Origin of the sequence: Thalassotalea crassostreae, assembly GCF_001831495.1 — a bacterium.
Lineage (GTDB): Bacteria > Pseudomonadota > Gammaproteobacteria > Enterobacterales > Alteromonadaceae > Thalassotalea_A > Thalassotalea_A crassostreae.
In genome coordinates this window covers 2,364,531-2,479,873 of the sequence record NZ_CP017689.1, presented here as the reverse complement: position 1 = coordinate 2,479,873, position 115,343 = coordinate 2,364,531, and the positions used below count along the sequence as shown (strand labels likewise).

Here is a 115,343-nt window from a genome sequence, read left to right as displayed (position 1 = left end):
TCTGATAATGGTATTGGTATGACTCGTGATGATGTGATTGCCCATTTAGGTACGATTGCTAAATCAGGTACAGCAGATTTCTTCTCAAAACTATCTGGTGACCAAGCGTCTGACTCACAATTAATTGGCCAATTTGGTGTTGGTTTCTATTCTGCGTTTATTGTTGCTGAAAAGGTCGTAGTTCGCACTCGTGCTGCAGGTACACAAGCAAGTGACGGTGTTGAATGGACTTCTGCTGGTGAAGGTGATTTCTCGGTAGAGAACATTGAAAAATCAACTCGCGGTACTGACATTATTCTTTTCTTAAAAGAAGAAGAGGGGGAATTCTTAGATGACTGGCGTTTAAAGTCAATTGTGACTAAATACTCAGATCATATTTCTATTCCAGTTGAAATGTTGACTGACGAAGTTGCCGCGCAAGCGGAAGAAAAAGATGATGAAGGTAATGTAGTTCGTCCTGCTATCGAAGCGAAAGCAGCAGAGTGGGAATCAGTAAACAAAGCTGAAGCACTTTGGACTCGTGAAAAAGCTGATGTATCAGACGATGAATACAAAGAATTTTATAAGCACGTATCACATGATTACGGCGATCCACTTTTATGGGCACACAATAAAGTAGAAGGTACTACTGAGTACACATCACTTTTATATGTACCAGAAAAAGCACCATTTGATATGTACAACCGCGAACGTCAACACGGCTTAAAGCTTTACGTTCAACGTGTATTTATTATGGATGACGCTGAACAGTTTATGCCGACGTACTTACGTTTTGTAAAAGGTTTACTTGATTCAAATGATTTACCTTTGAACGTGTCTCGTGAAATTTTACAAGACAATAAAGTAACGCAAGCAATGCGTAAAGGTTGTACTAAGCGTGTGTTAACCATGTTAAACAAGCTAGGCAACAAAGATGCTGAAAAGTATCAAACATTTTGGAACGAATTTGGTCAAGTATTGAAAGAAGGCCCTGCAGAAGACGCAGCAAACAAAGAAGCAATTGCAAAGCTGCTACGTTTCTCGTCAACTGAGACAGATTCAAGCGTGCAAAACGTATCGTTGACTGATTACATTGAGCGTATGAAAGAAGGCCAAGATAAGATTTACTATGTTGTTGCAGATAGCTTCGAAGCGGCTAAAAATAGTCCACACTTAGAAGTATTCCGTAAGAAAGGCATCGAAGTTTTATTATTGAACGACCGTATTGATGAATGGTTAATGAGCCATTTAACTGATTTCAATGAAAAACAATTCGCTTCAGTAACTCGCGGTGACTTAGATTTAGGGGACATGGACGATGCTGAAACGAAAGAGGCTCAAGAGAAAATTGAGAAAGAGTTTGATTCAGTGGTAAGTCGTTTAAAAGAATCTCTTGGCGATAAAGTAAAAGATGTTCGTATTACTCACCGTTTAACTGATTCTCCTGCATGTATTGTGACTGACGATCAAGATATGAGTTCGCAAATGATCAAGTTGATGCAATCGGTTGGTCAGGAAGTGCCAGAAAGCTTGCCTATTTTTGAAATCAACGCTGAACATGATTTAGTACAACACGTTTCAAATGAACAAGATGAAGCGAAGTTTGGTGAGTGGGCTGACGTATTGTTTGAACAAGCGCTATTAGCAGAGCGCGGTAGTTTAAAAGATCCTGCTTCTTTCGTGAGCCGCTTAAACAAATTAATGCTTAGTTTAACGAAATAAAGACTTAGTAAGTTAGTTAATCCAACGATATAAATTAACTAATATAACTAATTCAGCTAATTCTAAAGCTGTTAAAAAGCCGATACTTATGTTGAAGTGACCCCCAATAGTTGGACTATCCAATTACTGGGGGTCTTTTTATGTCCAAGCATAAAAGAATATTTAAAATAGAAACGGCCATCAAGGCTGAAGAAACAAGCTCAATTGAACTAAGCCGAAAGATTGGTGTTAGCTGTCGACAAATTAGGTACTGGGGAGCAGTTTATCGTATCCATGGAAGCAACGCCTTTCAACATCCTGGCCTCCCATATTCCAAACAATTTAAACTTCATGTCATTAAAACAATGGCAGAAGAAAACTGGTCATTAAGCTATACAAGCGCCTATTTCGATTTATCTTCATCAGGAATATTATCAGCGTGGTTAAAACGTTATAATCAGTCAGGCTCTGATAATTTAACACCAAAAAAGATAGGTAGACCAAAGATGGCTAAAACTCCAAACTCTCACAGAGGTAAATCTCCTGAAAGCATGTCTGAAGAAGAAATGAAGGAAGAGTTAGAGTACCTCAGAGCTGAGAATGCTGTATTAAAAAAGTTAGAAGCCTTAGCTCAAGAAAAAAGAAAGCGAACCAAGAAAAAACGATAGTGGTTCAAGAGCTTAAGGCAAAGTATAAACTCGTACATTTATTGGAAGCTACTGGTCTAGCCCGCAGTGTCTATTACTATCAATGTAAAGCCCTGCGTAAGCCAGATAACTACGCGGACGTGAAGGTATTAATTAAGAGCCTGTTCCATGAACACAAGGGACGGTATGGTTATCGAAGAGTTGCCAGTGCGCTACGTAGCGCTGGAACCTTGATTAACCATAAGGCAGTGCAGCGCTTGATGGTTGAATTAAACCTTAAATCAAAAGTCAGACCAAAGCGCTACAAGTCATATCGAGGTGAAGTCGGTACAACAGCACCTAACTTATTGGAGCGAAACTTCAAGGTAAGCAAACCTAACCATAAGTGGGTAACTGATGTGACGGAATTCAAAGTCAAAGGACAAAAAGTGTACTTGTCGCCAATTCTTGATTTGTTTAATCAAGAGGTTATCAGCTATGAAGTAAGGAAATCGGCACACCTTCCACTGGTGACAGACATGATAAACAATGCATTAAAAACGTTAAAGGATCATGAAAAGCCAGTGATTCATTCAGACCAAGGCTGGCAATATCGAATGAAAACGACGCAAAACATAATAAGAAAAGCAGGGTTAAAACAAAGTATGTCGAGAAAAGGTAACTGCTTAGATAATGCTGTAGCAGAAAATTTCTTTGGAATTCTGAAAACAGAAATGTATCATCGTGAGGAGTTCAAAGATGCGGACGAGTTAATCGACTGCATCAAAGAATATATTCATTACTACAACAACAAACGCATTAAGTTGAAATTAAAAGGCTTGAGTCCGATAGAGTATCGAAATCAAGCCTTATTAGCCGCTTAATAAAGTGTCCAACTTTCTGGGGTCACTTCATGTATCGGCTTTTTTATTAGATTTGTTTTTTAGCTTTTTAGTAAACGCCAAATAGCACAAACCAATCAAGTAAGCTTGGCGAGTTAATTTAAGGCTAATTAGAATAGGCGGGCTCTAATTGCTTATCGTTCTTAGGCGACTTTATCTTACGATTTCGTAACAAAGGAATAAGCATGAGCGGCAGCAAGATAAGTAGGCTGTCTAAAAACAATACCCAGGCGTAGCCATGGTTTTCAGCAACAAGTCCCTGCCAATAATTTGCAAAACTTATGGTTAAGTTGGTCATTGCCATAAACGCAGTAAACTGAGTCGCCGCAACTAGAGGGTTAGTCATACCCATAAAAATCCCCGCGTGAATGCCAAAACTCATGCCATAAAATAAGCCATGGGTAATGACAATACTATAGAAGGTATTTGTATCGATATTGACCAAGCCAAACTGATAAATATTCCAAGCGAGAAATATTGTCGGAATTGCGGTAAGAATATAAGTCACAATCAATGTTGGTTTAAGTCCAAATCGGTCTCCTAACCAACCCCCTAGAGCACAACCTGTCGCTGCGGTAATGGTGTTGAATATAGATAAACGGCCGATTTCTGCTTCACTTAATCCATAATCGACTTGGATGGTACTAAGAGTCGCGTAGGCCAAAGCCATTGCCCCTACAGGCATAAGTGCAAACAATATGCCTAACGCTGGGCCTTTGCCTGAACGAAAAAAACTCTCATAAAGCGTAACGAAAAATTGTTTGAATTTTAACGCTAATTGTCGGAAGACATTTGTTTTACTTTGTTTTATAAGTTCGCGTGTAAATGGATCTTTAATAAACAACAAGGTATACAATAGGCATATTGATAATAATGCACTGATAAAAATTAAAGTGTTGTTAAATCCATAGGCCGATGAAAATAACATTGCACCACCGCCACCTAGAGAAATGCCAATATATTGACCTGCAAACATAAAACCATTACCACGGGAGCGTTCATTTTCTTTTAATGTAGATACCGCTAACGCATCGATTGCGACATCTTGAGTGGCGCAAAAAACATTGTTTAGTGTGACCATGGTAATGAGTAATTGAAAGTCGCTAATATAGTCTGTTGTCGCAGTCATTAATAAGGTAATGATCATGGCGAAAGTGCAAAAACTTATCCATGTTTTACGACCTCCGAAGCGGCGTAACTTAAAAATGTCGATTAATGGTGCCCAGGCCCATTTAAATGCCCAAGGCATAAATAGGGCGGCCATAAATAGGCCTATTTGATCCAAAGCTAAACCTGCGCCGCGTAAATACGTAACTAAGGCAACTGAAGTAAAACCAAATGGGATCCCTTCTGAAATATATAAAAGACTAAAGCTAAATAATCGTCCTTTTTCGGTTGCAAGTGCATCGAATGTTTTGAAAGTAGCCAAGTAAAACCCTAGTCTATGAAATTAGAAACAGTGGTGGATTAATTATGTATAGCTGTTTATAACAAATAACGCCAATAAAACAGGGCAACAAACAAGTTATTATTGGGGAAAAGCAAAACTCGGTACAATTTAGAACAAGAGAAAAATATACATTAATTACAGGTATAAATATCGATGCAAGATGTCATGATGAAATTGGAAAAGTTCGGCTAAGATGGTTAAGACTAATGTCTAACTTAATTTATATGTAAATTTGTGAATAAATTGTCTAACATTTATCGTTAATGACTTGTCTGCAATGATAGCAACAAGTATCATTAGCTTTTTTATAATCATTATTACGACGACTTTATAGGGTCTTTCTATATGCGCATTATTTTATTAGGTGCTCCAGGTGCCGGTAAGGGTACTCAAGCTCAATTCTTGATGGCTAAATTTGGCATCCCACAGATTTCTACTGGTGATATGCTTCGTGCAGCAATCAAAGCAGGTACTGAACTAGGCAAGCAGGCTAAGCAAGTTATGGATGCTGGTCAATTAGTTTCAGATGAGCTAATTATTGGTTTAGTAAAAGAGCGTATCGCTCAAGATGACTGTAAAGGTGGTTTCCTTCTTGATGGTTTCCCTCGCACGATACCTCAAGCTGATGCAATGAAAGACAACGGCGTTGACGTTGACTCTGTAATTGAGTTTGACGTAGCTGATGAAGTGATTGTTGAACGTATGGGCGGCCGTCGTGTTCACCCAGGTTCTGGCCGCGTTTACCATTTAGTTTACAACCCACCAAAGGTTGAAGGTAAAGATGATGACACTGGTGAAGACCTTGCGATTCGCCCTGATGATGAAGAATCAACGGTTCGTAAACGTTTAGGTATTTACCACGAGCAAACTAAGCCTTTAGTTGATTACTATAAAGCTGAAGCTGGCGCAGGTAACTGTAAATACATTACTATTGACGGCACACAAGCGGTTGAAACAGTAAGTGAACAGCTAGCCGAGCAATTAGCTTAATCCTTGACTAAATATGTGAAAAAGCCCTGATAAGGAATTATCAGGGCTTTTTTGTGTCTAAAGGTTTGTCGTCTTTTTTGTATTGCGGTTTATTGTGTAGCAGCTGTTCTAAAGCATATTAATTATATTAGTGATAGCTAACACCAAGATAATGATCATAGTACCGAGTACACTAACAAAACGTTGCCAGCTGGTGTTTCTAGATTTTGTTAAACCTATTGCGTGAAGAAAACGACAGGTAACAAGCGCGCCACCGATAGTATGTAAAAAGGTGGTCGAACTGCCATTAAGTTCACAGGCTGCAAGTAAAATTAACGCCATAGGTACGAACTCAGTAAAGTTGCCATGAATGCGCACGGCCTTTAATAAGTTGTCATCACCATCAACACCAAGGCCTACTTTTTGCGATTTCCGTTGCTTTATCACCATAAAGGTTAAGGCGATAAAAAGAATGGCTAAAATTGCGGCATAAAATCCAGTTACTGCTAAACTTGAAGTCATATATATAAGTCTCTGATATTGTTGTTGCTTTTTAATATATGCCAAAGTAAGTAATTGGCAAAGCAATTTATACGATTCATTAATAACACTGCGTTATTACAGGAGCATAATTGAAATTTATTATCCCTATTATACTCGGTGCATTGATTTCATTTGCACTGTTTGCAATTATGGCGACCTTGGTTGCCACCGATGAAGTTTATATCGAAGAGGTAGAGCCTTGGGCAATTGTTACGATTATTACTGAGCCGGATGATAGCAAGATCGAACGCTCTAATCGTGTGTTAGAGCCACCCGAAGTGGCCCCTAAAAAACCATCAATCATTACATCAACTAAGAGTGAGCAACAAAACACTACTGCAGATTTTAAGCAATTTAACTTACCTGAAGTCGAGGTTGATGTTAGTTCGAGTACGATAGAATTCGATCCTAATTTTTTAAAAGATAGTGACGCAGTTCCTGTGTTTAGGACCTTACCTGTCTATCCTGTAAAAGCTGCTCGCGAAAAACTTAAAGGCTGGGTAAAGCTGTCATTTGATGTCAATCGTTTCGGAGAGATTGAAAACATTCATGTGGTTGACTCTAAACCAAAAGGTATTTTTGAACAAGCCGCTATTGACGCTCTTGGTCGATGGAAGTACAAAGCTAAAATAGAACAGGGAAAAACTGTACGCCAAATTGGATTAATCGTTCGATTGTCTTTTGGTAAAAAGTAACCTTACCTAATTTTTCCCCGCCCAAATAACTAGTCTGTAACCACTAAAAAATAAAATAAAATAAATTAATTTAACCCCTTTTTCTTTTCCCACACGTTTTACTAATGACAATTGGATTGTTATACCAAGTGAAATAAATAGGAAAGAATATGTTGAAATTCATAAATTTAACCCTTGTTACAAGTGCTGTATGTTTTGCCATCTTTGCGTTTATGGCGTCGTTAGTTGCGCCGTCCGGCTCGGCTATAGTAGAACCTGATGACTTTCAAGTAATTGAATTTGTCGAAGCTAGAAAAGATTCGGATGTAACACCTAAGCAGCAAAAACTACCACCACCGCCAGAAATGATCACTAAAGCGCCACCTACTGAGATTGTGCCAACTGAAACTACGCCAGGGGGCTTTGAGGTAACGATTCCAGGCATTATTGAGACAGGAGCTTCTGTTGAAACGTTAAGCATTGGCGGCGCAGTTGATAGAGATGCTAGACCTCTTGTGAGAGTGGCACCTAAATATCCAAGCGTCGCATTACGTGATGGCAAACAAGGCTGGGTGCAATTAAGTTTTTCAATAACTAAAAGCGGTTCGGTAAGTGATGTAAAAGTGATCGCAGCTCAACCTAAGCGGATCTTTAATAAAGAAGCGATTAAAGCGCTGAAAAAATGGAAGTACAAGGCGAAATTTATTGACGGTGAACCGATCAAACAAGAAAATTTAACGGTACAACTAGATTTTAATATTGATCAAGCTAGTTAACTGCTATCAATAGTGGTTACAATGGCGCTAACATACAATGTGTTAGCGCATTTTCAAAATAATAATTAGTAAGGCTAGTACTATTGGTTAAATTACCATCTATGATGAAAGGTTGGTTAAATCCAGGGCTTAACTCAGAGCAGTTAATGCGGCGCTATAGTGCATCTGGAAATAACAAATGGTTATGCCAATTGGTTGATAAGCATAACCATGACATCTATCACTTTTTATTGACTCAAAGCGATAAGAATTTAGCCGAAGATGTAGTGCAATCTACCTGGCTTAAAGTGATCGATAAACGTCAGTATTTTACCGCTCAGACGATGTTTAAAGCGTGGTTGTATCGTATCGCACGTAACACTCTTGTTGATGAACTAAGACGGTTGCAGCGTTGGCAGTATGATACGGTTGAAATGGATCAACTTGAAAGTGAATTAATCTCGAGTGACCCCGCGAATGCTATTGACCAGCAGGACAATTTGCAGCAAAGATTTAACCTGTTATTAGAGCAATTGCCGTTTTTGCAGCGAGAAGCATTTGTATTGCAACAAGATGGCTTTAGCATTGCCGAAATTGCTTCGATTTGCGGGGAGCAAAATGAAACCATTAAATCAAGATTACGATACGCTCGTAACTACTTTAAACGCCATTTGGAGCATTTAAATGATTGATAATAAAGATCCCTTTGATCAAAAGTTATCAAAGCTATATCAAACTCGAAAATCTGCTGTCGACGTAAGCGATGAAGTCAATTTGTCGGTAAAGCGCAATATAGAAAGCATAGCGCAGCATGGCGAGATTGCGGATAAGTATAAACAGTTTAGTTTTGTGAAAGCGGCGCTATTGATGGCGGTTTTTGTAGTGGTTTCCGTGCCATTGTTTTCACAATTAAAGCAGCAAATTGAGCTTATTAATCCTGCGCCTGTTAGCGCATCTAATACCGTTGAGTTATATGCAGAAGAGCTTAAAGACAAAGTTAAAACGTCGCACTCGTTACCTGAAGCACCATTATCAAGCAAACCAGAATTTACCTTTACCACCATTGTTGCTGACGCTAGCGAACTTAAATTAGAGCAGTTTAATTTACAAGTGGCACAGCAACTGCGTACGGCCAATCAAGACTTACAAGCACAGCAAGATAGTTTACTCGCTTCGGCAGTAACTCAAGGGCGTTTAATTCGACAAAAAGACATGTGGTTTATTAAGTTTTGCGACGAAAATAGAGAGCTGCTAGCGATGAATGGCGTTGATGAGTTTTTATTGTCAGTACCTGATTTTTCAAACGTTGAGGAAGGCAGCTACTTTGATTTGTACTCCAATAATACTGGCATGCTTGCAATGATAGAAAGCAAAGAAACTAAGCAATGCGACTAATTGAAGGTGACTAGTTAAAAGGAATTAGTTAAAAGGAATTAGTTAAGTGTGACTACCATTATTATTTTTTAGCTGTTAATTACTGTTAACCGCTCGAAGCATAGCGATATGCGGTATGTCATCTTCTAGGTACATATCAGATACGGAGACAAAACCATGCTTTTCATAAAATTTTTCTAAATGTTGTTGGGCCGATATTTTTATATCGGCCTTAGGGTATCGTTGCTTACACAGTGAAATTGCTTCCGCCATTAGTGGGTGACCATAGCCTTTATTTCTCACATCCTCCCGAGTTAATACTCTGCCAATTGCCACGTAGTCATCATAATGAACACCTTGTGGCAATATGCGTAAGTATGCGACGATTTCGTTGTTAATTTTGCCAAGTAGGTGCAGGACACCGTCAGCTCGGTCTAAATCATCTAAGTCGGAATAATAGCAAGTTTGTTCGACGACAAAGACATCAATTCTTAACTTTAATAAATCGTAAAGCTCATCATTTGATAGTTCATCAAAACGTTTGGTTTGCCATTCAATGGTCATTTATATTCCTTTGGCTTGTTAAAGCTTAGAGTTATTTGTGACGTTCTTGTAATTTCGCCATCACAGTATTCATATCAACACCTTGATCGGCAAGTAATACTAAGGTGTGATAAAACAAGTCGGCGCATTCGCCAATAAATTCATCTTTTTGATTGGTTGCCGCGGCAAGCGCTACTTCAACACCTTCTTCACCAACTTTTTGCGCAACACGAGCGGTGCCTCGGCTAAGCAAGTGTGCGGTATAGCTTTCTTCAGGCTTATCATCTTTACGAGTTTCGATAACGTGCTCAAGGTAGCCTAAAAAATTCTTTTGATTGAATACTTCTTCAGGAAAACAAGAATTAGTGCCTAAATGACAGGTTGGTCCTTGTGGCCTAGCGCTGATCAACAATGCATCTTGATCGCAGTCAGAAAGCACTTGTAAGACGTTCAGGAAGTTTCCAGAGCTTTCACCTTTAACCCAAAGTCGCTGCTTTGAACGAGAAAAGAAGGTTGCCTTTGAAGAGTTGAGCGTTGCTGTCAAAGCCTCTTGGTTCATGTAGCCTTGCATTAATACTGCGCCAGTATCGCTGTGTTGAATAATAGCTGGCAGCAAGTTATCCATTTTTTGCCACGCTAACTCGGCGATATTGTCATTTGTTACTATCATAATTTTCTCGATTAATTTCTATTTGTTTGCTTAACGTTACTGGCAATAAGTTGTAAATCCAGTGAATTAACGACGCATCGCAATATCATTGTTTCTAAGATATTGTTTTAACTCTTGAATATCAATGATTCCTTTGTGGAATACACTCGCCGCTAGGGCGCCATCAACATCGGCCTGTTGGTAAACATCTTTAAAGTGCTGCATCGTTCCTGCACCGCCTGAGGCAATGAGTGGAATGTTGCAAACCTCACGAACCATAGCAAGTTGTTCAATATCATAACCTTGGCGAACACCATCTTGATTCATGACATTTAATACTATCTCGCCGGCGCCACGTTGTTGGACTTCTTCTACCCAGTCCTTCGTTTGCCAACGGGTTTTCGCCGATTTAGTTTCATCACCAGTAAACTGGTATACCTGATACTGCTGCGTGTTTTCGTCAAAAAACGAGTCGATACCTACCACCACACATTGCTGACCAAATTGACGGGTTAAATCACTGATTAACTGAGGATTGGCTAAAGCAGGGGAGTTAATCGATATTTTATCAGCGCCCATCATTAACATTTTTTGCGCGTCTTCAATGGTTTTAATACCACCAGCGACACAAAACGGTATATCAATGACACGTGCGATACGTTCAACCCAACTTTTATCAACGGTTCGGCCATCTGAACTGGCGGTAATATCATAAAATACTAACTCATCAGCGCCTTCTTCGGCGTAGCGTTTTGCTAGAGGAACGATATCACCAATAACTTCGTGATCGCGAAATTGCACGCCTTTAACGACAACGCCATCACGAACATCTAAACAAGGTATTATGCGTCTTGCCAGCATGAGATAGCCTCCTTGACGTTAAATTTACCTTCCAATAAAGCGCGGCCTAAAATAATACCATCGGCACCAGAGCGAGCAACGTTGGCAATATCATCTAAGCTACCAATGCCCCCGGATGCTTGCCAAAATATCGTTGGAAATTTCTGCTTCATTTCTTTATACAAAGAAACATTTGAACCAGTTAATGTGCCGTCTTTAGAGATATCAGTACACAATACTTGGGCAATGTTTTGCGCGCCATAAAACTCGATAAGTTGTTCTAAACTCACATCGCTTTGCTCAATCCAGCCGTGGGTCGGCATTAATTTTTCGCCTTTGTCGTTAATTTGCACATCGAGCGCTAACACTATTTTGTCTTTGCCGTACTCTTGCATCCAGCCCTTTACCAGCTCCGCTTGCTTAATCGCTAACGAACCAATAACGACTTTGCTAGCACCAATTTCTAATAGGGTATCGACATCTTTTTGACAGCGCACGCCGCCGCCAACTTGCACAGGCATTGATGCTTGCGAGATGATCTCTTTTAAGCGTTTGGTTTGACGAGCATCAGCATCTTTAGCGCCATCAAGGTCAACTAAGTGCAGCACTTTTGCGCCTTGCTCAAAATAGCTTGCAGCCACTTCTTCAGGGCTTAATGGGTATTCGGTTTTTTGACCGTAATCACCTTGGTAAAGACGAACGATTTTTCCGTTGATCAAATCAATCGCGGGGATGATCATAAACAATACTCCATAAAATTCTTTAATAGTGTTGCACCGGCCTTGCCTGAACGCTCGGGGTGAAACTGTACTCCGTAAAAGTTACCTTGGTTTATGCTGGCACTAAATTCTTGGCCGTAGCGACAAAGGGCTAGCGAATAATCTGATTTAGGTGCGCAATAGGTGTGCACAAAATAGAAGTAATCCTTGTCGGTCAAATCTCTAAATAACGGCGACGGGGTAATGTTGTGTAATGTATTCCACCCCATATGTGGTAAGCGCAGGTTTTTACCTTCGCTCTTACCTTCGCTAGAACTTTTATTTTGGCCTTCAATTTTAGCAATGTTGGTATCGATTAAACCAAGACATGTCGTATCGACGTCATTTTCTACAGAGTGATTAGTCATCAGCTGCATGCCTAAACATATACCGAGAACAGGTTGCTCTAAACTGACAATAACCTCAGCTAAACTTCGATCTAAAATGCCTTTCATGGCAAATTCGGCTGAGCCGACACCGGGCAAGAATACTTTTTTTGCTGCTTTGATATCTTCGATATCACTACTGACCGCAATCTTATAACCGAGTCGTTCGAGCGCAAACTTAAGCGAGCTAATATTCGCACAACCGGTATCAATGATCAGGCCATCAGCATTCTTTTGATTTTTATATTCACTTTTCTTCGACATTAAAGCATGCCCTTTGAACTTGGTAATTGGTCACCGGTTACCTTTATTGCTTGTCCTAATGCACGGCCAAACACTTTAAATAAACTCTCGACTTGGTGATGGCAATTACCTTTTGTAGTCGACAAGTGTAATGTGATCGCCATTGCGTCACTTAGAGATTTAAAGAAATGTTGTACCATTTGAGTGCTCATTTCGCCAACACGATTGTCGGTAAATTCACTATTAAACTCGATATGTGCGCGGCCAGAAAGGTCGATGCTACATTCTGCTTTGCATTCATCCATTGGCAAGACAAAACCAAAACGATTTATGCCAAGTTTATTACCAAGTGCCTCTCGTAATGCTTCACCAATGGCAAGAGCTGTGTCTTCAACGCTGTGATGATCGTCAATATGCAAATCGCCGTCTACAAGACATTCAAGGGAAAACTGTCCGTGAGTGGCAATTTGATCAAGCATGTGATCGAAAAATCCGAGGCCAGTACTGATGTTACTTTTACCGGCAACATCGAGATTTACACTGATCTTAATATCGGTTTCTTTGGTCGTGCGAGTCACGGTTGCTTGGCGAGGATTAAGTAGTAATTTGTCGGCAATATCGTTCCAGTTCAATGTCTGGCGGTCATACTTGATGCCAGTAAGCGCCATGTTTTGCGCCAATTGAATATCAGTTTCTCTGTCGCCGATAACAAATGAATTGGCAAAATTGATTTTACCTTGTTGTAAATAGTCGCTGACTAAACCAAGCTTTGGCTTTCTACAGTTACAATTATCTTGATCAAAATGCGGGCAAATAAGCTGATCGGCAAACTGTACACCTTGGGAATTGAATAGCTCGAGCATTTTGTCATGAGGAATATCAAAATCTTGTTGCGGGTAACTGTCCGTACCTAAACCATCTTGATTGGAAACGATAACGAGCTTGTAGCCGGCACTTTGTAATTTAAGTAATACTGGAATGACGTTCGGCTCAAAGACTAACTTTTCAAGGCTATCTACTTGTTTATCACTGATTGGCTCTTCTATTAAGGTACCATCACGGTCAATAAATAAAATGTCGGAGTTTTTTGGGATATTATTCATGTCGATTAACCTGTTACTGCTTTGATGTTGTAGAAGGGGGATTGGCGATAGATTGATTATAATCATTAACCGCTTGCTTAAATTCAACTAATTCTTGTTTGCTACCGATACTCACTCGAAGGCAATTTTCTAAACTAAGTTGGCTTGATTGATTGCGAATTAATACACCTCGCTCGACCAAAGCATTAAATAACTCTAGCGCATTTTGGGCGTTAAACAATACATAATTAGTCTTAGAGCTGTATCGCTTTATCAGCCATGGTTGCGAATCTAAAAAATCATTAATTTGTGTTCTTAGCTCAATGGTTGAATCAACGCGCTGTTGCATCAGCGTTAATTGCTCGGTCAATGCCGTTGTAGCGATTTGAGCGACCGGGTTTGATATTGGATAAGGAGCAATAATTTTACTCATCATCGCAATGATATATTCGTTCGCTAAAGTAAAACCACACCGTAAACCGGCAAGGGCAAAGGCTTTTGATAATGTTCGTAGTACCACTAAATTTGGGTATTGGTTTATCAGCGATGCAAATGTAAACTCTGGGCAAAATTCAATATAAGCTTCGTCTACCACAACTAGAGCTGAGTCTTTAAACAACTCCAATGTTTTAATAATATCATCGCGTGCAATTACATCGCCGGTCGGGTTATTTGGCGAGCAAATAAATACGATTTTAGCGTTATCTTTGTGATCGGTTAAAGACTTTAAATCGAGTTGCAAGTTTTCTAAAAGAGGAATCGATAAAACATTACAGTTGTGGCCTTTGGCACTGATCGCATACATACCGTAAGTCGGAGGACAGATAATAATGTTATCTTTCTCACTTTCGCAAAAAGTTCTGATCAGAACTTCAATCCCTTCATCTGCGCCGCGCGTGGCAAGTACTTGATTAGTATTTACCTTGGCAAAACTTGCGTAGGCCTGAATCAGCGCCGTTGGTTGAAAGTCAGGATAACGATTTAAGTTTTCTAAATTAACTTGTTGGGCATTGTTACCGCCGGCTTCATTGGCGTTTAACCAACAACTGCCGCCTGATTGTTCACGTCTGGCTGATTGATACGGGATCATTTCACGAACATCCGGGCGAACTAATTTTGAGATCAGGTCAATGTTCACGTTTGCACTCATGACTCTTGCTCCAAACGAATCGTTACCGCACGTTGGTGGGCATCTAAGCCTTCCGCATCGGTTAATTCAATAATGGTCGGTGCTAATGCTTGCAAGCCTTGCTTGGTTAATTCTTGGATCGTATAACGTCTCGAAAAATCAGCAAGGGACAATGATGACAATACTTTTGAATAACCATAGGTTGGTAATACGTGATTTGTTCCAGAAGCATAATCACCAGCCGACTCAGGTGAGTAATTACCGACAAATATAGAACCGGCATTACGCAATGTTTTAAGCAGTGCTTCGGTATCTTCAACTTGGATGCTTAAATGCTCTGGACCATATAGATTAGAAACAGTTGCCGCTTGTTCTAAATTGTCACAAACGATAATACGGCTCTGTGTTAGTGCTTGTTTGGCAATTTCTTTACGAGATAATAATTCAACTTGTTGATCAAGTTGTTGTTGTACTTGTTCTGCTGTGGTTTCGTTATCGGTTAATAAGATAACTTGCGAGTCAGTACCGTGCTCTGCTTGTGACAACAAATCGGCTGCAACAAAGGCTGGATTGGCGCTGTTATCGGCAATAACCAATAACTCAGAAGGACCGGCCGGCATATCAATCGCAAAGCCAGGAATGTTTTGACTTAACTGACGTTTCGCTTCGGTTACAAAACGATTGCCTGGACCAAATACCTTGTTCACTGGCTTTATTGTTTCGGTGCCAATCGCTAACGCAGCTACAGCTTGAGCACCACCTATGGTGTAAATTTCGCCAATTTGACAAAGTTTAGCAGCGTAGATAATTTCATCACTGATGCTGCCATTTTCATTTGGCGGGCAAACTAACACTGTGCGTTTACAACCGGCAAGTTTTGCTGGCACGCCTAACATCAACACGGTCGATGGTAATGGCGCAGTGCCTGCAGGAATATACAAACCGACACTTTCAATACTTTCTGTTTTTAGTGTACAGGTAACCCCTGGCATAGTTTCAACAACGATATCTTGCTGTTTTTGCGCACTGTGAAAACGCTCAATTTGACCATAAGCAGTTTGAATGGCAAGTTTGCGCTCTGCCGATAAACGAGCGGTGGCATTAACCACAGCTTTGTCGGCAAGTTGCAAGCTATCGAGTTTCACTTTATCAAACTTTTCTGTGTATGAGAGCAGGGCAGTATCGCCTTGTCTTTTGATCTTATCGATTATGGCGCTTACTGTAGAACTTAGTTGCTCATTATCGGCAATTGCTGGACGAGCTAGAGTTTCAGTTTGCTGTTGTTGTGACAGTTGTGACCAAACAATCATTGCTTACCCCATCATCTTTTCAATTGGTAAAACTAAAATTGAGTTACAACCCAGTTCAGTTAACTGTTCCATAGTTTCCCAGAAAATGGTTTCAGTGCTAACCATGTGCACCGCAACTCTATCGTCTAATCCTGCTAATGGCAGTACCGTTGGTTTCTCACTACCTGGCAGTAAATTAATGACTTGTTCAAGCTTATCGGTTGGCGCGTGCAACATGATATATTTACTTTCTTTAGCTTTTAATACGCCATTGATACGCGGCAATAACATATCAATAATTGCTTGCTTGCCAGCATTGAGTTTACCAGGACCTTTAATTAGCGCCGCCTTAGATTGGTAAATGACTTCAACTTCTTTTAAACCGTTTGCTTCTAATGTGGTACCGGTTGAAACTAAATCACAAATACCGTCAGCTAAACCGACGCGAGGTGCAACTTCAACTGATCCATTTAACTTACAAAATTCAAACTTGATATTGTTTTCGCTAGCGAAGCGATTTAGTAAACGCGGATACGTCGTCGCTAATCTTAAACCGTCGAGTGAAGGAATACCCTTATATTCAAATTCTTCCGGCAATGCTATTGATAATCGACAGCCGCCAAAATTAAGTGAGCAAATTTTTTCATATTCAGAATTTTCGTCAGTTAATTGACGGTCAAGGGCGTGCTCTTCTAAGGTGTTATCACCAACAATACCTAAGTCACAAACACCATCCATAACAAGTCCTGGGATATCTGAGCTGCGCACCAACATAATATCAACATCCATATTGGCTACATGAGCAAGTAATCGACGTTCTGCAAGGTTAAGTTTCATACCACATTGTTTAAATAAACTTTGTGATTCGTCACTTAAACGACCTGATTTTTGAATTGCGATTCTTAGTCTATTGTTGTCTGCACTGCTCATGTTCATTCCTACTCAATAAGTGTTGTATTAAGATATCTGTTATTGCTTGTCAGAACCTTAAATTTTTTGTTCCAAATTGTTATATCTAATACCAAATGAAATAAATACCTGCGCATTTTCGCTGGTTAAAACAAGTATCTGCTACGTTATAAAATTTATATGTAGAACAACTATATATATAATTTTATGCCTTGCATTTACTCATTTTTCCCCTGCCAAAAGTAGCTCACTTATTTATCTCAATTGGTATATTTCCAAATTCTATTTTCAGAGCCATTAAAAAGCCCCGAAGAGTGAACTCTTTCGGGGCTGGCAATTTTGTCTGCGCTGAAAGGTCCACACCCCCTCAGCGAATAACCTGAGGGCTAGTCGATAATTAAATGATGATGATGTAATTTGCTCAGGTTGTTCATGTTAATTCCGTTATTTTCGGCGGTAAATTCGTTTAATGGCTGCAAAAATGTTAATGGATTGCATACGTGTGTTAAACATAAACGTTTATGCCGCACTAGGTCAAGCTTTTTATTATGTTGAATATGCATTTTTTATAAATAATTATGCTAGCTGTATTCAACCGTTGTCGTTTGTCTCTATTTCTTACGTTTGTTAGTGCTAGCGTGCAATCTTTAGCCTAAGTAGCTGAATCGTTAAACCGATTTAAGTAAGCTGATTTTATTGGTCAAAGTGCTTTCTAATCATAATTGAGTAGTTATAATGGGGTAATTTTTATAAATCAGTTTATTGTTAATGACATCTATTGTTGAGGCTTTTGCAAAAGACGGCCCACTAGCACAAATCATTTCAGGATTTAATCCTCGTCAGGCACAAGTCGATATGGCAATGGAAGTTGCTGATACGATCATGAAAAATAAATCACTGATGGTTGAGGCTGGCACAGGTACTGGTAAAACCTTCGCCTATTTAATTCCGGCATTATTAACAAACAAAAAAGTGATTGTCTCAACCGGTACTAAAAATCTGCAAGAGCAATTGTTCCATAAAGATTTACCGGTGATTAAAAAAGCCTTTGCTAAAGGTCATAAAATTGCACTGCTCAAAGGTCGTTCAAATTATCTTTGTTTGTTTCGCCTAGAACAAAACTTCTCCAGTTCACCACAAAAACGTCAGCAAGCAGGGGTTAGACTAGATGCCAATGTACTTGCCGATTTAGTTGCCGTTCGAGAATGGTCGAGCCAAACTAAATCTGGAGATATAGGAGAACTCACCACTGTTGCCGAAGACTCGAGTTTATTTCCCGAGGTGACATCGACGGTGGATAATTGTTTAGGACGTACTTGTCCTGATTACAATGACTGCTATTTAGTGAAAGCCAGAGAGCGGGCAATTGAAGCTGATTTAGTAGTAGTAAATCATCATTTGTTTTTTGCTGATATGGCATTAAAAGATACTGGTTTTGGTGAATTGATCCCGCAAGCGGATGTAGTTATTTTTGATGAAGCACATCAAATCCCTGATATTGCCAGTGAGTATTTTGGCCAAGCATTTTCCAGCAAGCAATTAATGGAGTTGGCCGCTGATTGTTTGACGGAATATCGCACTGAATTAACCGACGTGAAGCAACTGTCAAAGGCTGCCGAAAAATTGCAGCGCAGTGCTAGCGACTTTCGATTATTGTTTGCTCAAGATCCCACTCGCGGCAATTGGCGGCATTTAGTTCAAGATGCTCATTATGCGCGAGCGTTTAGCCAGTTACACGATGACTTAAACTTTTTATATGAAGTATTAAAGATGTGTATTTCGCGTTCAGAAGTCATAGATAGTTGCTTTGAGCGTGCCACCGAATTACTTACTAAATATGAAGTGATGCAAGATACTGAAAGCTTTGGTGTCAGTCTTTGGTATGAAACAACGAGGCGTCATGTGGTGTTGCACCAAACGCCATTATCTATTGCAGATAAATTTAAAGACTACATGCTAAGTCACGAATCTGGCTGGATTTTTACCTCTGCAACGCTGGCGGTTAACAATGACTTTAGCCATTTTAGCGATGCCTTAGGGTTGGGGGGCGCGAAGAAGTTATTATTGGATAGCCCATTTGATTATCCTGAACAATCAATGTTGCTGGTGCCAAGGTATTTACCACAATCGTTTGACAATAAGCGAGCAACGGCGCTGGTTAATATTGCCATTAGCTTGATCAAAGCAAGTAGTAGTAACTGCTTTATCCTATTTACTTCCTATCGAATGATGAACCAAGTCGCCGAATTGCTGGCTGAAGAAATAGATAACACTTTGTTGGTACAGGGACAAACCGCAAAAAGCGTCTTGCTAGAGCGTTTTATGGACGATAAAGGCGCGGTATTATTAGCAACGGCTAGTTTTTGGGAAGGTGTCGATGTACGTGGTGATCGTTTAAATTGTGTGATCATAGATAAGCTGCCATTCGCTTCGCCCGATGATCCTTTGCTACAAGCACGTAGTGAAGATATTAAACGTCAAGGTGGCGACCCTTTTAAACAGATCCAGTTACCACAAGCGGTCATTTCTTTAAAGCAAGGAGTAGGTCGGTTGATACGTGACGTAAGTGATAAAGGCGTATTGGCTATTTGCGACCAACGCTTAGTAAATAATCCTTACGGCGAAGTGTTTTTATCAAGTTTGCCGAACATGAGCAGAACCCGAGAATTGAACAAGGCTGTGAAATTCTTACAAAAAATAAATAAAACAGACGAGAAATGACGATGACAAATTGTCTTAGTAGGATATAATTTAACATTGTCCTAGTTCTAAACCGTTTACCATTTAAGAGAGTATATTTTGAATTATTTGGCCATTGATGCCTCAACCGAAGCATGTTCCGTAGCACTTCGTTTTAACGATAAAACTTATAGTCGTTACGAATTATGCCCACAGTCTCATAGTTTGATGTTGTTACCTATGGTTGATGAGGTGCTAAAAGAGGCTGGCGTTAAATTGAATCAACTTGATGGTTTAGTTTATGGCCGTGGTCCAGGTAGCTTTACTGGTGTGCGTATAGGCATTGGTGTTGCCCAAGGCTTGGCTTTTGCCGCAAACTTGCCGGTCGTCGGGGTATCAACTTTGCAAGCAATGGCGCAGGCGGCGTATATGAAACACGGCCAAAGCCTAGTGTTATCGGCAATTGATGCTCGCATGAGTGAAACATACAGCGGATTATTTCGTCTAGATCAAAACAATTTAATGCAAGCGGTTGTTGATGAAGTAGTGATGGCACCTGAAAAACTACATGATCATTTTGTTGAGCATTACTCAAAACCTCAAGACAGTGCATCAGCACCTTCTGCAACTAAGTTAAATGGTGTCGGCAGTGCGTGGAATGCCTATGCTGAACAATTAGCTAATATTGGCGATATAAATATTAATGATGACATCGAGTTTCCAACGGCTGAAGCAATGTTAGAAATCGGTGCTATTGCATTAGATAACGGTGACGGAGTCAGTGCTGAACATGCTCAACCTGTTTATCTGCGTGATACGGTTACTTGGAAAAAGCTGCCAGGGCGAGAGTAATTAATAAAGACTGATCATAAGCAACAACTTATTGTAGGGCGTAAAAAAGTTGTACGACATAAAAAGGCTGTAAATGATAAATAAAAGCGATGCTCATTCTAAACTTTCTCGTTTAGGTAACAATTTTTGGTTGTTACTTGTTGTCGCTCTAGTACTGCAATATATTCCTTTCCTATCGATTCCCTTTAATTGGCTCGAGAGCTATTTTCATGAAATAAGCCATGGTCTAGCAGCACTACTGACCGGTGGTTCGATTGTTCAAATTGAATTGTTTACCAATGGCGCAGGTTTATGCACGACTTTGGGGGGGAGCACATTTGTTATCGCTTTTTCGGGCTATGCTGGAGCGGTAATGTGGGGTGTGTTGATGTATAAAATTGCGCAATTAAACAACCGTGTTACTCATATAGCGAGTGCATTATTGGCGCTACTGATTGTCGTCAGTTGCCTATTATGGGTCAGAGATTTACTCACTTTATTTATCTGCTTATGTTTGCTGGCGCTATTTCTATTTAGTCTTAAGATTTCCCATTTTCCTATTCTCCCTGTAGTATTAAAGTTGTTTGCAATCATGGTGTTATTGAATAGTCTTAAGTCTCCGTTGTACTTAATTGATAATCAAAATATTGGTGATGGCGCAATGTTGGCATCACTGACCTTTATTCCTGAAATGGTTTGGATTGTTATTTGGTCAGCGATTGGTGCAAGTGGAATTTATTATTTAAGGAAGTCTTAATGAAACAAGTCATATTATTTGTCGTTGTTGGTTTAATGCTTGGTGGCTGCAACACGATCCCAGAGCCGTTACGGGTGAGTGAAAATACACCGTTAGTCGACTTCTCTGATGTTAGAGCGATGCCAAATAATCACAATGGTATGGATGTTCGTTGGGGCGGTGTGATCGCTGAAGTAAAAACTTTGCATAACAAAACCATGCTAGAAGTGGTTCGTATGGACTTGGCAAGCTCAACAAGACCAAAGGTAGAAGATAAAACCGAAGGCCGTTTTCGAATTTACGCCGATGGTCTATTAGATCCGATTATTTTTGAAAAAGGGCGACAAGTAACTGTATTAGGTAAAGTTGCACCGTCGGAAACGGGTAAAATAGGTGAATTAGAGTACCAATACCCTGTAGTTACTTCAAATCATGTACATCTATGGAAAGTCAAAACCATTATTAGAGTTGAACAACCAAATATTTGGCATAGCCCTGCTTACTGGCACTATCGACCAACTTATCGCTATTATCCTGCAGGTTACCATGGACCTATACAGGGAAACGTAAAACCTAAGATCAGGCCAAAACCCAAAACGAAAACCAAGTAGCAAATATTATATACCAAATACTTAACACGAAAGCCGGTTTTAACAACGCAATCATTATTACCAGGTAATATTGTTTTTTAGAGTAGTTTATTATTGAGAACTTATTGATGACTCACCAATGCAAAGAGCTAGCGCTTCCTTTTGGCGAACAAACCATAGCAGCATTAACAGCGGGCAGCGAAGGAAAAGAAATCGTGTTATGTGTACACGGTTGGCTCGATAATGCGGCGAGCTATTTGCCGTTTTTTAATGAGATGAGTGAGCAAAATCATCCTTTACTCGACAACTATCATTTCATTGCCATCGACTGGCCAGGTCATGGCAAGTCATTCCATCGCAGTGCTGATGCACATTATCATTTTATTGATTGGAGTTATGATTTATTGTTACTCATTGAAAGTAATCAATGGTCAAAAGTTTCAATTATTGGTCACTCGATGGGCGGAATGGTCGCTAGTGCATTTGCCTCTGCATTCAACGATAAGGTCAACAATCTTATATTGATAGAAGCAATAGGGTTGTTGACCGGAACTGAGAATCCGTCTGAGCAGTTGCGTAAGGGGATGCAATCTCGGTTGGCAAATAAAAACAAACGACTCAATGTTCATAAAGATATTAATCAGGCAGTGATAGCCCGTATGACAGTGTCTGATTTAAAAAATGACAGTGCTACCTTGCTAGTGCAACGAGGCTTAAACAAAGTGGATGGCGGCTATAGTTGGTCAAGCGATGCAAGGCTACGCAATACGTCGCCACAGCGCTATTCACTTAAACAGGCTATCCAAATCATCTCAAATATCCATTGTCCGGTTTCGGTAATCGTTGGCGATAACGGTTTTGATATGGTGCAAACAGGGATTAAAGTGTTTGCCGAGCACTATTCTAGCTATCAACAATTTACACTTAAAGGTGGTCATCACCCTCATATGGAAAGTGTGTCTGAATTTATCGATATCTGTGAGCAGCAACTGTAATTAACCTGTATTTAAGATAACTACTATAATTGAAACAAATACTTAAGTATTGAATGCAAATCAACTGTTTCTCTAAAGGAGAATGTTAGTGACAAAAATTTGGCTTGAGCAAAGTTACCCAGAGGGCGTACCTTTTGAAATAAATGCCGACAAATATCAATCGTTGGCACAAATGTTTGATAAATATGGCGCGCTATACGCTGATAAAACCGCGTATATCAATATGGGGGCAGAACTTTCTTTTGGCCAAGTGCATCAGCAGGCGCAAGACTTTGCTGCGTATTTACAACATCAATTAAAACTGCAAAAAGGCGATAAAATTGCCATTATGGTGCCTAATACTTTGCAATATCCAATTGCACTATTTGCCGGAATTATTGCTGGCTTAGTGGTGGTAAATGTCAATCCGTTATACACCGCTAGAGAATTAAAACATCAACTAAATGACAGTGGTGCAAAAGCCATTGTTATTATCGAAAATTTTGCCTGTACGCTTGAAAAAGTCATTGCTGATACGCCTATTGAACATGTGATCCTCACGTCGATGGGCGATCGATTAGGGATGGTCAAAGGCGCGTTAGTCAATTTTGTCTGTCGCCATGTGAAAAAACTGGTACCTTCATTTGCTCTTAACAATGCGATCCCATTCAATCAAGTGTTGGCCGAAGGGAAAAGCTTAACCTTTAAACCTGTCGACATAAACGGTGACGATTTAGCGTTTTTGCAATATACAGGTGGTACCACTGGCGTATCAAAAGGAGCGATGCTTAGTCACCGCAACATGGTCGCAAACTTAGAGCAAGCGAAAGGTGTTTTAGAGCCATTACTGGTCAAAGGCGAGGAATTTGTTGTTACAGCATTGCCGCTTTATCATATATTTGCATTAACGGCGAATTGTCTCACTTTCTTTACCTTAGGTGGCTCCAACTTATTGATCACCAATCCAAGAGATATGCCGGGGTTTGTTAAAGAATTAGGTAAATACAAGTTTACTGCGGTCACTGGCGTCAACACTTTATTCAATGGTCTGTTGAATACTCCAGGGTTTGAACAATTAGACTTTACTCATTTAAAAGTCTCTCTTGGTGGCGGTATGGCGGTGCAACGAGCCGTTGCAGAGCGATGGCAAGAAGTCACAGGTACTCGCTTATTAGAAGGTTATGGCTTAACCGAGTGTTCGCCGTTAGTGACAATAAGTCCCTATAACCAAACGGCCTTTAATGGCAGTATCGGTCTGCCGGCGCCATCAACTGATGTAAAAATTATCGATGACCAAGGCAATGAGTGTGACATTAACCAACCTGGGGAAATGTTTGTCAAAGGCCCGCAAGTGATGGTGGGTTATTACAATCGTCAACAAGCGACCGACGAGATATTAAAAGATGGCTGGTTAGCAACAGGTGATATTGCGGTGATGGATGAAGCCGGATTTTTTAGCATTGTTGACCGTAAAAAAGATATGATCATCGTCTCTGGCTTTAATGTGTTTCCAAATGAAATTGAAGATGTGGTGATGATGCATCCTAAGGTTGTTGAAACCGCTGCTATTGGTATACCACATGATATTAGTGGCGAGATTGTGAAGATATTTGTGGTGCGAAATGATGATTCATTGACCGACAAAGAATTGATAAAGCACTGTAAAGAGAATCTGACTAATTATAAAGTGCCGAAATTAGTAGAATTTAAAGACGAATTACCGAAATCGAATGTAGGTAAAATTTTGCGACGCGAATTGCGTTAGTAGAGTTAGTTGCGTATATAACGTCAATTTTCATCATATTGAGTAAACATCGCCAAATGCCCTAATTAAATTAGGGCATTTTTGTTTGCTTTATCGCCGTTTTCTTTATTCTTTGTTAAAGATACCACTAAAGCGAATTATAAGTGTTGACAGCGACCACTAAAGCTCGGACACTTTTAATATTCGGTTTAGGTTGTTCATCTTAGGCCTTCCATTTTAGCCATTATATTACTTATAGAGATTTATGCGTGCAGTTTATTTATATTGAGGATTTTGAAACATTAGAACAATATTGTCAGTCGGCGAGACAGCAAAAGCTTGTGGCCGTCGATACTGAATTTGTTCGCACTCGAACCTTATATCCAAACTTAGGGTTACTACAAGCATATGACGGTAAACAGTTAGCACTCATTGATCCCGTTGCAATTGACGATTTAACACCATTTTGGCAATTGTTGATGGACGAAAATTGTCAAAAAATAATTCATTCATGTTCGGAAGATTTAGAAGTGTTTTTGCACTCAGGTAACTGCAAACCGGCGAATATGATTGACTCACAAATCCTTTTGTCGTTTCTAGGCCACGGTTTATCAATGGGTTATGCGGCTATGGTTAAACATTTTCTCGATATTGATATAGATAAAAGTGAATCTCGTACTGATTGGATGAAACGACCATTGACTGAGCGTCAGTTAGATTATGCCGCGTTGGATGTTTGGTATCTACATCAAATAGCACCGAAAATTATTGAGCATGCGAGTGATGCTGGTTTTTTAACAGCGGCGACTGAAGAGACTCAAGCTCAAATTGATAAAAAGTTTACACCTATCGATGCAACGAAACTTTATTTGGATAATAAACAAGCTTGGAAATTAAAGCCACAGCAGCTTAATTTGTTAAAAGCACTACTTACTTGGCGATACGAACAAGCGGTAAAACGAAATTTACCGTTTAGCTTTGTTGCCAAAGACCACACGTTAATGATTGTCGCCCAGCGTAACCCGCAAAATGTTGGCGCGATGGCGAGTTATGATGGTATTGAGATCCTTGATGTTCGGCACAAAGGTAAGGCGATGTTAAATGTATTACGCGCTGCCAATAAAATACCGGCGGAGCAATATCCACAAGTGCTGACAAGATTAGATTCGTATCCAGGCTACAAACAAATCTTTAAGCAAGTAAAACTTAAGCTGACCAGTTTGGCTCAACAGCATAATTTAGATGTTCAAGTTGTCGCAGGTAAAAGACAAATTAACCAATTTCTTTGCTGGTTTTGGAAGCTTAATGAACAGCATAATCACCCTGAGAAAGTCGAGCTAATTAATGGCTGGCGCAAGGAGATGTTTAAAGATGAACTCGTTGCTTTTGCCGAGAGTGGATTTTAGTCTCATTAGTTCTAGCCTTTAGTTCTAGCAATTGGGTTAGCATTCTGGCCCGTATCTAAGGTAGTGTGTAAATTAGTGATAAATTATTCGAAACCTTTCGCTATTTTCGAAGTCTGAATTATATCAGTGAACCTATCAAGTGTTGCAGTAATTGCTATTCCCTACGAAAATAGAGAATCACTGGCAACAGAGATTTCAGTTAATTGATTATTTGACCTAATTGATATGCTTTTTATCTTTCACCACTATGGCTGTGGTGTTATATTAATGATTTATACCAATTGAGATAAATATTATACTTGGTATTACTTATTTAGCCGAAGTAACTCGGTTGAATGCCTTGATAAAATTACGTTAACTGAGTGATAAAAACATGTTGTGTGCGGTTTATAAAAGCCCAAAAAAACAAGAAACCTATTTGTTTGTAAAAAAGCGCGATGATTTTTCAGCGGTACCAGAGGTTTTAAAGCAAACGTTTGGCACGCCACAATTGGTAACCATAATTAACCTCGCTAAACGAGACAAATTAGGCTTTGCTGATATCGAGAAATTGAAGGTTGCGTTAACTGAAAAAGGTTTTTATTTGCAACTGCCACCACCTACAGAAGATTTATTAAAAAAACATCGTATTGAAAACGGTGTAGAACAAGATTAGTCGGAGATGTAAATGACCATAAAATCACGTTTGGCGCCATTGTTGTTCGCCAGTTCATGCTTATTCTCAGCAGTTACCTACGCTCAAGTAGCGTCAAATCAATCCTCAGAGCGTGACGTTAGTTTTGAAACTTATGTTGAATCGTTAAAACAGCAAGCCGCAGAAAAAGGCTATTCAAAGCAATTGATTGATAGCGCATTTTCAAAAGTAAAATATCATAAAAGAGCCGTTGCCGCCGACAGAAGTCAACCTGAAAGTGTTGAAACGTTAGAAACCTATTTACCTAAACGTGTCCCAGATTGGAAAGTTGAAAAAGCGCAACAGATGCTTGAAAAGCATGGTGATGAGTTGCGCAAGATTGGCAAAGAGTTTGGTGTACAGCCAAGATTTATCATCTCTCTTTGGGCATTAGAATCTAATTTCGGTAAGATCCAAGGCAATTATAATGTGGTGTCAGCACTGGCAACGCTTGCTTATGATGGTCGCCGAGAAACATTTTTTAAGTCGCAACTATTTGATGCACTCGAAATTCTGAAACAAGGGCACATCGATAATGAAGATATGAATGGCTCATGGGCGGGCGCTATGGGGCATAATCAGTTTATGCCAAGTTCATTCTTAGCCTATGCTGCCGATGGTGATAAAGATGGTCGTAAAGATATCTGGAACAATACCTCAGACGTATTTGCTTCGATTGCCAATTACTTGAAAAAAGTAGGCTGGAATAGCGATATTACCTGGGCTAGACAAGTGCAATTACCACAAGGTTTTGATTATTCATTAGCGATTCCACAACGCACTGGCGGCCGTAAGCCATGGTTAAAGCAATGGGCTAAGACTGAAATGAAGTTAAGCAAGTGGCAACAAGTTGGTGTGAGAAAGTTCGATGGCTCTGATTTACCAATGGTAGATATCGATGCTGCATTAGTATTTCCTGATGGCGAAGAAGGCCGAGCTTATCTAGCCTACGATAACTATAAGTCGTTAATGCATTGGAATCTATCTTACTATTTTGTCACTAGCGTTGGCCACTTAGCCGATAGAATTAAATTCGAGCAGTAATTGAATTTGATCGTTTAGATAGACGATTGAAAAAGTCATAAAGAAGAAAAGGTGAGCTTGCTCGCCTTTTCTATTTTACAACATTTATATAAAGTATAATGTTAACTACACTGATGTAGATAATGTGAAACTAAAACAAAACAAAACAAAACAAAACAAAACAAAACCAAAACCAAAACCAAAACTAAGGTTAACCAGAGAGTATTTTGTGAGTAAAAAAAATAACCGTAAAAAAGCGCCTGCAAAACCAGTTGTTGAAGCATTCTGGGAAACCAAATCATTAAGTGAAATGACGGAAGCAGAATGGGAGTCATTATGTGATGGTTGCGGTAAATGTTGTCTACACAAAATAATCGAAGAAGAGCATGATGATGATACCGAGATCGTTGATGAAGGCATGCAAGCACCGACGGACTATATTCGCGAAGGTGAGACCATGCTTTATACCAATGTCGTTTGTTATTTGCTTAATGATAAAACCTGTAGTTGTTCTAAATACCAAGAGCGTACAAAACTGGTACCAGATTGCGTGAAATTAACCCAAGATAATCTCAATGATATCTTTTTTATGCCGGATAGTTGCACCTATCGACGCCTGCATGAGGACAGAGGGATCCCATCTTGGCACCCTTTATTACATAAAGGCAAAAAGTCAGCAATGCATAAAGCAGGAATGTCGGTACGTGGTAAAATAATAAAAGATAACGAGGTAGACTTGCAAGATTATGAAGATCACCTTGTTACTTGGCCGCTATCAGATATCGACTAAGATAATATTGCTATGCATGCTGTTCATAAGCTCTATCAAATTCGTAAAAGCATAAGCACAAGAGAATTTAAAGCACGTGGTGCCGGTGTAAAACGCTGTGAGCAATGTCGTATCGACCAGCGTTACTGTATTTGTTCGATGGTAAAACAATCTCCCTGTAACGCCGCATTTTTATTGTTAATGTTTGATGATGAAGTGCTTAAGCCGAGTAATACCGGACGTTTAATTGCTGATGTTATTCCTGATACTCACGCTTTTATTTGGCAAAGAACTCAAGTCTCAGAGCAATTACAATTGCTGCTAGAAGATGAGAAATACCAACCCTATATTATTTTTCCTGAACAATACGCAATGCCTGGACAGGTGGTCTTTACTGATAAACCACAAGGGGGAGATGACGGCAAAACTCCTTTGTTTATTGTTATTGATGCAACGTGGCGACAAGCCAAAAAAATATTTAGGAAAAGCCCGTATCTACATCATCTACCATTGTTGTCGTTTACTAATAACGGTCAAGGAGAAAGCAGTGAAGATTCTCGCTACCATGTGCGCAAAACTGTAAAAGAAGGGCACTTAGCGACCGCTGAAGTGGCCAGTAAAGCGCTTGCTATGTTTGGTTTTAGTCGCAGTGCTGGTTTATTAGATAGATGGTTTGATGTATTTAGTTATCGCTATCAAAAATGGGTAATGCAAGCTAATAAAGGCGATGAAAATGCAATTGACAATTATCAGGCATTTATCGCTAAAGAATTTCGCTAAATCGATTCCATAATAAAGCTCAAGTTTAGAATAAATAGTTGCATAATTTAATCAGCTTGATAACGTAAATCTACAATAAACATATCGGGAACATCATGTTCAATTACAACTCAAATTTAATTACTAGAGTATTACATTCGGCTAACCACAAGTTTTGTAAGGCAATCGCAAAAAATTGCATAGTCATTGTAATGGGAGTTGTCTATAACGCTCAATGTTTAGCTGAAGATGAGGTGTTTTTAGCCACTCTTAATGGCGATGAATTGGTTTCGGTAAACAATATTTCCAATCGTATTGGTTATGATAACCAACCACATTTTACGCCGGATTCTAAAGCCGTCTTATTTACATCTGAATTTGCTAATGCAGACAATGGTGTTAGACAAACAGATAGCATGCGCTATGACATTGCAACCAAACAGTTATCTAATATCAGCAATACGCCAAATGCCAGTGAATACTCTCCGACTGTGACTCCCGATGGCAAAAACTTTTCGATGATACGAGTTGCAGGCGATGGCAAGCAATTATTATGGCAATACCCGTTGAACGTGAAAGAAGTTTCAGCAACTAACAAGGCAAAGCAACTCTCTGACATTCATGATGTAGGTTATCACTTGTGGCTAAATAACGATGATTTATTGTTGTTTGTACTTGGTGAGCCAATGGTTTTGCAAAGAACGTCACTTAGTCTGAATAAGTCAACAATGGTGGATACTAATATTGGTCGAACGTTACGAAAAGTGCCTAACAAGGCATTGTTTAGTTACACCAAAGGCAGCGACAAAGGCTCAACATTGATGCTATTTAATCCTACCGATAATAGCACTAAAGCAACGGTGCTGTTACCGAAGCAGAACATGTACTATGCCTGGCATCAAACCAAGGGCAATGTTTTGACGGCAGAGAAAAATACCGTGGTGAGCATTGATTTAAGCCATGACTTAAAAACGGCGACTTGGCAGCCATGGTTAAACTTTGCAGAATATTGTAGCGGATATATCACGCGCATGAAGATGTCTGACGATGGTCAATATTTTGCCTTTGTATGCGTGACCGAGGATGAAAAATAGCAAGTGGCTTAGCACCTGCTTTTTAATATTTCAGACTTTCAATAACTTATAAAACGTTGAGTGTTTCCATGCTTTAACGTTGAACAGTTAATCTAAGGCGATTAACTGTTCATTATATAGTTTGCCATTGTCGACGTAATGGCTTGCTCCCTTTGCAATCATCTGTTGCTGTTGTTCACTAAGCTGTTTTACAATTTTAGCTGGGCTACCAAGGACTAAAGAGCCATCTGGTATTTCCATGTTTTCAGGCACAAGTGCATTGGCACCAATCAAACAACCTTTGCCGATCTTAGCGCCATTAAGCACAACCGCATTCATGCCTATCAACGAGCCATCATCAATTGTGCAACCATGGAGCATTACTTTATGACCAATGGTGACGTTTTTACCGATAGATAAAGGAAATCCGCTGTCAACGTGTAAGATACTACCATCTTGTATATTAGAGTTTTCGCCTACAGTTATGGTGTCATTATCTGCACGTATAACGGCATTGAACCAAACAGATGCATTATCATGTAGTACCACTTCGCCTATCAGTGTTGCATTAGGTGCGACAAAGCAATCACCATGAAAATTTGGTTTTTTATTACCCAATTGATAAATCATATTGATATTTAACCCTTTTTTATTATCACTAAATTTGTATTAATTTAACTTTTATTGTTATATTGAGTATATCAAGCTGGCGACTAAAGCATTAATTTATTTATTTGCCGATTGATAAGAGGGAACGAAAGAGGATAATAATAATGACAGATCCCAAGATAGACCTAATAGAGCGGCGCAGAAGTTTCCGTATTGATATGGAAAATGAGCCCGTTGATATTAGTTGGCATGACCGTGATGGTCAAGCTCATAAAATTCAGTGTCCGTGCGCCGACTTTTCAAAAGGCGGATTGCGTATAATCTATGATTTTGCAATTGCAGAAGACACAGAAGTAACGTTTAAATTTCAGGCGGATCACCCAGATAGCCAGAGTTTAACGGCCAAAGTAGTTCGATGTAATGAACTCACCGATGGTAAATTTTCAATCGGATTTCAGTTGCTGTAAAAAAGCCTAGCCCCCAAGCTAAAGTCTTTATTTAAATAATAAATACAGTGAAATGAAGGAACAGACTTATGATTCTATTAGTCGGTGGAGAAAAAGGCGGAAGCGGAAAGAGTTGCTTAGCACAAAACATTGCGGTTTTTTTCGCGAAAGAGAAAAATGCCAGTGTATTGATCGCAGATTGCGATCCACAAAGAACGAGCTCAGATTGGATCCACGCTCGAAATAACAACCCAAACATGGTGACAATTAATTGTATTCAATTATACGGAAAGATCAGAAACGATCTTCTCAGTTTAAATGAGCATTACGATTACGTAATTGTTGACTGTGGCGGACAAGATAATTTAGCACTTCGAGCTTCGATGTCGGTTGCCGATCACGTTTTAATCCCGATGCGACCAAAACGCCGTGATATTAAAACCGCACCACACATGGAAGACATGCTAAGTACTTGTAAAATGGTTAACCCTAAGATGATCGCATCATTTGTGATCACTCAATGTCCATCATTACCTAACCAAGCACCTAGAATTTTGGAAGCCAAAGAAGTATGTGCTTCATACGGCATGAATGTTTTAGATGCGATCACCTATGCCCGTAACGTATATGATGACAGTGAAGAAAGTGGTATGTCAGTTCTAGAGGCTGAGCCAAACGGTAAAGCTGCAAATGAAATTCGTCAAATTGCCACCGAAATGATGGCAATCGAGCAGGAGTTGAGTTATGAGTTTAGCTGATCTTAAAAAGCAAACGATTGCACCATCATCATCAAAACCTAAATCATTTACCGTTGATGATTTTATTGAAGATGCTGCGAACTATGCTTTAGGGAAAGGTGAAATCGTTAATGCTGACATGCAAATGCAATTGCATATACAAGCGCAGCAATTGTCGGAGCAATTAGCTTCGATAGCTGCAGAAGACAAACCATTTAAACATGCAACGTTCACCTTGAGTGAAGAAGTGATTGAACAATTAAATGAATTGTCGAGTAAAACCAACATAGCTAAATCGAGACTGCTTCGAATATTGGTTCATAATTTCTATTACAAAGAAAATCCGAGCCAGCTACATATTAGCGATGTAAAATAGCGCTTTGTTTGATACTCAGGCCATTTTATCTATGAGGAAATGGATAAGCCGTTATAGTTACTCTATAGCGGCTTTGTTATTTTTACTGCTCAATTTGCTACTCAAGATTGTTTGACAGGGTGGATTTACATATCCTCTGCAATTGCTCGACTATTAACACTTAAATCTTCACTACCAGCAATTACTGTGCAGCCGTTTTGCGTTAGTGTGCCATAATCGTGAATGATGTAACGCTTGATCTCTATTGGCAATTCTTCGCGCTGTGCTATCTCGACAACCTGTTTAAATGGCTTATTTTGAACAGTCATAATTGCAACTCATTTGCTTAATGTGGACTATTAATGATAGTTGGGGTCAGTATTTATACAGAAATGAGTGTCAATTGAATGTTTTGAGCAGTAACTTTAGTTGTTTTATTATTAGCGACCTTGAAAGCCTTTAATTATAGGGTAGGGAATTGTTCTATGAAGGAAATCCTCTAAAGCATTGACAAGAATTATTAAAGTAGAGAGTTAAGCTTTTTAGGATCAGAGACATTGCTGCATCTGATAAAATAGTAATTATCTTCAACACTGGAAATTTGAATTTTAAACTTAATAATTTCTTCTTTTACTTCATCCATATAATATTTGTTAGACTCAGTAAACTCTTCTAATAAAATTTTATTTCCTTTGTCAATTTTCTTATTTAGAACGTCTATATGATAACTTTTGGATTTGTATTGATCGACGCGAGCCGCTAAATAACCGCACTTTTTATTCTTGCTTTCATCTATTACCCATGAATCAACTAATAACCTATTTCTATCTTCATGGTTTGATTTGCCAAGCTCTTCATATGAGTCGTAAGCCCAAAGTGTAGCTATTTTCTCTGTTGCTAAGACACTAAAACTAGGCATAAGGAAAATAACAAGTGTTAAGTTTAAACTAAGGTTTTTCATCATTGAACCATAGAGTTTATTTGAAAAAAGCAGTATCGTTAATTTTAAAATGCTTAATAAGGTTTACTTATTATTATGTTTTGCTTCGTAGCAAGCTTTGTAGAATGCTGTGGCGAATTTTAATGCTGCATCTTTTTTAAGGTAATTTGGGTCATATGCAGGAACGTCATACGCTGCCATTACTAACTTTTCTAATCCTTTATATTTTTTCGACGCATCAACAATACTCGTTCCATTTTGTCGATCAGTCATGATTAAACCACTCCAGTTATACATATCATCACAGCTCATGAACATTGGTTCTACCATAGCTGGAGGCCTTTTAAAACCGTAATTAGCTTTACTAGTTGCACAACCTGATACGCTCAATACAAACACAAGTATAAAAATAATATTTTTAGTCATAAGCTCTATTCTTTAATCTGTTTAATTGAGCGAATTATAACTATCGGAATGTAATAGTGTCTAACTCATTTGTAACGCGCGATTCTATTTTTAAAAAAAGGTAATTAATATCTCCCTATCGAAAGTAACTTAGTAAGTTTCCAAATGAAAAATTTAATATTAGTAATCAGTTCATTAATCTTTTTGTCAGCCTGTCAAATGACAGGTGTTTACGTAAGTGATTTACCTTTAGAGAAAGAAAAAATTATAAGTTTTGATAATAAATCAAAGTCAGAATTATACGGTAACACTCTGGATTTCTTTCCTCATTATTGGAAAAACTCGAAAGCAGTTATCCAAATGCAAGACGAAAATAGAGGTCGAATCATTGCAAAAGGAAATATTGGTTCACATGGTTATGGTGTACAAATTAAAGCAACGGTGCAGATTGATGTAAAAGATGGAAAAGCTAGAATTTCTATAACCCATATAAGTAACAAAAGTGATCAACCTGGTGCAATCGAATACGCTGGTATCTCAAGAGATGGAATGATCAAAGACAATCAACAAGCAATTGATAATTTATTTTTCGAATATGAAAGATTTATCAACCAAAACATTAGCAATGATGATTGGTAATCGATAAGCATTTAATACCAGATTAAGCTGCTTGATATTAATGAAATATCAAGCAGCTTTTTGTTTGGAGTAGTAATGTGAGCAGCTTTTATAAATGCCGTGTATAAAGCCTTATAAATAAAGACAGGGAATTGTTCTATAACGGAAGTTCCTTTGGAAATCCATAAATTTGAATTGTTGCGGTTTTATATCATTGTAGAAAAATAACGCATATCTATAATTTGAGGCTTTAATGCAAGTTTTGTAACGCGAATTTCATAAAGCTTCCCAGAGCCGACAACATTAAAATAGTCATCACAATAGTATGCACAATCAAAATCTAAAGGCTTAAAAGTACGGTGGTCTGAATATTTATGTAATAGCCGAATTTCGCCACCAATTGGTTCTTGTATGACTTCAATGTAAACCAAATGAGTATCGGAAAACAGGTATTTCAAATGGTATAAAGGTTGTATCCAGTATATTAAACATACAATGGCGATTGTAATGACCGTATTAGGCACCGTAGATGCTTTCTGTGTCCAGTCTATAAACTTGTTTAGCAAATTAATTCCTCTTTTCTGAAGCATTGTGAAATATGATTACGAAATTTACCATGCTTATTTTGAATCTACGTTTAGCTTATGAAAGCACGTATATTGTAAACTTATTAATATAGGGTGAACTTTGTCTTTCTCTAATCCTAGCTTCTGTCTTTCATGATCCATGCAGTCATCGTATTTATATTTATAAATAGCTATAGGTGAATAAATAATTGCCGCGCCAATAATTAATGCGCCTAAAATAATTTCAATTTTAAATTTCATTTAATTCCCTTATGCTAATTTTATGTTGAGTAACATGAATTGCCTTTCTAGGATTTTTATTCATAGTAGATATTACATCTCTTGAGGTAAATTCATCGATTAGTTTATTAGGAGTTTTTGATTCTTGTATGACATCAGAAACTATTAAAAGCATTAATGAATCCCTCGTTTTAACCGAGAATTTATCATTAGGCGGTTTTCTAGCATGCTCCACGTCGGCACCTATAAACTCGCACTCTAACCATTCCATTATCTTTTGCTTGTTGTTCAGCATTTCTATTCCATATCGATTAATCATTATCAATAACCATAACAAAGGTTAGTCATTGTCACTAAACATTTATTATCAAATTAATAAGTAGTTACGTGTATTCATTCTATTCGTTTTGGTTTTTATGAATAGTAATGTGAGTCGTTTTTATAAATGCCGTAATTAAAGCTTTATAAATAAAGACAGGGAACTGTTTTACATATAAAATGGCCTTTTTTATAGCCCCATTTAAATTAGAGACAAGCATGCGTCTTGATAAATACCTTTGTCGTTGTACTGAACTTTCCCGAACGGAAGCAAAAAAATTGCTCAAAATTGGCGCGGTAAAAGTCAGTGATGAAACCATTAAAGATCCTGGCTTTCAGGTATACGAAGAATCCGACGTGACTTTGCATGGCAATAAGTTAAGTTTTGCAACAGCGCGTTATATTATGCTGCACAAACCGCAAGATTGTATTTGTTCAAATGTCGATGAACTCTACCCATCAGTGTTGCACTTAGTTGAAGTCGATAGGGCATTTGATTTGCATATTGCTGGTCGACTTGATGCGGACACCACAGGCTTAGTATTAATTACTGATGATGGTCAATGGTCCCATAAAATTACCTCTCCGAAAAAAGAGTGCAACAAACGTTATCGAGTACAATTGTCTAAGCCAATACCTGATGATGCAATAGAGCGATTCGAGCACGGACTGCAATTGCAGAATGAACCTAAGCTGACCAAGCCTGCGAAACTTGAAGTATTAGGTGAAAAGGAAGCGTTGTTGACCATTAGCGAAGGCAAATATCACCAAGTAAAACGTATGTTTGCCGCCATCGGTAATCGAGTAATAGGTTTACACAGAGAGCAAATAGGCGCGATAGAGCTCGATGCTGAGCTTGAGCTCGGTCAATGGCGCTATCTTAGCGAAGCAGAGATAACATCGGTTAAATAGCGCTTTAGAGGTGTTGCTGACGTTTTTCATTAAAACATTTAGGCCAATAAAGAATAATTAAAACATTCGCCAGCCATATTTGAATAAGCTGTTAGATTTGTCCTAGCACTTTCGCCGGGTCAATTTTTGTTGCTTTCCAGGCTGGGTAGAGCGTTGCTAAAAGGCTTAATACTAATGCCGCGGTAACGGTAAAAATGACGTCTCTGATATCAAGCTCGGTAGGCAAAAAGTCTATGAAGTAGATATCGCCAGACAAAAATTTGATATTAAAACTTTGCTCGATAGCGGTAATGATCTCAGTTAAGTTTAACGATAGATATATGCCTAAACCTGCGCCTACAATTGCTCCTAGCACACCATTAACTAAGCCCTGATAAACAAAGCTCATCATAATCGTTGAAGGTTTTGCGCCCATAGTTTTTAAAATGGCAATGTCACCTTTTTTATCATTTACAGCCATGAATAGACTGGAAACAATATTAAAGCTGGCCACGGCGATAACAAGCAACATAACCACAAACATCACCGTTCGAACGAGTTGAATATCGTTAAAAAGATGACCTTGAGTGCGCGTCCAATCATTCATATAAACATAAACATCGAGCTCCTGGCCTATGGTTCGGATCACTTGTGGCGCTTTAAACACATCAGCGACGTTCAACCTTATTCCATGTACCGCGCCATTTAATTCGGCAATTGCATCACCTGTTGCCAGAGGCATGTAGGCTAATGTTTCATCGATAGTGCCACCAAAATCAAATATGGCAACAATATTCATATTATACTTTTTAGGGGCAGAAAATTGGCTGCTGTTCTGGCTTTTACGCGGCATAATAAGTTGCACGCTATCACCAACTTTTACCTTGAGCTTTTTAGCAATACCTTTACCGATAACCAATGACTGTCCATTCAAATTTTGCCATTGTCCATCGGTGATAAAGTCAGTGATGGCAGAAACTTGTTGTTCCTTGTTGATATCTACGGCTCTAATTTCTAAGGCTTTTAAGTTCTCGCCTTTTTGTAATAAACCGCCAAGCTTAATCACCGGGGCGGCGGCTATGACATCATCAAACTGTTCTATTTTCTCAATCTGTTGCTGCCAAGTATCAATGGCAGACGTAACGGCGATATATTCACCGTGAGGCACTACCGACAGTAATCTTTTAGCGAGCTCTCGCTCAAAGCCATTCATTGCCGAAAGTACTAAAATTAACACCATAACGCCAAGGCCTATGCCGATGGTTGATGATGCAGATATAAACGAAGCAAAGCCATTACCATGCCTGCTGCGTACATAGCGTAAGCCAAGATAAACACTAAGAGGTCTAATCATTACTTAGTCCTGTTAGTTTGGTTATTGTGGAATGTTTCATCGACATAGTTAGCGCTCGTTAACAACTTGAGTAGAGTCGCTTTCGAGGCTCACTAACTTACCTTGGGCAAGCTTGAGTTGTCTGTCCATTCGGCTCGCCAATGTTAAGTCGTGTGTGACTACCACAAAGCTAGTATTTTCAGAGCGGTTTAATTCTTGGATCAGCTGAAATATTTGTTCAGCGGTTTCGAAATCCAAATTACCTGTTGGTTCATCGGCCAGTACTAACGACGGCTTGGTTACTAACGCACGAGCGATAGCAACACGCTGGCGTTCGCCACCGGATAGTTGCGAAGGTCGGTGGCTAAAGCGATGACTAAGGCCTACTTTTTCTAACATTTCTTTTGCCGCAGCTAGCGCTTGAGCAGGTTTGTCGCCTCTGATCAATAATGGCATTGCGACATTTTCTTCCGCGCTAAACTCCATCATTAAATGATGGAATTGATAAATAAAACCTAAGTGTTTATTTCGAAAATCGGCACGTTGTGAGTCCGATAACTGATAAATATCCGTATTATCAATTTTGACACTGCCTTGGGTTGGCGTATCTAACGCACCTGCTAAGTGCAAAAATGTACTTTTACCACATCCTGAGCTGCCGACAATCGCTAATAGTTCACCAGCCTCAACGGCTAAGTCCAATCCAGTCAACACTTTAGTTATTTGTGGACCTTGTTGATATTCCTTGACCAAATCTTGGCAAACAAGCACGTTATTCATTTCTTAAAACCTCTGCCGGTTGTGTTTTTGCAGCCCGATAAGCGGGGTACAGTGTGGCGGTAAAACTCATCACTAGCGCACTGACAATAATGGTCAATACTTGGCTAAATTGTAAATCGACAGGCAAAGTTTGCATGACAAAACCGGAGCCTAAAATATTTACCCCAAACGCCGATAATACGGTGTTGATGTTTAACGTAAATATCACGCCGATAATGGCACCTAAAGAGACGCCCCATAAGCCATTTATCATGCCTTGAGTGATAAAAATTTGTAATACATTCTTTGGCTTTAAACCTAAGGTTTGTAATATGCCAATTTCGCCTTGCTTGTCGATAACCACCATCACCAGCGCCGAAACAATGTTAAATGCGGCGACGGCGACGATTAAGCTAAGCATTAACCACATCATATTCTTTTCAATATTAACCGCTGCAAACAAATTACCTTGGCTCTTGTCCCAAGTGGTGATGTTAAAATTAGAAAATCTAGGGTCTTGGCTTAGCTGTTCAAACAATGGTTTTGCTGCAAATGCATCATCAAGGTAGACACGAAGCTTATCAACATTTTCTTTTGGTTTGCGTAGTAAGCGGGCGGCGTCTTGCGCGTGAATCATCACCATATGGTCATCCACTTGAGAGCCGACAAAGAACACGCCACTTAAGGTAAACGTGCGCTGAACAGGTACTCGTCCCATCGGCGTAAAAATGGTTTTATTCGGTAGTGCGATGCGAACTTTTTCGCCAATTTGTAAGCCCAGTTTTCTTGCAAGTCCAACACCCATAACGACGTTGTATTGCCCTGACTGCAAGGATTCAATGGTGCCGGTTTGCATCTTGTCAGCAACTATGGAATGAGATTTTTCTTGCTCCGGATAGACGCCTTGTACTAATACGCCTTGAAGATTATTTGATGATTGAATAAATGCTTCATTTTCAAGAAACGGCGTTGCGCCATTTACTTGTTCAAATTCAAACAATTGCTGTTGCAAAGATTGCCAATTCTCTAAATTCTGTTGTTTTGACTCGATAACCATATGCGGAACTAAGCCAAGAATGCGCTGCTTTAATTGTCCTTCGAAGCCATTCATTACCGAGACAACGGTGATAAGTGCTGCAACGCCAAGTAAGATCCCGGCGATTGAGAAAAAGGTAATGAAAGAGACGAAGCCGCTATTGCTTTGGCTACGTGAATATCGATATCCAATAAAAAGGCTGATCGGTTGAAACATTTATATTTGTAATTTTATGAGTTTTTATAATAGTTAGATGATAAAAGTTCGCCTGCTATAGTACAACAAAAGATTTAGCAAACATTGAAGATAGTGAGTTTAATACTCTGTTTAATTGTTCATATGCTAATCTAATTGTATTTAACGGTTATCGCATAGGCTTATTTTGCGGTAAATACGGATAACAACTTGCTTTGTATGTTTAAAGCTCTAAAATCGGTGTTTTCATCTCTAATAACAAGCAATTGGTTTCAATTTCAATATGGTAAAGCAAGCAGTGCAAAGTAGTATTTTTACCCCAACTCTGGCAAGCAGTAAAAAAAACGCCACCAGTAAAGACAAAAAACATTGGGATAACTTGCCTGGCTCTAGTGCAACGGTTGCAATTTATAACGGTGCCAGCAATGGCGACAGTTTAACCCTTTTAGTGACAGAAGATACCGCAAGCGCTTTACGTCTAGAGCATGAATTGCTCAGTATAAACGACAATGATGTTGATATTTGCTTGTTCCCTGATTGGGAAACTCTGCCATACGATAGCTTTTCTCCGCACCAAGATATCATTTCACAACGATTAAAAACGCTATACCAGTTATCGAGAATGGAAACCGGCATAGTTATTGTGCCGGCTCATACCTTAAGTCACCGAATCGCACCAAAAGATTATATCGAGCAAAACTCGTTATTAATTAAAACCGGTGAAACTAAAGACTTAGCGCAACTTCGCCGTGAGCTCGAACAATCCGGCTATCGCGCCGTCGACCAAGTGCTCGAACATGGCGAGTTTTCAGCTCGAGGGGCAATTTTAGATTTGTTTCCGATGGGCTCAAAAACGCCATTTCGTTTAGATTTCTTTGATGATGAAATCGATTCAATTCGTACCTTTGATGTCGACACGCAACGCTCTAAAGATGCCATTGCTAAAGTAGAATTATTACCGGCCCATGAATTTCCATTTGATGAAGACGCGATAAATTTATTTAGAAGTCAGTATCGAGAGTTATTAAAAGCAAATAACGAAAAAGAATCCATTTATCACCAAGTAAGTAAGAATATACTGCCTGCCGGTATCGAGTACTATTTACCGCTGTTTTTTGAACATACGCACACCTTATTCGATTATTTACCTGAGCAAACGCAAGTAATGATTTATGGTGACGTCGATTCTCATTTACTGCAATTTCACGTCGATTGTGAGTTTCGCTACGAGGATAGACGCTACGATCCATTAAGGCCGTTATTGTCACCGAAGCAGTTATTTTTAAACAATGAACAATTGTTTACAGAGCTGAAAAGATTCGACCGAGTTAATATTCGCCAACAAAATGACACCGCCAAAGGGCTTTCATTTGGCTGTCAAAAGCTTGCTGATGTCGCGGTTAATCATCAACTAAAACAACCGCTGCAACTGTTAGCGCAATATCTAGAGTCACTTAGTGCCAATACTCAAGTGCTGTTTGTTGCCGAGACTGAAGGCCGTCGAGAAGCATTACTCGAATTATTAAATCGAGAACAACTGCAACCTAAAGCGGTTAGTTCAGTTACAGAATTTATTAACTCATCAATACAATATGCAATTACCGTAAATGCCTTGGCACATGGTTTTTGCTATCAAGACAAAGACTTAGACATAGTCGTTATCTGTGAAGACGATTTATTTGTTGACCGGGTTAAACAAAGCAGGCGCCGTAGTAAACAACAAGACGTTAATAATGACGCCATATTTAAAAACTTAACTGAGTTAAGTATTGGTCAACCTGTGGTTCATATAGAGCACGGTATTGGCCGCTATCAAGGTCTGCAAACCTTTGAAAATCAGGGCGTTGCAACCGAATTTTTAATGCTTAGCTACGCCGGCGAAGCGAAACTTTATGTGCCAGTTTCCAGCCTTCATTTAATTTCTCGTTATTCGGGTAATGATAATGAAAACGCGCCGTTGCATAAATTGGGTAACGAAACCTGGAGTAAGGCGAAGCAAAAAGCTGCCGAACGCATTAAAGATGTGGCGGCGGAGTTGCTCGATATTTATGCAAAACGTGATCAGAGTCATGGTTATGCATTTAAGCGTAACAAAGAAGAATACTTTAGTTTTGCGCAAAGTTTTGGTTATGAAGAAACCGATGATCAAAGAAACGCAATCACTAATGTCATTGCCGATATGCTCGATCACAAAGTGATGGATCGTCTGGTTTGTGGTGACGTTGGTTTTGGTAAAACGGAAGTGGCAATGCGTGCAGCATTTATAGCCGCAAATGATAATAAACAAGTGGTTATTTTAGTTCCGACCACATTACTTGCCCAGCAACACTATGAAAGTTTTCGTGATCGCTTTGCTAATTACCCAATTAACATCGACGTGTTGTCTCGCTTTAAAACCGCGAAACAACAAAAACAAGTGATAGAGCAAGTTGCCAATGGTCAAGTTGATATTTTAATTGGTACGCACAAACTATTGTCGAACGAAATTAAGTATCATGATTTAGGATTGCTAATTGTTGATGAAGAGCACCGTTTTGGCGTCAAACAGAAAGAAAAAATTAAGAAGCTTCGTGCCAATGTTGATATTTTAACACTAACTGCGACGCCGATTCCGAGAACGTTAAATATGGCAATGGGCGGCATGCGCGATTTATCAATTATTGCCACACCGCCTGCTAAACGACTTGCGGTTAAAACTTTTGTCCGTGAACGAGAAGATGCCTTGATCCGCGAATCAATCCTGCGTGAAATATTACGTGGTGGTCAGGTTTATTTCTTACACAATAATGTGCAAACAATTGAAAAAGTGTCGGAAGAAATTCAACAGTTACTGCCTGAAGCTAAGGTGGTTACAGCTCATGGACAAATGCGCGAACGCGATTTAGAGCGCATTATGAGTGATTTCTATCACCAACGATTTAATGTGTTAGTTTGTACTACCATTATCGAAACTGGTATTGATGTGCCAACGGCAAATACTATTTTGATGGACCGAGCCGATCACCTTGGTTTAGCACAGTTGCATCAATTACGTGGACGAGTAGGGCGCTCTCATCATCAGGCTTATGCTTATTTATTAACGCCGCATCCTAAGCGTATGACTAAAGATGCGGTTAAGCGTCTCGATGCTATCGCCCAATTAGAGGATTTAGGCGCAGGCTTTGCTCTTGCTACCCATGATTTAGAAATACGTGGAGCCGGTGAGCTACTTGGCGAAGATCAATCAGGGCAAATGGCAAGTGTTGGCTTTAGCCTTTATATGGAAATGCTTGAGAATGCTGTCGCAGCATTGAAAGAGGGGCAGCAACCGTCTCTCGATGATTTAACCTCAAAGCAAACCGAGATAGAGCTTAAAGTCCCAGCGTTATTGCCAGATGACTATATTGGTGATGTTAGTATGCGATTATCCTTTTACAAACGCATTGCAAGCTGTAAGAATAAACAAGCGCTCGATGAATTACAGGTTGAATTAATTGACCGCTTTGGGTTGATTCCTGCAGCCGCTAAAAACCTATTTCACATTGGAAAATTAAGACTTAAAGCCGAAAAATTGGGGATAAGTCGCGTTGATGCTGGCAATAGCGGTGGCTTTGTTGAGTTTAATAACAATACCAGTATTGACCCTATGATTATCATTGGTTTAATGCAACAGCAACCAAATATATTCAAGATGGACGGCGCCAATAAATTAAAATTTGCGATTAAGACTGAAGATGCGAAACAACGTTTCGTTATTATTGAGCAACTTTTTGCTAGTCTTAACAAAGATGCATAACCAATAAACTAATTTAGTTAAAGGAAAGACACTGTTAAATATGAACTTCAATAATCCAACGAATTTGTTCAGCAAATTGAAAGTAAGCATATCAGTTTGCGCGGCATGCTTATTTATGAGTCCTGCTTTTTCACAATCTGCAACGACTGAAATCGCTGTTGATGCAGCAGCGAACGAAGAACTTAATGAGGAGATTAAGGAAGAAGAACAGTTACGTTGGTTTGAAATTGAAGTGATTTTAGTTGAGCAGTTGATGAACAAATCACGCTATAACGAAGAGTTTCATGCAACCACCAAGAATCAAAGCTCAAAGCCAGAACTGCAGTTAATTAATAGTTACCTTTATAACTTGGTAAGTTATCAGCAACAATTAAAAGAGTGTCCTGAAAGCGCCAATAAATCGTCTTCTTCTGTAACATCAAGCTCAGACAAACTTGCCGATATTGACCAGCAGTTACAACAATTGAATACGGATGCAGACACTGATTTGTCAGCTGAGCAAAGTAATCTGCTAGCCAGTATTCAGAAAAATTTAGCTGATATTGAGCAACAGTTAGCGAACATACAACTTGATTGTAATGACCAATCATTTGATCAGTTTGATAATGCTATCGCGAATAGTTTTTACCAAGTACCAACAGTGATCTCGGGTCATGAAGATATTTATTCAAATGTTCCATATTTATTGAACAAAGAAAATCTTGGCTTAAGTCATATCACTAATTCGTTAAAACGTTCAAAGCACTTTAAACCGGTATTGCATGTTGCGTGGCGTCAACCTGTTTTAGAACGAAATAAAGCGGTACCAGTACGTCTTATGGCAGGTGAAAATTGGCCTATGAATGAGCAGCCTGAAACGTTAATGTTGGTGTCGAAAACGTCACAGGCAAACTCTGAACAGCAATTGTTAAATGAGCCGCAACTATTATCTGAAGAGCAGAAAATAGAACAACATTTGATGAAAGTAATTGCCATCAGTGAACAAGAAAGTTTTGATAGAACAGCGTTACTCACTGACGTGAGACTTGGTGAAGATGAAAAGTTGTTTGCAGCAAGTGACGTTAGAAAAGATAAGAACGAACCACTGCAGCCGTTCACAATTGATGGTTTGTTTAATGTTCATTTAGATCATTACCTATTCATTAATAGTCAGTTTAGTGTGCAAGCGAATGTCACGGATTTAAATTCGAATAAAACAGTAAGCAACAGTGACGACAAAAGCGCTGAAAAAACAGTATTAGTACCTTTTAAACAAAATCGTCGAGTCATTAGTGGAGAGATCCATTACTTTGATCACCCATATATGGGCATGATCGTGCAAATTAGACGGCATGAACGCCCGGTCAAATTAGATGATGAAACGCAATCATTAGATAATAACAATCTAAACCTATAAATATTAAATACTCATCGAGGAACAATCGTGGTTAGTGATAAGCAAGCTCAAATTGAAGCAGCGGTATTTCGCCGTTTATTAAAGCATTTAGATGCGCGTAAAGATGTACAAAATATTGAATTGATGAACTTAGCAGGTTTTTGTCGTAACTGTTTTTCAAAATGGATGGTTGCTGAAGCAAAAGAGCAAGGAGAAACAATTGATATTGATGATGCTCGTCAACAAGTTTATGGTATGCCATATAGTGAATGGAAAGAGAAACATCAATTACCTGCAACACCTGAACAACTAGCAACATTTGAAGCGCTGCAGAAAAAGTAAAGCTAATACAGAGTTCAGACACAAAAATGGCGATATTAATATCGCCATTTTTGTGTCTAATGTTTTTTGAATATATTTATTTTATCAAAATGAGCAGATAATTGTTTACTTGGTATTACTTACGGTTTGAGCGCTTATTCCAATTACTGCGCACCGATATTCGCCAAATAAGATTAATCGCAGTGTAGCCAAGAATTGAAAAGAAACATGCAGCGACACCACAACCAAGTAAAAATGGTCCGCCAACATTGGCTAATGTTTCTGTTAATGATTGCCAACTAAGTTCAAAAGCAAATTCTTGTGGAGGTTCATTTAATAAAATCGTACCTAATTTGTAGCAGGCATAAAAAATCGGTGGGATGGTAATAGGATTACTGATCCAAACCAAAGCGACAGAGAGCGGCAAATTGCCATGGGCTAATATCGCCATGCCAGCAGCTAGCATCATTTGAAACGGTACAGGAATAAATGCAAAGAACAGCCCAATGGCGAATGCTTTTGCTACAGAACGGCGGTTCAAATGCCATAAATTGGCGTCATGTAACACATCACCAAATATCTGTAGGTGTTTATTGGTTTTAATAGTCTGATGATCTGGTAACCATCGTTTTATCAATTTCTTTGGCATATTTGATTCTTTGTTTTAAACGATTTTTTATTATTCGAATTATTATTTGCTAAATGGTTCTGTATTTTTATGCTGTTGCTTTTAGACAACCGCGCCACTGTATCATTAAAATAGGTCTATACTCTAGTGTAGCAATGGATTGCATTAATACTGAGTTATTTACAAGGACGATTCACTATGGAACGGTGGCTGCTAAAAATACTTTTCGGTGCGCTTTTGGCGTTACTGTTACCGGAAATTCCCGATGCATTTTATCTGCTTACGCTGTTATTGTCTTGCTTTTGTCTCTGCTTTTTTCCATTTGTACGTAAATTTTTTCCTATAACCCTTGGTTTTTGCTATTTGCTACTCAGCGTTCAACCGCTAATTAACTGGCATCAGCAATCACCGATTGAGCTGGAAAGCCTACATTTAAAGCCTCATCCTATTGAGGGGGATGTGATGTCTCTGGTGACCCATAGTGAGCAAACCAGGCGTTTTAATTTTCGCGTTATGCGCATTGATAATGTCGAGTTAGAGCAACCATTTATAGTCAGGCTAAGCTTTCGAGCGCCTGCGTTTAGTTTTGGTCAAGGTGATTCATTAAAACTATTGGTGAAATTAAAGCCTGCTCACGGCTTTGCTAATGTCGGTAGTTTCTCATATCGACGATGGTTGCATAGCCATCGAATTGTGGTGTCAGGTTACGTAAAAACATCAAACTTAAATTCAGTCACTCATGCCACGCCAAGTATTCGCCAACAAGCCTATTGGAATATTTTAAGTTTATTGTCACAGTCTGAAACTGCTGCTATTGACCAACATTTAACGCCTTATATATTTGCCTTGGCAATCGGTGATAAGTCTCATTTAGATGAACAGCATTGGCAATTACTTAAGCAAACAGGAACTCAACATTTAATGGCGATCTCAGGTCTACATTTATCGTTAATCGCGACATTAGGATTTTTGCTAGGCAAGGCTGTGGTGTATATATTACCTGTACCAATACTACAAAGCTCTAAACTTTATTTACTGCCATTTATTATCAGTCTGTTAATTGCTTGTTTTTATGCGTATTTAGCAGGATTTTCGATGTCGACAATACGAGCATTGGTGATGATTTGTGTCTATTTGGCACTACGCATATGGGCGATAAAAGTACAGATTATCCCTTGGCTATTGATCAGCGTTTTTATTATCTTTTTGATTGAACCTTTGTCTCTTATCGATATTAGTTTTTATCTGTCTATGTTAGCGGTGATAGCTATATTTTATGGTTTGTTTTATAGCCGGGCTTTACTGGCAAAATATCCAAAACTAACTAAATGGTTGCTAAGCATTTTAACTATTCAATTTTTTGTCAGCACCATGTTAGCGCCCGTGAATTTATTAACCTTTTCACAACTGCCTACAATTTCGATGTTAGCGAACATTGTTGCTATTCCTTTTCTATCAACAACATCAATACCAATCACTTTGTTGGCGACTTTGCTTTTGCCCCTATCACAAGAGGCTGCGTTGTATTTGTATCAAGTGGCGATTTGGGGATTGCAGTTTATTGTTACTTATTTACATCTGATTCAGCCGTATGCAACTATGGTCGATTTATCTGTAAGCTCAATTTTGCTAGCAATATTGTTACCTGTGCTTGTTGCTACTGGATTAACTCGATTTTTTAATGCCAAACAATTGTGCTCGATTGCCTGTGTTTTGATACTTTGTCCACTTTTGTTTAGGTTTTATTCGTCGGAGAAGGATAAAAAACAGCAACAATGGCAACTTACTGTATTTGATGTTGGTCATGGCTTAGCTGTGATGATCGAAAAGCAAGGGCGTGCAATATTGGTCGATACTGGCGCCGCCTTCCCATCTGGGTTTACTTTTTCGCAAAACATTGTTCATCCCTACATCAGAGCGCGTTTTATAGAGCAGTTAGATTATTTGTTTATCAGTCATAGTGATAACGATCACAGTGGTGGTATGCGGTATTTGTTAATGCAATCATTGGTGTCCAATCTAGTTGCAAATATTAATGATGATACAAGTAAAAATTTGGCAAATAATTTTCATCAAGCTAAACAACACTATTGTATCGCTGGCCGTTTGATTGAATGGCAGGGACTTAGCATCGAGATGCTATCGCCAGATAAAGTTATCGGCGAAGAAAATGATCACTCATGCGTATTAAGGATCAGCAGCAATAATCACGTGGTGCTATTACCAGGTGATATATCAGCCAAGATAGAAAGAAACCTTATTGCTAGTCACTTAACGCTAGCGAGTGATATCTTAATTGCTCCTCATCATGGCTCAAAAACCTCTTCATCAATTGAGTTTCTTAGCACTGTCAATCCGACTTATGCGGTATTTAGTAGCGGCTTTTTAAATCGCTGGAACATGCCAGTGGTGCACGTACAACAAAACTATCAATTACTAAACATCAAAACTTACACTACTAGCGACGCTGGCTTAGTTCGCTTTAAGCTGAATGATGACGGCATAACGGTGGAAAATTATCATCAACACTTGATGCCTTTTTGGCCGTGGCGTAACTGATGTTTTAGCTAAACTTTTAACTGCATTTTTTATAGCATCTTTAATAGAATTTTATCTGCGTAAAATTAATCACTCATGTTAGTGCGCTATTTGCTATTATTATCAGTAAATTAGCGATATGATATTGAGCAAATAATCATACTGGTAGGGAATGTTTCGTCTATCAGTTTATTACCCTCGATTTTAATATTATCGCTGGGAAATTATCATAAGAGAGTGTTATGACAAAGCAAGAAACTGCTACCACTTGGCAGAATTTTAAACGCTTATTTAGTTATACAAAAGGATTGAGACTGGGACTTGCACTTGCCGTTTTTGGCATGCTTGGTTATGCCGCAATTGATACCCTAGTTTTTTCTCAACTTCAGCCTTTAATTGATGAGGGCTTGACCCAGGCCAACCCTGATATCTTAAAGTACGCACCAATCTTTGTTTTAGTGGCATTTGTATTGCGCGGTACCTTCCATTTTATTTCGACTTACTTTCTCGCCTGGATGGGTAATCATTTAGTGATGCGTATGCGCCAACAATTGTTTGAGCACATCATCGCCATGCCTGTACCGTTTCATGATAAAGAATCTACCGGTAATCTAATTTCCAAGATAACCTACGACTCAGAGCAAGTATTACAAGCAATGTCAAAAGCCTTGCTCACCTTAGTGCGAGAAGGAGCATTTGTCACAGGGCTTATTAGCATCATGTTTTACTATTCATGGCAGCTGTCGTCGATTTTTTTATTAATCATTCCTGTGGTATCGATCATTGTCGTGGTTGTTTCTAAACGCTTTAGAGCGGTAAGTAAACGCATCCAAAAGATGATGGGTGTAGTAACGAGTGCAACAGAGCAAACTTTTAATGGCCACAAAGTCGTGCTTACTTTTGGTGGTCAAGAACGTGAAGCAAAACGCTTTGCCAAAATAAATAATAATAATCGCCAGCAACGGATGAAAATGGTAACGGCTAAGGGGATTAGTGTCCCGTTAATTCAAATTATCGCGTCCTTTGGTTTAGCATTTGTTTTGTACGTGGCAAGCAGAGAAGAAATGCAAGCGGTATTAACGCCGGGTATTTTTACAACCGTAGTGACATCAATGATCATGATGTTAAGACCACTTAAGTTACTCACCACTGTCAACAGTGAGTTTCAAAAAGGCATGGCTGCAGGTCAAAGTATTTTTGAAGTGTTAGACGAAAAAGTAGAGCAAGATCAGGGCGCATTAGAACTGAAAAAAGCACGTGGTGATATTGAACTTAAAGATGTTTGTTTTAGCTATCAAGGTAGTGATAAGTTGGCGATCAAAGACCTAAGTTTGAAAGTACAACCTGGTAAAACCATCGCTTTAGTCGGGCGCTCAGGCAGCGGTAAATCAACGTTAAGCTCGTTATTGTTGAGATTTTATAATGTTGATAAAGGCGAAGTGTTAATTGATGGCGAAAATATTCGTGATTATAAATTAAGAGATTTGCGCCGACAGTTTGCTTATGTGTCGCAGCAAGTGGTGCTATTTAATGACACTATTGCCAATAATATTGCTTACGGTCGTCCAGATGCGAGTCGCGAAGAAATTGAACAAGCGGCTAAGAGCGCTCATGTTAGTGAATTTGTTGCCAACTTACCCGATGGCTTAGATACCGAAATCGGAGAAAATGGTTCAATGTTAAGTGGCGGTCAACGCCAACGTTTAGCAATCGCACGAGCACTGCTATGTGATGCGCCGTTCTTGATTTTAGATGAAGCGACCAGTGCATTAGATACAGAGTCTGAACGCCATATTCAAGACGCGTTAAATGAATTGCAAAAGAACCGTACCAGTGTTGTTATTGCTCATCGCTTATCAACCATTGAAAACGCTGACTTAATTGCGGTAATGGAACAAGGTGAGTTGATTGAACAGGGCACTCATAGTGAGTTGATGACAAATGATGGTGCTTATGCTCAATTGCACGCGTTCCAGTTTGGCGAATAATGATGAGCTTTCATTTGCAACTTTTATGGTTAACTTTTACCTTGAAAAATAAGGTTAGGTATTAGACTGTGCGTTTAATCGAACGAGCTTGGTATCAAAATCATCCGATAAAATGGTTGTTATTGCCATTGAATGTTTTATTTTGGCTGTTGTCTGCAACCCGCCGTTTGTTATATCGCATTAAAGTTCTTGCCACTCCTAAATTAGATGTGCCAGTTGTCATCGTCGGCAATATCGGTGTTGGCGGCAATGGTAAAACGCCCGTTGTCGTATACTTAGTTGAGCAATTGCAAAGTAAAGGTTATAAGGTTGGGGTGATTAGCCGCGGTTACGGCGGTGAAAAACATGAACAACCATTATTATTAACTGCTGACACCACACCAACTCAAGCAGGTGACGAGCCGGTGTTAATTTATCAACGTTGCAACGTCCCTGTTGTTGTAAGTCCAGATAGGGTTGCTGGTGTGGAACGTTTAATCGCTGAAGGTTGTACTCTTATTATCAGCGACGATGGTTTGCAACATTATCGATTAAAACGAGACGTTGAATTGGTTATCGTCGACGGAAAACGTCGCTTCGGTAATGGTTGGTTAATGCCTGCTGGCCCGCTTAGAGAAGGCTTGTGGCGATTAAAAACGGTCGATAGTGTGATCGTAAATGGCGGTTTAGCGGATGTCGGCGAAACAGTTATGTTGTTGCGTGGCCAAGAGTTGATAAATCTTAAAACTGAACAACGCTTATCGGTTGAACAGTTTTTGCAACAACAATGCAGTGCCGGCAAAGTTAATGCTATGGCGGGTATTGGCAACCCTGATCGGTTCTATAATACCTTATCTGAACTAGGTTTTAGTTTGGCGCAAAAACGTAGTTTTGTTGATCATCACCACTTTAGCGAACAAGATTTTTCTAGTTTTAGTGAAGACATACCGCTGTTAATGACCGAAAAAGACGCGGTAAAGTGTAAAGAATATTGTCATCAAAATAGTTGGTATTTACCTGTTGATGCTCAATTTAACGACGCTCAAGGTGAGCAACTTATCGAATTAATTTTAACGAGATGTAATAATTATGGCCTTTGATATTAAGTTATTAGACATCCTTGCTTGTCCTGTATGCAAGGGGAAATTAGATGTAAATAAAGAACGCAATGAGCTGATATGCAAATTCGATCATCTTGCCTATGCTATCGAAAAAGATATTCCAGTATTGCTAGAAACAGAGGCACGAAAACTCAACGAAGAAGAGCGTAGCTAATGAAATTTACTGTTGTCATTCCAGCCCGATTTGAATCAACACGTTTACCGGGCAAAGTATTATTAGACATTGCTGATAAGCCGATGATCCTTTGGGTTGCCGAACAAGCCAAAAAGTCTGGGGCAGAGCGGGTGATTATTGCTACTGACAATGCTCAAGTAGAAGCGGTGGTTAGTGCCGCTGGTTTTGAAGTATGCCGCACTAAAAGTAGTCATCAGTCAGGCACCGAACGATTAGCAGAAGTTGTCGATAAATATCAGTTTGATGGCGATGAGATTATTGTCAATGTGCAAGGCGATGAACCATTTATTCCAAGCAGTAATATTGAGCAAGTGGCAATGAATTTAGCAAACCAAGATAAAGCCAGAATGGCGACTCTTGCGGTAAAGATTGACTCTGTAGAGGAAGCCTTAAACCCTAATGCGGTGAAAGTGTTATGCGATAAAGACGGTTATGCGATTTATTTTTCTCGGGCGACAGTGCCATACGATCGCAACCGATTTTTAAATGTTGATGACATTCAAACGATCGGTGACTTCTATTTACGTCATATTGGTATTTATGCCTACCGCGCAGGCTTTATTAAAGATTATGTAAGTTGGCCTAGCAGTGAACTTGAACAGATAGAGGCGCTTGAACAGCTGCGAGTGTTATACCAAGGTGAGCGTATTCATGTGCAAGTAGCAAGTGATAGAAGTGATGTTGAAGGCGTAGATACCGAGCAAGATTTAGCGAAAGCGAGAGCATACGCACAAACACTTATCAGTCAGTAACGCTGTCACTTAGCTAATGTTAAGTCGTCTATATGCTAATTGAATATTAGCTATAGTTAAAACAGATTGTTTGAATACTAGAGTGTTGCTAATTTATACGATATTATTGGCCCATTAAAAATTACGATTTATTGGCTTTTAAGCCTAATTTATAAAGGAAATCCATGAGTATTTCGATAAAAACTCAACAACAAATTGAAAATATGCGCATTGCTGGAAAATTAGCAGCAAGCGTTTTAGAAATGATCGAACCTCACGTCAAGGCCGGTGTTACTACTGAAGAAATTGATGATATTTGTGCAAAATATACCGCAGAAAACAATGCTCTTTCAGCGCCGTTAAATTATGGTGCCGATGCAAATGGCGAAGGTGGCTTTCCTAAATCGATTTGTACTTCCGTTAACCACGTTGTTTGTCATGGTATTCCATCAGAGCAAACTTTAGTTGATGGTGATGTGATCAATATCGATATCACTTGTAAGATTAGTTTCGATGTTGACGGTACTGCTGAACAAGATAAAACTTATTTTTTTGGTGATACATCGAAGATGTTTTTAATTGGTGATGTATCACCTGAAAACCGTCGTCTATGCCGTGTTACTCAAGAAAGTTTGTATGCAGCAATGCGCAAAGTTAAGCCGGGTGCTAAGTTTTCAGATATTGGTGCAAGCATTCAAAAGCACATTAAAAAAGCTGGTCGTTACGGCATCGTAAAAGATTTTTGTGGGCACGGTATTGGTACCGTATTTCACGAAGAACCACAAATTTTGCACTATAAAAACGCAGATAACCGCAAAATGCAAGCGGGCATGACGTTTACTATTGAGCCTATGATCAACTTAGGTAAAGGCGGCACCGTTCTTGACAAAGACGATGGTTGGACAGCCTACACCGTTGATGGCAAAAACTCAGCGCAATGGGAACATACGCTATTAGTCACCAGCACTGGATGCGAGGTTCTTACTTTACGCAAAGAAGAAACTGGTATAACGAGACATTTAAACAACATGTAGTTAATCAATCCCTGCGCTGCTATTGCAGCGCAGACGAGTAATAAAAGAAGAATAACCTTGCCTGACCAATCGATTTTACCTAAAAAACTAATAAATAAACTTGCCATAGCTGCAGCGCCACTTGCCACTAAGGAAATGGTGGAGCTTAATGATGAATTTTATCACTGGCAAAAACAATCCTTTAAAGATTACGACGTAAACGAATTGGTTTATGCAAGAGCCATGTATGTCGACTTGGTTCTTAAAAAGGTTTGGTGTCAACAACATTTAGATGAACATCAAATTTCTCTCATAGCCGTTGGTGGGTATGGCCGCGGTGAGCTTCATCCACACTCGGATGTGGATATTTTAATTCTTACCCAAAACAAGATCAGCAAAGACGTAGAACAGCTGATCTGCGCATTTATCACTGAGTTATGGGATGTTCGTTTAGAAATAGGTCACAGTGTACGTTCGGTTAAAGAATGTATGAAGCAAGCTGATAATGATGTGACCATTGCGACTAATTTACTTGAGTCTCGATTGATATGCGGTAATCAACAGCTTGAGCAGCAGTTGCGACCTTATTTAGTGAATGACAAGTTTTGGCCATCGGAACGATTTTTTGTGGCAAAGCGCGAAGAACAAGTTCATCGTCATCAACAATATAAAGGAGCGGCCTATACGTTAGAGCCGAATCTTAAATCTAATCCGGGTGGTCTGCGCGATATACAAAATATTAGCTGGGTAGCGTTGCGACACTTTGATGCCAACGACTTAGAAGGCTTAGTATCGCACAACTATCTTACCGAAAATGAATACATTGAGCTGATGGAATGTCAGGAGTATTTATGGCGAATGCGATTTGCATTGCACGTTGTTGCTGGCCGTAGTGAAAATAGATTGCTATTTGATTTCCAGGGCCCTGTTGCCAATATGATGGGCTTTGGCGATGATGGTAAAGCGGCCATTGAACGTATGATGAAACGCTTTTTCCGCATCATTAACTACGTAAGTGAAATCAACGAAATGTTATTACAGCATTTTGAACAAGCGATTTTAAATAAAGATAAAGTCGATGACGTTACCGACATAGATAAGCACTTTTCAATCGTTGGTAATTTGATTAAAGCGAAGAGCAATCGCGCCTTTACCCGTCCTGAATTATTCTTAAAACTATTTCTTGCGTTTGCCGATAATCCAAAAGTTAAAGGTATACACAGCAGTACTATCAGGCAAATGCGTAATGCTAGACGACGACTCATTTCTGGCTTAAATGACTACGCTGAGTGTCGTCGATTATTTATCGAATTGATCAGTCACCCTAGAGGTTTGGGACCGGCATTTAATTTTATGCACAAGCATGACATCCTCGCAGCCTATTTGCCTGAATGGCGCAATATTGTTGGTCAGATGCAATTTGATATGTTCCATGCTTATTCTGTTGATGAGCACAGTTATCGGTTAATGAAAAACTTATATCGTTTCACGTTGGAAGAGCATCATCATGAGTTTCCTTTGTGTAGTCAAATTGTGCAACGTATTCGCAAACCTTATATTCTTTACTTGGCTGGCATATTTCACGATATTGCTAAAGGTAGAGGCGGGATGCACAGTGAGTTAGGGGCAGTTGATGCTTTGGCATTTGGTAAAATGCACAATTTAACCGATACAGACACTAAAATGATTTCTTGGTTGGTTAAATACCACTTATTAATGTCGGTTACCGCGCAGCGCAAAGATATCTCAAACCCTGACGTAATTAAAGAATTTGCGCTGGTTGTGCGCGACCAAGCTCACCTTGATTACCTTTATTGTTTAACCGTTGCTGATATGCGTGCAACCAATGAAAGTCTATGGAATAGCTGGAAGTCTAACTTATTGCAAGAGCTTTATTTTTCAACCAAGCGAGCATTTCGACGCGGTTTAGAAAAACCGGTTAACGCGCGTACTAATATTCGTGAAAACCAAGTCAAAGCGATGGTGTTGTTAAATGAACAAGGGATAACGGAAGAAACAATCAAGCCGCTTTGGAAAACATTTAAAGCGGATTACTTTTTACGTTATGCGCCGGCTCAAATATCATGGCACTCTCGTCATATTATTAGTCATGATAAGTTACAACCACTAGTGCTTATCAGTGATGAAGCTTATCGCGGTGGCACAGAAGTGTTTGTGTATACCAAGGCTCGTTCGAATATTTTTGCAAGAATTGTTGCCAACTTAGGAATGAAAAAACTGTCGATACATGATGCCAAGATACTGACATCGAAAGACGGCTATACGTTAAATACCTTTGTTATCCTAGATAGTCGTGGTCAGCCGATTAAGGATGCTTATTTTGCTGATGATATTAAAACATCATTAATTGCTGCACTGAAAAGTGAAGAAGATCTTTGTTTGATCAAGCGACCAATTCCGCAAAAAATCAGACAGTTTAAAGTTCGTACGCAAGTTAGCTTTATTGAGCAAACCAATCGTCAGTATACATCTATTGAAATTGTCACTCTTGATAGACCTGGATTACTCGCCGAAATAGGGCAGGTATTCCAAACATGTAGTCTGATTGTTCATATGGCAAAAGTAACTACTTTTGGTGAAAGAGCGGAAGATGTTTTTATCGTTTCAAATAAAAACGGCCAACCCCTTTCTATTGAGGAGCAAAATCAGTTAGAATCATTGCTCTGTGAATCTGATGAAAATCAGTAATGTTAATATTAAAAAGAATTTTTAGGAAAATCCCATGAGCTCGTTGCAAGAAATCATCGAATCAGCATTTGAAAACCGTGCTGAAATTACACCAACTACAGTTTCTGCAGAAGTTAAAACTGCAATTTTGACTGCAATAAAATTGTTGAACTCAGGTGAAGCTCGCATAGCCAAAAAAGTTGACGGTGAGTGGGTAGTAAATCAAAGCCTTAAAAAAGCAGTATTGTTATCGTTCCGTATTTGGGAAAATGAAGTAATGGACGGCGCGGAAAGCAAGTTCTTTGATAAAGTACCAATGAAGTACACTGAATATAATCGACCTGACTTTGTTAAAGATGGCGTTCGAGTAGTGCCAGGTGCATCAGTACGTACAGGTAGCTTTATTGGTAAGAACGTTGTGGTAATGCCATCATTTGTAAATATCGGTGCATTCGTTGATGAAGGTTGTATGATCGACACTTGGGCGACAGTTGGTAGCTGTGCGCAAATCGGCAAGAACGTACATTTATCAGGTGGTGTTGGCATTGGTGGTGTTCTTGAACCATTACAAGCTGGCCCGACAATTATTGAAGATAACTGTTTTATCGGTGCTCGTTCTGAAATCGTTGAAGGTGTTGTGGTTGAAGAAGGCTCAGTAATTTCAATGGGTGTATACATTGGTCAGTCAACTAAGATTTTTGATCGTGAAACTGGCGAAGTTCACTACGGTCGTGTACCTGCAGGCTCTGTTGTTGTTCCTGGTAACATTCCTTCGAAGTGTGGTACGTACAGCTTATACGCCGCGGTTATCGTTAAGAAAGTTGATGCTAAAACGTTAGCTAAAACAGGTATCAACGAATTATTACGTTCAATCGATTAAGATATCGATTGATAAAAACAAAAAAGGAGCCGATGGCTCCTTTTTTGTTTTGAGGACTTTATAAGCATGTTATAACCCCTAAACCACACAAAACTCTTTCCTTTTAATCACAATAATGGTATAAAGCACCGCTCTGAGAAAAAGGTCAATCCTTGCTCTTAGAATAATGCTCGTTTTTAGCCAATTTTGGCGGCGGGTAAATTTAAATTTTTTATTAAACTCACATACATTCGGCAAACATGTTCCGGGGTGCCTGTTACCTGCTTTAAGGTAACGATAGGTCGGTAATATGGAATGTATGAACGCATAACCCCAGAGGAAATTAATATGCCAAACGTATCTATGCGCGACATGCTTAAAGCAGGTGTTCACTTCGGTCACAAAACTCGTTACTGGAACCCAAAGATGAAATCTTACATCTTCGGTGCTCGTGACAAAGTTCATATCATCAACCTAGAACAAACTGTTCCAATGTTTAACAATGCTCTTAGCCACTTATCAGACGTTTCTGCTAAGAAAGGTAAAGTATTATTTGTTGGTACTAAGCGTGCTGCAAGCGAATCTGTTCGTGAAGCTGCAATCAAATGTGATCAATTCTACGTTGACCACCGTTGGTTAGGCGGTATGTTGACTAACTGGAAAACAGTTCGTCAATCTATCAAACGTCTTAAAGATTTAGAATCTCAAAGCCAAGACGGTACTTTCGATGCTCTTACTAAGAAAGAAGCATTAATGCGTACTCGTGAAATGGACAAGCTTGAGAAAAGCCTTGGTGGTATCAAAAACATGGGTGGCTTACCAGACGCTATCTTCGTTATCGATGCTGACCACGAGCACATTGCTATTAAAGAAGCAAACAACTTAGGTATTCCAGTAATTGCTGTTGTTGATACTAACTCTAACCCAGACGGTGTTGATTTCATCGTTCCTGGTAACGACGATGCTATCCGTGCTGTTAGCCTTTACTTAGATTCAGCTGCTAACGCTGTAATCGAAGGTCGTGAAGCGAACATCGCAGTTGCTGCTGAAAAAGACGGCTTCGTAGAAGCTGAGTAATTTTTAAAATTACTAATTTATTATAGATAGGGCGTTCGCCCTATCTCATTTTATTTCTGATATTTAAGGAATTGAGTAATGTCAATTACTGCTAAACAAGTTAAAGAACTTCGTGATCGCACTGGCGCGGGCATGATGGATTGTAAAAAAGCTCTTCAAGAAACTGACGGTGACATCGAGTTAGCGATTGAAAACATGCGTAAATCAGGTCAAGCAAAAGCAGCTAAGAAAGCTGGTAACATTGCTGCTGAAGGCGCGATCATCATCAAAGAAAACAACGGTACAGCTGCATTAGTTGAAGTTAACTGTCAAACTGACTTCGTTGCTAAAGACGGTAACTTCTTAGACTTCGCTAACGCTGTTGCTGAAGCTGCTGCTGCAAACAACGTTTCAATCGATGAGTTAAAAGCTCAATTCGAAGAAACTCGTGTTGCACTTGTTGCTAAAATCGGTGAAAACATCAACGTTCGTCGTGTTGAATACGTAGCTAACGCTTCTGCTTCATACATCCACGGTGGCACTATCGGTGTTGTTGTTGCGGGTGAAGGTTCTGAAGAAACATTAAAGCACGTTGCAATGCACGTTGCTGCTTCTAAGCCAGAGTACGTTAACCCATCTGACGTTCCTGCTGAAGTTGTTGAAAAAGAAAAAGCTATCCAAATCGATATCGCGATGAACGAAGGCAAGCCTGCTGAAATCGCTGAGAAAATGGTTACTGGTCGTATGAAGAAGTTCACAGGTGAAATTTCTTTAACTGGTCAAGCATTCATCATGGAACCTAAGCGCACTGTAGGCGACGTACTTAAAGAGAAAGGCGTTAGCGTTTCATCTTTCATCCGTCTAGAAGTTGGTGAAGGTATCGAGAAGAAAGAAGAAGATTTCGCTGCTGAAGTAGAAGCTCAATTAGCTGCTGCTAAAGGTGCATAATCATAGTTTTTAACTATTGATTAGATCTTTATAGATTCTTTAAAAACCTGTTACGCAAGTAACAGGTTTTTTTTTGGATTAAATTTACAACCGCGGTGTGGTTGTTTCTGTTAAAGGGATTTTTAGGTAGATAAATATTTCAATAGATATTAAAATACCTAGGTTTACTTCTAAGTAGTTGAAGTTGCAGATTTTTGACTGTTTTTTATACGGTTATCGATAAATTTACTATTATTGATGTTGTATTTTCGATTAATTTCACAGGATTGTATTATTTATGAGCGTCAACCCGAAACCGACTTATCGTCGTATATTACTAAAATTAAGTGGTGAAGCCCTAATGGGTGAAGAAGGCTTTGGTATTGATCCAAAGGTTCTTGACCGTATGGCACAAGAAATTAAAGAATTAATTGAAATGGGCGTTCAAGTTGGCTTAGTAATTGGCGGTGGTAATTTATTCCGTGGTGCTGGTCTTGCTGAAGCTGGTATGAACCGTGTTGTTGGTGACCAAATGGGTATGCTTGCAACCGTAATGAACGGTTTAGCAATGCGTGATGCATTACATCGTGCATTTGTTAATGCTCGTTTGATGTCTGCTATCGATCTTACTGGTGTTTGTGACAGCTATAACTGGGCAGAAGCAATCAGTCTATTAAAATCTGGCCGTGTAGTAATTTTCTCAGCGGGTACAGGTAATCCATTCTTCACTACTGACTCTGCTGCATGTTTACGTGGTATCGAAATTGAAGCCGATGCAGTATTTAAAGGCACTAAAGTAGACGGAATTTACTCTGCTGACCCAGTTAAAGACCCATCTGCAGAATTATACTCTCACCTTACATACAATGAAGTATTAGAAAAAGAATTAAAGGTTATGGACTTAGCGGCATTTACGTTAGCACGTGACCATTCAATGAAAATTCGTGTATTCAATATGAATAAAGAAGGCGCATTGAAATCTATTATCATGGGCGGTAGTGAAGGCACTGTTATTGACCATGCAGAAAATTTTAAAAATTAAGTTTTAAAGGAAAATATTTTGATTAATGAAATTCAACAAGATGCTAGAACTCGTATGGGTAAAAGCATTGAAGCATTAAAAACTCAGTTAAATAAGATCCGTACTGGTCGTGCACACACGTCTTTACTTGATAACATTACCGTTGATTACTATGGTGTTGCATCACCACTTAACCAAGTTGGTAGTATTTCAACACCAGATGCTCGTACTATTGCAATCACAGTATTTGATAAGACCATGCTTGGCGCTGTTGAGAAAGCGATTTTATCTTCAGATCTTGGTTTGAACCCGTCGTCGCAAGGCACATTAATTCGTATTCCTTTACCTCCGCTTACTGAAGAACGTCGTCGTGATTTAGTTAAAGTTGTTGGTGGTGAAATCGAAGGTGGTAAAGTTGCCATTCGTAACATTCGTCGCGATGCAAACTCTGACATTAAATCGTTAAATAAAGAAAAAGAAATTAGCGATGATGAAGCGCGTCAAGCGGAAGATGAAATTCAAAAAATTACTAATGAATTCATCAAGCAAGCTGAAGAAATTGCAGCGAGCAAAGAAAAAGAATTAATGGAAATTTAATATCACTCTTGGTATTGTTTTAACCATTACAAATAGCCGTGAATTTTCCGAGAGTAACAATTAAATTGTTACTCAATGAGTAAAATTTACGGCATTTTATTAAATGGAAATTTTGTGACAGTAGAAGCACATAAAGAATTAGATTCAGCAATCCCGCCACTGCACGTGGCAATTATTATGGACGGTAATGGACGCTGGGCACAATTGCAGGGGAAAGGTCGAGTCGCAGGTCATAAGGCTGGCGTAGAATCGGTACGAGCTTGCGTAAGTAGCGCCAGAGAGTTGGGCGTGAAAGGGTTAACATTGTTCGCTTTCAGTAGTGAAAATTGGCAACGCCCAAAAGAAGAAGTAAGCGTGTTGATGGATTTGTTTATGTTTGTGTTAACTCGTGAAGTTAAACGCCTTCATAAGAACAACATCCGCTTCCAATTGATAGGCGATAAAACTCGCTTTTCAGAAAAATTGCAAAAAAAGATCGTTGAAGCAGAGCAACTAACTAAAAATAACGATGCCATGATTCTTTCTGTTGCCGCCAATTATGGTGGTCGATGGGATATCAGCCAAGCATCTAAAAAAATCGCTCAACTTGCCGTTAATGGTGAGGTTAATGTCGACGATATCGATGAGCATATGCTCAATAAACATATTAATTTATCGAATTTACCTGAATTAGATTTATTGATCCGTACTGGTGGGGACTATCGCATAAGCAACTTTTTGCTATGGCAAGCTGCGTATGCTGAGCTCTACTTTACTGAAACGTTATGGCCAGACTTTAAAGAAGATGCGTTTAAACACGCATTGGCGTCATTTGGCGATAGAGAACGACGTTTTGGTAAAACCGGTGAACAGGTAAGAACGAAATAACCTAAAGAGTAACTCAGTTACTTTTTAGGTCTTATTAAAAGGATAAACGTTTGTTAAAGCAACGTATTGTAACTGCACTGATTATAGCTCCACTAGCTATTGCTGCTATTTTCTTTTTGTCACTGCAAAATTTCGCCGCAGCACTAATGGTTGTCATGGCTATTGGAGCATGGGAATGGGGCCCTCTTATGGGCTTTGATAGCAACCGTCGACGCGCAGCATTTGCGTTTGCATTAATGGTTGTCATTAGTACTCTTTGGTTGTTTTTACCTCCAGATCAGTTATGGACACTAACAGGTCAACTAAACCCAATTGCTATGTACGTTTTGTATGCGTCCGCTGCTTGGTGGTCGCTATGTCTTATTATGATTTTTGGATACCCTAAGTATTCTGCGTTTTGGACTAGCCACCGAAGTATTCGTGGTCTATTTGGTATTATCACTTTAGCACCAACGTGGTTAGCGTTTTTAATATTGCGCTCAAATGAATATATGTTGTCAGAATTTCATGGCACTTATTTAATTTTATTCTTGTTTGCTTTTGTATGGAGCGCTGATATCGGTGCTTATTTTGCCGGTAAACGTTTTGGAAAGCATAAACTCATGCCAAAAGTAAGTCCTGGTAAAACCATTGAAGGTTTTGTTGGTGGTGTTATAGCTGCTGCGATAGTAGCGATTATTGCCGGTGTTATTTATAACTGGAGCAGTGAGCAAATTACTTTAGCTATCGGGCTTGGTTTAGTGATTTCTACCGTTTCGGTAGTTGGCGATCTAACGGAAAGTATGTTGAAACGTCAGGCGGGTGTTAAAGATAGCGGTTCAATATTACCAGGTCATGGCGGTATTTTAGATCGTATCGATAGTTTAACCGCAACAGCGCCAATTTTTGCACTATTTTTTGTGTTATTTGGCTGGTGATAAAAATGCAAAATTTATGCGTGTTAGGGGCTACAGGCTCAATAGGTCTTAGCACTCTTGATGTAGTTCGACGTCACCCTAAGCGCTATAATGTTGTTAGTATGTCAGCCAATCGCAGTGTTGATAGTATGCATAAGCTTTGTTTGGAGTTTATGCCGCATACTGTGGTGATGAATGATGAACCCTCTGCTGAGCAATTAAAGTTAAAATTGCTTAGCGATGACATACACAATATCGAAGTCATTGCTGGTGAGCAGGCAATCATCGACATAGCTCAATCCCCGAGCAGCGATATTGTAATGGCTGCTATTGTTGGAGCTTCTGGCTTGTTACCAACGCTTGCGGCGGTAAAAGCTGACAAAAAAGTATTACTCGCCAATAAAGAAGCGCTAGTAACCTCAGGTCAAATCTTTATTGATGCGCTAAATGCATCAAATGCGCAATTACTGCCTATCGATAGTGAACACAACGCGATATTTCAATGTCTTCCTAGTGCGATGCAAAATGGCATCGGCTCAGCTCATATTAACGATTCTGGTATAAGCAAAATACTCCTCACTGGCTCAGGTGGACCGTTTAGAACTTTACCGATGGACGATTTTGACGGTATTACACCGGCTCAGGCTTGTGCCCATCCTAATTGGGATATGGGACGCAAAATCTCGGTAGATTCGGCAACAATGATGAATAAAGGTTTAGAATTCATTGAAGCAAAATGGTTATTCAACTTAGCGGTAGAAGATATTCAAGTGGTATTGCACCCACAAAGTACTATTCATTCGATGGTGCAATACAATGATGGTTCAGTTATTGCGCAAATGGGCAACCCTGATATGCGCACACCAATTGCGCACGCTATGGCCTATCCAGAACGTATCGAATCGGGCGTAGAGCCGTTCGATTTTTTCAATTGCAAAAGTTTTGATTTTGCCGAAGCAGATTTCCATCGCTACCCTAATTTAAAACTTGCCATTGATGCCTGTAAAAAAGGGCAGAGTGCCTGTACCGCGTTAAATGCAGCCAATGAAATTGCAGTTCAAGCATTTCTAGATGAACAGATAAAATTTACCGACATTGCGAAAGTAAACGAGACAGTAATGTATTCGCTTAGCAATGAAACTGTGACCACGATTGAGCAAGTTGTTGCGCTTGATCTACTTGCCCGCTCTGAGGCCGATAAAATTGTGATGGAGTTAAAAGGGACTTAACATGTTTGATTTCTTGTGGAATTTAGGTTCTTTTATTGTCGCTCTTGGCTTGTTAGTGACTGTTCACGAATATGGTCATTTTTGGGTAGCTCGTCGCTGCGGCGTTAAGGTTGAAACCTTTTCAATTGGTTTTGGTAAAACCTTATGGCGCACCTTTGATAAGCACGGCACAGAGTATGTTATCGCTATAATCCCACTTGGCGGTTACGTAAAAATGCTTGATGAACGTGTCGATGACGTCGAAGAAGATCAAAAGCAATTTGCCTTTAATAATAAAAGTGTTTATCAACGCATTGCCATTGTTTCTGCAGGACCTATAGCCAACTTTTTATTCGCCATTGTCGCATTTTATTTAATGTTTCTTATCGGTGTCACCAATGTAAAGCCGGTTATCGGCAGCATCGCAGCTGATTCCATGGCGGCTCAATATGGTCTAGAAGCCGATACTGAGATTGTAAAAATTGATGACGAAATGGTTGATAGTTGGAATAAAATCAACATGGAGTTAGCAAGTCATATTGGTGACGAAGACGTGGTTATTCATACCCGTGCACTTGATAGTAGTTATGTTAAAGCGAATACCATAGAACTCATCGATTGGCAGTATCAACCACACGAAATGTCGGCTATGGAAAGCTTAGGTATCGTACCGTTTTTACCAAAAATTAGCGCTCGAATTGCCAAGTTAGTGGAAGATGAAGCTGCAGATAAAGCAGGCTTATTAGTTGGCGACGAAATTATCTCGATAAATGGTACGAATATCTATGGTAATTGGCAGGACTTTGTTGATATTATTCAGCCTAATCCTAATGCTTTAATGCAATTAGAAGTTAAACGAAATGAAAAAATCGTAAAAGTTGAGATGCTAACGGGAACTCGAGAGGATTCTGCGGGTCGTAAGCAAGGATATGTTGGTATATTACCGATACAACCAAAGTGGCCAGAGAGTCACATAACTGAATTATCATATGGACCAATTTCTGCAATAGGGAAAGCCGCAGAAAGTACTTATCATCTAATCGCCTTAAGCTTTCAGATGGTTGGTAAAATACTTACCGGCGATATTAGTGTGAGTAATTTAAGCGGTCCGATATCTATCGCACAAGGAGCGGGAGTAAGCGCCAGTATTGGTGTTGTTTACTTTTTGAGCTTTTTGGCTTTAATCAGTATAAATTTAGGCATAATTAACTTATTACCGTTACCAATACTTGATGGCGGACATTTACTTTATTATGTTATAGAGCTTATCACAGGACGAGAAGTATCAGAAAAGACTCAGGAAGTAGGGTTTAAAATTGGAGCTGTTCTCTTATTATCGTTAATGACTATCGCAATCGTTAACGATGTTTCCAGACTCTAAAACTATGAGCTATATACTCGAATAGAAATATAAGCACTTACATTGAAAAGTGCGTACAAAGAATTATAAAAGTTGACTACGATGATAATAAGAAAGCTTGCCTTAGCAGTATTACTAGGCAGTCTTGGATGCAAAGCACATGCAGCCAATGAGTTTGTTGTAAATGATATAGAAATAAAGGGCCTTCAACGTGTTGCTCTCGGTGCAGCGTTGACTCATATACCTTTTAACGTTGGTGATCAACTTAACGAATTTCGTATTTCACAATCTCTAAAGTCTTTATATGCCTCTGGCCATTTCCACGACATTAAAGTTTTTCGCGATGGCGAAAAAATCATTTTTCGAGTGAAAGAGCGAGAAACCATCAGTGAAATCATTTTTGATGGTAATGACGATATAAAAGACGAACAATTACAGGAATCACTAGACGGTAGTAATATCCGTGTTGGTGAAACATTAGATCGCTCAGTGATTGCTTCGATCGAATCAGGTCTCGAAGATTTTTACCACAGTGTTGGTAAGTACAACGCAACCGTAACCACAAAAATATCTCACCTACCTCGCAACCGAATTAACTTAACCTTTGAATTTGATGAAGGTGAAGCCGCAGCGATTGAACAGATAAATATTGTTGGTAACGAAGAGTTTACTGATGCTGAGTTACTTGAACGAACTGAATTAACGTTTGATTCTCCTTGGTGGGACTTTACCGCCCAAGATAGATATCAAAAACAGACCCTGCAAGGGGATATGGAAACGATTGAGAGTTACTATCTTGATCGTGGTTACCTTAGATACAGTGTTGATTCAACGCAAGTATCAATGACGCCGAACAAAGAAGGTGTATATATCACTTTGAATGTTACCGAAGGCGTCCAATATACGGTAAGTGAAATTGAATTCATCGGCGAAATGGCTGGTTATGACAATACCATTAAGGCAATTTCTCCATTAAGATCTGACGAGTTATATAACGGTGCGACTGTAACTTATACTGAAGACCTTATTAGCAAGTTTTTAGGACGGTTTGGTTACGCTTATCCGAAAGTTCAAACTATTCCAGAAATAAACGATGACGATAAAACGGTAAAACTTATCGTTCAAGTTGATCCTGGTAAACGAGTATATGTCGATCGTATTACCTTTAGCGGTAACGATGTAACTTCTGAAGAAGTTCTTCGTCGTGAAATGCGTCAACAAGAAGGCTCATGGTTATCGAATAATTGGCTTGAAGCCTCAAAAATGCGAATCCAACGATTGCCATATTTTGAAACCGTAGAATTTGAAACTAACCAAATTGCAGGCGAAGACGATTTAGTTTCAATTGACTTTGATGTTAAAGAGCAACCTTCAGGCTCATTTACCGCTGGTGTGGGTTACGGCTCATATTCTGGCTTAAGCCTTAACGCGGGTATTCAACAAAACAACTTCTTAGGTACGGGTAATCGTTTAGCATTCTCAGTTAATACGATGAAGTATTCTCAAAGTGCCAATATTTCATATACTGATCCATACTGGACGATAGATGCAATTTCACTTGGCGGTAATATCTTTTATAGTGAGTTTGATGCAGGTAAAGCAAACTTAGTAAACTATAACAATACAACTTATGGTATTGGTGCGACAATTGGTTATCCAGTAAATGAATATATCCGTGTAAATTTTGGTATCGGATACAAAAATTCTGACATTTCGAATTTACAGACATATGAGCAAATAAAAGAGTTTTACGAGATTTTCCAAGATCCGGAAGATCCAGATGCAAAACTTAATTTTGAAACCTATGATTTCAATGCTGCTATTTCTCGCGTTACATTAAACCGCGGTACATTCCCAACGGCAGGTTCATCAATTAGTTTAAGTGGTAAGATCACTGCACCAGATATTTCTGATGTACAGTTTTTCAAGCTTAAATATGACTCTAAATTCTATTTCCCACTAACACGTGATCATAGCTTTAGTTTCTTAGCCCGTTTTGAAGCAGGTTATGGTAATGGTTATGGTAGTGTAAATGGTAATGATCATATATTACCGTTCTGGGAAAACTTTAGAGCCGGTGGTGCTGATACACTGCGCGGCTTTGAAAATAACACCGTAGGCCCTCGTGCTATTTATCGTCAACCAAACCAAAGCCCTGGTGTTCCTGGTGGTCCACCAGAAGTAGCCCCACCAAATGAAGATTCAATTGGCGTTTCTTCGCGAAGCGTTGGTGGTAATGCAATGGCGGTTGCTGGTCTTGAGCTTATCGTACCAACGCCATTCTTAGACGAAGGCTACAGTAATAGTGTACGTAGCAGTTTCTTCGTTGATGTTGGTAACGTATGGGACACAGAATTTAGTCTTTCAGATTATACCGATACTATAGACCCTAGTCAGTCAGATGAAATTGCAGATTATTCTGATCCGATGCGTATTCGTACATCGGCGGGTTTATCTGTACAATGGTTATCACCAATGGGACCAATGGTCTTTAGTTTCGCAAAACGTTTGCGTTCAGAAGCGGGTGATGACACTGAATTTTTCAGCTTTAATATTGGTAAAACATTTTAATATCTTTATTAGAACTGTACTAAAACTATTTTAAACCAAGTTAATAAATAATAAGATGTCAGAAAGACATAAAAGATTTTTTTGTAGGAGAAAAAAATTGAACAAACTAATTAAATCAATTGCATTCACAGCAGCAGCATCATCAATGATGTTCAGTGCAAATTCATTAGCGGCTGATCAAAAAATTGCTGTCGTAAACGTGCAACAAGTAATTTCACAGTTACCGCAAATGGCTGATGTTCAGCAAGCAATCACTGCTGAATTTAAAGAAGAAATTGATGCGATGAAAAAACTTGAGGGTGATATCAAGTACAACATGGAAAAGCGTCAACGTGATGAAGCCATCCTAAGTAAAAAAGAAATTGAAGAACTAGAAGCTAAAATCGATAGTTTACGTAAAGATTACGGTGCCAAAGCTCAGCCTTTACAACAAAACTTAAAGCGTCGTGAACAAGAAGAGCAACAAAGAATTTTGATGCTTGTTAAAGAAGCGATTGATGTAGTAGCAGCAAAAGGCGAATACGACATCGTAATTCAACAATCTGCAGTAGCATTTGCTCAGCCAGATTTTGATATTTCAGCTAAAGTTGTAGAACAAGCTTCTAAAAAGTAAGAAATCATTATGATCACCTTAGGCGAATTAGCTAAAAAATTAGGTGGTAGTGTGCAAGGAGATGAAACTGTTGAAATTTCATCTCTAGCAACACTGCAAGATGCATGCGCTGGTCAAATAGCGTTTTTAGCGAATGTTAAGTATCGGCAGCATCTTGAAAATACAAATGCAAGTGCAGTTATCTTAGCTGCGAATCAAGCAAAATTTTGTTCTACTAACGCATTGGTCCTTGATAACCCATACTTAGGCTTTGCTCTTGTCGCGCAATTACTCGACACCACCCCTAAAGCAAGTTCTGGTATTCATTCCAGTGCGGTAATCGATGCTACTGCAACAATAGGTAATGAGGTTAGCATTGGCGCTAATAGCGTTATTGAAAGTGGTGTTAATCTGGCTGATGGCGTGGTTATTGGCGCCAATTGTTTTGTTGGTAAAAATGCATTTATTGGTGAGCGTACACAGCTGTGGTCAAACGTAAGCATTTATCACAATGTTGAAATAGGCAACGACTGCCTCGTACAAGCCAATACAGCAATCGGTAGCGATGGCTTTGGTTATGCGAACGATAAAGGCCGTTGGGTCAAAATACCGCAGCTGGGCGCTGTTATTATTGGCAATAATGTTGAAATAGGTGCATGTACTACAATAGATAGAGGTGCCTTAGAAAACACCATTATTGGCGATAATGTAATTTTGGATAATCAAATTCAAATCGCCCATAATGTGCAGATAGGCTCTAGCACTGCAATCGCGGGGTGCACTGTGATTGCCGGCTCTACAGTTATTGGTAAAAATTGTACAATCGCAGGAATGGTTGGTATTAACGGCCACATTTCAATCTGCGATGGTAGCATCTTTACCGGTATGAGCATGGTAACCAAATCAGTTACTGAACCGGGCGTATATTCGTCAGGTACACCAGCGTTGCCAAATAAAGAATGGCGCAAAAATGCATCTAGATATAAACATTTAGATAGCATGTACAAAAAAGTAGCTGAATTAGAAAAACTTGTACAAGAGTTGAAAGATCAAAAATAAAATTGTTGACGATTTCGTCTATCAACAATCATTAAGGAATTATTTTGGACAGTACTACAAACGTTATCGAAATTGAAGAAATTCAAACCTTGATCCCACATCGTTATCCATTTTTGTTAATCGATCGTGTTCTTGATTATGTACCAGGCGAATCGCTACACGCTATTAAGAACGTTTCGGTCAATGAACCAGTATTTCAAGGGCACTTCCCTGATTTTAAGATTTTTCCTGGTGTAATGATACTTGAAGCTATGGCACAAGCTAGTGGTGTACTAGGGTTTAAATCGGTAGAAGGTAAAGACGGTGAAATGTTTTTATTTGCTACAATTGATAATGCTCGTTTTAAGAAACCAGTGACGCCAGGCGATACTATGCATATTCATATTGAATTTGTGAAAGAGCGTCGTGGCATGTGGAAGTTTGCAGGTACTGCTAAAGTCGATGGTAAAGTAGTATGTACGGCAGATTTATTGTGCGCAAGAAAAGGTAGCTAATTTACGTGATTCATCCCCAAGCAATTATAGAGCCTAGTGCTAAATTAGGTAACAACGTGACCGTTGGTCCATGGACTTACATTGGCGAGAATGTGGTTATTGGTGACGATTGTGTTATCCATTCCCATGCCGTTATCAAAGGACCTACGACGATTGGCTCCGGTAATGTTATCTTCCAATATGCTTCTGTTGGTGAAGATTGCCAAGATAAAAAATATGCCGGTGAACCAACTCGTTTAGAAATTGGCGACAACAACATTTTTCGAGAAGGTTGTACAATCCATCGTGGCACGATTCAGGATGAATCTGTAACGATTATCGGTAGCGATAATTTGTTTATGGCTGGTGCTCATGTCGCCCATGATTGTGTAATTGGTAGCAACGGAATTTTTGCAAATAATGTGAGCTTAGCAGGTCATTGTCACGTAGGTGATTGGGTAATTATGGGCGGGATGTCTGGTGCACACCAGTTCTGCCATATTGGTTCTCATGCCTTTGTTGGCGGTGGTGGTATTGTCTTAAAAGATATCCCTCCTTACGTTATGGTTGCAGGTCATCCAGCGAAACCTTTCGGGTTAAATAGCGAAGGTTTAAGACGCCGCGGTTTTGATAAAGACGTTATCGCGCAAGTGAAACGAGCCTACCGAGAAGTATACCGTAAAGGTTTAAAGGTCGACGAAGCGGCTGAAGTTCTTGCACCTGTTGCAGAAACGAATTCTGAAGTTAAAGCGTTTGTCGATTTTATTGTCAATTCAAGTCGTGGCATAGTCCGCTAATTCATTGATTCATCAAAGCCGTTAGCAAGAACTTTGCGATATTAAGTACTTGCTAATTGGCAATTTAAGGTGGCAAATACAACTGATGCAAAACGTGACCAACAACTCTTCTCCTACTTTTGCCATTGTCGTTGGCGAGCATTCCGGTGATACCTTAGGTGCCGGTTTAATTAAATCCCTAAAACGTCGTTACCCTGATGCCAAATTTGTTGGTATCGGCGGCCCTAAAATGAACTTACTCGGCTTTAATAGCTTATTTTCGATGGAAGAGCTGGCTGTCATGGGGATTGTGGAAGTTCTCGGGCGATTAAAGCGCTTATTACACGTTCGTAAGGAATTAGTTCAGTACTTTAACAACAATAAACCTGATGTGTTTATTGGTATTGATGCGCCAGACTTTAACCTTGGGTTAGAATTAAAACTTAAGCAGCAAGGCATAAAAACCGTGCACTATGTGAGTCCTTCTGTGTGGGCATGGCGCGAAAAACGAATATTCAAAATAGATAAAGCGACTGATATGGTTTTATCTTTATTACCGTTCGAAAAAGATTTCTATGACAAGCATAATGTTGCTTGTACCTTTGTTGGTCACCCGTTAGCGGACGAAATACCTCTCGAAAATCACCAAGACAATGCGCGCAAAGCGTTAAATCTTGAAGCGGATGGCAAGTACTTGGCAATAATGCCAGGCTCTCGTGGTGGTGAGTTAGCAAAGTTACTTCCTGATTTTCTATCAACCGCGAAAATATTGAAAGCACAGCATCCTGAGTTGTTATTTGTTGCGCCAGTTATTAACGATGTGCGAGAACAACAATTTAACGAGTTATGGCAATTACATGCGCCAGAGCTTGAGATCACGGTAATTAATAATGATACGCAAACGGTAATGACCGCAGCCGATTGTTTACTAACCGCATCAGGTACGGTAACCCTTGAAGGTGCATTAATAAAACGACCTATGGTTGTTGCTTATAAGTTCAATTGGTTAACAGCAATAATTGGTCGAATTATGGTTGATGTGAAATTCTTTTCACTGCCTAATTTATTAGCCGATAAACTACTTTTGCCAGAATTACTGCAAGAACAAGTAACACCTGACAACTTAGCCGCTGAACTCGAACCATTATTGTTTAGCGATCAAACCGAGCTACAACAAGCATTTATGGACATTCATTTGATGCTTAAACAAGATGCCAGTGAAAAAGCTGCTGATGCCGTTGAAGTATTGTTGAACTCATAATCTATTCGTTAGAAAAAATCGTCACTTACCGGTATCGTTGAAAGTAAAATATCACTTGCCGTTGCCCCATCAAGATGAGTAGAATCTATAATTACATTTTGTAGTTTCTACCCTTATTTAAAAGCCTATTTAAAAGCTTTTTTAAATCAGAATAAAAACAAAAAAGAGTCGGAGAAATAGTTAAATGAGCGATGAATTTATTCGCCCTAATGTCGAGTTAATCGCAGGTGTAGACGAAGTTGGAAGAGGGCCTTTAGTCGGGGCTGTAGTTACTGCTGCGGTGATCCTTGATCCAAATAACCCGATTGAAGGTTTAACAGACTCTAAAAAATTATCAGAAAAGAAACGTAATGCCTTAGCGATTGAAATCAAGGAAAAGGCATTAGCGTGGAATCTAGGTCGCTGCGAGCCCGCAGAAATCGACCAACTCAATATATTACAAGCAACTATGGTAGCGATGCAGCGTGCAGTCGCAGGCCTCTCTACATCAGCTCAATACGTATTGGTTGATGGTAATCGTTGTCCAGATTTTGGTTTACCATGTCAAGCGGTGATAAAAGGTGATTTAAAAGTTGCTGAAATATCAGCGGCGTCAATTATCGCAAAAGTTGCGCGCGATGACGAAATGCTAGCCCTTGATAAGCAATACCCTGAATATGGATTCGCTAAGCATAAAGGTTATCCAACCAAGGCACATATGGATATCATCAAAGAGCGTGGCGTTATCGATTGTTATCGCAAGAGCTTTAAGCCGGTGGCAAAAGTTATCAGCGAACGAGGCGTAAATAATGGCTGATCCTAAATTTGTGCACTTGCGGGTGCACAGTGATTTTTCGATGTGTGATGGCCTAAATAAAGTTAAGCCGATTATCGCCAAAGCAGACGACTTAAAAATGCCTGCGATAGCGTTAACCGATCAAACCAACATTTGTGGTTTAGTTAAATACTACCATGCCGCAACAGGCGCCGGTATAAAGCCAATAATCGGTACAGACTTTTGGGTGAAAAGTGACGAACTTGGTGATGAGCTGTTTCGCTTAGTGGTCATTGCATCAAACAACCAAGGCTATAAAAATCTCACTGAACTTATTTCAAAGGCCTATTTACGCGGTCATATTCAAGGCAGGGCAGTTTTAGATAAAGACTGGCTGGTCGAATATAGTGAAGGGATTATTATTCTCTCTGGTGGCCGAGAAGGTGATATCGGTAAAGCACTATTAAAAGGCAATGTTGAACTTGTCGAGCAAATGGTGAGTTTTTATCAGCAACATTTTAATGACAAATTTTATCTAGAGCTTATTCGAACTGGTAGAGAGAACGAAGAAGACTATTTGCATATGGCGGTTGAACTTGCTCAGCAAAAACAACTTCCGGTCGTAGCAACAAATGAAGTTGTTTTCTTATCTGCAGACTTATTCGATGCTCACGAAATCCGCGTTGCCATACATGATGGTTATACTTTAGATGATAAACGACGCCCGAGGAAATATAGCCCGCAGCAATATTTGCGTAGCGAACAAGAAATGGTTGAGCTGTTCAGCGATATTCCTGAAGCGCTTGCCAATACAGTAGAAATTGCAAAACGCTGTAATGTTACCGTTACCTTAGGTGAATACGTTTTACCCGACTTTCCAACAGAAGGTCTATCTATCGAAGACTTCTTAGTTAAAGTGTCTGAAGAAGGCCTGCAAGAACGCTTAGAGTTTTTATTTGATAAAGACTCACCTGAATTTGAAGAACTACGTAAGCCCTATGACGAACGCTTGAAAGTTGAGCTTGAAGTAATCAATAACATGGGCTTCCCTGGCTACTTCCTTATCGTTATGGAATTTATTCAATGGAGTAAGGATAACAATATTCCGGTTGGTCCAGGTCGTGGTTCTGGTGCCGGTTCTTTAGTGGCCTATGCACAAAAAATCACTGATCTTGACCCGTTAGAATATGACTTGCTGTTCGAGCGTTTTCTTAACCCTGAACGTGTATCAATGCCCGATTTTGATGTCGATTTTTGTATGGACAGGCGAGACGAGGTAATTGATCACACCGCAGAGTTGTATGGTCGTGATGCGGTATCACAAATTATTACCTTTGGAACCATGGCGGCAAAAGCGGTTATACGCGATGTTGGTCGTGTTCTTGGTCACCCTTATGGTTTTGTTGATCGAATCTCCAAGTTAATACCACCGACGCCGGGTATGACCTTGGCTAAAGCATTTGAAGAAGAACCTAAATTACCAGAAGCTTACGCACAAGATAACGACGTTAAAGATCTTATCGATATGTGCCGCACGCTTGAAGGGACAACACGAAATGCCGGTAAGCATGCGGGTGGTGTTGTTATTTCGCCGACAACTATTACTGACTTTGCGCCGTTATATTGTGATGACGAAGGTAAAAACCCGGTTACTCAATTTGATAAAAATGATGTTGAAGATGCTGGCTTAGTTAAGTTTGACTTTCTTGGTCTACGTACCTTAACCATCTTGCAGTGGGCTATTGAAATGGCCGATGAAAAACTGCTTAAGGCGGGCAAAGAGCCAATCGATATCGCGGCAATTCCATTGGATGATAAAGATTCATTTAATATGTTGCTTGCATCGAAAACAACCGCAGTATTCCAGCTCGAATCTTCGGGTATGAAAGCGCTTATCGAAAAGTTAAAGCCAGATTGTTTTGAAGATATTATCGCACTGGTAGCCTTGTTTAGACCGGGGCCACTAGATTCCGGCATGGTCGATAACTTTATCGAGCGTAAGCATGGCCGTGAAGAAGTATCGTATCCTGATGCAAAATGGCAACATGAATCGTTAAAAGAAATTCTTGAACCAACCTATGGCATTATCTTGTACCAAGAGCAGGTAATGCAGATTGCCCAGGTACTTGCTGGTTATACCCTAGGTGGCGCCGATATGCTTCGTCGTGCCATGGGTAAGAAAAAGCCAGAAGAAATGGCTAAGCAGCGTTCAACCTTTGAGCAAGGTGCTATTGATAATGGTGTTGATGGCGAGTTGGCGATGAAAATCTTCGACTTGGTAGAAAAGTTCGCCGGTTATGGTTTCAACAAGTCTCACTCTGCTGCCTACGCTTTGGTTTCTTATCAAACCTTATGGATGAAATCCCATTTCCCGGCGCCATTTATGGCGGCGGTAATGTCTGCTGATATGGATAACACCGAAAAGATTGTTACCTTAGTAGATGAGTGTGCCAATATGGGCATTGATTTAATACCGCCGGATGTAAATACCGGTTTGTATAAATTTGCGGTAAATGAAGATAATCAGATTGTTTACGGTATCGGTGCAATAAAAGGCGTTGGTGAAGGGCCGATTGATGCCATTATCGAAGCGCGAACTAACGGTGGTCCTTTTAAAGACCTGTTTGATTTTTGTGCGCGTTTAGATTTAAAGAAAATTAATAAACGTATTCTTGAAAAGCTAATTAAAGCCGGAGCCATGGATAACCTTGGTCCGCACCGCGCGTCTTTATTTGCCACCCTTGGTGAGGCGATAAAAGCTGCTGATCAACATGCCAAAGCACAAGCTCTGGGACAGGACGACTTATTTGGTCTGATCAATGTTGAAGAAGAAGATGAACGTCAATCCTTTAAAGAAGTGCCTCCTTGGGCGGAAGAAGTATGGCTCGACGGTGAAAAGGAAACCCTTGGACTATATTTAACAGGTCATCCAATCAATCGTTACCTTGATGAAATCAAACGATTGGGCGGCCAGCGATTACTTAATTTACAGCCTGGCGGTAAAGACAAAATATCGACAGCGGTCGGTTTAGTGCTAGGTGTTCGAGTATTGGTCAATAAAAGAGGTCGTCGCTGGGCTTTAGTAACACTAGATGATAAAAGCGCTCGTATCGATGTACGATTATTTCCTGATGACTATGATAGATACGAAGAAGTCCTACAAAAAGACTCAATTTTAGTTTGTAAAGGACAGGTCAGCTTTGATGATTACTCCGGTGGGCTTACAATGACCGCTAGAGAAATAACGACCATTAGTGATGCTCGTGAAGCAATGATTAAATCGATAGATTTAACCGTGCATAAGCAACAAGTCGATGAGCAGTTTATCGAAAAGTTTGGTGAAATCATCAAGCCTTATAACGAAGGGACATGCCCGTTACGTATTTTCTATCAACGTGAAGAAGCACAAGCGATGTTAGAAATGGGGATCCTTTGGCGGGTAACGCCAAGTGACATGTTACTGCATGAATTAAAGTTACTTCTTGGTCAAGACAACATCCGTATGGAATTTTAAGCAACAGACGTTTCTATCAGGTATTACCAGTGTATTTAACTGTAACTATCTCAGCGAAAGTAATGATTTTTACAGTTATTTGTTATAGTATTGCGTTTTTATCGTCCGTATTAATACATCGACTTATAAAAAGTCGCTGTAAACATAGATTTAGGTAAATTATTTATGTCACTCAATTTTTTAGATTTTGAGCAACCAATTGCAGAATTAGAAGCAAAAATTGAAGAACTTCAATTGGTTAACCAGGGACAAGATTTAGATCTTGATCTGGAAGCTGAAATTGCACAGCTCCGTAGTAAGAGCGAAGAACTTACTAAGAAAGTATTTTCTGATTTAGAACCATGGCAAGTAACTCGTATTGCTCGTCACCCAGGTCGCCCTTATACGCAAGATTATATCGATCGTATTTTTACTGATTTTAACGAGTTAGCGGGTGATCGCGCCTACGCCAACGATGAAGCTATTATCGGTGGTACTGCTCGTTTAGATGGTAGACCAGTAATGGTAATTGGCCATCAGAAAGGTCGTGGTACAGCAGAGAAAGTTCGTCGTAACTTCGCTATGCCTCGTCCAGAAGGTTACCGTAAAGCATTACGTTTAATGGAAATGGCTGAACGTTTTAACATGCCAATCGTTACTTTTATTGATACTCCGGGTGCTTATCCTGGTATCGGTGCTGAAGAACGTGGTCAGTCAGAAGCTATCGCTCGTAACTTAAAAGTTATGGCTCGTTTAACGGTACCAATTGTATGTACTGTTATCGGTGAAGGTGGTTCTGGTGGCGCATTAGCAATCGGAGTTGGCGACAAAGTTAACATGTTGGAATATTCTACTTACTCAGTAATTTCTCCAGAAGGTTGTGCATCAATCCTTTGGAAGACAGCTGAGAAAGCGTCATTAGCTGCAGAAGCAATGGGTGTAACAGCGCCACGTATTTTAGAGCTTGAACTAATTGATAATATCATTGGTGAACCTCTAGGTGGGGCACATCGTGATTTCGATATTATGGCGAACAACCTTAAACAAGCGATTAAAGCAGATATTTCTGCCGTTGAAGGTAAAGATAAAGAAGCGTTAATTGAAGCGCGTTACCAGAAATTAATGAATTACGGTTACTGTTAATCAGTAATTGGAGATTTTATAAAAGGAAGCTTAGGCTTCCTTTTTTGTTTTTTAACTCAGTGTTTTGATTTCAAAAAACTTACACTCAAGCCGGTGATATGCTAAATTTAGCCTATGAACGAATTATCAAATTCTGTTTATCAACAGATACTTAGATTCATTAATCGACCAGAAATTGCTAACAAACCGTTAGTGGTTGCACTTAGCGGTGGCGTAGATTCTATGGTGTTATTGTCTTTAGTGGCAAGCTTAAAGAGCAATGCTGAACTAACCGCGGGGGTTACTGCGGTTCATGTCCATCACGGTTTGAGCGCGAATGCCGATCAATGGTTGTCGTTTTGCCAACAGCAATGTGAAGACTTTGATATTGAATTTAAATCAAAAGCAGTCACTGTTAAAAAATCCAATCGTCAATCTTTAGAGGCGGTTGCTCGTGATGCACGTTATCAAGCGTTTAGCGAGCTGACTGAAGCTGATTCTGTGATTTTGACAGGACATCACCAAGATGATCAAACTGAAACCTTTTTATTAGCATTAAAACGTGGCTCTGGTGTCAATGGACTTGCTGCGATGTCATCGGTTAGAGATTTTACCGAACAAAGATTATTAGCAAGACCCTTGTTAAATATTGCTCGCGCTGAGATTGAACAGTTCGCCGCCGACAATAATTTAGCTTGGGTTGAAGACGAGTCAAATTTAGATACCAGTTTCGACCGTAATTTTTTACGTCAATCAATCATTCCACAACTGCGCGAACGTTGGCCTAGTATTGAACACAGCGTCAATCGTAGTGCCTCGCATTGCCTGCAAGCTCAGCAATTATTAGAGCAATATGCAGAGCAAGATTTATCATCCGCATTAGTTGCTAGCAATATCATTGATATTAGTAAATTAGAACACTTATCAAAGCCTCAATTGGTTAATACTCTGCGCCTATTTGTAAAAAACAATAATCAATTAATGCCATCTCAAGTACAACTTGAACAGGTTATCGAGCAGTGTTTTACCGTATCGTCAGCAATGGTAAATGACAGCAAAATTAGTAACAATGCCCACATTAATATCGGTGATTATAGTTTTAGGCGTCATAAACAACAGTTACATCTTACTGAGAATTTCGCTGATATTAGTGAATTTACTAGTCATCTGGATGTTCAAACTAATTCCATTGATCTTAATCAAGTTAAAAAGATTCATTTGCCTGATAATCTTGGCGTATTGCAATTTCTGTTGTCAAATAATTCAAAACAAGTTGTTAATAATCAGTCGTTTAAAATCTTCACTGATGATTTACAAAAGATTGAAATTAAGTTTACTCACGATAATCCTAAGTGTTTACCTGAGTTTCGACAGCAACGCAGACCATTAAAAAAAGTACTGCAAGAACTTGCTGTGCCAAGCTGGCAGAGGCAACGATTACCGTTGGTATTTATTAACGGAGAATTAGCGGCAGTGCTGCCTTTATTTGTATGTAAACCGTATTTGGCTAATACTAAAAGCCATGAACAATGCCTTCTTATTGAATGGCAAACCAACTCTGAGAGGAATTAATGAGTAATTCATTGTTTAAAAAGCTGCAAGCGACAAGCTTAGTAAATCAAATAATCGTCGGTATTATACTTGGTTGTATTGTTGCCGTAGTTGCTCCTGAAACTGCCAAGTCATTATCGATCCTTGGTGGTCTATTTGTTGAGGCGTTAAAAGCGGTAGCACCAATATTGGTTTTTGTTTTGGTTGTGTCGTCAATTGCCAATCAAAAAGTCGACGGTGAAGCAAATTTAAAACCGATTGTTGGATTATATTTACTTGGTACTCTAAGTGCTGCACTCGTTGCGGTATTTATGAGTTTTACTTTCCCAACAACATTATCTCTAGATTTAGCAGGAGTTGAAGCGAGCCCACCACAAGGTTTGCAAGAGGTTTTATCTACTCTAATTTATAAAGTGGTAGATAACCCAATCAATGCGATTGCCACCGGTAATTTCATCGGTATCTTAGCTTGGGGCTTAGGCTTAGGTTTTGCTCTTAAGCATGTCAATGCGTCAACGAAAACTATGGTTCATGATGTTGCCGATGGCATTTCAGCTATCGTACGCGTCGTTATTCGTTTTGCTCCATTTGGTATTTTTGGCTTGGTAGCAAACACTGTTGCCACAACAGGTTTTTCTGCATTGCAAGTATACGGTGAGTTATTATTTGTATTACTTGGTTCGATGTTAATTATCGCTCTTATCGTAAACCCTATTATTGTTTACGTGATAACCCGTAAAAATCCTTATCCATTAATTTTTATTTGTTTAAGAGGTTCAGGTATCACAGCCTTTTTCACTCGCAGTTCAGCGGCGAATATTCCTGTAAATATGCGCTTATGTAAGCAATTAGATTTACACGAAGATACCTATTCAGTCTCTATACCATTAGGGGCGACAATTAATATGGCTGGCGCAGCTATCACTATTACCGTATTGACGCTCGCGGCATGTAACACGCTAGGCATTAACGTTGATTTTGGTACTGCGGTATTACTGAGTGTTATTGCCTCTATTTCTGCTTGTGGTGCCTCTGGTGTTGCTGGTGGTTCATTATTATTAATACCGTTAGCTTGTAGCTTATTTGGCATCGACAACGATGTAGCTATGCAAGTTATTGCAATCGGTTTCGTCATCAGTGTGGTACAAGATTCGGCAGAAACGGCGTTGAATAGCTCTACCGACGTGGTATTTACGGCAGCGGCATCTCACCATATCAGCAAAAACTTATAGTGTGATTAGGCACTAAAAAATGATTAATTAAGTTATCCACGTAAGTTGTGGATAACTTTGTTAATTAACTTGTAACAGAATTACCTCTCCCTTTAAAATCAAATACTGTGCTGCGTTGTTTGTTTTCTGAACACTAAAATTAAGTGACTTTTAATTGAACTTTTATTGTTTATTTAAACAACAATAACGCCGAATTCTGGATAATCGTTCAACATATTTAAATGGCATTACAAAGTGATTGTTTTGTGCTATTCTTGCCGCCAATTTTTTGTCAAAAAGACTCTGCCTCTTTTATCTGAACAGAGCGTGTAAATAAACGTTTTTAAAGCGTAATACTGAAGACATATTAATACATATACATAGCTTGGGAGCTAACAGTTTGGGAATTTTGAAACACAGTCACATGTTAATCGCAATGATCAGCGTTGCTTTATTTACTTTGCGCTTTGCGTTGTTAATGACCAAGTCTGATAAGCGAGATGCGCGTTGGTTAAAAATAGCGCCCCATGTGATAGATACAATTTTGTTTGTACTTGGTATTTACATGATGGTTAAGCTGTCGTTATACCCAGGAAGTGTTTCTTGGATGACTGAAAAATTATTAGCAGTCGTTGCTTATATTTATACTGGTTATTACACATTGAAAGTAGCTCGAAATAATACTATGCGAGTTATTGGTTACTTAGGTTCAATGGGCTGGGTTATTTTGATTGCCCGTATAGCGATGACCAAAGAGAACTTTTTATTATAGTTGCGTTTTACGTGACTTTGCAGTCCTAGTTGCATCGACTGTGTTGATACAACTAGAGGAAATAAGATTTAAATGAAAGATTTATTACTCAGTGAATTGAACTCTGACCACATCAATCTAGTGCAGGCTGTATTGTGGATCGAGCAGTCGATATTCGCTGAGGCAAACTCAGACATGATACAAACGATGAAAGATGTAGATGCTTTTATTTGCCATTTTCAAGAAGAGATTGATGGTTGTGATGATCCTCTTGAACGAGCAGAGAAACTGTTAGAAGAAGTGTTTATCGGACAAGTTTTTGCCGAGTCTTATCGTCAGCAGTGGTCAACAAAAAGTCATCAGTTGTCTTATAGCATGGCATACCGAACAATTGCGCCAATGCTTAAGAATATTCTTATGTTACATATCTTTAGGGCTTGTGGATTTCAAATTGAAGCGGTTTATGTTCCCGATGAAGTTATGCTAAGAATTATTTGTGATCAAGAGTATGCGATTGTTTTTAATAGTATTGATGGCGTACCAATTAACTGGCTAGAACTAGATATGCGCCTAAGTAATATGGAACAAGATGATCAGCATATTGGTTTAGAAGCGCTGAGCGACAAGCATTTGATTAAACAATACTTAGTATCATTGAAAACTGCTTTGATTAAAGAACAACAATTTGACTTAGCACTTAACTGTGTTGAGCTAATTTTGGCCCTTACTCCAGATGACCCTTTTCATCGTCGAGATCGCGGTTTTTTGCTACAACAGCTTGATTGCTTTAAAGTAGCATTCGATGACTACAAATATTTTATCGAACGTTGCCCTGAAAATGAGCAAGCTAAGCTATTGCAAATACAGCTTGAGATGTTTAATGAAAGAGTCAATGTATTGCACTAGTAAGTCTTATCGTGCCATTGCTGAGGGTAATGTTTAGCTGCAAGACAATAAGTTCGATCCAAAGCATTCAAACAAAAGTACTTAAAATAAAAAAATAAGCTCTCGACCAAGAAGGGCAATTAAATCAATTATGGAGAACACATGGATTCGCATGCTTTAATTACCAATGATGCTTCAGTCTTAGGTCTATTGGCAATAATACTCGGTTTAGTGTTTTATACCGCTAATAGTTCAAACCCACAATGGAAACGTTTCTACGCAGTAGTACCTGCGGTATTACTGTGCTACTTCTTACCATCATTATTAAATACGTTTGGCGTAATTAGTGGCAAAGAGTCTAACCTCTACTTTGTAGCTTCACGCTACCTTCTTCCAACCTGTTTAGTGTTACTTACTATTAGCGTCGATTTAAAAGCGATTGCTGGTTTAGGTACTAAGGCATTAGTAATGTTCCTGACCGGTACTTTGGGCATTATTATCGGTGGTCCAATAGCTTTGTTATTAGTATCTAGTGTAAGCCCTGGGCTATTAGGCGTTGAGGGGCCAGAAGCGGTATGGCGTGGTCTAACTACTGTTGCTGGTAGTTGGATTGGCGGCGGTGCGAACCAAGCTGCAATGAAAGAAATCTATGGTGTTGGTGATAGTATATTCTCAGCAATGATAACGGTAGATATTATTGTCGCCAATATTTGGATGGCAGTGCTGTTAGTCATGGCTTCAAAAGCTAAGCAAATTGATGAAAAAGCAGGAGCTGATACTGCGGCAATTACCCGCTTACAAGAGAAGGTAGAGCAGTTTCAAGCTGAACATTCTCGTAATCCAGCATTGCATGACCTAATGGTTATCTTAGCTGTTGGTTTTGGTGTTACTGGTTTCGCCCATATGTTTGCTGATACCATCACGCCATTTATGGTTGAAAACTTTCCAACGCTCGACCGTTTAAGTTTTCACAGTAAGTTTTTCTGGATGATTGTCTTTACCACGGTAGTTGGTATTGCACTGTCATTCACTCGACTGCGCAAGCTTGAAGGCGTAGGTGCCTCGAAGGTTGGCTCGGCGATGTTATACATCTTAATTGCCTCAATTGGTATGAAGATGGATGTGACTATGATTGCTGATGCACCTATCTATTTTGTAATCGGTATGGTTTGGATGATAATCCATGCTTCATTAATGTTATTTGTTGCTAAACTAATTAAAGCGCCTTTATTTTACATGGCGGTAGGTTCACAGGCTAACGTTGGCGGTGCAGCATCCGCTCCAATTGTTGCTAGTGCATTTCATCCGTCATTAGCACCAGTGGGCGTATTGTTAGCTGTTTTAGGTTATACCGTAGGTACTTTTGCAGCTTGGTTTTGTGGACAAATACTGCAAGCAATTTAATAATTTAGTGACTGTTTTACTAAATGAACAGTCACCGTTTAGCTGTTAAGAGCTATATTACAATCAATGATTTAGAAAACTAAACCATTAAGGATATTTATGAGTTTACAAACTATCGATTTTGCCAATGTTAGTGTTGCTAACGACAAGCCGTTTGTGCTTTTTGGTGGTATGAATGTACTTGAGTCACGGGATTTAGCAATGAAAATAGCTGAACACTATGTTGAAGTGACAACCAAACTTGGTATTCCTTACGTGTTCAAGGCGTCTTTTGATAAAGCGAATCGCTCGTCTGTATCATCATACCGTGGCCCTGGTATGGAAAAAGGCTTACGAATTTTTGAAGAAATTAAATCTACCTTCAATATCCCAGTCATCACCGATGTCCATGAAACACATCAAGCGGCCCCGGTTGCAGAAGTTGTTGATGTGATTCAGTTACCTGCATTCCTAGCTCGTCAAACCGATTTAGTTGTTGCTATGGCGAAGACCAATGCAGTGGTTAATGTTAAAAAACCGCAGTTTTTAGCAGCCCATGAAATGCGTCATATCATCAATAAATTTGGTGAAGCGGGCAATGACAAAGTAATACTTTGTGAGCGTGGTAGTTGTTACGGTTATAATAACCTAGTGGTTGATATGTTGGCGATGGATGAAATGACTAATATGGCACCTGTTATCTTTGATGCCACTCATGCTCTACAAAAACCTGGTGGTCGAAGTGATTCAGCTGATGGTCGACGAGCACAAGCAGCACAGCTTGCTCGTTCTGGTATGGCTTTAGGGATTGCCGGGTTGTTTATTGAAGCTCATCCTAATCCAGATGAAGCAAAATGTGATGGACCATGTGCATTACCATTACATGCGCTTGAAGGCTATTTAACACAAATGAAAGCAATTGATGATCTTGTTAAATCGTTCGAGCCATTGGTAACTGGCTAATTTCGAGTGTTGAAAAACAACTAAAAATACTTTGAAAAAGTGCATCAAAAAGGCCGCTAAAATAAAGCGGCCTTCTTTATTTGAATTTGTTTCGCTTTAAGATTAATCAGCGATTAACTCTTGGTACTCTTCGTCAGAAGCTAATTCTTCTTCAACTTCTAATTCTTGCTGTTCGATATTTAATTGCGTCATTGCGACAACGTCAGCGTTGTGCTCTTGACGCATTTCTTCATGCATCATTTCTAAAGATGCTTCTACTTCAATAGCAGCCATACGGATTTGTTGAGCTTCTGCTTGAGTTACGCTGTCATCAGCGTGTGCATTAACTGCGAAAAATGGTAATACGATTGCTGCCGCGATTGCTACGATGTTGTTAGTTGTCTTGGTCATGGGTAAGCCCTCTTAATTAATATGGTGCTATTAAACCAGTGCAACATCTAATTAACAAGTAATGGATTGTATACCTTTGTAATGTTTTGTTATCGCCTAAGCGGTTGGGTATAAGTTGTTGATTTTAATGGAAATGAATGATGAAATGTTTGTGTCATAAAATACTTAACTAATCGAACTGGATTTTAATTGTGTTGTAACATCCTGTTAATAATTAGGATTGTATTAATTTGAAAAGTTAATTACTGTTGAGACTGTAGATTAGAGGTTTCGCCATATCTTAATATCTGCATTTTATTAGAACATTTGTGGGTGTTTTCTTTTTAGTAAATTTTTATATGCTGTGAGGGAATAGTGAAGAAATCATTTTGGATTCCATTTTCGTTATGCTTTTCGTATTACCTACTTTGGTGCATATATAAAGCCACGGGTATTCACTGGACGGCTAGTTTAAATATTCCTGGATTTGTGATGTTGATGTTGTCTTATCCTTGGATGGAGTTAACTTTAATTCAACCGGTTATACAATTTCTGGATGAAACAATTGGTTTTTATCCTAGAGCACTACTATTAGGTGCGGTCATAAGTGCTGGTTTTGGAATTAACACTTATTTATTCGTTCTATTTTCAAAGTGGTGTTGGCGAAAAAAAATATAACAAATCATTCAAGCGTGACTAAAACCAGTTTGCACGGTTTCGCTTCGCTACATATTTTAGCAAACTATCTTTTTGCCTCTAATGGGGCGTTAACAGTAAGGAAACTATGCCGTGCAAATACGACCATACAAAGATTTAGATTTACAGTCTGTTTTAGATTCGTGGGAACTCGCAACTCGTTTAGCCCACGAATTTATGACTGATGATTTCATCGCTCAAGAGCGAAAAAATGTCGCCGAAATCTATTTACCGAATACGGACACATGGGTCGCAGAAATTGATGGCGAAGTACAAGGTTTTATCGCGCTTATGGGAAACGAAGTTGGCGCTATATTTCTTCAACCGAAGTGTCATGGCAAAGGTATCGGCAAAGCCCTTATGGATAAAGCACAAGAATTACATGGTGATTTGGAAGTAGAAGTGTTCAAAGCAAATTCGATCGGTCGCGCTTTTTATTCTAAATATGGTTTTGAGCTATCAGAGGAAAAATACCACGAACCTACGAAGCAGAAAGTTTTGCGCCTGAAATTTACTGCTGTCGAGTAAATAAATCAAAGTAGCGCATGTTGCAATATTTATTAAGGCATAAAGCACTCAAGGAAGTTAAATGAATTTAAATCAAGTTACATTACCTGTTAATGATATGGAAAAGTCTACTAAGTTTTATCGAACATTAGGGTTTACTCAAATTGTCGATACACCTCATTATGCCCGTTTTGAATGTCCAGAAGGGGACTCAACCTTTTCCTTATCGTTAGAAAATCCTGAACTTGTATGCGGTACAGTTATCTATTTTGAACACGAGAAACTAGATCAGTGGGTGCATAATTTAAAAATCAAAGGCGTTAAGTTTGACCAAGAGCCAATGGACCAAAGTTATTTATGGCGAGAAGCTATTCTATATGACCCTTCGGGTAATAAAATAAAGCTCTATTGGGCAGGGGAAAATAGAATTAACCCACCTTGGCGTGTAGAAATTTATTCTTAACAAATAAAGTTACGAATGTTTGTGGCTTGCTCAGTTTCGCGGTGCTACCAAGTATAGCTAGCGCTAATCATCCTTTTGAAAAGACGGTAGATAAAAAGCCCTCAATGAGTAAACTAATTTCAGAGTTAAATAAACAAAAAAGACCGCTAAATAGCGGTCTTTTCATTTGAATGTGATTTATGAGTAGATTAATCAGCGATTAATTCTTGGTACTCTTCGTCAGAAGCTAATTCTTCTTCAACTTCTAATTCTTGCTGTTCGATATTTAATTGCGTCATTGCGACAACGTCAGCGTTGTGCTCTTGACGCATTTCTTCATGCATCATTTCTAAAGATGCTTCTACTTCAATAGCAGCCATACGGATTTGTTGAGCTTCTGCTTGAGTTACGCTGTCATCAGCGTGTGCATTAACTGCGAAAAATGGTAATACGATTGCTGCCGCGATTGCTACGATGTTGTTAGTTGTCTTGGTCATGGGTAAGCCCTCTTAATTAATATGGTGTTATTAAACCAGTGCAACATCTAATTAACAAGTAATGGATTGTATACCTTTGTAATGTTTTGTTATCGCAATTTTGATAGCTATTTAAACGACCATTATTTATAATTTATCGATTAGAAAAATTTATGAAAAATCAGTAATGAATACCCGATTACCGCCGTTAAATTCGTTAAAAGCCTTCGAAGTTGCCGCTAGACATCTTAGCTTTACTAAAGCTGCAAATGAACTATTTGTTACCCAGGCGGCAGTTTCACACCAAATAAAGTCGTTAGAATCATTTTTAGGCATAAAATTATTTATGCGAAAGAACCGTTCATTGTTATTAACGGAAGAAGGTCAGTCCTACTATTTAGATATTAAAGATATTTTTAATTCACTAAATTTAGCAACACAAAAGTTATTTGCTAAGGGAGAAAAGGGAACCATTACCGTATGCATACAGCCAAGCTTAGCGATACAATGGTTAGTGCCTAAGTTGAGTGAATTTAACGCTAAATATCCTGAAATTGATGTGCGCATAAAAGCTGATGATGGTGATGACGATACCTTGCATGATGATGTTGATATCGCCTTTTATTACGGCCGTGGACCTTGGGCTAATGTCAACGCCACAAAAATCATTGATGAATATTTACAGCCTGTTTGTTCTCCTGCAATGTTGATGTCTGGCAATGCGTTATTCGAGATTAAAGATTTAACGAAACAAACGTTATTGCATGATACGAGCCGAAATGATTGGAAGCGTTGGTTTAAATCTGTAGGTGAAGATTCAAAGTTAGTTAATATTAAAGCGGTTAAACAAGGCCCTATTTTTAGCCATTCTGCACTTGTATTACAAGCTGCAGTCCATGGTCAAGGTGTTGCTTTAGTCAATAATATTCTGGCTAAGCCAGAGCTAGAAGCAGGGCGCTTGGTAGCGCCATTTCCACAAGTGTTAAATACCAAGAACGGCTTCTATATTGTTGTTCGTGAAGAGCAGTTGGAGTGTTCTCGAATTGCGCAATTTCGTGATTGGGTAATTGCAACTGTCGCAGCAGAAGCCTCAGAAGTCATTGAACTGGAGAATTATTAGTGAATTATCAGGACGATTTATCAATTAGCGAATACTCAGTTACTAATGCAGTCGCGACGGTCATTTTCAGCCATGGTGCAGGTGCAAATATTGAACATGACTTTATGCAACGAATGATAAAGTTACTAAATCAACGCCAGCTTAACGTCATCGCCTTTAATTTTCCTTATATGCAGCAACGTTTAATTGACGGTAAAAGGCGACCTCCTAATAGAATGCCGGCGTTAATGGAAAGTTTTAATAAACGAATTGACGCGTATAATCAATCATTACCGTTATTTATTGGCGGAAAGTCTATGGGCTCTCGTGTAGCGGCAATGGTTGCAGAAAGTGAAAAGGTACAAGGCGTATTTTGCTTAGGTTACCCATTTCACCCTCAAAAAAAGCCGGAAAAGACTCGTTTAGAGCCACTAGAGCAAAACCATACGCCTGTACTTATTTGTCAAGGTACACGCGATGCATTAGGTAACGAAGCAGAAATTGCAGGGTACTCTTTGTATAAAAACATTTCTGTGCAATTCTTTGCTGATGGTGATCATGATCTAAAGCCTAGGGTGAAATCTGGTTTTACCCATCAACAGCATATTGAAAACGCAGCTGATATGATTAAATCCTTTATTATTGAGAACTTATCATGATTGTTAAAGTATTAGCGCTAATTGCTGGTATAATGGCCGCTGCGTCAGTTTTGTTAAGTGCTTGGTTGTCGCATGCTGGTCGTGAGCTAAGCTTAACGGTAGTTAATAATTTAGAAACAGCGATATTGTTTGCTTTTATTCATAGCATTGCGGTGTTTATCGCATTGTCGACAGAGCAACAAAAGAACAATGGTTTAGCGCTTATTTCAGCGTGTGGTTTTGCGTTTGGCTTAGTGGCATTTTCATTGTCTATTATGATTAAGTCTTTATTTGCGATTACCTTATTATCGGTGTTCACGCCGTTGGGGGGAATTGCGTTTGCAATTGCATGGTTATTATTAGCAATTGCTTTTACCAAATCTGAAGTGTCTGATCTTAATGCAAGTGATTAGATATTTAATTAATACAGGAATATAAATTTAATGACTGCGATCGTACTTTATTGTCGCCCCGGCTTTGAAAAAGAATGTGCCGCCGAAATTACTGAAAAAGCATCTTGGAATGAAGTTTTTGGTTTTATTAAGCTAAAGAAGAATGAAGGTTTAGTGGAATTTCATTTATATGAAGCAAAACAAGCAGACATTTTAATTCAAAAGCTACCGCTTAAGCGTTTGATTTTTGCTCGTCAATGGTTTGTAACACTAGGTGATATTGTTGAGTTACCGGAATATAACCGGGTAGAGGCTATTGCTGAAGCACTAGGTGATGAATCACATTACCAAGAGTTAAGGGTAGAAACCTTAGATACCAATGATGGTAAAGCATTAAGCAAATTTGGTCGTAAACTGTCGGTACCATTGCGTCAACATTTACGTAAAACGTCTGTATTAGCTCCGCTTAGTAAACAACAGCAAGAACAAGAGCGAGGCGCAGTATCTTTACATGCATTGTTCTTTTCTGGTCAGCAGGTGCAACTTGGATATTCCTATGTTCGTAATAGCTCTGTTCATGAAATGGGCATCCCAAGGTTGAAGTTTCCAAATGCATCACCGAGTCGTTCGACATTAAAACTTGATGAAGCATTTTTATATTTTGTTCCAAAGGAAGAACGAGAAACCCGATTAACCTCTGGGATGAACGCGGTTGATTTAGGTGCGGCGCCTGGTGGTTGGACTTATCAATTGGTTCGTCGTGGCATGATGGTTAAGTCAGTAGATAATGGACCAATGGCAGAATCATTGATGGAGACCGGTCAAGTTAAGCACTATCAACAAGATGGTTTCAAATTTAGACCACACAAAAAGAATACTCACTGGTTAGTGTGTGACATGATTGAAAACTCATCACGGGTTGCCAAATTGATGGCCAGTTGGATTGTCGACGGTGACTGTAAAGAAGCCATGTTTAACTTAAAGCTGCAGCCTAGCAAATCACGTTATCAGCAAGTAATGAAAGATATTCAAGCGATCAAAGACATAATGTCAGATAATGATATTTGGTATGAATTGTATGCAAAACACTTGTATTATGATCGCGAAGAAGTAACCGTACATTTACGCGTTTTAACGAGAACCTAGGCTTAAATTGCGGTGATATTATTGGCTTAGTATCGAGTTTTAATCGTTGCTTAGTGAATTGTCACCGCAGCATTGCTGTAAAGTTAAAAAAGGCTAAGATATCGAAGACATCTTAGCCTTTTTTATGAAAATTTAATGTGTGCTTTAATCGATTTTAAAGCTATTTTTGTAGTCGAGATAAGCACTATCACCGATACCAATTAACTGACCATTTTTAAATAGTAATGCCGTGCATTCATCTTGAGTGGTGATGCCATCAGACTCTTTATGTTGAGTTCGGTAAAACATGACTTGGTAACTATCCTGTTCTACTTTTTTTGCTTCAGTCAGATCTGGGCTACCTAAATCTATGATGATTTGATCTGTGCTAATAGAATCGAGTTGTAACTTAGCGATATACGTTCGGTTAAAGCCTTCACGCTCATCCCATTGCATTTTATCTGGTGTATCTTTGTAAAAGTGCATAACTGCCATGGCAAATACACCATAAGCGATAATAGCGATAAAAATCCAAAATATAACTTTTTTACTCATTGTTTACCTTTCTGAGATATTTATGTATTTTCGGCTTCTAAATGAAGACGAATATCTTTTAAATTGAATCCTAATGGGATGTCTTGTTTTAACGTTAAAAGCTGTTGTGCCAGCTTAGTTTGCATTTCTGCATCTTTCATTTTATTTGCAACCGTACGTTTTAAATTATCGGCGGCTAATATTGCTGCGACACTGCCATGTTCTTTTAATAATTCTGTAGCTGTCACCGGTCCTATACCTGCAACACCGGGGATCTTGTTGGTGGTATCACCAGTCAGTGCCCAATAATCAATAAGTTGATCAGTGTTCACTGAAAACTTATCGAGTACATAAGCTTGATCAAAATAACGTTTGTTAAAATAGTCATATACATGGATATGATTACCCAATAACGGTAAAAACCCTTTGTCGGTAGAGATAATGGTCGTCTTTTGATCTCGCAATGCCATTTTAACCGCTAGCGTTGCGATCAAGTCATCCGCTTCATCTTGCTCTGACTCTAATGAGTCGACGCCTTTTTCTAAGAAGCTATCTTGAATATCAGGCAAAGATAACGCTAGATGCTCAGGCATTTTCTTTCGCCCTTTTTTATAATCAGGAAAAAGCTTATAACGCCAACACTTACCGTGGCAGTCAAAAACTGCCAATGCATGTGTTGGTTGATGTTCATTAATAATTTTTTGCAGTGCCTTAGCGGTCGCTTGCTTAGTATTATGAACGATTTGTTGTTTGGTATTATCAGATAACTCACCCAGGCCTAAAAAAGGGCGCTCTTGTACCGCATAAATCCTGCGGATTAAGTTCATTGCATCGATAAGTACTAAGTGAGCTTGCATGTTATTGTTATTTAGCCGCTATTTGATAACAAGGCGTATATTCGCCCTGTAATTTCATTCTTTGTTGTTTGACAAAGGATGATAGCAGGTTATCCATGTGTGTCATAATTTCTTTATCGCCTGTGATTTGATAAGGACCGTTTTCTCGAACAGATTGTACCCATTCTGGTTTCACATTACCGGCAACAATACCGGAAAATACTTTTCTTAAATTCGCCGCCAGTTCATTAACGGGAAGGTCTGGCGTTAACGAAAGGCTAGCCATATTTTCATGGGTCGGTTCAAAAGGTCGCTGAAATTGTTGTTCAATTTCAATAGTCCAATTGTAATGATATGAATCACCAACTGCTTTGCGGTAATTAATCACCCCGTCTATTTGTTCACTTAAATACTTTGCTGCATCGACAGCATCTTCAATCACAATGGAATAGAGTTGCTGTGCTTGAGGACCCAATATATTGCCAATAAATTCATCAAGTTGTTCAAAATAAGCTTTAGCAGAAGCTGGTCCAGTTAAGATAATTGGCAACTTTTGCAGCTTGTTTTCCGGGTGTAATAATATGCCCAAAATATACAATAGTTCTTCTGCTGTTCCTGCGCCACCAGGAAAAATTATCAAGCCATGACTCATTCTCACGAACGCTTCTAAACGTTTTTCGATATCAGGCATTATCACTAGTTCATTGACGATAGTATTTGGTGGCTCTGCGGCAATAATACTAGGCTCTGTTAGACCGATGTATCTGCCTGCATAATTTCGTTGCTTAGCATGACCAAATGTAGCCCCTTTCATTGGCCCTTTCATCGCTCCCGGTCCACAACCTGTACAGATGTTGATACCACGTAAACCTAATTGATAACCAACTTCTTTAGTATATTTATATTCTTCCTCGTTAATCGAGTGGCCTCCCCAACAGGTGATAATAGCTGGTGTGCTATCGAGCTTGATGGCATCAGCATTGCGGATGATATCAAATACCATATGAGTGATTAAATTTGTTGGCCTTGGCGGTGGCGTACATAGATAGCGAGAGTTTATAAACAATATATCGCGCAGTACTGCAGAAAGTTGCTCCTTGATACCGACAATGAGCTTATCATCAACAAATGCATGAGATGGAGGGTTTATCAATCGCAGTTTCACCCCGCGCTCTCGCTTTAATACCTGAATATCAAAATCTTTATAGGCGGCGTATATTGCTTCAGCATCATCTGTATCGCTGCCAACATTAAGCACGGCAAGAGAACAGTTGCGATACAACTGATAGAGTTGTGAATTGGCCGAATGTTGTAATTGATCAACTTCTAGGGGTGATAATAAACACATATTACCAACCGGGTTAATTTCTATTTGCATAGCACACCTTTAATGGCGACACCCTTGAGATTGTTATACGTTTTTGAAAAAACGCTTCATACAAAATGAATGTGCCGCTTTAATAAACCTAATATTAACGATTGAGATGAAAATTATTATTCTCATTTGTTCTTCGTTTGTTCAAAATTTGTTCTTATTAAATAAGAGCTTAACGAAAAATATATAAGCTATTAGGACTATTTTTAAGTCTAGTGTATTTCTCAATGTTTGAGAAGCGTAGCTAGACGTTAAAACGTAAACAGATGTTGCAAGAATCTAATCAAGGCAATACTTAAGCTTGTTAACTCGATTAAAACACTGTTATTGACGAAGCGTTCTATTTCTCGGCGCGGTGTTGTTTTCACTGCTTCTATAAGGGTTAATGTCCAATCCTCCACGGCGAGTATAACGGGCAAAAACAGTAAGGGATTGGCACTGACAAAACTCCATTATGTCGGTATAGATACGCTCGACACATTGTTCATGAAATTCATTGTGCATTCGAAATGAAATGATATAGCTAAGTAACACTTTATGGTTAATGGCAGGGCCTTTATAGCTGATATACACACTTCCCCAATCAGGTTGGTTGGTGATCAAACAATTAGACTTTAACAAATGACTGACCAGCTTTTCTTCGACAATATCTGAGGTGTCTGCACAAGCGGTTTTTAATATCTCCCGATCAAATTCAAACCCATCAATGGTCAAATCAATATCATCAATTTTGACTGCGTCTATAGCGGATATAGCAAGAGGAGGGCAGTCATCAACATCAAAAAGCGTTACCGTGACATCACCTTGTGCAACTTTAGTTAAATCTTCGGTTAAAGTCTTTTCAACGGCAGCGCTATCAGCAAATCTAGATTGATTAAGACTGTTGAGGTAAAGCTTGAAAGACTTTGACTCTACCAAGTTAACGCTATTACAGGAAAAACGAAATTCAGCTACAGCAACTTTAGGTTTACCACCTGGCTCTAGCCAAGATAATTCGTAACCATACCAAACATCTTCGCCATAAAAAGGTAGCTCGCCATCTAGATCTAAGTCTTCTCTATTTAACGCTCTAGGCACCCCTTGTAATAACTCCGGTGCATATTCACTTTTGTAATCTGTGGTTTTACCTAGCACTAAAGTTTTTAGTTCGTCGGCATTTTGATATAGGCTCATAAATTTATACTATAAAATTCGTTGTCGTTAAGTGGCTGTGTGAAATGGTGTCATTCATTTCAACTAATCGCTATAATGGCGTTACATTGCTTTTATTTTAACGTATGACCATGAATAACAACAGCTTAGCCGAGATAATTTCTACATTTAGTCAATCTTATATCAACCACTTTAAACAGCAGCATCAGCATTTACCAATGGTAGAGCAGGATAGTGATTGGATTTCCCCTTGCGAAACAGGCGAAGCCGACAAAGAAGGTAATATTCAGTGGCAACCTGTTGCAATGGACGTAAACGTTTCTTTCGATAATGTTGAAAAGGCACTTGAAGTTGAATTGCATCCGGATATCAAAACCTATTTCTCACAAATATACTCTGAGTCAATACCTGCAAGCTGCAGCGAAGGGAAGCTAGAGCTGTTGTTTGCTTGGAATAAAGATGATTTTGAGCGTTTACAACAAAACCTTATTGGTCATGTATTGATGAAGCGCAGACTGAAACAAGAGTTAACAGTATTTTTCGCAGTAACTGACGCAGAAGAAATTAATCTTGTCATACATAACCAAAGCGGTGAAGTATGGGCTGAGCCGGTAGGATGTGAGCCGAATAAAAAACTCGCCAATAATCTTAGCGAGTTTTTTCAGCTACTGAGCTTGGATTAACTAATATTGGGACTAGCGATTATTTGGGTTAACGATTAATAGGCCCTATTTGTTTGACAGTTGGCGTTCTATTGTTTCCAATTTTGCTTCTAATTGTTCAATTCGTTGCACAAGTGGTCTAGTTGCATTTTCAATTGCTGTTGCTAGATCATTGTCTATGTCCGATTCTTTAAGAGGCTCCGCTTTCTCTTTCGCTTCTACATTGCCTAACTCTGGATTACTTTGCCAATTCTGTAATCCTTTTATTACTTGTGCAAGTGGTAAAGTTTGACCAAGGTTTGCTTTGATTAAAGCGACACTAGGTGTTTTGCCTTCATTAGAAAGGCGTGTGGCTATTCGGTAAATTTCGGCACTAATTATCATTATTAAGTTGTTAAATTTTTGTGTGTTAATTTGCTTAAATAGTAGCGAAAATGGCTAACCTTGTCATCATTTTAATTTACAGTTATTTGTTAATTCCTGTAAAAACAACAGCTTAAAAAATTGGCAAGCGATTTGCTTAATAGATAACTTAAGTAACTTAGGTAATTTAGTTTAAAACATTCTTATAAAACTAGATTATTGAGTTTAATTTTAGAAACGTAATACAAAAAAAATATCCAAGAGGGAAATTATGAAAAAATCTTTAGCTACGTTACTGTTACTTGCACCACTTACTTTAGGATTAACAGGTTGTATCATCGTTGCCGATGGTGATGGTAAATACAACTCATCTGTAGATCACGAAGACCGCGAACGCGATAATCGTTCTCAGATCGCTAACTTAACGCTAAATACGCCGATTGATAAAGTAAAAAACCAATTTGGTGTTCCAGATTTTAACGAAACTTACACTAAGGAAGGCGAAACGATTCAAGTTCTATTCTACCGCACAATGCGAAAACATTCAGACGGTATGACAACTAAAGATGAATGCACACCGTTATTATTTAAAGATGGTGTGTTAACTAGCTGGGGTGATACTGCACTTCAGCAGCTATAAGTAGATATAACTAATTAATAGTTGTAGCAATAGCGGCATTAGATCCTCGCCTCTATCGGACTTACCTTATATTGCTTTATAAAACACGATGCTAGCTGTTTCATGCTTGCATCGTGTTTTTTTGTTGCTAAGGTTTTATTCTCGTCAAAACCTAATTCGCCTATATTGAAGATGCTGTTGTTATTTAAAAATGATTCAAATTTGACCAGTTTGTTAAAATCTTGTTATGGTGATAATCCGTTGTCGAAAAGTATTAAGAATAAAAAGCTAACTTATCTAGGCTTTTTTCAAATCAATACCGATTCAAATGCGAGTAATAATAAAAAATTGATCTAAAGAAATTAGTAATCAAAATAAAAACTAACAATAAAACTTAGCACTAAGCTAGACCTAACAAATAATAAAAGTTTCGTAATCGACAACGCAATCAAACAAAAGAATTATAAGCGAGTGGTGATATATGAATGATGTTCAAGTTCTTACAGAAAACGAAATAAGAGCAGCCTATTTAACTGCGCCAGAATTAAAGCTGGCAGCATCTTTATTGTATCAAGCCTATCATGACGACCCTGTATTTGTTGATATATTCAGTAATGGCAGCGGTGACTACGAACAAAAACTTAGAGCATCTATTCGCGAAGAGCTTGCGGCATTTTGGCAAGCAAAGCAGCCGATTTTAGGGCTTTATATGGGCGAGGCATTAGTGGGGGTTGCATGTTTAAATGGCCCTGATGCAGGTTTTGGCTCCGATAGATTTTGGCATTGGCGCTTGAAAATGATGCTAGGAGCCGGTTTTGTAAGCACTAAACAAATGATCCAAAAAGAAGAGCAAATTTTAGCGGCAGTGCCAATGCAGCGCTTTCATATGCTGTCATTTATTGCGATTCACCCTTTGCACCAGCATCATGGTTTTGGTCATTATCTAGTGGCTGCGGTAAATACTGTCTTAGAGGACCACCAAGACAGTGAAGGTGTGGCTGTGTACGTAACCACAGAAAAGTATAAAGAGTTCTTTAGTGAGTGTGACTACACACCAGTAAAAGAAGTGACAGTTGGTAATGTAACAGGACCACTGATGATCCATTATCGGAAGCAATAAGCTTAAGTTAACGGAATAAACTTAAACGATTTTACAATAAGGACTATGCGTGACCACCAAACGATATAACAGTTTTGCGGAATTTTATCCGTTTTATTTAAGCCAGCATCAAGATCCTACTTGTCGTTTGTTGCATTATCTTGGTTCAACCACAGCATTAGTGATTTTGCTTTATGCCATTTTTAGCGGCCAATTAAAGATGTTGTGGTTACCTCTTGTTATCGGCTATGGCTTTGCTTGGGTTGGCCACTTTGTTTATGAAAAAAATAGACCTGCCACATTTCAATACCCTCTATATTCATTTATTGGTGATTGGGTGATGTTTAAAGATTTTCTTTTAGGTAAGAAATTTTAAATTTATTCGCTTAAACCACCAACTTTCCATATTTAGTTAAAAAAATGTGAAATTAAGCACAGAAACTAGGTGCAATTAATGGCATACTTTCTCTTTTTAAATGATTAAAAATTTATATAGCAATAGAGTTAGAGAATAAAAATGATTATTGATGGAAAGCAAGCTGCTGCCGACCTAAGAGTTGAGCTCGCTGCACAAGTAAAACAATTACAAGACGAAAAAAATATCACCCCAGGACTTACCGTTGTTCTTGTTGGAGAAGACCCTGCGAGTCAGGTTTACGTGCGTAATAAAGTAAAGCAAACGCGAGAAGTTGGCATGATTTCAAATGAAATCAAATTGTCAGCAGAAACAACAGAACAAAAATTGCTGAACGTATTAGATGAATTGAATAATGATGATTCAGTGCACGGCATTCTTGTACAATTACCTTTACCTAAACACATCAACGAAACGACTGTTATCGCTAAAATTGCTCCTGAAAAGGATGTTGATGGTTTTCATGCGATGAATTCAGGTCGACTTGTTAATGGTGAACCTGGTGCATTAGTTCCGTGTACACCACAGGGGTGTATTATCCTTGCTAAAAAAGCCCTAGGCGATAACTTAAGTGGCAAAAATGCGGTTGTTATCGGTCGCTCTAATATTGTAGGTAAGCCAGTCGCTCTTCTATTATTGCAAGAGAATTGTACCGTTACTATTGCCCATTCTCGAACCCAAGATCTTGGCGCAGTGTGTCGCCAAGCTGATATTATTATTGCTGCTGTTGGTATTGCTGAGTTTGTCCAAGCTGATTGGGTAAAACCAGGTGCGACGGTAATTGATGTTGGTATTAACCGCATTGAACGCGACGGTAAAGCTAAGTTAGTAGGGGATGTTGATTATGCTAATGTCGAGCCGATAGCAGGTGCAATAACTCCTGTACCTGGCGGCGTTGGCCCAATGACAATCGCATGCTTGTTGAAAAATACCGTTGAAGCGGCACGCAACGCGAGTTAGAAATAGTTGATACTTAAAGCTTGATACTAAAACTAAAAGCGTAAAATACTAAAAGGCGATTCTTTACTTTCAAAGAGTCGCCTTTTTTAATTTAGTAATTCATTCACTTATTCAATCAGTTATTCATTCAGTAAAGAAAGAATAACTAAGTTTGAGAATGAGTAAATTAACCGTATAGCTCTTTTGCCATTTGTTCACGCATATCTATTTTTCTAATTTTGCCCGTTACTGTCATCGGATATTCATCAACAAAACGAATATAGCGGGGTATTTTAAAATGGGTTATTTGACCCTTACAGAAATCACGAATTTCATCATCAGTTGCTGTTTCACCTTCTTTCAATTGGATCCATGCACAAACTTCTTCACCCATTTTTTCATCTACTACGCCGAAGACTTGAACCTCAGAGATCTTTTCATGGGTATATAGGAATTCTTCAATTTCACGAGGATAAATATTTTCACCGCCGCGGATCACCATATCTTTGATACGACCGGTAATTTTTATGTAACCATGCTTATCCATGGTGCCTAAATCGCCGGAATACAACCAACCATTTTTAATCGTTTCAGCGGTTTTTTCTTCATCATTCCAGTAATGCGACATTACCGAGTATCCGCGAGTACAAATCTCACCTTGCTCACCGATTGCGCATACACGTCCTGATTCATCCACTATTTTGATTTCTACATAGGGGATAGCTCGACCAACAGATTGAGTGCGGTTTTCTAAAGTATCATCTGGTAGCGTCATATTGTTAATAGGACTAACTTCAGTTTGACCGTATCCGATCACCACACTATCCATATGCATTTTATTAATGATGTTGTTCATCAGCTCTTCAGGACAAGGTGCGCCAGCGATAACGCCAGTGCGCAGGGAACTAACATCATAATCGCCAAAGTCAGGGTGATCTAGTTCCATCACGAACATAGTCGGTACGCCGTGTAAGGCTGTACATTTTTCTTTATGAACGGCTTCTAATGTTGAACGAGAATCGAATGATTGAGCGGGGAATACCATAGTAGCACCGGTAGTTACACAGGCTAATACGCCTAAAACCATACCGAAACAATGATATAAAGGCACAGGAATGCAGAGTTTATCGTCATTAGTAAATTGCATTCCTTTGGCGGTATTAAAACCGTTGTTTAAAATATTGTTATGACTTAATGTCGCGCCCTTAGGATTACCTGTTGTTCCGGAAGTGAACTGAATATTAATGGCGTCGTCTGGCTGTAACTCAATGGCTAACTCGGCAAGTCGTTGGGTGCTTGCGGCGCCGCCCATTGCGCAAACACTGGCAAAATTTAACATCCCAGGAGTGTGCTCTACACCCATGCGGATCACTGTGCTTAGATGAGGAAGCTTTTTAGAGTTTAGTTTACCTGGTTTACAGCTTGAAAGTTCAGGCGCTAACTCGGCTAACATAGTTAGGTATTCACTAGTTTTAAAGCTTTCTGCGCTAATAATCGCTTTACATTCAACTTTGTTTAATGCGTATTCTAATTCGTACAAACGATACGCGGGGTTAATACATACCATGATGGCGCCAATTTTGGCTGTGGCTAACTGAGTTAGAACCCATTCGTATGAGTTTGGTCCCCAAATACCAACACGATCGCCGGGTTCAATACCTAACGACAATAAGCCCGTCGCTAATTTATTAACTTCTTGTTGTAGCTGAGCGTAGCTCCAACGGATATTTTGATATCGAACTACCAGTGCTTCGTTATCAGGGTATTGATCGGCAATACGATCGAAACAATTACCTATCGTTTCATAGAGTAATTGTCCATTGCCTTCACCGGTCATATAACTTTGGGTTAATGTTGTCATTATTCTTCCTCAAATAGCATATTTTCTAGTGAAATATGTGGTGGGTGTCATTCAAGTATAATTATTTGATAACCAATGTACCTGTCTATAGGGATAGATTGGTTATCATTGTGAGCCATTTTATTGGCAACAGAAATTCGATTTCTGCTTAAGTAGAAGAAACCTGTTTTATAGTTAACGCTAAATTTGGCCAAAAAAAAGGACCTTCCAACAGGAACGTCCTTTTATGATAGCGGCCATATTTTGCAGATATGCCTTTCTTATTCAACTGTTAAATTAGTTAAGTTTTAAAATAATCGGTTTAAGCCATTTAGAGCTGCTACACGAAATGCCTCAGCCATAGTAGGGTAGTTAAACGTTGTCTCAACGAAATAATCAATGTTATTGCCACCATTTGTTTGCTGCATGATAGCTTGACCGATGTGAATGATCTCAGCAGCATTTTCACCAAAACAATGAATACCAAGTATCTCTTTTGTTTCGCGATGGAATAGAAGTTTTAGCGAGCCCACCATAGAGTTAGCAATTTGAGCGCGGGCTAAATGTTTAAATTGTGCACGACCAACTTCATATGGAATCTTTGCTTCAGTCAATTCTATTTCAGTTTTACCAACAGAACTAATTTCAGGAATGGTATAAATACCTGTTGGAATATCAGCAATTAGTTTACCCGCTGAACCGTCATTGATAATAGCACCAGCAGCAATTCGGCCTTGATCGTAAGCTGCACTTGCTAAACTTGGGTAGCCAATAACATCACCTACCGCATAGATATTGTCAACTTCTGTTTGGTAAGCACCATTAACTTTGATTTGACCACGTCCATCGGCAACTAAACCAGCGTTTTCTAAATTCAGCTCCGCGGTATTACCCGTTCGGCCATTGGCGAATAATAGACAATCAGCTTTCATCTTTTTACCTGATTGCAAATGCACTATTACACAGTGGTCAGTTGTTTCTACTTTTTCAATCTGTTCGCCATGACGAATGACAACGCCGTTATTCCATAAGTGATAACTTAGAGAATCTGACATTTCATCATCTAAGAAAGACAACAAACGATCGCGGGTATTTATTAAATCAACTTTGACATCTAAGCCTCTAAAAATAGAAGCATACTCACTACCAATAACACCAGCACCATAGATAATGATTTGTCTAGGGTCATGTTTCAGTGACAAAATACTGTCCGAGTCATAAACGCGATCATGGGTAAAATCGATATCATCTGGATGATACGGTCGAGACCCTGTGGCTATAATGATGTTCTTCGCACTTATCGTTTCAACTGAGTCATCATCTAATGTGATTTTAATGTGATTGGCATCAATAAACTCAGCCTGACCATGAAAATTAGTTACTCTGTTTCGGTTATAAAAACCGGCGCGTAAATTTACTTGCTTATCAATTACCGAAGAAGCATGCGCCAAAATTTCTGGGAAAGTAAGGTGCTTTGGTTGCTCTTCGTTAGCAAACAGCGGATTTGAATTATACTGAATTAATTGGCTTACCGATTGACGCAGCGCTTTTGAAGGGATTGTTCCCCAATGTGTACAGCCGCCACCAACACGCTTATAACGTTCAATAACAGCGACTGTCTGACCTTCTTTCGCCAGTTTCATCGCCGCACCTTCACCGCCAGGACCCGTACCTATGATGATTGAATCATAATCATAATTGTCATTTCTAGATGTTTTATTTGGGTGCTTCTGGGATTTTTGTTGTTTAGCCAATGGGGTGCCTATAGTCGGTCATAAGTTGAATAGTATTTGATGATTATATCGTAACTTTTGCCGTTTATTAAAATAAAATTAAGATTTGAATCAATTTGTTAGCTTTTTTATAGATAAATGACTGTCAATTTGATTTTTAAAGATAGTGAACCATACTAATTATAATGTTTAGAACAAATGATTTAAGAAGGATTTTAAATTGAATCGCCATTTATATGTTGCCGATAACATTGAAGATTTGCAGCTAATTTCTGATGAATTAGAAAAGCAAGGGATCAGTAAACCACAAATGCACTTCATTGAAGATCAGGATGATAACGATCACTTCGATTATTTCTTTCCAGTAAAATATCAAGTTTTCAATGCATTATTTAACGGTGATCACGTAACCTTGTCTTTACTCGTTTTCTCTTTTATTCTCGCATCGGTGAGCTTTTTGCTAGGGTATAGTCAATTACTACTTTTTTGGTTTTTAATCGTAGCCATCTTTTCTGCATATACGCTGTACACTAAACCAAAAGATTTTTTGGTAAATGCCAATGAATCTGCGCTAAATCGTGAAGAGCTTAAGTCTTTTCTACAACAAGGGTGCTCTATCCTATTGCTCGAGGTCAATGCAAATCAAGAAGTTGAATTAAAAAAAATTATCGCTAAACACAATGACGTGGTGTTGGATTCAAAGCATTATTACTCCTAAAAACTATTATCTACATATTCAAATTGTAGAGCAGTTCAATTGTTTATATTCACAGCACACTGTAAGAGAGCCTCGCTTAAGCTGATGACGGTGTACTATTGCATATTTTTAATCAAGTCGACTTAAATTGCCTCCAGTAAAACCCAAAATTCATCCCACATGCTTCTCGAATCAATCGCTTGATCTCGCATCAATTTAAGATCAGATTTTGAAAACCAGCGACCATTCTTAATGACTGCCTCAGGCTCTTGTAATATTGATAAATTGTTTATTGGATTCGTTTTTGAAAAAATAAAATCCGCGTTCAGGTTAGTTTGTATTTTTCCAATCTGTTGTTCAAGATTGAGTGCTTTAGCAGGGGCGATTGTCGCCGCCGCCAATACATCATAGCTACTCATGCCAGACTGTTGCAGCAGGCGCATCTCATTATGAGTGGCAATGCCATGGGGAGAGAGTAGTACGCCTGAATCTGAACCCACTAATAAAGGGACATCGTTTTTGTTTAACTCTTTAGTTATCTGTTGCAAAAATCTTAATTTCTTTTGATTGTACGCAGCCATTTTGTCTGAGGATTGCAACCATCGATCAACCTGATTAAATGAGGTTTCTAAAGCAATGATATCCGGCGTATATTGCGTTGTCGTTTTTTCCAGATAAGCTTGCTTTTCTTGACTGAGTTTAGTTAATTGATAATAGATGTTTAACGTTGGCGTTACCGGCACCTTTGTCACTTTTATATCAGCTATCACAGCAGGCAATTTATCCACTGCAAATTGATGATTAAGCGGGCCTTGAAATATATCTTCGACATGTTCAAATGACTGCAGGTTAGCAAGCATCGAAAGCGACATATTACCTGAGGCATGAGGACCATGCTTTGCCACCGGTATCGCTAATTTGTCACTTTCATCGATGATCGCTGATAGTGTTGTTTGATTAAGATTGCCATAGGCTTTGATTAAGTCATAACCTTGCTCATGGTATTTTCCAATGGCAGCCCTTGCTTCTTCTTCAGTTTCAACGCCATGTTGTAATAGGGCATCTTTATTGCCCGATATAATAGGACTACTTACGGTAGAGCTGCTGCCAATTTGTTTTCCTGACGCTATATTGTCACGCCATTCTAATTGCTTAGGGACACCATTTAAGATCCTTACGTGTGTAACACCATGACTTAAGGTAAATATATAAGCAGCTTCTTCATACATATGAACATGCATATCGATCAATCCAGGGGTTATGTACCCATTAGCACCATCTATGATGTTTATATTTGGCCGCGATAATGAAGGTGTATGATCATCAATAGAGTCAATCTTGCCATCGATAACAACCACTGTTTTTGATTGTAGAACTCGTTGTCTTTCAACATCAATGATATTGACATTGGTCAACACAAAGTCATCGGCATATGGTGGGCTTTTAAGTGTATTAGTTTTGCAAGAAGGGACTAAAAGTATCAGCAATAGCACGGTAAAAGTTTTCATTTGTAAACTCCTTTAAATATAGCTAAGAAGTTAAAATGAAAGTTAGCTGTTGTCGTCCTAGATCAAGTTTTTAGAAGGCTAGTATCTTGATTTTAGACGTTACTTTTAGAGCAGATTTTGAGCTTTATATTCGCTCGGTGTAACACCTGACACCTGCTTGAAGACTTTATTAAATGATGCTTTGGAACTAAATCCTGCATCCGCTGCAATATCGGTAAGAGATTTGTTTTTATTTGCAATTAACCTTTTACAGACGAATTCAACTCGGTAATTGTTGATGTATTCATTGAATGATTTATTGGTGACGACATTAATCGCCCGGGAGATATCTCTTGTTTGCAGGCCTGTTAAGTCACTCAAATTATTGAGGGTTAGCCGAGGGCGAAGGTACCATTTATTGGATGTAATTAACGAGTCGAGTTCACTATATAATGAACTGTAATCATCAGTTTTAGTGTTTTTGTTTACAGCGTTATCAGCAGCAGTATTGGTTTTACTCGCATCTTGAGGAATCTTTTTTATGGTCAGTAATTTTACAATGATGACCATAGTTACAATTAGCCAGATAACGTTGTTAACGCCTTGACCTAAAACATTAAGATCGTAAGAGATCGCGTGTTGCATGTTCAAACGCGCAAGATCAATTAAGTTAAATACAGCTGTGAGCGCTAATATCCAGACTAACCATGTTAATGAAAAGTCGTCTGAATCAGAGCGCTGCTCATCCATAACTTTTTTGTATTTCAATAACAATAAAACGGTAAGTAGGGCATAAGACAATCGCCATAAAGTACCAATACCAATAACAATAGTGACTTGTGATGTTATAAATAAAACAGGAATAACCGGTGCGAGGTGCCAAAAGTGTTGTTTGGATAAGGACTTATTAACGAGTAACTTTATTGCTAAATAAGTTGCTGGCCCAAATAGCATGATAAAAATCGGACTTATTAGATAGATATCACGAGTGAGCCCCGACTCTTCTAGAATATTGATGCAAGAGCCGAAGGAAATCAAAAATAGTAAAACCGCAACGCCTCGATATTCTTTCGATTTAGTCAACCATAATAAGGCTCCACCGAGTATGCTGGTGGCAGTGATCGCGGCTTGGATTAGGTTGACAAAATTTAGATTTTCCATTTAAAAATACTTGTTTTTCAGCTGGTTGAACAGTTCACCATCAATATCGGAACAGTGTGACATGGAATGAGACTATTGTAAAAACTGCTGTAGTGTCTCTAAATGCGTTTTATATTGCTTTAGCAAATCTATATAGCGTCTTAGCGTTGATTAAATTCTACAAGTTCTCTTCGGCCGCCAATAAATTTAGTTGCTAGCATTTTATCGCCCTTAATATCGCTCACGTAGCTAATGTCTTTATTTAGTGTGTAGCGAGTATTTATTTCATTGGTTGTTAAATCGAATTTCCATAGCTGATCATTAGCGTCTATACCATATAGAGCATTATTTTTTAATAAAACATAAGTGCCAAACAGTTTTTGATTGATGGCTGAGAGCTCTAGAATATTTTCACCGTCCTTAAACCAAAAGTTTTTGTTGCGATCAACGTAAACTAACTGATTATTTTCAAAATAAGCCGCCCACAAAACATTTTTAATAGTTAAGTCATTGGCTTCACCTGTACTAATATCGATACTAAATAACTGAGGGATATTATTTTTAATACCGGTTACAAGTAGTTTATCTGGCTCTGTCCAAGACAAAATTGTGTTAATAGCTATTGGCGATTTTAGCGCTATATACGTACCATCCATATTCACTATATTTACTTGATTATTGACATTGACGGCTAAGGTTTGTCCATCTGGTGACCAATAGTATCGAGTGCTACTTAATCCTTTTTCAAATTTTGTTAGTTGAAAGGTTTTACCTTCATCATTTAACCATAACTGACGCGTCCCTGAACGATAGGAAATATAAGAAATTAAGTCGTTATTTGGTTGAAATTTTGCATTGGCGTCAACGGATGTTGAGCGAGACATTACCTCTATATCTGCTTCGACTTGTTTTGTATTGAGGTAACCAATATCAAAATCTTTGCTGCCCAATGTTACCGCAAATCGAGTTTGACTTGGATGATAGCTTGGCGCCCATAATCCAGAGTGATTTGCTGAGTGCATTAGTTGTAGTTCACCGTCAAAACTCAGTCGGTAAATTTTACCTTCTATGTCTGTGATAAAATGTTCACCGTCAGGCGAGAACTGAATTTCAAATCGAGTATATACCGAGTGATCGGCGCTACGTTGTATTTCTGATTCGATTTTAACTTCACCTGCTAAGTTCAATATTCTAAGCATGCTTACGTTATTGCTTGCTATAGCAACGGTTGCCAATAAACCAGATTTTGTCGAATAGTCTAATGAATAGATTTGACCAGGGTGATCATGTGGTACTTCGGTAAGTGTATCTGAGACAGCATTATAAATGACAAGTTTAGGTTGATTATCTTCAACAGCGGGGTGTTGAAGTAAAGCAATTCGCCCGTCGTTTAACCAAGTAGGGTGTGAGGTTTCAACGTCTGCACAATTGTATCGAAGCATGTTGTTAGCATCACCATTCCATGCTTGCGCAAAATCTAAGGTTTGTAGTTGCCAGCATTGTTGCACTTGTGCTGGTTCTGAGGAACAATCTGATTGTAATACAAAGGCTAATTGCGACCCATCTGAAGACCAACTTAGCTGGCTATAGTGTCCAGGTTCAGAACTTAATCGCTCTTCTTGATTATTATTTAAATCTTTTGCCCAAAGGTGACTTTCACATTGTCCAACCATGCGGTTAAAGGCTAAGTATCGACCATCAGGAGAGTATGACGCGTTATATTCTTGTTCATCACTTGCAGTTAATGGTGTGGTCTTTTCATAAATAGATAATTTTGAAGGCGATGCAATAATGATAATTAAAACCGCCGAAATAATTGCCAGTGCAAACAGGATTTTTGATTTTTGTGATGGTGTTTTTTTCTTATTTGGCGCTTTTTCAATGACATTATCTTCCCAACGCACATTAGCTTCTAAGCTGTAGCCTTTTTTGGCATGAGTCTTAATAAATGCCTGCTTTTTACTGTCATCACCAAAGGCTTTTCGTAGCTGAGCAACAGCCCGTTGTAGAGTATTTGGAGCAACGATACTGTTTTCCCAAACGATGTCCATAAGTTCATCATGACTGACAACGTCACCTGCACGTGAAGCTAAAACCTCTAATACTTTTAGTGCCTTAGGTGGGATTGGGGTTGCTTGTTGTTGATGCTGAATTTGATTGCGATTGACATCAATAAAGTAATTATTTACCCAAAATTGTTTGGTCATGAAAAGAACATCCCTTTGATAATTCAATTCAAATCTTACCGCGGTTTTGCCCTAAAAATAAAGCTGAATACTAATAAATCAGCTAAACGTCAGGTTTTTTTCATGTGCTTCAGGTCAAGTGATGGCAAGGTAGAGCCATATTTCAGCAATAAAATGAAAATGAAGTAACACTGCAATCTTATTTTGCAGAAAATAAATTGGAAGCGAAAGGGAACAATGATGAATTTAACGATTAAAAAGATGCTAATGCTTGTTTTGTTGACGGCAATTAGTAATAAAGCTATTTCTAAACAAACAGAGAAACAAACGGATTTAATTGGGCCTTATCTTGGTCAAAAATTACCGGGAACAACACCAGAAGTTTTTGCTCCAGGTATCATTTCAACAAAGAACTGGGAATATGGCGTAGTGTTCTCTCCGGCTCTCAATGAAATGTATTACGTCAGAAAAGATAGTCTTGAATCAGATGCACAGCAACTCCTCGTCGTTTATGAAAAGAAAGATGATAAGTGGCAAGAACGAGTAGTCTCACCAAGATCTGGTACTCCAACATTTTCAGTTGATAACAAAACGATGTTTCTCGGACGAGGATATAAACAACGCACTGAAAATGGTTGGTCAGAAACAAAAAGATTAGGCCCTGACTTTGAACCATTTCGCATCATGCGAGTTACGTCATCATTTAACGGTACATTAGCATTTGATGAAGCAACTAAAGATGGCAAAGGCCTATTACGTTTTTCAACACTGAAAAACGGTAAACGTGCGGCTCCTGAAGCTTTTCCAAAACAAATCAATACAGGTCAATGGAACGCTCACCCATTTATTGCCCCAGACGAAAGCTATGTTATTTGGGATGGGCAGCGCGGAGCTGAGATGGAACACCCTGATTTATTTATTAGCTTTAAACAGCCAAATGGCAGTTGGGGAGAAGCGATTAAATTTGGTGATGAAATCAATACGCCAGCCTCAGAATTTGCTGCACAAGTATCGCCTGATGGAAAGTTTCTTTTTTTCAATCGAAATATGGGCGAAAGGGAAGTCGACACTTTCTGGGTTGATGCTAAAGTGATTGAACAATTAAAACCGGAACACTTAAAAAAACACGCAGCCAATCAAGCGCCGCAAATTATGCCAGCTCAAGCAGTCGGATCTTTTAGGGATATTCCTGCGCTTGATAAATCCTTTATTAACACCGCACCAAAGTCAAATGACTACGCGCTTCAAGCTAACTCGCTTGATTTATCAAAAAATAAAACAGCTAAGATCGTGACATTAGCAAAAGAGATAGGTGAAGGGAAACATGGAAAATATGATAGTTTGCTAATTGCTCATAAAGATAAACTTGTGTTTGAAAGTTATTACCAAAAAGGGCGTTATAACCATGCTCACCCCCAGGCTTCAGCCACCAAAGGGTTAACGAGTATGATTATAGGACGTGCTATACAGTTAGGTTACTTAAGTATAGAAGACTTGGAAAAACCACTTTTGAGTTTTTTAGAAGACATTGATAAATCAAGGTTGGTAAAGGGGGCGGATAAAATCACTTTGCATAAAGCGCTTACAATGCAGGGCGGTTTAACAGTAGATAGGGAAAAATGGCAAGAAATAGAAAAAACTCCAGCATTATTACAAGGGCAAAACTATATACAAAAGCTACTTGAAGTAAGTGAGCCTATTACCGATGGTTCTCAGGTCTACAAATACGGCAACTTCAACCCTATTATGGTGATGAATGTGATAGAAGCTGTCGTACCAGGCACTGCAGAAGAATTTATAAAGGCCGAAGTTTTAGATAAGCTTAATATATCTAACTATCGTTGGGAGACTCATCTAAGTGGTTTACCTCAAGCTGGCTCTCGTTCGAGTATAACCTCACGAGATATGCTCAAGTTAGGCAATATTGTCGCCAACAGTGGTAAATGGCAAGGACAGCAGTTTATTTCAGCCGCTTATCTCGAAAAGGCGACTAATGGTAAGGTAAAACCTAGCGAAGACTGGATCCCAGAAGAATATAGATATGGTTATTTTTGGTATAACGCACCAATAAAAACGAATGGAAAAACTTATAATGCAACTTTTTCCTGGGGAGGCGGCGGACAGCGTGTTGTTGTAGTTGAAGAACTCAGTTTAGTGATTGCTATAACAGGCCACGATCGTGATGATAAGATTATGGCAAAAATTTCAGATGTTGTTATACCTGCGTTCATATAAAAGATTCAAGCATTAGGGCGGTTCGATTGTTTGTATTCACAGCACGCTGGAGGAGGTTGCCGATGTCGCTTAGGCTCGATAACTGCTCCTGCGTTATTCTACCTACAACCATCCTTGGTCTAGTCCTCGAGGATGACGGTGTGCTTTATCTACAATATGTGCATGCTTTATGTGAGTTTATGATTCAATCAGTAGGGCGGTTCTCAATAATTTAAAGCAAATAAAAAAGCCTCAACATTACTGTTGAGGCTTCGTTATAAATGGTGCCGTCTGCCGGAGTCGAACTGGCGACCTACTGATTACAAGTCAGTTGCTCTACCAACTGAGCTAAGACGGCACACTAAACTGTGTGCGATATCTGAAATTAGATTTCGATATCTTGGTGCACCGAATTAATGAAAAATCACTAATTCAAATTTGGTATTAAATAGATGGTGCCTCGACCCGGAATCGAACCAGGGACACGGGGATTTTCAATCCCCTGCTCTACCGACTGAGCTATCGAGGCGTCTCTATTTATTGTCTTTTTGGCTTTGCCTTGAAGACGGGCGCTATTAAACTGTTTTTCGAATCAATCGTCAACTACTTTTTTTAAATTATTTTCTGTTTGCTTAAAATAAATGCAATTTGATTGTTTTATTATCATAAAACTGCAGTTTATTAGCTTTTTGGTAACATCTAGGCTTCGAAATTTTTATTTCGAAGCGAAAACAATAAAGGCTACATTTTGTAGCCTTTGTATAAATTCATAAGTTTTTGTTTATGTTTTTTTTAGTTATTTTCTAAAATTATTCGAATTATTTACTTTGCGGAGTATAACCTTCAATTTTAGGCTCTTTACCTTCGAACAAAAACTCCACCATAATGGTTTCTAAAAACTTACGGTCTTCAGCATTATTTAGTGCAAGTTTATGCTCGTTAATTAACATGGTTTGTTTTTTTAACCAGATGCCCCAAGCTTCTTTGCCGATATTGTCAAAAATACGTTTACCTATGTCGCCAGGGTAAAATTGAAAATCTAAACCATTATCTTCTTTTTTTAAATGCTGACAAAAAACTGTACGACTCATAATATTCTCTTAATTGTTAAATTAGTGCTTACTAATTCTATGTTACTCATTTTTGCAATTCTTCATTTAGCAAAGTGAGCATGGTTTTTGTTGATGCAGCCAAACCTACATTTGCACCGTTGGCAAGATGGTACCAAAGCTGACTTTCATTATCATTAATAATTATACCCGTATCTTCAATTTCTACCATTATCGGTGTGATATCTAAATGAAAATGTGAGAATGTATGACGAAATGGCTCAAGGGTAGTCGTTTTGCTCACCGTTAGTCCATTTTGCTTGGCACATTGATTTATCTCTTTCTCGTGTTCAACTTCATAGAAACTCCAAAGACCGCCCCAAATTCCAGATGGAGGTCTCTTGTACATCAATACTTCGGTATCGTTGTCATCACTTGTTTTGCTAAAAAGCAGCATATTAGTTTGCTTTACTGGCTTTTCTTTTTTCGGTTTTTTACCAGGAAACTCACTTTGTTTATCATGAAAGAATGCTTGGCAATCTTCTTTTAACGGGCAAATACTGCATAGTGGCTTTGAACGTGTACAAACCGTTGCACCTAAATCCATCATTGCCTGATTGTATTTTTCGACGCCGTTGGCTGGCGTTAATTGCTCTGACAGTTTCCACAAACTCTTATCAAAGGCAGCTTGTCCTGGATAACCGGCAACCATATGAAAGCGCGCAAGTACTCGTTTAACATTACCATCAAGTATTGGGTGATGTTGTTTTAAAGACAGCGATAATATTGCTCCCGCTGTCGAGCGGCCAATGCCAGGTAGAGCAATTACTTGTTCTATATCCGTTGGAAACCTGCCATTGTATTGATCGCGAATAATCTTGGCTGATTTATGTAAGTTACGAGCTCTGGCGTAATAGCCAAGCCCTGTCCAATGATGTAATACATTATCTTCATCACTATTAGCTAAATCATTTATGTCAGGAAAAGACGTCATAAACCTTTCATAATAAGGGATAACCGTTGTTACCTGTGTTTGTTGTAACATGATCTCGGAGATCCAAACTCGATAGGGTGTTTTTTGTTGTTGCCAAGGAAAGTGCTTGCGACCTTGTTGTTCAAACCAATTAAGAACGTTTTTGCTAAATGACATACTTTCTACGATTTATTGTAATTTGTAGCGAGTGTAGCTGTTTTAATATGATTGATCTACGACAATAAACAGTCTTTAGTTACAACTATTAACCAGTAATAACTTGGCAATTTTCCACTTAGGCACTAATCTAGCTGCAAGTGATAACGTTTATAATTAGGTATGTTATGAAAATTGAAGCAAAAAACCGTAGTCGTCGTATTCGCAAAAAGATGCGCGTTGATGAATTCCAAGAATTGGGATTTGATGTTGCATGGAAACTTGCAGACGGCACATCGAGTGAAGCAATCGATGAATTTGTTGATAAATTTATTGTCGAAGCAATAGAACCTAATGATTTAGGGTTTGGTGGCGAAGGTGATGTTTTATGGCATGGCTTAATATGTACCCGAAGCTTGGGTAAGTGCACTGAACAAGATCGTAAAACAGTTGAACAATGGCTAACCAAAAATGGTGCTACATCAGTGGCTGTTTCTGAACTGTATGATATTTGGTGGTCGTAATCGCATTAGCGATCGATAAATCGTTCAGTCAATACTAAGGCGCAGTTGAATTCTGTTTAACAAAACAGGATAATATGCGCCTTAAAAATTAATAGCCCACCATAATTAAGAGTAACGAGAACTAACTATGAGCAATAATCATAAGACCGTAGAGCAAGCAGAAGCTGAAGGAAAATATATCCGTAAGGTTCGCAGTTTTGTTAAACGTGAAGGTCGCTTAACTAAAGGTCAAGCACGAGCTCTTGAAACGTTATGGGATACTATGGGCTTAAACCATAGCGATGGCATGATTGACCCGCAGTCGTTATTTGGTAATGAAAAACCTGTGACCTTAGAAATTGGTTTTGGTATGGGTAAATCTTTGGTCGAAATGGCTAAAGCTGCTCCTGAGCGCAACTTTATTGGTATTGAAGTTCATCGCCCCGGCGTTGGCGCTTGTTTAGCGCTTGCGGAAACTGAAGGCGTTGATAATCTAAAAGTATACGAGCACGATGCTATTGAAATTTTGGCTGACTGTATTCCTGGCAACTGCATCGACCGAGTGCAGTTATTTTTCCCTGATCCGTGGCATAAAGCCAAACATCACAAACGCCGTATTGTAAAACCAGAGTTTATTGAAAGCATTCGCGGTGTCTTAGCGGTTGGTGGTGTATTTCATATGGCAACCGATTGGGAAAACTACGCAGAATGTATGGTAGAAGATATGAGCACAGCTCCAGGTTTTAAAAACCAATCTGAAACCAATGATTATGTACCTCGTCCAGAGCACCGTCCATTAACCAAGTTTGAGAATCGTGGCCAAAAGCTAGGCCATGGTGTTTGGGACATGATGTACGAAAAAATCGATTAATTGAATACATAAATGAATTTATATAAAAATGGCGCTAACTAGCGCCATTTTTGTTTATCGTACAATTAAAAATTAAGTTAGACACGTTTAGCAATGTAGCTGTCGTAATCAGGAATTGATTTTGGATATTCTGCATCGAATAAGGTTGAGTGAATCAATAAATCAGCGGTTGATTGATTACAAGCTACTGGAATATTCCAAACCGCAGCTAAGCGAAGTAGGGCTTTGACATCGGGGTCATGAGGTTGCGCTTCTAATGGATCCCAAAAGAATATCAGCATATCTATTTTTTGTTCAGTGATCAGCGCACCGATTTGTTGGTCGCCGCCGAGCGGACCTGAAATCAATGAACATATATCTAAGTTCGCTTTAGCCTTTAGTACCGAGCCAGTTGTACCTGTTGCATACAAGGTATGATTAGATAGCTTTTCTTTATGCACTGCGCACCACTTAAGTAGAGCTGGTTTCATATTATCGTGGGCAACAAGAGCAATATGTTTATTTTTAGCTGCTGTAACTGTTTTAAATTGCATAGGGTATGTTTACAACCTTTGAATGATTTAAAGCATAATTTATTCGTTAGTAATTTATAAATTAGAGCAATTAAAAGCCAGGTGCAACAAGTAACTATTTATAAAATGTTACTGAAGATACAACAACCTCGGTCAATAAATGCATGGAGCAAGCTTATGTTGTGTATGCCTAAGCCGTATTAGCGCTAGCATCATGTACATAGTGCTTATTTAAATTCGAGTAGATGTCGATTCTCTGTTTTTGTTAATTCGCCATTCAACTCTTTATATGCTTTTTTAAAATCGCTGCGTAAATGTGACTTCAACTGTTTGCTGATAACCGCAGGTTTAATGTTTTTTAAATGGGCAAACACTGCAAGACAGTAAACTGTCTCTTGTTCAGGTAAGGCGACCTCTCGATTAGCCATTTTGTTGTAACAACTGCCACAACCACCTTTGAATTGATATGCGGTATTTGCAAACATCACACCAAAGCCCATCATTATGGCAATGACATCAGCCGCTTGTGGTAAAAACTCTTTACCCCCAGGTGGTAGTTTCGCCTTTTGCATTACTAAGATACTCGCCAATGTTTGTGCAAAAGATGCAACTAAATCTTGTGGTTGGTTAATTTGTTGCGGATTAAAACTGACATAGATATGTTTATTCGCCGTTTCAGAGTAATCATTACTGACAATTGTGTTATCAATTGATGAGCTTTGTAATTCTGCTTTGGGCATACGATAAGCACCATTAACGCTTAGGTTAGGGAATTGCTTATAGTTAATGTTTGATTGAAATTCTTGTGGCGTGATCAATTTGATTGGCCAATGACTCATTCCCGCATAATCAACCGTTCTATCAAATACCGACTGCGCCATTTCTAAAATGCTAGACACGCTGCCTGGATAGAACTCATTGGTTGGTAATATCAGTTTAGAATGATTGTCAAAATAAGACGCATCGAACTCTTTGATTGCCCAGGCAAAGGTATCTAAAATCCAATCTCGAGAGCCGCTGTCTAACAGTGGTGTTGTTTTAAAAAGTTGTTGAAACATAATGATTATAAAATCTTATTATTGGGAATATAAATCTATACACGACTAAGCATGGCTTAGCTTAAACTAATTTAGCTTAAACTAACTTAGCTTAAATTAGCTGAGCACGATTAAAAGATAAAAACATTTATATCATAATCTCTAGATTCAATTTAACCAAGAATTATAAAGTGCATTTTTATCGTCGCTCAGGCTCTGTTTTAAACTAATGAAAACTAACCTGAGTAAATAGTAATCGATAGTGAATAATAGCGATAAATAATCGCTACTATCTATTGTTTAATCCGTCGTTATATCTTACCGTGGTTGTATATACCCCTAACGTTTATTTCTAATATAAGAATCTACTTAGCATGCGATTTATTCACACCTCGGACTGGCATATTGGCCGCCTTTTTCAAAATGTATCTTTACTCGAAGATCAACTTTATGCGTTAGCACAAGTCAAAGAATATGCTGTGCAATATAATGTCGACGCATTACTTGTTAGTGGCGATATTTTTGACCGAGCCATACCTCCGGCTAATGCGGTAAAAGCGTTGGATGATTTTATAAACGATTTTATTGAAACTGTTAATATTCCTATTGTGATGATTTCTGGTAATCACGATTCAAGTGACAGATTAAGCTTCGGTGCTAAACAAATGTCTAATGCCGGTGTGCATTTGCTCACATCAATAAAGGACTGCGAAAAACCGGTGATAATAGAAGCGAGCGGGGAAAAACTGGCTCTGTTTGGTATTCCTTATCATGACCCTGTGCAAGTAAGAGAGGTATTTGCCGATGAAGTTAGCGAATTGCCGATCAAAACTTACGATCAAGCTCACACATTTTTAGCCGAAAAAATAAAAGCGGGTTTTGAGCACTGCGATGGTATGGCAAAAATATTGTTGAGTCACTGTTTTATTGATGGTGCAAGCGAGTCTGACTCAGAAAGACCGCTGTCTATTGGTGGCGCCGATAGAGTAAGTTACCAACCGTTAATTGACTTTGATTATGTCGCCCTTGGCCATTTACATGGGCCGCAATATAAAGGGGAAGAGCATATTCGCTATTGTGGCTCACTATTGAAGTATTCTTTTTCTGAGCATAAACAGAAAAAAGGCGTGACCTTAGTTGAAATCAAAGAAGGTAATGTTGAGCATCAACATCTCGATATTAAACCCAAACACAACATGCGAATTATTGAAGGTGAGTTGCAGCAACTGATTGATGACGGTAAAAATGACCAACATCAACACGACTATATTCTCGCGCGATTAACCGATAAACAATTAATGTTAGATCCGATGGGGCGATTGCGGTCGGTCTACCCTAATACGTTGCAAATAGAACGTACAAATTTTGATAACTTAGAAGCAAAAAAGCTTAAATCTGAAAGCAGTGCTACTGGTCAAAATCAACGAGATGAAAAGCAAGTGTTTAGCGATTTCTTTTCGCAAGTAATGGACAGTGAGTTGACTGAGCAACAAATTACAATTATAGAAAACACTATCAAACAAGCGCGCAGTGCTATGGAGGATGAGTAATGAAATTCATTAACTTAAACCTGCAAGCATTTGGTCCTTTTGCCGGTACTGAATCAATTGATTTTAATGAACTAGGCGACAATCCATTATTCCTAATTGATGGCCCGACAGGCGCTGGTAAGTCTTCAATATTGCACGCCATTTGTTTTGCTTTATATGGTGAAACCACTGATGAAGAACGTA

Annotated in this window: 114 protein-coding genes and 2 tRNA genes (2 of these 116 cut by a window edge); 76 read left to right on the top strand and 40 right to left on the bottom strand. The window is 39.0% G+C overall.

What is annotated here, in order from left to right; genetic code table 11:
• The 3 genes from htpG to LT090_RS10640 form a co-directional block, all read left to right on the top strand.
• Positions 1–1,701 carry the 3' portion of a molecular chaperone HtpG gene (htpG, locus tag LT090_RS10650; protein ID WP_068546712.1) on the top strand. Its footprint begins 243 nt before the window's first position, so 1,701 of the gene's 1,944 nt are visible here — the last part of the coding sequence; its start codon lies off the left edge, out of view; the stop codon is at positions 1,699–1,701.
• Between the two features lie 140 nt (positions 1,702–1,841).
• A complete protein-coding gene (locus tag LT090_RS10645) occupies positions 1,842–2,348 on the top strand; it encodes a helix-turn-helix domain-containing protein (RefSeq protein WP_068547899.1) in 507 nt (168 codons plus the stop codon).
• The gene (locus tag LT090_RS10640) at positions 2,348–3,190 is read left to right on the top strand and encodes an IS3 family transposase (RefSeq protein ID WP_082897286.1); all 843 of its coding nucleotides are present in this window, start codon (positions 2,348–2,350) and stop codon (positions 3,188–3,190) included. Before LT090_RS10645 ends, LT090_RS10640 begins: the two co-directional genes overlap by 1 nt.
• A 124-nt stretch (positions 3,191–3,314) precedes the next feature.
• On the opposite strand, the gene LT090_RS10635 is transcribed toward LT090_RS10640, so the two are convergent.
• Entirely contained in the window at positions 3,315–4,637 is a 1,323-nt protein-coding gene (locus tag LT090_RS10635) for an MFS transporter (RefSeq protein WP_068547148.1), read from the bottom strand.
• Positions 4,638–5,003: 366 nt separating this feature from the next.
• Between LT090_RS10635 and adk the strand changes: the two genes are divergently transcribed.
• Positions 5,004–5,648 carry an adenylate kinase gene (gene adk / locus LT090_RS10630; RefSeq protein ID WP_068547147.1) on the top strand — a complete coding sequence of 215 codons (645 nt, stop codon included), beginning with the start codon at positions 5,004–5,006 and terminating at the stop codon, positions 5,646–5,648.
• 108 nt (positions 5,649–5,756) lie between these two features.
• Here the strand turns inward: adk and LT090_RS10625 are convergent, their stop codons facing one another.
• Positions 5,757–6,149, bottom strand: a complete 393-nt coding sequence (locus tag LT090_RS10625; RefSeq protein ID WP_068547146.1) for an MAPEG family protein — start codon at positions 6,147–6,149, stop codon at positions 5,757–5,759.
• A gap of 110 nt (positions 6,150–6,259) precedes the next feature.
• Between LT090_RS10625 and LT090_RS10620 the strand changes: the two genes are divergently transcribed.
• From LT090_RS10620 to LT090_RS10605, 4 genes are all read left to right on the top strand, one after another.
• Positions 6,260–6,865 (top strand): energy transducer TonB, encoded by a 606-nt coding sequence (locus LT090_RS10620; RefSeq protein WP_068547145.1) that lies wholly within the window; start codon positions 6,260–6,262, stop codon positions 6,863–6,865.
• A gap of 149 nt (positions 6,866–7,014) precedes the next feature.
• Complete coding sequence (locus LT090_RS10615) at positions 7,015–7,620, top strand: energy transducer TonB (protein WP_068547144.1); 606 nt, start codon at positions 7,015–7,017, stop codon at positions 7,618–7,620.
• An 83-nt stretch (positions 7,621–7,703) separates the two neighbouring features.
• Entirely contained in the window at positions 7,704–8,291 is a 588-nt protein-coding gene (locus tag LT090_RS10610) for a sigma-70 family RNA polymerase sigma factor (protein ID WP_226996467.1), read from the top strand.
• Positions 8,284–8,994: a hypothetical protein gene (locus tag LT090_RS10605; RefSeq protein ID WP_068547143.1), complete on the top strand. Its 711-nt coding sequence runs from the start codon at positions 8,284–8,286 to the stop codon at positions 8,992–8,994. Before LT090_RS10610 ends, LT090_RS10605 begins: the two co-directional genes overlap by 8 nt.
• A 75-nt stretch (positions 8,995–9,069) precedes the next feature.
• Here the strand turns inward: LT090_RS10605 and LT090_RS10600 are convergent, their stop codons facing one another.
• From LT090_RS10600 to hisG, 9 genes are all read right to left on the bottom strand, one after another.
• Positions 9,070–9,537 carry a GNAT family N-acetyltransferase gene (locus LT090_RS10600; RefSeq protein ID WP_068547142.1) on the bottom strand — a complete coding sequence of 156 codons (468 nt, stop codon included), beginning with the start codon at positions 9,535–9,537 and terminating at the stop codon, positions 9,070–9,072.
• Positions 9,538–9,568: 31 nt separating this feature from the next.
• A complete protein-coding gene (gene hisIE / locus LT090_RS10595; RefSeq protein WP_068547141.1) occupies positions 9,569–10,186 on the bottom strand; it encodes a bifunctional phosphoribosyl-AMP cyclohydrolase/phosphoribosyl-ATP diphosphatase HisIE in 618 nt (205 codons plus the stop codon).
• A 66-nt stretch (positions 10,187–10,252) separates the two neighbouring features.
• Positions 10,253–11,026, bottom strand: coding sequence for an imidazole glycerol phosphate synthase subunit HisF (gene hisF / locus LT090_RS10590; RefSeq protein ID WP_068547140.1), 774 nt, complete (start codon positions 11,024–11,026; stop codon positions 10,253–10,255).
• Complete coding sequence (gene hisA / locus LT090_RS10585) at positions 11,008–11,745, bottom strand: 1-(5-phosphoribosyl)-5-[(5-phosphoribosylamino)methylideneamino]imidazole-4-carboxamide isomerase (RefSeq protein WP_068547139.1); 738 nt, start codon at positions 11,743–11,745, stop codon at positions 11,008–11,010. The genes hisF and hisA overlap by 19 nt, the downstream gene beginning before the upstream one ends.
• A complete protein-coding gene (gene hisH, locus LT090_RS10580; protein WP_068547138.1) occupies positions 11,742–12,413 on the bottom strand; it encodes an imidazole glycerol phosphate synthase subunit HisH in 672 nt (223 codons plus the stop codon). Before hisH ends, hisA begins: the two co-directional genes overlap by 4 nt.
• Complete coding sequence (gene hisB / locus LT090_RS10575) at positions 12,413–13,495, bottom strand: bifunctional histidinol-phosphatase/imidazoleglycerol-phosphate dehydratase HisB (protein WP_068547137.1); 1,083 nt, start codon at positions 13,493–13,495, stop codon at positions 12,413–12,415. The genes hisH and hisB overlap by 1 nt, the downstream gene beginning before the upstream one ends.
• A gap of 13 nt (positions 13,496–13,508) precedes the next feature.
• Positions 13,509–14,624: a histidinol-phosphate transaminase gene (hisC, locus tag LT090_RS10570; RefSeq protein WP_068547136.1), complete on the bottom strand. Its 1,116-nt coding sequence runs from the start codon at positions 14,622–14,624 to the stop codon at positions 13,509–13,511.
• Complete coding sequence (hisD, locus tag LT090_RS10565) at positions 14,621–15,913, bottom strand: histidinol dehydrogenase (protein WP_068547135.1); 1,293 nt, start codon at positions 15,911–15,913, stop codon at positions 14,621–14,623. Before hisD ends, hisC begins: the two co-directional genes overlap by 4 nt.
• A 3-nt stretch (positions 15,914–15,916) precedes the next feature.
• Complete coding sequence (gene hisG, locus LT090_RS10560; protein ID WP_068547134.1) at positions 15,917–16,822, bottom strand: ATP phosphoribosyltransferase; 906 nt, start codon at positions 16,820–16,822, stop codon at positions 15,917–15,919.
• A gap of 747 nt (positions 16,823–17,569) precedes the next feature.
• Between hisG and LT090_RS10555 the strand changes: the two genes are divergently transcribed.
• From LT090_RS10555 to LT090_RS10500, 12 genes are all read left to right on the top strand, one after another.
• A complete protein-coding gene (locus tag LT090_RS10555; RefSeq protein WP_068547133.1) occupies positions 17,570–19,522 on the top strand; it encodes an ATP-dependent DNA helicase in 1,953 nt (650 codons plus the stop codon).
• A gap of 78 nt (positions 19,523–19,600) precedes the next feature.
• Positions 19,601–20,332, top strand: a complete 732-nt coding sequence (gene tsaB, locus LT090_RS10550; RefSeq protein ID WP_068547132.1) for a tRNA (adenosine(37)-N6)-threonylcarbamoyltransferase complex dimerization subunit type 1 TsaB — start codon at positions 19,601–19,603, stop codon at positions 20,330–20,332.
• Between the two features lie 73 nt (positions 20,333–20,405).
• Positions 20,406–21,068, top strand: coding sequence for a M50 family metallopeptidase (locus LT090_RS10545; RefSeq protein ID WP_068547131.1), 663 nt, complete (start codon positions 20,406–20,408; stop codon positions 21,066–21,068).
• A complete protein-coding gene (locus LT090_RS10540; RefSeq protein ID WP_068547130.1) occupies positions 21,068–21,658 on the top strand; it encodes a Slp family lipoprotein in 591 nt (196 codons plus the stop codon). The genes LT090_RS10545 and LT090_RS10540 overlap by 1 nt, the downstream gene beginning before the upstream one ends.
• 107 nt (positions 21,659–21,765) lie before the next feature.
• Positions 21,766–22,632, top strand: a complete 867-nt coding sequence (locus LT090_RS10535) for an alpha/beta fold hydrolase (protein WP_068547129.1) — start codon at positions 21,766–21,768, stop codon at positions 22,630–22,632.
• An 88-nt stretch (positions 22,633–22,720) separates the two neighbouring features.
• Positions 22,721–24,376 carry a long-chain-fatty-acid--CoA ligase FadD gene (gene fadD / locus LT090_RS10530; RefSeq protein ID WP_068547153.1) on the top strand — a complete coding sequence of 552 codons (1,656 nt, stop codon included), beginning with the start codon at positions 22,721–22,723 and terminating at the stop codon, positions 24,374–24,376.
• A 248-nt stretch (positions 24,377–24,624) separates the two neighbouring features.
• Positions 24,625–25,761 (top strand): ribonuclease D, encoded by a 1,137-nt coding sequence (gene rnd, locus LT090_RS10525; RefSeq protein ID WP_068547128.1) that lies wholly within the window; start codon positions 24,625–24,627, stop codon positions 25,759–25,761.
• 373 nt (positions 25,762–26,134) lie between these two features.
• The gene (locus LT090_RS10520; RefSeq protein ID WP_068547127.1) at positions 26,135–26,416 is read left to right on the top strand and encodes a YcgL domain-containing protein; all 282 of its coding nucleotides are present in this window, start codon (positions 26,135–26,137) and stop codon (positions 26,414–26,416) included.
• 12 nt (positions 26,417–26,428) lie between these two features.
• Complete coding sequence (locus LT090_RS10515; protein ID WP_068547126.1) at positions 26,429–27,478, top strand: lytic murein transglycosylase; 1,050 nt, start codon at positions 26,429–26,431, stop codon at positions 27,476–27,478.
• A gap of 208 nt (positions 27,479–27,686) precedes the next feature.
• Positions 27,687–28,247: a YcgN family cysteine cluster protein gene (locus LT090_RS10510; RefSeq protein WP_226996465.1), complete on the top strand. Its 561-nt coding sequence runs from the start codon at positions 27,687–27,689 to the stop codon at positions 28,245–28,247.
• A 12-nt stretch (positions 28,248–28,259) separates the two neighbouring features.
• Positions 28,260–29,006 (top strand): tRNA-uridine aminocarboxypropyltransferase, encoded by a 747-nt coding sequence (locus LT090_RS10505; RefSeq protein ID WP_068547125.1) that lies wholly within the window; start codon positions 28,260–28,262, stop codon positions 29,004–29,006.
• Between the two features lie 95 nt (positions 29,007–29,101).
• Positions 29,102–30,079: a TolB family protein gene (locus LT090_RS10500; protein ID WP_068547124.1), complete on the top strand. Its 978-nt coding sequence runs from the start codon at positions 29,102–29,104 to the stop codon at positions 30,077–30,079.
• Positions 30,080–30,166: 87 nt separating this feature from the next.
• Here the strand turns inward: LT090_RS10500 and LT090_RS10495 are convergent, their stop codons facing one another.
• Positions 30,167–30,688, bottom strand: coding sequence for a gamma carbonic anhydrase family protein (locus tag LT090_RS10495; protein ID WP_068547123.1), 522 nt, complete (start codon positions 30,686–30,688; stop codon positions 30,167–30,169).
• 143 nt (positions 30,689–30,831) lie between these two features.
• On the opposite strand from LT090_RS10495, the gene LT090_RS10490 reads away from it, so the two are divergent.
• From LT090_RS10490 to LT090_RS10480, 3 genes are all read left to right on the top strand, one after another.
• Positions 30,832–31,134, top strand: a complete 303-nt coding sequence (locus LT090_RS10490; protein WP_068547122.1) for a PilZ domain-containing protein — start codon at positions 30,832–30,834, stop codon at positions 31,132–31,134.
• A gap of 68 nt (positions 31,135–31,202) precedes the next feature.
• Positions 31,203–31,871 (top strand): AAA family ATPase, encoded by a 669-nt coding sequence (locus LT090_RS10485; protein ID WP_068547121.1) that lies wholly within the window; start codon positions 31,203–31,205, stop codon positions 31,869–31,871.
• Positions 31,858–32,226 (top strand): ribbon-helix-helix domain-containing protein, encoded by a 369-nt coding sequence (locus tag LT090_RS10480; RefSeq protein ID WP_068547120.1) that lies wholly within the window; start codon positions 31,858–31,860, stop codon positions 32,224–32,226. Before LT090_RS10485 ends, LT090_RS10480 begins: the two co-directional genes overlap by 14 nt.
• A gap of 125 nt (positions 32,227–32,351) precedes the next feature.
• On the opposite strand, the gene LT090_RS10475 is transcribed toward LT090_RS10480, so the two are convergent.
• The 3 genes from LT090_RS10475 to LT090_RS10465 all read right to left on the bottom strand — a co-directional run bounded on the left by LT090_RS10475 (position 32,352) and on the right by LT090_RS10465 (position 33,571).
• Entirely contained in the window at positions 32,352–32,534 is a 183-nt protein-coding gene (locus tag LT090_RS10475) for a hypothetical protein (protein ID WP_068547119.1), read from the bottom strand.
• Positions 32,535–32,725: 191 nt separating this feature from the next.
• Positions 32,726–33,169, bottom strand: a complete 444-nt coding sequence (locus LT090_RS10470) for a hypothetical protein (RefSeq protein ID WP_068547118.1) — start codon at positions 33,167–33,169, stop codon at positions 32,726–32,728.
• Between the two features lie 60 nt (positions 33,170–33,229).
• Positions 33,230–33,571, bottom strand: a complete 342-nt coding sequence (locus tag LT090_RS10465) for a hypothetical protein (protein ID WP_068547117.1) — start codon at positions 33,569–33,571, stop codon at positions 33,230–33,232.
• Positions 33,572–33,715: 144 nt separating this feature from the next.
• Here LT090_RS10465 and LT090_RS10460 point away from each other — a divergent pair, with 144 nt between their 5' ends.
• Positions 33,716–34,189 (top strand): DUF4468 domain-containing protein, encoded by a 474-nt coding sequence (locus LT090_RS10460; protein ID WP_068547116.1) that lies wholly within the window; start codon positions 33,716–33,718, stop codon positions 34,187–34,189.
• 185 nt (positions 34,190–34,374) lie between these two features.
• Here LT090_RS10460 and LT090_RS10455 read toward each other — a convergent pair whose 3' ends face one another.
• From LT090_RS10455 to LT090_RS10445, 3 genes are read right to left on the bottom strand one after another with little or no spacing between them, the layout of a single operon-like run.
• A complete protein-coding gene (locus tag LT090_RS10455; RefSeq protein WP_157726645.1) occupies positions 34,375–34,734 on the bottom strand; it encodes a hypothetical protein in 360 nt (119 codons plus the stop codon).
• A 54-nt stretch (positions 34,735–34,788) separates the two neighbouring features.
• A complete protein-coding gene (locus LT090_RS10450) occupies positions 34,789–34,995 on the bottom strand; it encodes a hypothetical protein (RefSeq protein WP_068547114.1) in 207 nt (68 codons plus the stop codon).
• Positions 34,985–35,269 (bottom strand): hypothetical protein, encoded by a 285-nt coding sequence (locus LT090_RS10445; RefSeq protein WP_157726644.1) that lies wholly within the window; start codon positions 35,267–35,269, stop codon positions 34,985–34,987. The genes LT090_RS10450 and LT090_RS10445 overlap by 11 nt, the downstream gene beginning before the upstream one ends.
• 242 nt (positions 35,270–35,511) lie before the next feature.
• Here LT090_RS10445 and rsuA point away from each other — a divergent pair, with 242 nt between their 5' ends.
• The gene (rsuA, locus tag LT090_RS10440; protein ID WP_068547112.1) at positions 35,512–36,204 is read left to right on the top strand and encodes a 16S rRNA pseudouridine(516) synthase RsuA; all 693 of its coding nucleotides are present in this window, start codon (positions 35,512–35,514) and stop codon (positions 36,202–36,204) included.
• Between the two features lie 91 nt (positions 36,205–36,295).
• On the opposite strand, the gene lolE is transcribed toward rsuA, so the two are convergent.
• The 3 genes from lolE to LT090_RS10425 are packed head-to-tail and all read right to left on the bottom strand — an operon-like array spanning position 36,296 to position 39,527.
• The gene (lolE, locus tag LT090_RS10435; protein ID WP_068547111.1) at positions 36,296–37,537 is read right to left on the bottom strand and encodes a lipoprotein-releasing ABC transporter permease subunit LolE; all 1,242 of its coding nucleotides are present in this window, start codon (positions 37,535–37,537) and stop codon (positions 36,296–36,298) included.
• A gap of 48 nt (positions 37,538–37,585) precedes the next feature.
• On the bottom strand, positions 37,586–38,296 hold the full coding sequence (lolD, locus tag LT090_RS10430; protein ID WP_068547110.1) for a lipoprotein-releasing ABC transporter ATP-binding protein LolD: 711 nt from the start codon (positions 38,294–38,296) through the stop codon (positions 37,586–37,588).
• Positions 38,289–39,527 (bottom strand): lipoprotein-releasing ABC transporter permease subunit, encoded by a 1,239-nt coding sequence (locus LT090_RS10425; RefSeq protein WP_068547109.1) that lies wholly within the window; start codon positions 39,525–39,527, stop codon positions 38,289–38,291. The genes lolD and LT090_RS10425 overlap by 8 nt, the downstream gene beginning before the upstream one ends.
• 262 nt (positions 39,528–39,789) lie before the next feature.
• Between LT090_RS10425 and mfd the strand changes: the two genes are divergently transcribed.
• From mfd to LT090_RS10410, 3 genes are all read left to right on the top strand, one after another.
• Positions 39,790–43,281: a transcription-repair coupling factor gene (gene mfd / locus LT090_RS10420; RefSeq protein WP_193408701.1), complete on the top strand. Its 3,492-nt coding sequence runs from the start codon at positions 39,790–39,792 to the stop codon at positions 43,279–43,281.
• A 115-nt stretch (positions 43,282–43,396) separates the two neighbouring features.
• Positions 43,397–44,677, top strand: a complete 1,281-nt coding sequence (locus tag LT090_RS10415; RefSeq protein ID WP_068547108.1) for a CsiV family protein — start codon at positions 43,397–43,399, stop codon at positions 44,675–44,677.
• A 27-nt stretch (positions 44,678–44,704) separates the two neighbouring features.
• Entirely contained in the window at positions 44,705–44,998 is a 294-nt protein-coding gene (locus tag LT090_RS10410) for a DUF1244 domain-containing protein (protein WP_068547107.1), read from the top strand.
• Positions 44,999–45,113: 115 nt separating this feature from the next.
• Here the strand turns inward: LT090_RS10410 and LT090_RS10405 are convergent, their stop codons facing one another.
• Positions 45,114–45,626 (bottom strand): DUF2062 domain-containing protein, encoded by a 513-nt coding sequence (locus LT090_RS10405; RefSeq protein ID WP_068547106.1) that lies wholly within the window; start codon positions 45,624–45,626, stop codon positions 45,114–45,116.
• Positions 45,627–45,803: 177 nt separating this feature from the next.
• Between LT090_RS10405 and LT090_RS10400 the strand changes: the two genes are divergently transcribed.
• The 31 genes from LT090_RS10400 to kdsA all read left to right on the top strand — a co-directional run bounded on the left by LT090_RS10400 (position 45,804) and on the right by kdsA (position 83,474).
• Positions 45,804–48,164 carry a DNA internalization-related competence protein ComEC/Rec2 gene (locus tag LT090_RS10400; protein ID WP_082897219.1) on the top strand — a complete coding sequence of 787 codons (2,361 nt, stop codon included), beginning with the start codon at positions 45,804–45,806 and terminating at the stop codon, positions 48,162–48,164.
• A gap of 221 nt (positions 48,165–48,385) precedes the next feature.
• Positions 48,386–50,131 (top strand): lipid A export permease/ATP-binding protein MsbA, encoded by a 1,746-nt coding sequence (gene msbA, locus LT090_RS10395; RefSeq protein WP_068547104.1) that lies wholly within the window; start codon positions 48,386–48,388, stop codon positions 50,129–50,131.
• 68 nt (positions 50,132–50,199) lie between these two features.
• Complete coding sequence (gene lpxK, locus LT090_RS10390; RefSeq protein WP_068547103.1) at positions 50,200–51,210, top strand: tetraacyldisaccharide 4'-kinase; 1,011 nt, start codon at positions 50,200–50,202, stop codon at positions 51,208–51,210.
• Positions 51,200–51,385 carry a Trm112 family protein gene (locus LT090_RS10385; RefSeq protein ID WP_068547102.1) on the top strand — a complete coding sequence of 62 codons (186 nt, stop codon included), beginning with the start codon at positions 51,200–51,202 and terminating at the stop codon, positions 51,383–51,385. Before lpxK ends, LT090_RS10385 begins: the two co-directional genes overlap by 11 nt.
• Entirely contained in the window at positions 51,385–52,158 is a 774-nt protein-coding gene (gene kdsB, locus LT090_RS10380) for a 3-deoxy-manno-octulosonate cytidylyltransferase (RefSeq protein ID WP_068547101.1), read from the top strand. The genes LT090_RS10385 and kdsB overlap by 1 nt, the downstream gene beginning before the upstream one ends.
• Before the next feature lie 164 nt (positions 52,159–52,322).
• Positions 52,323–53,171 carry a type I methionyl aminopeptidase gene (map, locus tag LT090_RS10375; protein ID WP_068547100.1) on the top strand — a complete coding sequence of 283 codons (849 nt, stop codon included), beginning with the start codon at positions 52,323–52,325 and terminating at the stop codon, positions 53,169–53,171.
• Positions 53,172–53,228: 57 nt separating this feature from the next.
• Positions 53,229–55,859: a [protein-PII] uridylyltransferase gene (glnD, locus tag LT090_RS10370; protein WP_226996464.1), complete on the top strand. Its 2,631-nt coding sequence runs from the start codon at positions 53,229–53,231 to the stop codon at positions 55,857–55,859.
• 34 nt (positions 55,860–55,893) lie between these two features.
• Positions 55,894–56,718: a 2,3,4,5-tetrahydropyridine-2,6-dicarboxylate N-succinyltransferase gene (dapD, locus tag LT090_RS10365; RefSeq protein ID WP_068547098.1), complete on the top strand. Its 825-nt coding sequence runs from the start codon at positions 55,894–55,896 to the stop codon at positions 56,716–56,718.
• Positions 56,719–57,045: 327 nt separating this feature from the next.
• Positions 57,046–57,774, top strand: coding sequence for a 30S ribosomal protein S2 (rpsB, locus tag LT090_RS10360; protein ID WP_068547150.1), 729 nt, complete (start codon positions 57,046–57,048; stop codon positions 57,772–57,774).
• Positions 57,775–57,852: 78 nt separating this feature from the next.
• Complete coding sequence (tsf, locus tag LT090_RS10355; RefSeq protein ID WP_068547097.1) at positions 57,853–58,701, top strand: translation elongation factor Ts; 849 nt, start codon at positions 57,853–57,855, stop codon at positions 58,699–58,701.
• A gap of 277 nt (positions 58,702–58,978) precedes the next feature.
• Positions 58,979–59,722: a UMP kinase gene (pyrH, locus tag LT090_RS10350; RefSeq protein ID WP_068547096.1), complete on the top strand. Its 744-nt coding sequence runs from the start codon at positions 58,979–58,981 to the stop codon at positions 59,720–59,722.
• 18 nt (positions 59,723–59,740) lie between these two features.
• A complete protein-coding gene (gene frr, locus LT090_RS10345; protein ID WP_068547095.1) occupies positions 59,741–60,298 on the top strand; it encodes a ribosome recycling factor in 558 nt (185 codons plus the stop codon).
• Positions 60,299–60,475: 177 nt separating this feature from the next.
• Positions 60,476–61,165, top strand: coding sequence for a polyprenyl diphosphate synthase (gene uppS, locus LT090_RS10340; protein ID WP_068547149.1), 690 nt, complete (start codon positions 60,476–60,478; stop codon positions 61,163–61,165).
• A 50-nt stretch (positions 61,166–61,215) separates the two neighbouring features.
• Complete coding sequence (locus tag LT090_RS10335; protein ID WP_068547094.1) at positions 61,216–62,082, top strand: CDP-archaeol synthase; 867 nt, start codon at positions 61,216–61,218, stop codon at positions 62,080–62,082.
• A 5-nt stretch (positions 62,083–62,087) separates the two neighbouring features.
• Positions 62,088–63,290, top strand: a complete 1,203-nt coding sequence (gene ispC, locus LT090_RS10330; protein ID WP_068547093.1) for a 1-deoxy-D-xylulose-5-phosphate reductoisomerase — start codon at positions 62,088–62,090, stop codon at positions 63,288–63,290.
• A 1-nt stretch (position 63,291) separates the two neighbouring features.
• Positions 63,292–64,650 (top strand): sigma E protease regulator RseP, encoded by a 1,359-nt coding sequence (gene rseP, locus LT090_RS10325; RefSeq protein ID WP_068547092.1) that lies wholly within the window; start codon positions 63,292–63,294, stop codon positions 64,648–64,650.
• An 81-nt stretch (positions 64,651–64,731) separates the two neighbouring features.
• Positions 64,732–67,200 carry an outer membrane protein assembly factor BamA gene (bamA, locus tag LT090_RS10320; protein ID WP_068547091.1) on the top strand — a complete coding sequence of 823 codons (2,469 nt, stop codon included), beginning with the start codon at positions 64,732–64,734 and terminating at the stop codon, positions 67,198–67,200.
• 97 nt (positions 67,201–67,297) lie between these two features.
• Entirely contained in the window at positions 67,298–67,813 is a 516-nt protein-coding gene (locus LT090_RS10315; RefSeq protein WP_068547090.1) for an OmpH/Skp family outer membrane protein, read from the top strand.
• A 9-nt stretch (positions 67,814–67,822) separates the two neighbouring features.
• Positions 67,823–68,851 (top strand): UDP-3-O-(3-hydroxymyristoyl)glucosamine N-acyltransferase, encoded by a 1,029-nt coding sequence (gene lpxD, locus LT090_RS10310; RefSeq protein ID WP_198360698.1) that lies wholly within the window; start codon positions 67,823–67,825, stop codon positions 68,849–68,851.
• Positions 68,852–68,895: 44 nt separating this feature from the next.
• Positions 68,896–69,345, top strand: coding sequence for a 3-hydroxyacyl-ACP dehydratase FabZ (gene fabZ / locus LT090_RS10305; RefSeq protein WP_068547088.1), 450 nt, complete (start codon positions 68,896–68,898; stop codon positions 69,343–69,345).
• Positions 69,346–69,350: 5 nt separating this feature from the next.
• Positions 69,351–70,121: an acyl-ACP--UDP-N-acetylglucosamine O-acyltransferase gene (gene lpxA / locus LT090_RS10300; protein ID WP_068547087.1), complete on the top strand. Its 771-nt coding sequence runs from the start codon at positions 69,351–69,353 to the stop codon at positions 70,119–70,121.
• A gap of 94 nt (positions 70,122–70,215) precedes the next feature.
• The gene (gene lpxB, locus LT090_RS10295) at positions 70,216–71,361 is read left to right on the top strand and encodes a lipid-A-disaccharide synthase (RefSeq protein WP_415918830.1); all 1,146 of its coding nucleotides are present in this window, start codon (positions 70,216–70,218) and stop codon (positions 71,359–71,361) included.
• A gap of 184 nt (positions 71,362–71,545) precedes the next feature.
• A complete protein-coding gene (gene rnhB, locus LT090_RS10290; RefSeq protein WP_068547085.1) occupies positions 71,546–72,157 on the top strand; it encodes a ribonuclease HII in 612 nt (203 codons plus the stop codon).
• Entirely contained in the window at positions 72,150–75,629 is a 3,480-nt protein-coding gene (gene dnaE / locus LT090_RS10285; RefSeq protein WP_068547084.1) for a DNA polymerase III subunit alpha, read from the top strand. The genes rnhB and dnaE overlap by 8 nt, the downstream gene beginning before the upstream one ends.
• A 165-nt stretch (positions 75,630–75,794) precedes the next feature.
• Positions 75,795–76,751, top strand: a complete 957-nt coding sequence (gene accA, locus LT090_RS10280) for an acetyl-CoA carboxylase carboxyl transferase subunit alpha (RefSeq protein WP_068547083.1) — start codon at positions 75,795–75,797, stop codon at positions 76,749–76,751.
• A gap of 114 nt (positions 76,752–76,865) precedes the next feature.
• A complete protein-coding gene (gene tilS, locus LT090_RS10275; protein ID WP_068547082.1) occupies positions 76,866–78,302 on the top strand; it encodes a tRNA lysidine(34) synthetase TilS in 1,437 nt (478 codons plus the stop codon).
• Positions 78,302–79,513, top strand: coding sequence for a serine/threonine transporter SstT (gene sstT, locus LT090_RS10270; RefSeq protein ID WP_068547081.1), 1,212 nt, complete (start codon positions 78,302–78,304; stop codon positions 79,511–79,513). The genes tilS and sstT overlap by 1 nt, the downstream gene beginning before the upstream one ends.
• A gap of 379 nt (positions 79,514–79,892) precedes the next feature.
• Positions 79,893–80,264, top strand: coding sequence for a SirB2 family protein (locus tag LT090_RS10265; RefSeq protein ID WP_226996462.1), 372 nt, complete (start codon positions 79,893–79,895; stop codon positions 80,262–80,264).
• Positions 80,265–80,336: 72 nt separating this feature from the next.
• A complete protein-coding gene (locus LT090_RS10260) occupies positions 80,337–81,149 on the top strand; it encodes a SirB1 family protein (protein WP_068547079.1) in 813 nt (270 codons plus the stop codon).
• Positions 81,150–81,290: 141 nt separating this feature from the next.
• On the top strand, positions 81,291–82,532 hold the full coding sequence (locus tag LT090_RS10255) for a DUF819 family protein (protein ID WP_068547078.1): 1,242 nt from the start codon (positions 81,291–81,293) through the stop codon (positions 82,530–82,532).
• A gap of 99 nt (positions 82,533–82,631) precedes the next feature.
• A complete protein-coding gene (kdsA, locus tag LT090_RS10250) occupies positions 82,632–83,474 on the top strand; it encodes a 3-deoxy-8-phosphooctulonate synthase (protein WP_068547077.1) in 843 nt (280 codons plus the stop codon).
• Positions 83,475–83,576: 102 nt separating this feature from the next.
• Here the strand turns inward: kdsA and LT090_RS10245 are convergent, their stop codons facing one another.
• On the bottom strand, positions 83,577–83,864 hold the full coding sequence (locus tag LT090_RS10245) for a hypothetical protein (protein ID WP_070795946.1): 288 nt from the start codon (positions 83,862–83,864) through the stop codon (positions 83,577–83,579).
• A 768-nt stretch (positions 83,865–84,632) separates the two neighbouring features.
• Here LT090_RS10245 and LT090_RS10235 point away from each other — a divergent pair.
• Entirely contained in the window at positions 84,633–85,067 is a 435-nt protein-coding gene (locus LT090_RS10235; protein ID WP_068547908.1) for a GNAT family N-acetyltransferase, read from the top strand.
• A gap of 61 nt (positions 85,068–85,128) precedes the next feature.
• Positions 85,129–85,509, top strand: coding sequence for a VOC family protein (locus tag LT090_RS10230; RefSeq protein WP_068547909.1), 381 nt, complete (start codon positions 85,129–85,131; stop codon positions 85,507–85,509).
• 188 nt (positions 85,510–85,697) lie between these two features.
• On the opposite strand, the gene LT090_RS10225 is transcribed toward LT090_RS10230, so the two are convergent.
• The gene (locus tag LT090_RS10225; RefSeq protein WP_070795946.1) at positions 85,698–85,985 is read right to left on the bottom strand and encodes a hypothetical protein; all 288 of its coding nucleotides are present in this window, start codon (positions 85,983–85,985) and stop codon (positions 85,698–85,700) included.
• Between the two features lie 166 nt (positions 85,986–86,151).
• On the opposite strand from LT090_RS10225, the gene LT090_RS10220 reads away from it, so the two are divergent.
• Genes LT090_RS10220 through rlmM form a run of 4 tightly spaced genes read left to right on the top strand, consistent with a single transcriptional unit; the run spans position 86,152 to position 89,239 of the window.
• Positions 86,152–87,084 (top strand): transcriptional regulator GcvA, encoded by a 933-nt coding sequence (locus LT090_RS10220; protein WP_068545361.1) that lies wholly within the window; start codon positions 86,152–86,154, stop codon positions 87,082–87,084.
• A complete protein-coding gene (locus LT090_RS10215) occupies positions 87,084–87,722 on the top strand; it encodes an alpha/beta family hydrolase (RefSeq protein WP_068545362.1) in 639 nt (212 codons plus the stop codon). Before LT090_RS10220 ends, LT090_RS10215 begins: the two co-directional genes overlap by 1 nt.
• Positions 87,719–88,114 carry a DUF423 domain-containing protein gene (locus tag LT090_RS10210; RefSeq protein ID WP_068545363.1) on the top strand — a complete coding sequence of 132 codons (396 nt, stop codon included), beginning with the start codon at positions 87,719–87,721 and terminating at the stop codon, positions 88,112–88,114. The genes LT090_RS10215 and LT090_RS10210 overlap by 4 nt, the downstream gene beginning before the upstream one ends.
• A 30-nt stretch (positions 88,115–88,144) precedes the next feature.
• Complete coding sequence (rlmM, locus tag LT090_RS10205; RefSeq protein WP_068545364.1) at positions 88,145–89,239, top strand: 23S rRNA (cytidine(2498)-2'-O)-methyltransferase RlmM; 1,095 nt, start codon at positions 88,145–88,147, stop codon at positions 89,237–89,239.
• Positions 89,240–89,383: 144 nt separating this feature from the next.
• On the opposite strand, the gene LT090_RS10200 is transcribed toward rlmM, so the two are convergent.
• From LT090_RS10200 to queF, 4 genes are all read right to left on the bottom strand, one after another.
• On the bottom strand, positions 89,384–89,773 hold the full coding sequence (locus LT090_RS10200) for a DUF3192 domain-containing protein (RefSeq protein ID WP_068545365.1): 390 nt from the start codon (positions 89,771–89,773) through the stop codon (positions 89,384–89,386).
• A 20-nt stretch (positions 89,774–89,793) separates the two neighbouring features.
• Complete coding sequence (xni, locus tag LT090_RS10195) at positions 89,794–90,609, bottom strand: flap endonuclease Xni (protein WP_068545366.1); 816 nt, start codon at positions 90,607–90,609, stop codon at positions 89,794–89,796.
• Positions 90,610–90,616: 7 nt separating this feature from the next.
• Positions 90,617–91,966 (bottom strand): nucleotide 5'-monophosphate nucleosidase PpnN, encoded by a 1,350-nt coding sequence (ppnN, locus tag LT090_RS10190; RefSeq protein WP_068545367.1) that lies wholly within the window; start codon positions 91,964–91,966, stop codon positions 90,617–90,619.
• A 321-nt stretch (positions 91,967–92,287) separates the two neighbouring features.
• The gene (queF, locus tag LT090_RS10185; RefSeq protein WP_068545368.1) at positions 92,288–93,136 is read right to left on the bottom strand and encodes an NADPH-dependent 7-cyano-7-deazaguanine reductase QueF; all 849 of its coding nucleotides are present in this window, start codon (positions 93,134–93,136) and stop codon (positions 92,288–92,290) included.
• Positions 93,137–93,246: 110 nt separating this feature from the next.
• On the opposite strand from queF, the gene syd reads away from it, so the two are divergent.
• Complete coding sequence (gene syd / locus LT090_RS10180) at positions 93,247–93,798, top strand: SecY-interacting protein (protein ID WP_068545369.1); 552 nt, start codon at positions 93,247–93,249, stop codon at positions 93,796–93,798.
• 45 nt (positions 93,799–93,843) lie between these two features.
• Here the strand turns inward: syd and LT090_RS10175 are convergent, their stop codons facing one another.
• On the bottom strand, positions 93,844–94,161 hold the full coding sequence (locus tag LT090_RS10175) for a hypothetical protein (protein ID WP_068545370.1): 318 nt from the start codon (positions 94,159–94,161) through the stop codon (positions 93,844–93,846).
• Between the two features lie 250 nt (positions 94,162–94,411).
• On the opposite strand from LT090_RS10175, the gene LT090_RS10170 reads away from it, so the two are divergent.
• From LT090_RS10170 to folD, 4 genes are all read left to right on the top strand, one after another.
• Positions 94,412–94,780 (top strand): DUF3192 domain-containing protein, encoded by a 369-nt coding sequence (locus LT090_RS10170; protein ID WP_068545371.1) that lies wholly within the window; start codon positions 94,412–94,414, stop codon positions 94,778–94,780.
• Positions 94,781–95,240: 460 nt separating this feature from the next.
• Positions 95,241–95,879 (top strand): GCN5 family acetyltransferase, encoded by a 639-nt coding sequence (locus LT090_RS10160; RefSeq protein WP_068545373.1) that lies wholly within the window; start codon positions 95,241–95,243, stop codon positions 95,877–95,879.
• 49 nt (positions 95,880–95,928) lie between these two features.
• Positions 95,929–96,234 carry an Mpo1-like protein gene (locus LT090_RS10155; protein WP_068545374.1) on the top strand — a complete coding sequence of 102 codons (306 nt, stop codon included), beginning with the start codon at positions 95,929–95,931 and terminating at the stop codon, positions 96,232–96,234.
• 141 nt (positions 96,235–96,375) lie between these two features.
• Entirely contained in the window at positions 96,376–97,233 is an 858-nt protein-coding gene (gene folD / locus LT090_RS10150; RefSeq protein ID WP_068545375.1) for a bifunctional methylenetetrahydrofolate dehydrogenase/methenyltetrahydrofolate cyclohydrolase FolD, read from the top strand.
• A 166-nt stretch (positions 97,234–97,399) separates the two neighbouring features.
• Here folD and LT090_RS10145 read toward each other — a convergent pair whose 3' ends face one another.
• Both LT090_RS10145 and sthA read right to left on the bottom strand, forming a co-directional pair.
• Positions 97,400–99,073, bottom strand: a complete 1,674-nt coding sequence (locus LT090_RS10145; protein WP_068545376.1) for an AMP-binding protein — start codon at positions 99,071–99,073, stop codon at positions 97,400–97,402.
• A 287-nt stretch (positions 99,074–99,360) separates the two neighbouring features.
• On the bottom strand, positions 99,361–100,806 hold the full coding sequence (gene sthA, locus LT090_RS10140; protein WP_068545377.1) for a Si-specific NAD(P)(+) transhydrogenase: 1,446 nt from the start codon (positions 100,804–100,806) through the stop codon (positions 99,361–99,363).
• A gap of 199 nt (positions 100,807–101,005) precedes the next feature.
• Between sthA and LT090_RS10135 the strand changes: the two genes are divergently transcribed.
• Complete coding sequence (locus LT090_RS10135; protein WP_068545378.1) at positions 101,006–101,503, top strand: hypothetical protein; 498 nt, start codon at positions 101,006–101,008, stop codon at positions 101,501–101,503.
• Positions 101,504–101,625: 122 nt separating this feature from the next.
• On the opposite strand, the gene LT090_RS10130 is transcribed toward LT090_RS10135, so the two are convergent.
• The 3 genes from LT090_RS10130 to LT090_RS10120 all read right to left on the bottom strand — a co-directional run bounded on the left by LT090_RS10130 (position 101,626) and on the right by LT090_RS10120 (position 106,316).
• On the bottom strand, positions 101,626–102,990 hold the full coding sequence (locus tag LT090_RS10130) for an amidohydrolase family protein (protein WP_068545379.1): 1,365 nt from the start codon (positions 102,988–102,990) through the stop codon (positions 101,626–101,628).
• A gap of 105 nt (positions 102,991–103,095) precedes the next feature.
• Positions 103,096–104,130, bottom strand: a complete 1,035-nt coding sequence (locus tag LT090_RS10125) for a helix-turn-helix domain-containing protein (RefSeq protein WP_068545380.1) — start codon at positions 104,128–104,130, stop codon at positions 103,096–103,098.
• Between the two features lie 140 nt (positions 104,131–104,270).
• Positions 104,271–106,316, bottom strand: a complete 2,046-nt coding sequence (locus LT090_RS10120) for a winged helix-turn-helix domain-containing protein (RefSeq protein WP_068545381.1) — start codon at positions 106,314–106,316, stop codon at positions 104,271–104,273.
• A gap of 216 nt (positions 106,317–106,532) precedes the next feature.
• Between LT090_RS10120 and LT090_RS10115 the strand changes: the two genes are divergently transcribed.
• The gene (locus LT090_RS10115; protein ID WP_082897076.1) at positions 106,533–108,530 is read left to right on the top strand and encodes a serine hydrolase domain-containing protein; all 1,998 of its coding nucleotides are present in this window, start codon (positions 106,533–106,535) and stop codon (positions 108,528–108,530) included.
• A 261-nt stretch (positions 108,531–108,791) separates the two neighbouring features.
• On the opposite strand, the gene LT090_RS10110 is transcribed toward LT090_RS10115, so the two are convergent.
• The 4 genes from LT090_RS10110 to mutY form a co-directional block, all read right to left on the bottom strand.
• A tRNA-Thr gene (locus tag LT090_RS10110) sits at positions 108,792–108,867 on the bottom strand.
• 95 nt (positions 108,868–108,962) lie between these two features.
• A tRNA-Phe gene (locus LT090_RS10105) sits at positions 108,963–109,038 on the bottom strand.
• Positions 109,039–109,327: 289 nt separating this feature from the next.
• Positions 109,328–109,600, bottom strand: coding sequence for an oxidative damage protection protein (locus tag LT090_RS10100; protein ID WP_068545383.1), 273 nt, complete (start codon positions 109,598–109,600; stop codon positions 109,328–109,330).
• Positions 109,601–109,646: 46 nt separating this feature from the next.
• Positions 109,647–110,708, bottom strand: coding sequence for an A/G-specific adenine glycosylase (gene mutY / locus LT090_RS10095; protein WP_068545384.1), 1,062 nt, complete (start codon positions 110,706–110,708; stop codon positions 109,647–109,649).
• A gap of 167 nt (positions 110,709–110,875) precedes the next feature.
• Between mutY and LT090_RS10090 the strand changes: the two genes are divergently transcribed.
• Both LT090_RS10090 and trmB read left to right on the top strand, forming a co-directional pair.
• Positions 110,876–111,211: a YggL family protein gene (locus tag LT090_RS10090; RefSeq protein WP_068545385.1), complete on the top strand. Its 336-nt coding sequence runs from the start codon at positions 110,876–110,878 to the stop codon at positions 111,209–111,211.
• A 127-nt stretch (positions 111,212–111,338) separates the two neighbouring features.
• The gene (gene trmB / locus LT090_RS10085; protein ID WP_068545386.1) at positions 111,339–112,061 is read left to right on the top strand and encodes a tRNA (guanosine(46)-N7)-methyltransferase TrmB; all 723 of its coding nucleotides are present in this window, start codon (positions 111,339–111,341) and stop codon (positions 112,059–112,061) included.
• A gap of 77 nt (positions 112,062–112,138) precedes the next feature.
• On the opposite strand, the gene LT090_RS10080 is transcribed toward trmB, so the two are convergent.
• Together LT090_RS10080 and LT090_RS10075 are read right to left on the bottom strand one after the other, a co-directional pair.
• On the bottom strand, positions 112,139–112,594 hold the full coding sequence (locus LT090_RS10080) for a methylglyoxal synthase (RefSeq protein WP_068545387.1): 456 nt from the start codon (positions 112,592–112,594) through the stop codon (positions 112,139–112,141).
• 206 nt (positions 112,595–112,800) lie between these two features.
• Positions 112,801–113,631, bottom strand: coding sequence for a hypothetical protein (locus LT090_RS10075; protein ID WP_068545388.1), 831 nt, complete (start codon positions 113,629–113,631; stop codon positions 112,801–112,803).
• Between the two features lie 353 nt (positions 113,632–113,984).
• Between LT090_RS10075 and LT090_RS10070 the strand changes: the two genes are divergently transcribed.
• Positions 113,985–115,160 (top strand): exonuclease SbcCD subunit D, encoded by a 1,176-nt coding sequence (locus LT090_RS10070; protein ID WP_068545389.1) that lies wholly within the window; start codon positions 113,985–113,987, stop codon positions 115,158–115,160.
• On the top strand, positions 115,160–115,343 hold the 5' portion of the coding sequence (locus tag LT090_RS10065) for an AAA family ATPase (RefSeq protein ID WP_068545390.1). It continues 2,879 nt past the right edge of the window; only the first 184 of its 3,063 coding nucleotides appear in the window; the start codon lies at positions 115,160–115,162; the stop codon falls past the right edge of the window. Before LT090_RS10070 ends, LT090_RS10065 begins: the two co-directional genes overlap by 1 nt.

Bases quoted from the DNA above. Each gene is read 5' to 3' on its own strand.
- hisC (WP_068547136.1), bottom strand. From the start codon at position 14,624: ATGAGTGCAAACGTGAACATTGACCTGATCTCAAAATTAGTTCGCCCG.
- mutY (WP_068545384.1), bottom strand. From the start codon at position 110,708: ATGTCATTTAGCAAAAACGTTCTTAATTGGTTTGAACAACAAGGTCGC.
- LT090_RS10625 (WP_068547146.1), bottom strand. From the start codon at position 6,149: ATGACTTCAAGTTTAGCAGTAACTGGATTTTATGCCGCAATTTTAGCC.
- lpxD (WP_198360698.1), top strand. From the start codon at position 67,823: ATGATCACCTTAGGCGAATTAGCTAAAAAATTAGGTGGTAGTGTGCAA.
- hisH (WP_068547138.1), bottom strand. From the start codon at position 12,413: ATGTCGAAGAAAAGTGAATATAAAAATCAAAAGAATGCTGATGGCCTG.
- LT090_RS10115 (WP_082897076.1), top strand. From the start codon at position 106,533: ATGATGAATTTAACGATTAAAAAGATGCTAATGCTTGTTTTGTTGACG.
- LT090_RS10245 (WP_070795946.1), bottom strand. From the start codon at position 83,864: ATGACCAAGACAACTAACAACATCGTAGCAATCGCGGCAGCAATCGTA.
- LT090_RS10445 (WP_157726644.1), bottom strand. From the start codon at position 35,269: ATGCTGAACAACAAGCAAAAGATAATGGAATGGTTAGAGTGCGAGTTT.
- folD (WP_068545375.1), top strand. From the start codon at position 96,376: ATGATTATTGATGGAAAGCAAGCTGCTGCCGACCTAAGAGTTGAGCTC.
- LT090_RS10480 (WP_068547120.1), top strand. From the start codon at position 31,858: ATGAGTTTAGCTGATCTTAAAAAGCAAACGATTGCACCATCATCATCA.
- hisG (WP_068547134.1), bottom strand. From the start codon at position 16,822: ATGAGCAGTGCAGACAACAATAGACTAAGAATCGCAATTCAAAAATCA.
- mfd (WP_193408701.1), top strand. From the start codon at position 39,790: ATGGTAAAGCAAGCAGTGCAAAGTAGTATTTTTACCCCAACTCTGGCA.
- hisA (WP_068547139.1), bottom strand. From the start codon at position 11,745: ATGATCATCCCCGCGATTGATTTGATCAACGGAAAAATCGTTCGTCTT.
- LT090_RS10400 (WP_082897219.1), top strand. From the start codon at position 45,804: ATGGAACGGTGGCTGCTAAAAATACTTTTCGGTGCGCTTTTGGCGTTA.
- LT090_RS10090 (WP_068545385.1), top strand. From the start codon at position 110,876: ATGAAAATTGAAGCAAAAAACCGTAGTCGTCGTATTCGCAAAAAGATG.
- LT090_RS10145 (WP_068545376.1), bottom strand. From the start codon at position 99,073: ATGACAACATTAACCCAAAGTTATATGACCGGTGAAGGCAATGGACAA.
- rlmM (WP_068545364.1), top strand. From the start codon at position 88,145: ATGACTGCGATCGTACTTTATTGTCGCCCCGGCTTTGAAAAAGAATGT.
- LT090_RS10490 (WP_068547122.1), top strand. From the start codon at position 30,832: ATGACAGATCCCAAGATAGACCTAATAGAGCGGCGCAGAAGTTTCCGT.
- rsuA (WP_068547112.1), top strand. From the start codon at position 35,512: ATGCGTCTTGATAAATACCTTTGTCGTTGTACTGAACTTTCCCGAACG.
- LT090_RS10505 (WP_068547125.1), top strand. From the start codon at position 28,260: ATGCATGCTGTTCATAAGCTCTATCAAATTCGTAAAAGCATAAGCACA.
- LT090_RS10600 (WP_068547142.1), bottom strand. From the start codon at position 9,537: ATGACCATTGAATGGCAAACCAAACGTTTTGATGAACTATCAAATGAT.
- hisD (WP_068547135.1), bottom strand. From the start codon at position 15,913: ATGATTGTTTGGTCACAACTGTCACAACAACAGCAAACTGAAACTCTA.
- LT090_RS10385 (WP_068547102.1), top strand. From the start codon at position 51,200: ATGGCCTTTGATATTAAGTTATTAGACATCCTTGCTTGTCCTGTATGC.
- LT090_RS10070 (WP_068545389.1), top strand. From the start codon at position 113,985: ATGCGATTTATTCACACCTCGGACTGGCATATTGGCCGCCTTTTTCAA.
- dapD (WP_068547098.1), top strand. From the start codon at position 55,894: ATGAGCTCGTTGCAAGAAATCATCGAATCAGCATTTGAAAACCGTGCT.
- LT090_RS10230 (WP_068547909.1), top strand. From the start codon at position 85,129: ATGAATTTAAATCAAGTTACATTACCTGTTAATGATATGGAAAAGTCT.
- map (WP_068547100.1), top strand. From the start codon at position 52,323: ATGAGTATTTCGATAAAAACTCAACAACAAATTGAAAATATGCGCATT.
- LT090_RS10425 (WP_068547109.1), bottom strand. From the start codon at position 39,527: ATGTTTCAACCGATCAGCCTTTTTATTGGATATCGATATTCACGTAGC.
- hisF (WP_068547140.1), bottom strand. From the start codon at position 11,026: ATGCTGGCAAGACGCATAATACCTTGTTTAGATGTTCGTGATGGCGTT.
- LT090_RS10615 (WP_068547144.1), top strand. From the start codon at position 7,015: ATGTTGAAATTCATAAATTTAACCCTTGTTACAAGTGCTGTATGTTTT.
- syd (WP_068545369.1), top strand. From the start codon at position 93,247: ATGAATAACAACAGCTTAGCCGAGATAATTTCTACATTTAGTCAATCT.
- LT090_RS10460 (WP_068547116.1), top strand. From the start codon at position 33,716: ATGAAAAATTTAATATTAGTAATCAGTTCATTAATCTTTTTGTCAGCC.
- LT090_RS10175 (WP_068545370.1), bottom strand. From the start codon at position 94,161: ATGATAATTAGTGCCGAAATTTACCGAATAGCCACACGCCTTTCTAAT.
- dnaE (WP_068547084.1), top strand. From the start codon at position 72,150: ATGGCTGATCCTAAATTTGTGCACTTGCGGGTGCACAGTGATTTTTCG.
- LT090_RS10605 (WP_068547143.1), top strand. From the start codon at position 8,284: ATGATTGATAATAAAGATCCCTTTGATCAAAAGTTATCAAAGCTATAT.
- ppnN (WP_068545367.1), bottom strand. From the start codon at position 91,966: ATGCAAATAGAAATTAACCCGGTTGGTAATATGTGTTTATTATCACCC.
- LT090_RS10255 (WP_068547078.1), top strand. From the start codon at position 81,291: ATGGATTCGCATGCTTTAATTACCAATGATGCTTCAGTCTTAGGTCTA.
- lolD (WP_068547110.1), bottom strand. From the start codon at position 38,296: ATGAATAACGTGCTTGTTTGCCAAGATTTGGTCAAGGAATATCAACAA.
- msbA (WP_068547104.1), top strand. From the start codon at position 48,386: ATGACAAAGCAAGAAACTGCTACCACTTGGCAGAATTTTAAACGCTTA.
- LT090_RS10515 (WP_068547126.1), top strand. From the start codon at position 26,429: ATGACCATAAAATCACGTTTGGCGCCATTGTTGTTCGCCAGTTCATGC.
- LT090_RS10120 (WP_068545381.1), bottom strand. From the start codon at position 106,316: ATGACCAAACAATTTTGGGTAAATAATTACTTTATTGATGTCAATCGC.
- accA (WP_068547083.1), top strand. From the start codon at position 75,795: ATGTCACTCAATTTTTTAGATTTTGAGCAACCAATTGCAGAATTAGAA.
- LT090_RS10225 (WP_070795946.1), bottom strand. From the start codon at position 85,985: ATGACCAAGACAACTAACAACATCGTAGCAATCGCGGCAGCAATCGTA.
- LT090_RS10160 (WP_068545373.1), top strand. From the start codon at position 95,241: ATGAATGATGTTCAAGTTCTTACAGAAAACGAAATAAGAGCAGCCTAT.
- tilS (WP_068547082.1), top strand. From the start codon at position 76,866: ATGAACGAATTATCAAATTCTGTTTATCAACAGATACTTAGATTCATT.
- lolE (WP_068547111.1), bottom strand. From the start codon at position 37,537: ATGATTAGACCTCTTAGTGTTTATCTTGGCTTACGCTATGTACGCAGC.
- LT090_RS10405 (WP_068547106.1), bottom strand. From the start codon at position 45,626: ATGCCAAAGAAATTGATAAAACGATGGTTACCAGATCATCAGACTATT.
- LT090_RS10260 (WP_068547079.1), top strand. From the start codon at position 80,337: ATGAAAGATTTATTACTCAGTGAATTGAACTCTGACCACATCAATCTA.
- LT090_RS10485 (WP_068547121.1), top strand. From the start codon at position 31,203: ATGATTCTATTAGTCGGTGGAGAAAAAGGCGGAAGCGGAAAGAGTTGC.
- LT090_RS10220 (WP_068545361.1), top strand. From the start codon at position 86,152: ATGAATACCCGATTACCGCCGTTAAATTCGTTAAAAGCCTTCGAAGTT.
- pyrH (WP_068547096.1), top strand. From the start codon at position 58,979: ATGAGCGTCAACCCGAAACCGACTTATCGTCGTATATTACTAAAATTA.
- tsf (WP_068547097.1), top strand. From the start codon at position 57,853: ATGTCAATTACTGCTAAACAAGTTAAAGAACTTCGTGATCGCACTGGC.
- adk (WP_068547147.1), top strand. From the start codon at position 5,004: ATGCGCATTATTTTATTAGGTGCTCCAGGTGCCGGTAAGGGTACTCAA.
- LT090_RS10075 (WP_068545388.1), bottom strand. From the start codon at position 113,631: ATGTTTCAACAACTTTTTAAAACAACACCACTGTTAGACAGCGGCTCT.
- trmB (WP_068545386.1), top strand. From the start codon at position 111,339: ATGAGCAATAATCATAAGACCGTAGAGCAAGCAGAAGCTGAAGGAAAA.
- LT090_RS10100 (WP_068545383.1), bottom strand. From the start codon at position 109,600: ATGAGTCGTACAGTTTTTTGTCAGCATTTAAAAAAAGAAGATAATGGT.
- kdsB (WP_068547101.1), top strand. From the start codon at position 51,385: ATGAAATTTACTGTTGTCATTCCAGCCCGATTTGAATCAACACGTTTA.
- LT090_RS10210 (WP_068545363.1), top strand. From the start codon at position 87,719: ATGATTGTTAAAGTATTAGCGCTAATTGCTGGTATAATGGCCGCTGCG.
- LT090_RS10540 (WP_068547130.1), top strand. From the start codon at position 21,068: ATGAAACAAGTCATATTATTTGTCGTTGTTGGTTTAATGCTTGGTGGC.
- LT090_RS10500 (WP_068547124.1), top strand. From the start codon at position 29,102: ATGTTCAATTACAACTCAAATTTAATTACTAGAGTATTACATTCGGCT.
- ispC (WP_068547093.1), top strand. From the start codon at position 62,088: ATGCAAAATTTATGCGTGTTAGGGGCTACAGGCTCAATAGGTCTTAGC.
- LT090_RS10495 (WP_068547123.1), bottom strand. From the start codon at position 30,688: ATGATTTATCAATTGGGTAATAAAAAACCAAATTTTCATGGTGATTGC.
- sstT (WP_068547081.1), top strand. From the start codon at position 78,302: ATGAGTAATTCATTGTTTAAAAAGCTGCAAGCGACAAGCTTAGTAAAT.
- rseP (WP_068547092.1), top strand. From the start codon at position 63,292: ATGTTTGATTTCTTGTGGAATTTAGGTTCTTTTATTGTCGCTCTTGGC.
- LT090_RS10125 (WP_068545380.1), bottom strand. From the start codon at position 104,130: ATGGAAAATCTAAATTTTGTCAACCTAATCCAAGCCGCGATCACTGCC.
- LT090_RS10555 (WP_068547133.1), top strand. From the start codon at position 17,570: ATGACATCTATTGTTGAGGCTTTTGCAAAAGACGGCCCACTAGCACAA.
- bamA (WP_068547091.1), top strand. From the start codon at position 64,732: ATGATAATAAGAAAGCTTGCCTTAGCAGTATTACTAGGCAGTCTTGGA.
- hisB (WP_068547137.1), bottom strand. From the start codon at position 13,495: ATGAATAATATCCCAAAAAACTCCGACATTTTATTTATTGACCGTGAT.
- rnhB (WP_068547085.1), top strand. From the start codon at position 71,546: ATGAGCGATGAATTTATTCGCCCTAATGTCGAGTTAATCGCAGGTGTA.
- LT090_RS10465 (WP_068547117.1), bottom strand. From the start codon at position 33,571: ATGACTAAAAATATTATTTTTATACTTGTGTTTGTATTGAGCGTATCA.
- kdsA (WP_068547077.1), top strand. From the start codon at position 82,632: ATGAGTTTACAAACTATCGATTTTGCCAATGTTAGTGTTGCTAACGAC.
- LT090_RS10475 (WP_068547119.1), bottom strand. From the start codon at position 32,534: ATGACTGTTCAAAATAAGCCATTTAAACAGGTTGTCGAGATAGCACAG.
- rpsB (WP_068547150.1), top strand. From the start codon at position 57,046: ATGCCAAACGTATCTATGCGCGACATGCTTAAAGCAGGTGTTCACTTC.
- LT090_RS10450 (WP_068547114.1), bottom strand. From the start codon at position 34,995: ATGAAATTTAAAATTGAAATTATTTTAGGCGCATTAATTATTGGCGCG.
- LT090_RS10415 (WP_068547108.1), top strand. From the start codon at position 43,397: ATGAGTCCTGCTTTTTCACAATCTGCAACGACTGAAATCGCTGTTGAT.
- xni (WP_068545366.1), bottom strand. From the start codon at position 90,609: ATGCAAGCTCACTTAGTACTTATCGATGCAATGAACTTAATCCGCAGG.
- queF (WP_068545368.1), bottom strand. From the start codon at position 93,136: ATGAGCCTATATCAAAATGCCGACGAACTAAAAACTTTAGTGCTAGGT.
- LT090_RS10545 (WP_068547131.1), top strand. From the start codon at position 20,406: ATGATAAATAAAAGCGATGCTCATTCTAAACTTTCTCGTTTAGGTAAC.
- LT090_RS10130 (WP_068545379.1), bottom strand. From the start codon at position 102,990: ATGAAAACTTTTACCGTGCTATTGCTGATACTTTTAGTCCCTTCTTGC.
- hisIE (WP_068547141.1), bottom strand. From the start codon at position 10,186: ATGATAGTAACAAATGACAATATCGCCGAGTTAGCGTGGCAAAAAATG.
- LT090_RS10200 (WP_068545365.1), bottom strand. From the start codon at position 89,773: ATGAGTAAAAAAGTTATATTTTGGATTTTTATCGCTATTATCGCTTAT.
- LT090_RS10535 (WP_068547129.1), top strand. From the start codon at position 21,766: ATGACTCACCAATGCAAAGAGCTAGCGCTTCCTTTTGGCGAACAAACC.
- LT090_RS10520 (WP_068547127.1), top strand. From the start codon at position 26,135: ATGTTGTGTGCGGTTTATAAAAGCCCAAAAAAACAAGAAACCTATTTG.
- LT090_RS10170 (WP_068545371.1), top strand. From the start codon at position 94,412: ATGAAAAAATCTTTAGCTACGTTACTGTTACTTGCACCACTTACTTTA.
- LT090_RS10470 (WP_068547118.1), bottom strand. From the start codon at position 33,169: ATGATGAAAAACCTTAGTTTAAACTTAACACTTGTTATTTTCCTTATG.
- uppS (WP_068547149.1), top strand. From the start codon at position 60,476: ATGGACGGTAATGGACGCTGGGCACAATTGCAGGGGAAAGGTCGAGTC.
- LT090_RS10645 (WP_068547899.1), top strand. From the start codon at position 1,842: ATGTCCAAGCATAAAAGAATATTTAAAATAGAAACGGCCATCAAGGCT.
- LT090_RS10080 (WP_068545387.1), bottom strand. From the start codon at position 112,594: ATGCAATTTAAAACAGTTACAGCAGCTAAAAATAAACATATTGCTCTT.